General features: G+C 65.9%; 108 protein-coding genes and 3 tRNA genes (2 of these 111 only partly in view). 62 read left to right on the forward strand and 49 right to left on the reverse strand.

Features of this window, described 5'->3' with window-relative positions; all coding sequences use genetic code 11:
• Together dnaK and grpE are read right to left on the reverse strand one after the other, a co-directional pair.
• Window positions 1–324 carry the 5' portion of a molecular chaperone DnaK gene (gene dnaK / locus AC731_RS00815; RefSeq protein WP_048708673.1) on the reverse strand. The gene continues 1,605 nt to the left of window position 1, outside the view, so 324 of the gene's 1,929 nt are visible here — the first part of the coding sequence; its start codon is at window positions 322–324; its stop codon lies beyond the left edge, outside the window.
• 105 nt (window positions 325–429) lie between these two features.
• Window positions 430–996: a nucleotide exchange factor GrpE gene (gene grpE, locus AC731_RS00820; protein WP_048708675.1), complete on the reverse strand. Its 567-nt coding sequence runs from the start codon at window positions 994–996 to the stop codon at window positions 430–432.
• Between the two features lie 98 nt (window positions 997–1,094).
• On the opposite strand from grpE, the gene AC731_RS00825 reads away from it, so the two are divergent.
• From AC731_RS00825 to cysM, 12 genes are all read left to right on the forward strand, one after another.
• The gene (locus AC731_RS00825) at window positions 1,095–1,322 is read left to right on the forward strand and encodes an oxidoreductase-like domain-containing protein (protein WP_048708677.1); all 228 of its coding nucleotides are present in this window, start codon (window positions 1,095–1,097) and stop codon (window positions 1,320–1,322) included.
• Window positions 1,323–1,418: 96 nt separating this feature from the next.
• Entirely contained in the window at window positions 1,419–4,073 is a 2,655-nt protein-coding gene (gene gyrA, locus AC731_RS00830; RefSeq protein WP_048708679.1) for a DNA gyrase subunit A, read from the forward strand.
• On the forward strand, window positions 4,073–5,170 hold the full coding sequence (serC, locus tag AC731_RS00835; protein WP_048708680.1) for a 3-phosphoserine/phosphohydroxythreonine transaminase: 1,098 nt from the start codon (window positions 4,073–4,075) through the stop codon (window positions 5,168–5,170). Before gyrA ends, serC begins: the two co-directional genes overlap by 1 nt.
• A gap of 17 nt (window positions 5,171–5,187) precedes the next feature.
• Window positions 5,188–6,258 (forward strand): prephenate dehydratase, encoded by a 1,071-nt coding sequence (gene pheA, locus AC731_RS00840; RefSeq protein WP_048710428.1) that lies wholly within the window; start codon window positions 5,188–5,190, stop codon window positions 6,256–6,258.
• 72 nt (window positions 6,259–6,330) lie between these two features.
• Entirely contained in the window at window positions 6,331–7,428 is a 1,098-nt protein-coding gene (hisC, locus tag AC731_RS00845) for a histidinol-phosphate transaminase (protein ID WP_048708682.1), read from the forward strand.
• A 15-nt stretch (window positions 7,429–7,443) separates the two neighbouring features.
• Window positions 7,444–8,331 (forward strand): prephenate dehydrogenase, encoded by an 888-nt coding sequence (locus tag AC731_RS00850; RefSeq protein ID WP_048708684.1) that lies wholly within the window; start codon window positions 7,444–7,446, stop codon window positions 8,329–8,331.
• 76 nt (window positions 8,332–8,407) lie between these two features.
• Complete coding sequence (locus tag AC731_RS00855; RefSeq protein WP_048708686.1) at window positions 8,408–10,360, forward strand: bifunctional 3-phosphoshikimate 1-carboxyvinyltransferase/cytidylate kinase; 1,953 nt, start codon at window positions 8,408–8,410, stop codon at window positions 10,358–10,360.
• Window positions 10,361–10,448: 88 nt separating this feature from the next.
• Entirely contained in the window at window positions 10,449–12,152 is a 1,704-nt protein-coding gene (gene rpsA, locus AC731_RS00860) for a 30S ribosomal protein S1 (RefSeq protein WP_004259495.1), read from the forward strand.
• Window positions 12,153–12,163: 11 nt separating this feature from the next.
• A complete protein-coding gene (locus AC731_RS00865; protein WP_004259496.1) occupies window positions 12,164–12,448 on the forward strand; it encodes an integration host factor subunit beta in 285 nt (94 codons plus the stop codon).
• Window positions 12,449–12,571: 123 nt separating this feature from the next.
• A complete protein-coding gene (locus AC731_RS00870) occupies window positions 12,572–12,883 on the forward strand; it encodes a LapA family protein (protein WP_048710431.1) in 312 nt (103 codons plus the stop codon).
• Window positions 12,884–12,897: 14 nt separating this feature from the next.
• Entirely contained in the window at window positions 12,898–14,073 is a 1,176-nt protein-coding gene (gene lapB / locus AC731_RS00875) for a lipopolysaccharide assembly protein LapB (protein WP_048708687.1), read from the forward strand.
• 50 nt (window positions 14,074–14,123) lie between these two features.
• Complete coding sequence (gene cysM, locus AC731_RS00880) at window positions 14,124–15,014, forward strand: cysteine synthase CysM (protein WP_004259502.1); 891 nt, start codon at window positions 14,124–14,126, stop codon at window positions 15,012–15,014.
• A gap of 4 nt (window positions 15,015–15,018) precedes the next feature.
• Here the strand turns inward: cysM and AC731_RS20190 are convergent, their stop codons facing one another.
• A complete protein-coding gene (locus AC731_RS20190; RefSeq protein WP_237266578.1) occupies window positions 15,019–15,165 on the reverse strand; it encodes a hypothetical protein in 147 nt (48 codons plus the stop codon).
• Window positions 15,166–15,336: 171 nt separating this feature from the next.
• Here AC731_RS20190 and AC731_RS00885 point away from each other — a divergent pair, with 171 nt between their 5' ends.
• The 19 genes from AC731_RS00885 (at window position 15,337) to rpoS (ending at window position 30,101) form a co-directional block, all read left to right on the forward strand.
• Window positions 15,337–17,076: an AsmA family protein gene (locus AC731_RS00885; RefSeq protein WP_237266579.1), complete on the forward strand. Its 1,740-nt coding sequence runs from the start codon at window positions 15,337–15,339 to the stop codon at window positions 17,074–17,076.
• A 34-nt stretch (window positions 17,077–17,110) separates the two neighbouring features.
• Window positions 17,111–17,308 carry a hypothetical protein gene (locus tag AC731_RS00890; protein ID WP_048708691.1) on the forward strand — a complete coding sequence of 66 codons (198 nt, stop codon included), beginning with the start codon at window positions 17,111–17,113 and terminating at the stop codon, window positions 17,306–17,308.
• On the forward strand, window positions 17,305–17,733 hold the full coding sequence (locus AC731_RS00895) for a YdbL family probable chaperone protein (protein WP_048710434.1): 429 nt from the start codon (window positions 17,305–17,307) through the stop codon (window positions 17,731–17,733). Before AC731_RS00890 ends, AC731_RS00895 begins: the two co-directional genes overlap by 4 nt.
• Window positions 17,733–18,521 (forward strand): 3'-5' exonuclease, encoded by a 789-nt coding sequence (locus AC731_RS00900; RefSeq protein WP_004259514.1) that lies wholly within the window; start codon window positions 17,733–17,735, stop codon window positions 18,519–18,521. Before AC731_RS00895 ends, AC731_RS00900 begins: the two co-directional genes overlap by 1 nt.
• Before the next feature lie 51 nt (window positions 18,522–18,572).
• Entirely contained in the window at window positions 18,573–18,815 is a 243-nt protein-coding gene (locus AC731_RS00905) for a GlsB/YeaQ/YmgE family stress response membrane protein (protein ID WP_048708692.1), read from the forward strand.
• 68 nt (window positions 18,816–18,883) lie between these two features.
• Window positions 18,884–18,960 (forward strand) — tRNA-Val (locus AC731_RS00910).
• Between the two features lie 183 nt (window positions 18,961–19,143).
• A complete protein-coding gene (gene thrS / locus AC731_RS00915; RefSeq protein WP_048708695.1) occupies window positions 19,144–21,060 on the forward strand; it encodes a threonine--tRNA ligase in 1,917 nt (638 codons plus the stop codon).
• A gap of 84 nt (window positions 21,061–21,144) precedes the next feature.
• The gene (gene infC, locus AC731_RS00920; protein ID WP_335338868.1) at window positions 21,145–21,609 is read left to right on the forward strand and encodes a translation initiation factor IF-3; all 465 of its coding nucleotides are present in this window, start codon (window positions 21,145–21,147) and stop codon (window positions 21,607–21,609) included.
• Window positions 21,610–21,750: 141 nt separating this feature from the next.
• A complete protein-coding gene (gene rpmI / locus AC731_RS00925; RefSeq protein ID WP_002923845.1) occupies window positions 21,751–21,948 on the forward strand; it encodes a 50S ribosomal protein L35 in 198 nt (65 codons plus the stop codon).
• Window positions 21,949–21,960: 12 nt separating this feature from the next.
• Window positions 21,961–22,320, forward strand: coding sequence for a 50S ribosomal protein L20 (gene rplT, locus AC731_RS00930; protein WP_048708701.1), 360 nt, complete (start codon window positions 21,961–21,963; stop codon window positions 22,318–22,320).
• A gap of 112 nt (window positions 22,321–22,432) precedes the next feature.
• Window positions 22,433–23,464, forward strand: coding sequence for a phenylalanine--tRNA ligase subunit alpha (pheS, locus tag AC731_RS00935; RefSeq protein ID WP_048708703.1), 1,032 nt, complete (start codon window positions 22,433–22,435; stop codon window positions 23,462–23,464).
• A gap of 61 nt (window positions 23,465–23,525) precedes the next feature.
• Window positions 23,526–25,916: a phenylalanine--tRNA ligase subunit beta gene (gene pheT, locus AC731_RS00940; RefSeq protein ID WP_048708705.1), complete on the forward strand. Its 2,391-nt coding sequence runs from the start codon at window positions 23,526–23,528 to the stop codon at window positions 25,914–25,916.
• Window position 25,917: 1 nt separating this feature from the next.
• Window positions 25,918–26,226, forward strand: coding sequence for an integration host factor subunit alpha (locus AC731_RS00945; RefSeq protein WP_082794216.1), 309 nt, complete (start codon window positions 25,918–25,920; stop codon window positions 26,224–26,226).
• A complete protein-coding gene (locus AC731_RS00950) occupies window positions 26,207–26,587 on the forward strand; it encodes a MerR family transcriptional regulator (protein ID WP_048708707.1) in 381 nt (126 codons plus the stop codon). Before AC731_RS00945 ends, AC731_RS00950 begins: the two co-directional genes overlap by 20 nt.
• Window positions 26,588–26,664: 77 nt before the next feature.
• A tRNA-Pro gene (locus AC731_RS00955) sits at window positions 26,665–26,741 on the forward strand.
• Between the two features lie 121 nt (window positions 26,742–26,862).
• Window positions 26,863–27,606: a 5'/3'-nucleotidase SurE gene (gene surE, locus AC731_RS00960; protein WP_004259550.1), complete on the forward strand. Its 744-nt coding sequence runs from the start codon at window positions 26,863–26,865 to the stop codon at window positions 27,604–27,606.
• Window positions 27,607–27,608: 2 nt separating this feature from the next.
• Window positions 27,609–28,256 (forward strand): protein-L-isoaspartate(D-aspartate) O-methyltransferase, encoded by a 648-nt coding sequence (locus tag AC731_RS00965; RefSeq protein ID WP_004259552.1) that lies wholly within the window; start codon window positions 27,609–27,611, stop codon window positions 28,254–28,256.
• Window positions 28,257–28,270: 14 nt separating this feature from the next.
• On the forward strand, window positions 28,271–29,155 hold the full coding sequence (locus AC731_RS00970; protein ID WP_048708708.1) for a peptidoglycan DD-metalloendopeptidase family protein: 885 nt from the start codon (window positions 28,271–28,273) through the stop codon (window positions 29,153–29,155).
• 10 nt (window positions 29,156–29,165) lie between these two features.
• Window positions 29,166–30,101: an RNA polymerase sigma factor RpoS gene (rpoS, locus tag AC731_RS00975; protein WP_048708710.1), complete on the forward strand. Its 936-nt coding sequence runs from the start codon at window positions 29,166–29,168 to the stop codon at window positions 30,099–30,101.
• A gap of 12 nt (window positions 30,102–30,113) precedes the next feature.
• On the opposite strand, the gene AC731_RS00980 is transcribed toward rpoS, so the two are convergent.
• The 5 genes from AC731_RS00980 to AC731_RS01000 all read right to left on the reverse strand — a co-directional run bounded on the left by AC731_RS00980 (window position 30,114) and on the right by AC731_RS01000 (window position 35,944).
• Complete coding sequence (locus AC731_RS00980) at window positions 30,114–30,878, reverse strand: DUF2189 domain-containing protein (RefSeq protein ID WP_004259561.1); 765 nt, start codon at window positions 30,876–30,878, stop codon at window positions 30,114–30,116.
• 53 nt (window positions 30,879–30,931) lie between these two features.
• Window positions 30,932–31,924 carry a lytic murein transglycosylase B gene (gene mltB, locus AC731_RS00985; protein WP_048708713.1) on the reverse strand — a complete coding sequence of 331 codons (993 nt, stop codon included), beginning with the start codon at window positions 31,922–31,924 and terminating at the stop codon, window positions 30,932–30,934.
• Window positions 31,925–32,007: 83 nt separating this feature from the next.
• Entirely contained in the window at window positions 32,008–34,002 is a 1,995-nt protein-coding gene (locus AC731_RS00990; RefSeq protein WP_048708715.1) for a transglutaminase TgpA family protein, read from the reverse strand.
• Complete coding sequence (locus AC731_RS00995; protein ID WP_048708717.1) at window positions 33,999–34,961, reverse strand: DUF58 domain-containing protein; 963 nt, start codon at window positions 34,959–34,961, stop codon at window positions 33,999–34,001. Before AC731_RS00995 ends, AC731_RS00990 begins: the two co-directional genes overlap by 4 nt.
• A 65-nt stretch (window positions 34,962–35,026) precedes the next feature.
• Complete coding sequence (locus AC731_RS01000) at window positions 35,027–35,944, reverse strand: AAA family ATPase (protein ID WP_004259580.1); 918 nt, start codon at window positions 35,942–35,944, stop codon at window positions 35,027–35,029.
• Window positions 35,945–36,097: 153 nt separating this feature from the next.
• On the opposite strand from AC731_RS01000, the gene AC731_RS01005 reads away from it, so the two are divergent.
• The 3 genes from AC731_RS01005 to bamC all read left to right on the forward strand — a co-directional run bounded on the left by AC731_RS01005 (window position 36,098) and on the right by bamC (window position 39,185).
• Entirely contained in the window at window positions 36,098–37,024 is a 927-nt protein-coding gene (locus AC731_RS01005) for a histone deacetylase family protein (RefSeq protein WP_004259585.1), read from the forward strand.
• A 116-nt stretch (window positions 37,025–37,140) separates the two neighbouring features.
• Window positions 37,141–38,019, forward strand: coding sequence for a 4-hydroxy-tetrahydrodipicolinate synthase (gene dapA / locus AC731_RS01010; RefSeq protein WP_004259589.1), 879 nt, complete (start codon window positions 37,141–37,143; stop codon window positions 38,017–38,019).
• A gap of 26 nt (window positions 38,020–38,045) precedes the next feature.
• Complete coding sequence (bamC, locus tag AC731_RS01015; RefSeq protein ID WP_004259593.1) at window positions 38,046–39,185, forward strand: outer membrane protein assembly factor BamC; 1,140 nt, start codon at window positions 38,046–38,048, stop codon at window positions 39,183–39,185.
• Between the two features lie 96 nt (window positions 39,186–39,281).
• Here bamC and AC731_RS01020 read toward each other — a convergent pair whose 3' ends face one another.
• A complete protein-coding gene (locus AC731_RS01020) occupies window positions 39,282–39,656 on the reverse strand; it encodes a hypothetical protein (RefSeq protein WP_004259597.1) in 375 nt (124 codons plus the stop codon).
• Window positions 39,657–39,811: 155 nt separating this feature from the next.
• Complete coding sequence (locus AC731_RS01025; protein ID WP_048708719.1) at window positions 39,812–40,963, reverse strand: cupin domain-containing protein; 1,152 nt, start codon at window positions 40,961–40,963, stop codon at window positions 39,812–39,814.
• Between the two features lie 77 nt (window positions 40,964–41,040).
• Between AC731_RS01025 and rlmD the strand changes: the two genes are divergently transcribed.
• The 11 genes from rlmD to motD all read left to right on the forward strand — a co-directional run bounded on the left by rlmD (window position 41,041) and on the right by motD (window position 52,064).
• On the forward strand, window positions 41,041–42,342 hold the full coding sequence (gene rlmD, locus AC731_RS01030) for a 23S rRNA (uracil(1939)-C(5))-methyltransferase RlmD (RefSeq protein WP_048708721.1): 1,302 nt from the start codon (window positions 41,041–41,043) through the stop codon (window positions 42,340–42,342).
• 52 nt (window positions 42,343–42,394) lie between these two features.
• Window positions 42,395–42,484: transfer RNA gene (locus tag AC731_RS01035), tRNA-Ser, on the forward strand.
• Window positions 42,485–42,590: 106 nt separating this feature from the next.
• Complete coding sequence (locus AC731_RS01040; protein WP_048708723.1) at window positions 42,591–43,304, forward strand: rRNA large subunit pseudouridine synthase E; 714 nt, start codon at window positions 42,591–42,593, stop codon at window positions 43,302–43,304.
• Window positions 43,301–43,771 (forward strand): DUF192 domain-containing protein, encoded by a 471-nt coding sequence (locus AC731_RS01045; RefSeq protein ID WP_004264601.1) that lies wholly within the window; start codon window positions 43,301–43,303, stop codon window positions 43,769–43,771. Before AC731_RS01040 ends, AC731_RS01045 begins: the two co-directional genes overlap by 4 nt.
• 143 nt (window positions 43,772–43,914) lie before the next feature.
• The gene (gene flhB, locus AC731_RS01050) at window positions 43,915–45,057 is read left to right on the forward strand and encodes a flagellar biosynthesis protein FlhB (RefSeq protein WP_048710436.1); all 1,143 of its coding nucleotides are present in this window, start codon (window positions 43,915–43,917) and stop codon (window positions 45,055–45,057) included.
• An 11-nt stretch (window positions 45,058–45,068) separates the two neighbouring features.
• Window positions 45,069–47,174, forward strand: a complete 2,106-nt coding sequence (gene flhA, locus AC731_RS01055; protein WP_048708725.1) for a flagellar biosynthesis protein FlhA — start codon at window positions 45,069–45,071, stop codon at window positions 47,172–47,174.
• A 135-nt stretch (window positions 47,175–47,309) separates the two neighbouring features.
• Window positions 47,310–48,722, forward strand: a complete 1,413-nt coding sequence (gene flhF / locus AC731_RS01060) for a flagellar biosynthesis protein FlhF (protein ID WP_004264594.1) — start codon at window positions 47,310–47,312, stop codon at window positions 48,720–48,722.
• A gap of 1 nt (window position 48,723) precedes the next feature.
• On the forward strand, window positions 48,724–49,515 hold the full coding sequence (locus tag AC731_RS01065; RefSeq protein WP_048708727.1) for a MinD/ParA family ATP-binding protein: 792 nt from the start codon (window positions 48,724–48,726) through the stop codon (window positions 49,513–49,515).
• Window positions 49,516–49,640: 125 nt separating this feature from the next.
• On the forward strand, window positions 49,641–50,411 hold the full coding sequence (locus AC731_RS01070; RefSeq protein ID WP_004264590.1) for an RNA polymerase sigma factor FliA: 771 nt from the start codon (window positions 49,641–49,643) through the stop codon (window positions 50,409–50,411).
• A 31-nt stretch (window positions 50,412–50,442) separates the two neighbouring features.
• Entirely contained in the window at window positions 50,443–51,183 is a 741-nt protein-coding gene (locus AC731_RS01075; RefSeq protein WP_004264589.1) for a flagellar motor protein, read from the forward strand.
• Window positions 51,184–51,206: 23 nt separating this feature from the next.
• Window positions 51,207–52,064 (forward strand): flagellar motor protein MotD, encoded by an 858-nt coding sequence (gene motD, locus AC731_RS01080; RefSeq protein ID WP_048708729.1) that lies wholly within the window; start codon window positions 51,207–51,209, stop codon window positions 52,062–52,064.
• Between the two features lie 37 nt (window positions 52,065–52,101).
• Here motD and parC read toward each other — a convergent pair whose 3' ends face one another.
• The 5 genes from parC to flgA all read right to left on the reverse strand — a co-directional run bounded on the left by parC (window position 52,102) and on the right by flgA (window position 58,267).
• Complete coding sequence (gene parC, locus AC731_RS01085) at window positions 52,102–54,450, reverse strand: DNA topoisomerase IV subunit A (protein ID WP_418081713.1); 2,349 nt, start codon at window positions 54,448–54,450, stop codon at window positions 52,102–52,104.
• A gap of 127 nt (window positions 54,451–54,577) precedes the next feature.
• Window positions 54,578–56,551 (reverse strand): DNA topoisomerase IV subunit B, encoded by a 1,974-nt coding sequence (locus tag AC731_RS01090; protein WP_048708733.1) that lies wholly within the window; start codon window positions 56,549–56,551, stop codon window positions 54,578–54,580.
• Window positions 56,552–56,615: 64 nt separating this feature from the next.
• Complete coding sequence (locus AC731_RS01095; protein WP_004264579.1) at window positions 56,616–57,107, reverse strand: flagella synthesis protein FlgN; 492 nt, start codon at window positions 57,105–57,107, stop codon at window positions 56,616–56,618.
• Between the two features lie 69 nt (window positions 57,108–57,176).
• Window positions 57,177–57,473 (reverse strand): flagellar biosynthesis anti-sigma factor FlgM, encoded by a 297-nt coding sequence (flgM, locus tag AC731_RS01100; protein WP_004264577.1) that lies wholly within the window; start codon window positions 57,471–57,473, stop codon window positions 57,177–57,179.
• Between the two features lie 101 nt (window positions 57,474–57,574).
• Window positions 57,575–58,267: a flagellar basal body P-ring formation chaperone FlgA gene (gene flgA, locus AC731_RS01105; RefSeq protein ID WP_048708735.1), complete on the reverse strand. Its 693-nt coding sequence runs from the start codon at window positions 58,265–58,267 to the stop codon at window positions 57,575–57,577.
• A gap of 219 nt (window positions 58,268–58,486) precedes the next feature.
• Here flgA and flgB point away from each other — a divergent pair, with 219 nt between their 5' ends.
• From flgB to AC731_RS01165, 12 genes are all read left to right on the forward strand, one after another.
• Window positions 58,487–58,894 (forward strand): flagellar basal body rod protein FlgB, encoded by a 408-nt coding sequence (flgB, locus tag AC731_RS01110; protein ID WP_048708738.1) that lies wholly within the window; start codon window positions 58,487–58,489, stop codon window positions 58,892–58,894.
• Window positions 58,895–58,905: 11 nt separating this feature from the next.
• On the forward strand, window positions 58,906–59,310 hold the full coding sequence (gene flgC, locus AC731_RS01115; protein ID WP_004264572.1) for a flagellar basal body rod protein FlgC: 405 nt from the start codon (window positions 58,906–58,908) through the stop codon (window positions 59,308–59,310).
• A gap of 39 nt (window positions 59,311–59,349) precedes the next feature.
• Window positions 59,350–60,018, forward strand: a complete 669-nt coding sequence (locus AC731_RS01120; RefSeq protein WP_048708739.1) for a flagellar hook assembly protein FlgD — start codon at window positions 59,350–59,352, stop codon at window positions 60,016–60,018.
• A gap of 15 nt (window positions 60,019–60,033) precedes the next feature.
• Window positions 60,034–61,296: a flagellar hook protein FlgE gene (flgE, locus tag AC731_RS01125; RefSeq protein WP_048708741.1), complete on the forward strand. Its 1,263-nt coding sequence runs from the start codon at window positions 60,034–60,036 to the stop codon at window positions 61,294–61,296.
• A 43-nt stretch (window positions 61,297–61,339) separates the two neighbouring features.
• Window positions 61,340–62,074 carry a flagellar basal-body rod protein FlgF gene (gene flgF / locus AC731_RS01130; protein ID WP_048708742.1) on the forward strand — a complete coding sequence of 245 codons (735 nt, stop codon included), beginning with the start codon at window positions 61,340–61,342 and terminating at the stop codon, window positions 62,072–62,074.
• A gap of 164 nt (window positions 62,075–62,238) precedes the next feature.
• The gene (flgG, locus tag AC731_RS01135) at window positions 62,239–63,021 is read left to right on the forward strand and encodes a flagellar basal-body rod protein FlgG (protein WP_004264560.1); all 783 of its coding nucleotides are present in this window, start codon (window positions 62,239–62,241) and stop codon (window positions 63,019–63,021) included.
• A gap of 8 nt (window positions 63,022–63,029) precedes the next feature.
• Window positions 63,030–63,707: a flagellar basal body L-ring protein FlgH gene (locus AC731_RS01140; RefSeq protein WP_048708743.1), complete on the forward strand. Its 678-nt coding sequence runs from the start codon at window positions 63,030–63,032 to the stop codon at window positions 63,705–63,707.
• Between the two features lie 12 nt (window positions 63,708–63,719).
• Complete coding sequence (locus AC731_RS01145) at window positions 63,720–64,847, forward strand: flagellar basal body P-ring protein FlgI (RefSeq protein WP_004264557.1); 1,128 nt, start codon at window positions 63,720–63,722, stop codon at window positions 64,845–64,847.
• Window positions 64,848–64,857: 10 nt separating this feature from the next.
• Window positions 64,858–65,892: a flagellar assembly peptidoglycan hydrolase FlgJ gene (flgJ, locus tag AC731_RS01150; RefSeq protein WP_048708744.1), complete on the forward strand. Its 1,035-nt coding sequence runs from the start codon at window positions 64,858–64,860 to the stop codon at window positions 65,890–65,892.
• A gap of 71 nt (window positions 65,893–65,963) precedes the next feature.
• Window positions 65,964–68,009, forward strand: a complete 2,046-nt coding sequence (gene flgK, locus AC731_RS01155) for a flagellar hook-associated protein FlgK (protein WP_048708745.1) — start codon at window positions 65,964–65,966, stop codon at window positions 68,007–68,009.
• Between the two features lie 23 nt (window positions 68,010–68,032).
• Window positions 68,033–69,235, forward strand: coding sequence for a flagellar hook-associated protein FlgL (gene flgL / locus AC731_RS01160; protein WP_048708746.1), 1,203 nt, complete (start codon window positions 68,033–68,035; stop codon window positions 69,233–69,235).
• An 8-nt stretch (window positions 69,236–69,243) separates the two neighbouring features.
• Window positions 69,244–69,750 (forward strand): hypothetical protein, encoded by a 507-nt coding sequence (locus tag AC731_RS01165; RefSeq protein WP_004264547.1) that lies wholly within the window; start codon window positions 69,244–69,246, stop codon window positions 69,748–69,750.
• A 15-nt stretch (window positions 69,751–69,765) separates the two neighbouring features.
• On the opposite strand, the gene fliR is transcribed toward AC731_RS01165, so the two are convergent.
• From fliR to fliF, 13 genes are all read right to left on the reverse strand, one after another.
• On the reverse strand, window positions 69,766–70,563 hold the full coding sequence (fliR, locus tag AC731_RS01170) for a flagellar biosynthetic protein FliR (RefSeq protein ID WP_004264544.1): 798 nt from the start codon (window positions 70,561–70,563) through the stop codon (window positions 69,766–69,768).
• 22 nt (window positions 70,564–70,585) lie between these two features.
• On the reverse strand, window positions 70,586–70,855 hold the full coding sequence (gene fliQ / locus AC731_RS01175) for a flagellar biosynthesis protein FliQ (RefSeq protein WP_004264542.1): 270 nt from the start codon (window positions 70,853–70,855) through the stop codon (window positions 70,586–70,588).
• Between the two features lie 16 nt (window positions 70,856–70,871).
• Complete coding sequence (gene fliP / locus AC731_RS01180; RefSeq protein ID WP_004264540.1) at window positions 70,872–71,639, reverse strand: flagellar type III secretion system pore protein FliP; 768 nt, start codon at window positions 71,637–71,639, stop codon at window positions 70,872–70,874.
• The gene (gene fliO / locus AC731_RS01185) at window positions 71,629–72,108 is read right to left on the reverse strand and encodes a flagellar biosynthetic protein FliO (protein WP_237266581.1); all 480 of its coding nucleotides are present in this window, start codon (window positions 72,106–72,108) and stop codon (window positions 71,629–71,631) included. Before fliO ends, fliP begins: the two co-directional genes overlap by 11 nt.
• A gap of 13 nt (window positions 72,109–72,121) precedes the next feature.
• Complete coding sequence (fliN, locus tag AC731_RS01190) at window positions 72,122–72,595, reverse strand: flagellar motor switch protein FliN (protein ID WP_004264535.1); 474 nt, start codon at window positions 72,593–72,595, stop codon at window positions 72,122–72,124.
• Entirely contained in the window at window positions 72,588–73,598 is a 1,011-nt protein-coding gene (gene fliM / locus AC731_RS01195) for a flagellar motor switch protein FliM (RefSeq protein WP_004264534.1), read from the reverse strand. Before fliM ends, fliN begins: the two co-directional genes overlap by 8 nt.
• A gap of 12 nt (window positions 73,599–73,610) precedes the next feature.
• A complete protein-coding gene (locus AC731_RS01200; protein WP_048708747.1) occupies window positions 73,611–74,177 on the reverse strand; it encodes a flagellar basal body-associated FliL family protein in 567 nt (188 codons plus the stop codon).
• A 93-nt stretch (window positions 74,178–74,270) separates the two neighbouring features.
• A complete protein-coding gene (locus AC731_RS01205) occupies window positions 74,271–75,548 on the reverse strand; it encodes a flagellar hook-length control protein FliK (protein ID WP_048708749.1) in 1,278 nt (425 codons plus the stop codon).
• Between the two features lie 94 nt (window positions 75,549–75,642).
• Window positions 75,643–76,107, reverse strand: coding sequence for a flagellar export protein FliJ (gene fliJ / locus AC731_RS01210; protein WP_048708750.1), 465 nt, complete (start codon window positions 76,105–76,107; stop codon window positions 75,643–75,645).
• A 109-nt stretch (window positions 76,108–76,216) separates the two neighbouring features.
• A complete protein-coding gene (fliI, locus tag AC731_RS01215; RefSeq protein WP_048708752.1) occupies window positions 76,217–77,620 on the reverse strand; it encodes a flagellar protein export ATPase FliI in 1,404 nt (467 codons plus the stop codon).
• On the reverse strand, window positions 77,617–78,438 hold the full coding sequence (gene fliH / locus AC731_RS01220; protein WP_048708754.1) for a flagellar assembly protein FliH: 822 nt from the start codon (window positions 78,436–78,438) through the stop codon (window positions 77,617–77,619). Before fliH ends, fliI begins: the two co-directional genes overlap by 4 nt.
• Window positions 78,439–78,465: 27 nt before the next feature.
• Window positions 78,466–79,467 (reverse strand): flagellar motor switch protein FliG, encoded by a 1,002-nt coding sequence (gene fliG / locus AC731_RS01225; RefSeq protein WP_048708755.1) that lies wholly within the window; start codon window positions 79,465–79,467, stop codon window positions 78,466–78,468.
• Window positions 79,464–81,167, reverse strand: a complete 1,704-nt coding sequence (fliF, locus tag AC731_RS01230; protein ID WP_048708756.1) for a flagellar basal-body MS-ring/collar protein FliF — start codon at window positions 81,165–81,167, stop codon at window positions 79,464–79,466. Before fliF ends, fliG begins: the two co-directional genes overlap by 4 nt.
• A 131-nt stretch (window positions 81,168–81,298) precedes the next feature.
• On the opposite strand from fliF, the gene AC731_RS01235 reads away from it, so the two are divergent.
• The 3 genes from AC731_RS01235 to fliE all read left to right on the forward strand — a co-directional run bounded on the left by AC731_RS01235 (window position 81,299) and on the right by fliE (window position 84,405).
• The gene (locus tag AC731_RS01235) at window positions 81,299–82,519 is read left to right on the forward strand and encodes a sensor histidine kinase (protein WP_048708757.1); all 1,221 of its coding nucleotides are present in this window, start codon (window positions 81,299–81,301) and stop codon (window positions 82,517–82,519) included.
• Complete coding sequence (locus AC731_RS01240) at window positions 82,516–83,997, forward strand: sigma-54-dependent transcriptional regulator (protein ID WP_048708759.1); 1,482 nt, start codon at window positions 82,516–82,518, stop codon at window positions 83,995–83,997. The genes AC731_RS01235 and AC731_RS01240 overlap by 4 nt, the downstream gene beginning before the upstream one ends.
• An 84-nt stretch (window positions 83,998–84,081) precedes the next feature.
• Window positions 84,082–84,405 carry a flagellar hook-basal body complex protein FliE gene (gene fliE, locus AC731_RS01245; protein ID WP_038012450.1) on the forward strand — a complete coding sequence of 108 codons (324 nt, stop codon included), beginning with the start codon at window positions 84,082–84,084 and terminating at the stop codon, window positions 84,403–84,405.
• Between the two features lie 94 nt (window positions 84,406–84,499).
• On the opposite strand, the gene AC731_RS01250 is transcribed toward fliE, so the two are convergent.
• From AC731_RS01250 to AC731_RS01300, 11 genes are all read right to left on the reverse strand, one after another.
• A complete protein-coding gene (locus AC731_RS01250) occupies window positions 84,500–84,934 on the reverse strand; it encodes a TA system VapC family ribonuclease toxin (RefSeq protein ID WP_048708761.1) in 435 nt (144 codons plus the stop codon).
• Window positions 84,931–85,191 carry a DUF6364 family protein gene (locus tag AC731_RS01255; protein ID WP_048708762.1) on the reverse strand — a complete coding sequence of 87 codons (261 nt, stop codon included), beginning with the start codon at window positions 85,189–85,191 and terminating at the stop codon, window positions 84,931–84,933. The genes AC731_RS01250 and AC731_RS01255 overlap by 4 nt, the downstream gene beginning before the upstream one ends.
• A gap of 44 nt (window positions 85,192–85,235) precedes the next feature.
• Entirely contained in the window at window positions 85,236–86,021 is a 786-nt protein-coding gene (locus AC731_RS01260; protein ID WP_048708764.1) for a flagellar brake protein, read from the reverse strand.
• A gap of 11 nt (window positions 86,022–86,032) precedes the next feature.
• The gene (locus tag AC731_RS01265; protein ID WP_048710441.1) at window positions 86,033–86,812 is read right to left on the reverse strand and encodes a flagellar brake protein; all 780 of its coding nucleotides are present in this window, start codon (window positions 86,810–86,812) and stop codon (window positions 86,033–86,035) included.
• Window positions 86,813–86,897: 85 nt separating this feature from the next.
• Window positions 86,898–87,239, reverse strand: coding sequence for an EscU/YscU/HrcU family type III secretion system export apparatus switch protein (locus AC731_RS01270; RefSeq protein WP_048708765.1), 342 nt, complete (start codon window positions 87,237–87,239; stop codon window positions 86,898–86,900).
• A complete protein-coding gene (locus AC731_RS01275) occupies window positions 87,232–88,356 on the reverse strand; it encodes a flagellar hook-length control protein FliK (protein WP_048708766.1) in 1,125 nt (374 codons plus the stop codon). Before AC731_RS01275 ends, AC731_RS01270 begins: the two co-directional genes overlap by 8 nt.
• Window positions 88,357–88,393: 37 nt before the next feature.
• On the reverse strand, window positions 88,394–88,708 hold the full coding sequence (locus tag AC731_RS01280; RefSeq protein WP_048708768.1) for a flagellar protein FliT: 315 nt from the start codon (window positions 88,706–88,708) through the stop codon (window positions 88,394–88,396).
• A 15-nt stretch (window positions 88,709–88,723) separates the two neighbouring features.
• Window positions 88,724–89,128: a flagellar export chaperone FliS gene (gene fliS / locus AC731_RS01285; RefSeq protein WP_048708770.1), complete on the reverse strand. Its 405-nt coding sequence runs from the start codon at window positions 89,126–89,128 to the stop codon at window positions 88,724–88,726.
• Between the two features lie 17 nt (window positions 89,129–89,145).
• Window positions 89,146–90,573: a flagellar filament capping protein FliD gene (gene fliD, locus AC731_RS01290; RefSeq protein WP_048708771.1), complete on the reverse strand. Its 1,428-nt coding sequence runs from the start codon at window positions 90,571–90,573 to the stop codon at window positions 89,146–89,148.
• A 27-nt stretch (window positions 90,574–90,600) separates the two neighbouring features.
• Window positions 90,601–91,032, reverse strand: coding sequence for a flagellar protein FlaG (locus tag AC731_RS01295; RefSeq protein WP_048708773.1), 432 nt, complete (start codon window positions 91,030–91,032; stop codon window positions 90,601–90,603).
• A 77-nt stretch (window positions 91,033–91,109) separates the two neighbouring features.
• Window positions 91,110–92,591, reverse strand: a complete 1,482-nt coding sequence (locus AC731_RS01300) for a flagellin (protein WP_048708774.1) — start codon at window positions 92,589–92,591, stop codon at window positions 91,110–91,112.
• Between the two features lie 236 nt (window positions 92,592–92,827).
• Between AC731_RS01300 and AC731_RS01305 the strand changes: the two genes are divergently transcribed.
• On the forward strand, window positions 92,828–95,146 hold the full coding sequence (locus AC731_RS01305) for a tetratricopeptide repeat protein (protein ID WP_082794217.1): 2,319 nt from the start codon (window positions 92,828–92,830) through the stop codon (window positions 95,144–95,146).
• Here the strand turns inward: AC731_RS01305 and AC731_RS19375 are convergent, their stop codons facing one another.
• The 9 genes from AC731_RS19375 to AC731_RS01350 all read right to left on the reverse strand — a co-directional run bounded on the left by AC731_RS19375 (window position 95,147) and on the right by AC731_RS01350 (window position 110,457).
• Window positions 95,147–98,890: a glycoside hydrolase family 99-like domain-containing protein gene (locus AC731_RS19375; protein WP_082794218.1), complete on the reverse strand. Its 3,744-nt coding sequence runs from the start codon at window positions 98,888–98,890 to the stop codon at window positions 95,147–95,149.
• Between the two features lie 9 nt (window positions 98,891–98,899).
• Window positions 98,900–102,961, reverse strand: a complete 4,062-nt coding sequence (locus AC731_RS01315; RefSeq protein WP_048708777.1) for a glycosyltransferase — start codon at window positions 102,959–102,961, stop codon at window positions 98,900–98,902.
• Entirely contained in the window at window positions 102,948–103,679 is a 732-nt protein-coding gene (locus AC731_RS01320) for a WbqC family protein (RefSeq protein ID WP_048708778.1), read from the reverse strand. The genes AC731_RS01315 and AC731_RS01320 overlap by 14 nt, the downstream gene beginning before the upstream one ends.
• A complete protein-coding gene (locus tag AC731_RS01325; RefSeq protein WP_048708780.1) occupies window positions 103,676–104,890 on the reverse strand; it encodes a DegT/DnrJ/EryC1/StrS family aminotransferase in 1,215 nt (404 codons plus the stop codon). The genes AC731_RS01320 and AC731_RS01325 overlap by 4 nt, the downstream gene beginning before the upstream one ends.
• Window positions 104,887–106,089 (reverse strand): DegT/DnrJ/EryC1/StrS family aminotransferase, encoded by a 1,203-nt coding sequence (locus AC731_RS01330; RefSeq protein WP_048708781.1) that lies wholly within the window; start codon window positions 106,087–106,089, stop codon window positions 104,887–104,889. Before AC731_RS01330 ends, AC731_RS01325 begins: the two co-directional genes overlap by 4 nt.
• 10 nt (window positions 106,090–106,099) lie before the next feature.
• Complete coding sequence (locus AC731_RS01335; RefSeq protein WP_048708782.1) at window positions 106,100–106,906, reverse strand: sulfotransferase; 807 nt, start codon at window positions 106,904–106,906, stop codon at window positions 106,100–106,102.
• 8 nt (window positions 106,907–106,914) lie between these two features.
• Window positions 106,915–107,619 (reverse strand): class I SAM-dependent methyltransferase, encoded by a 705-nt coding sequence (locus tag AC731_RS01340; RefSeq protein ID WP_048708783.1) that lies wholly within the window; start codon window positions 107,617–107,619, stop codon window positions 106,915–106,917.
• Window positions 107,591–108,649 (reverse strand): hypothetical protein, encoded by a 1,059-nt coding sequence (locus AC731_RS01345; RefSeq protein ID WP_156480627.1) that lies wholly within the window; start codon window positions 108,647–108,649, stop codon window positions 107,591–107,593. The genes AC731_RS01340 and AC731_RS01345 overlap by 29 nt, the downstream gene beginning before the upstream one ends.
• A 326-nt stretch (window positions 108,650–108,975) precedes the next feature.
• Window positions 108,976–110,457 carry a flagellin gene (locus AC731_RS01350; protein WP_048708786.1) on the reverse strand — a complete coding sequence of 494 codons (1,482 nt, stop codon included), beginning with the start codon at window positions 110,455–110,457 and terminating at the stop codon, window positions 108,976–108,978.
• Window positions 110,458–110,805: 348 nt separating this feature from the next.
• On the opposite strand from AC731_RS01350, the gene AC731_RS01355 reads away from it, so the two are divergent.
• The gene (locus AC731_RS01355; RefSeq protein ID WP_237266582.1) at window positions 110,806–111,357 is read left to right on the forward strand and encodes a GrpB family protein; all 552 of its coding nucleotides are present in this window, start codon (window positions 110,806–110,808) and stop codon (window positions 111,355–111,357) included.
• Window positions 111,358–111,415: 58 nt separating this feature from the next.
• On the opposite strand, the gene lpdA is transcribed toward AC731_RS01355, so the two are convergent.
• Window positions 111,416–112,914: the 3' portion of a dihydrolipoyl dehydrogenase gene (lpdA, locus tag AC731_RS01360; RefSeq protein ID WP_048708790.1), read on the reverse strand. It continues 262 nt past the right edge of the window; the window shows 1,499 of its 1,761 coding nt (coding positions 263–1,761); its start codon lies off the right edge, out of view — the gene reads right to left on this strand; the stop codon is at window positions 111,416–111,418.

The raw sequence follows: 112,914 nt of genomic DNA on the forward strand, positions 1-112,914 counted from the left end.
CTTGCCGCGCACTTCCACCCAGGCGTCGCCGTTGTCGGCCTTGGCGATGGTGAAGGGCATCAGGTCGATGTCCTTCTGCACTTCCTTCTCTTCGAAGCGACGGCCGATCAGGCGCTTGATCGCGAACAGGGTGTTCTTGGCGTTGGTGACCGCCTGGCGCTTGGCCGGCGCACCGCACAGGATCTCGCCGTCTTCGGCGTAGGCGACCACCGAGGGGGTCGTGCGCGCGCCTTCGGAGTTTTCGATGACCTTCGGCTTGCCGCCTTCCATCACGGAAACGCAGCTGTTGGTGGTGCCGAGGTCGATGCCGATGATCTTGCCCATGAGTGTTCCTTTTCAGTCTGTATTCGGGGGCGCAGCGGAGGTGCGCCGGTCTGGTTCGAATATGGGGTGGCGCGGACCGGTTTCAAGCGTCCGCGCGCAGATTCCTTACTGGCCCTTGGCCTTCGCCACCATCACCAGCGCCGGGCGGATGACGCGCTCGTTGAGCAGGTAGCCCTTCTGCAGCACCGTGACCACGGTGTTGGGCTCGGCGTCGGATTCGACCGCGCTGATCGCCTGGTGCTTGTTCGGGTCGAATTTCTGGTTGAGCGGGTTCTCTTCGGCGAGGTTGGCGCCCTCGAAGGCGGAGACGAGTTGCTTCAGCGTCAGCTCGACGCCCTCGCGCAGTTTCTCCACCGTCTGGTTCTCCACCGCGAGGGCGGCTTCCAGGCTGTCCTTCACCGGCAGCATCGCGGTCGCGAACTTCTCGGCGGCGAACTTGGATGCCTTGGCGATGTCGTCCTGCGCACGGCGGCGCACGTTCTCGGTCTCGGCCTTGGCGCGCAGCCAGGCGTCGTGATGCTCCGCGGCCTTGAGCTCGGCCTGGCGCAGGCTCTCTTCCAGGCTGGGCATGGTGTCTATCGTCGGATCGGCGTCGGCAACGGTCTGCGCGGCGGTAGCGGCCTGGGCTTGCAGTTCGTCGGCGGGCGGCGTCGAAGGGTTCTGTTCCTGCATGGATGGGGCTCCCGTAAATTCCTGACGCTGCTACATTGGGGTCGGCAAGGAGATTTCAAGGGTCGAAAGGCGTGTTTTTTCAGCCAGGGGTTCGATGGATGCAAACGAGTGATTTGGCTGCCTTGCCGATGCGCAATCGCGCGGAGGCCGAGGCCCTGGTGTGCCGGGTGCAGCTGGCGTTGACGGATCGTGGTGTCGCCCTGCGGGCGCCTCCGCCGGTGCCGGACAGTTGCTGCGGACGCGGCTGCAATGGCTGCGTGTGGGAGGGGTATTACGCAGCATTGCGTTTCTGGCGCGAGGATGCCATCGCGCTGCTGGCCCGATAGCGGGTCGGACGTGCGCCGATGCCCGAGGCGGGGCGGGCAGGGGGCGCGCGTGTTAATATTTCGCGTTTTGGTAAACGCGGCACGTCCGCTCCCAGCATGACTCAGTTCGCCAAGGAAACCCTGCCGATCAGCCTTGAAGAGGAGATGCGGCACTCCTACCTCGATTACGCGATGAGCGTGATCGTGGGTCGGGCACTCCCGGATGCGCGCGATGGCCTCAAGCCCGTGCACCGGCGGGTGCTGTTCGCAATGCACGAGCTGTCCAACGACTGGAACCGCGCTTACAAGAAATCGGCGCGTATCGTCGGCGACGTCATCGGTAAGTACCACCCGCATGGCGATATCGCGGTGTACGACACCATCGTGCGCATGGCACAGGACTTCTCGCTGCGCTACATGCTGGTCGATGGCCAGGGCAACTTCGGCTCGGTCGACGGCGACAACGCTGCGGCGATGCGTTACACCGAAATCCGCATGGCGCGCATCGGCCACGAGCTGCTGGCCGACATCGACAAGGAGACAGTCGACTTCGGACCGAACTACGACGGCTCGGAGAAAGAGCCGCTCGTCATGCCGGCGCGCATCCCGAACCTGTTGATCAACGGTTCGAGCGGCATTGCGGTCGGCATGGCGACCAACATCCCGCCGCACAACCTGGGCGAGGTGGTCGACGCCTGTCTGAAGCTGCTCGAAGATCCCGACACCGACATCGAGACCCTCATCGAGATCGTCAAGGCGCCGGACTTCCCGACCGCCGGCCTGATCTACGGCCTGCATGGCGTGCACGAGGGCTACCGCACCGGCCGCGGCCGCGTGATCATGCGTGCGCGCACCCATTTCGAGCCCATCGGCAAGACCGACCGCCAGGCGATCATCGTCGACGAGCTGCCTTACCAGGTGAACAAGCGCACCTTGCAGGAGCGCATGGCCGAGCTGGTCAACGAGAAGAAGATTGAGGGCATCAGCGAGATTCGCGACGAGTCCGACAAGTCGGGCATGCGCCTGGTGATCGAGTTGAAGCGTGGCGAGATGCCCGAGGTCGTGCTCAACAAGCTGTTCAAGCACACCCAGTTGCAGGACAGCTTCGGCATGAACATGGTGGCGCTGGTCGACGGCAAGCCGCGCCTGCTGAACCTCAAGCAGATGCTGGTGTGCTTCCTCGAGCACCGCCGCGAGGTCGTCACCCGCCGCACCATCTTCGAACTGCGCAAGGCGCGCGACCGCGGCCATGTGCTCGAAGGCCTGGCGGTGGCGCTGTCCAACGTGGACGAGATCATCGCGCTGATCAAGGCGGCGCCCACGCCGTCCGACGCCAAGCGCGAGCTGATGGCGCGCGAGTGGCGCTCGGCGCTGGTGGAGGAAATGCTGTCGCGTGCGCTCGCCGACAGCTACAGGCCGGAAGGGCTGGACCCGCAATACGGCCTGCAGGCCCAGGGCTACCGCCTGTCCGAAACGCAGGCCCAGGCCATCCTCGAGCTGCGCCTGCAGCGCCTGACCGGCCTCGAGCAGGACAAGATCGTCGGCGAGTATCGCGAGGTGATGGACATCATCACCGACCTGCTCGACATCCTGGCGCGCCCGGAACGCATCACCGCGATCATCGTCGAGGAGCTCGGCGCGATCCGCAACCAGTTCGGCGACCCGCGTCGTTCCGAGCTGGTGATGAACACCGCCGAGATCAACATCGAGGATCTGATCACGCCGGAGGACATGGTCGTGACCCTGTCGCACACCGGCTACTTCAAGCGCCAGCCGCTTGCCGACTACCGCGCCCAGCGCCGTGGCGGCCGCGGCAAGCAGGCGACTTCGATGAAGGACGAGGACTTCATCGACCATCTCTTCGTTGCCAACACCCACGACACCGTGCTGTGCTTCTCCAGCCGCGGGCGCTGCTACTGGCTCAAGGTGTACGAGGTGCCCGAAGGCACGCGCAACTCGCGTGGCAAGCCGATCGTCAATCTCTTCCCGTTGGTCGAAGGCGAGAAGATCACCGCCGTCTTGCCGATCAAGGAGTTCGACGAGGAACACTTCGTGTTCATGGCGACCTCTGAAGGTACGGTCAAGAAGACCGCGCTCACCGCGTTCTCGAACCCGCGCAAGGCCGGCATCATCGCGGTCAATCTCGACGACGGCGACCACCTGATCGGCGTGGCGATCACCGACGGCCAGTGCGACGTGATGCTGTTCTCCGATGCCGGCAAGGCGGTGCGCTTTGCCGAAACCGACGTACGCCCGATGGGGCGCGAGGCACGCGGCGTGCGCGGCATGATGCTGGAAGATGGTCAGGCCGTGATCGCCATGCTGGTGGCCAAGGACGAGTCGCAGTCGGTGCTGACGGCGACCGAGAACGGCTACGGCAAGCGCACGCCGGTGGCGGAATACACCCGCCACGGCCGCGGCACCAAGGGCATGATCGCGATCCAGACCAGCGACCGCAACGGCAAGCTGGTCGGCGCCGTGCTGGTCGAGCCGGCCGACGAGGTCATGCTGATTTCCACCGGCGGCGTGCTGATCCGCACCAGCGTCGAGAGCATCCGCGAGATGGGACGCTCCACCCAGGGCGTGACCCTGATCAACCTCGACGACGGTACCTTCCTCGCAAGCATCGAGAAGGTGGCCGAGTCCGAGTCGGACGAAAGCATGCGCCTGAACGGCGAGTCCGCGGAGGATGCGGACGACGGTGGTGCCGATGTGCAGGCCGATGCGCCCGAGGGCGAGGCCCCGGCCACCGGCGAAGAAGGGGACGCTTGATGAGTCGCGTGTGGAATTTCAGCGCCGGTCCTGCGGCGCTGCCCGAAGAAGTGCTGCGCCAGGCCGCCGAGGAAATGCTCGACTGGCACGGCTCGGGCATGGGCGTGATGGAGATGAGCCATCGCGGCAAGGAATTCACCGCCATCGCGGCGCAGGCCGAGGTCGACCTGCGGACGCTGCTGGCGGTGCCGGACGATTACCGCATCCTGTTCATGCAGGGCGGGGCGATTGCCGAGAATGCGATCATCCCGATGAACCTGATGGGCGACAAGCGCGTGGCCGACTATGTGGTCACGGGGTCGTGGACGCAGAAATCGCAGAAAGAGGCGCGCAAGTACGCCGAAGTGAACATCGCCGCCACGTCCGAGGCGAGCGGCTTCACCACCGTGCCGCCGGTGACGGACTGGAAGCTGTCGGCCGATCCGGCCTACGTCTTCACCTGCACCAACGAAACCATCGATGGCGTGGAGTATCCGTTCGAGCCGGATCTGGCGCAGATCGGTCGCGGCGAGGTGCCGGTGGTGGCCGACATGTCCTCGCACATCCTTTCGCGCGTGATCGACGTGTCGAAGTACGGCCTGATCTTCGGTGGCGCGCAGAAGAACATCGGTCCGGCGGGCCTGACCATCGTCATCGTGCGCGAGGACCTGCTGGGTCGCGCCATGCCGCACTGCCCGAGCGCCTTCGACTACAAGACCGTGGCCGACAACGGCTCGATGTACAACACGCCCCCGACCTACGCGATCTATATCGCAGGCCTGGTGTTCCAGTGGCTCAAGCGGCAGGGGGGCGTCGCGGCGATCGAAGCGCAGAACATCGCCAAGGCGAAGCTGCTGTACGACTTCCTCGACAGCAGTGACTTCTACGAGAACCGGGTCGATCCGGCCTGCCGCTCGCGCATGAACGTGCCGTTCTTCCTGAAGGATGAGGCGCTCAACGAGGCCTTCCTGGCGGCGGCCAAGGCGGCGGGGCTCGTGCAATTGAGGGGCCACAAGTCGGTCGGCGGCATGCGTGCGTCGATCTACAACGCCATGCCGCTTGCCGGCGTGCAGGCCCTGGTGGATTTCATGCGCGACTTCGCCGCGCGCAAGGCTTGATCGAACGGACCGAGAGCATGAGCGACGAACTGCTGAAACTGCGCAACGAAATCGACCGCCTCGACGAGGAAATCCTCGCCCGCCTGTCCGAGCGCGCACGCTGCGCGCAGCGCGTGGGCGAGGTGAAGAAGGGCAATGCGCCCTTTTACCGGCCGGAGCGCGAGGCGCAGGTGTTGCGCCGCCTGGCCGAGCTGAACCCCGGTCCGCTGCCGGCCGATGCGGTCAAGAGCGTGTTCCGCGAGATCATGTCGGTCTGCCTCGGACTCGAGCATCCGCAGCGCGTGGCCTATCTCGGGCCGGCGGGTACGTTCTCGGAAAGCGCGAGCCGCAAGCAGTTCGGCTCGGCGCCCAGCTTCATGCCGATGGCGACGATCGAGGACGTGTTCCGCGCGGTCGAGGCAGGCAACACCGACTACGGCGTCGTCCCGGTCGAGAACTCCACCGAGGGCGCGGTCAGCATCACGCTCGACCTGCTGCTGGCCAGTCCGGTGAAGGTCTGCGGCGAGGTCAATCTGCGCATTCACCAGCAGCTGATGTCGCGCGCCGACGGCATCGGCGCCGCCAAGCGCATCTACTCGCATGCGCAGTCGCTGGCGCAGTGCCACGAATGGCTCAACCGCAACCTGCCGCACCTGCCGCGCATCCCGGTGGCGAGCAATGCCGAGGCCGCGCGGCTGGCGGGCGAGGATCCGGAATCCTGCGCGATCGCCGGCGAGGCTGCCGCGCAGCTTTACGGCCTGAACATCCTGGCGCCGAACATCGAGGACGATCCGAACAACACGACGCGATTCCTGGTCATCGCCGATCATGACGCCGGCCCGTCCGGCAAGGATCGCACCTCGCTGGTGTTTTCGGCACCCAACCGCCCCGGCGCGATCCACACGCTGCTCGAGCCGCTGGCGCAGCATGGCGTGGACATGACCAAGCTGCAGTCGCGGCCGGCGCAGTCCGGATTGTGGGAATACGTTTTCTACGCCGACATCCAGGGTCACCAGTGCGACCCGGCGGTGGCGGCTGCCTTGAAGGCGTTGGGCGAGCGCGCCGCCTTCCTGAAGGTGCTGGGCTCCTATCCCGTCGCAGCAATTTGACCCTGCGGGCGGCCCGCCGCCGCCCGCCCACCCTGACGAACGAACACGGCCGCGTGCCACGAGGAGATTGCCATGAGCGTTGCGAGCCATGCCCCCGATCACATTCGCGCCATCACGCCCTACCAGCCGGGCAAGCCGATTTCCGAACTGGCGCGCGAGATGGGCATTGCCGAGGCCAGCATTGTCAAGCTCGCCTCCAACGAGAACCCGTTGGGCATGAGTGCCCGTGCGCGCGACGCCGTACGGATCGCGCTCGCTGATCTGGCTCGCTATCCGGATGGCGGTGCGTTCTCGCTGAAAGCGGCGCTGTGCGCCCGCTTCGGCGTGAAGGCCGAGCAGCTCGTCATCGGTAACGGCTCCAACGACATCCTCGAGATCGCTTCCCTGGCCTTTCTTGGGGCGGGGCGCTCCGCCGTCTATGCGCAGCATGCCTTCGCCGTGTATCCGCTGGCGACGCAGGCGCGCGGCGCGCGCGGCATCGAGGTGCCGGCGAAGCATTTCGGCCATGACCTCGACGCCATGGCGGCGGCGATCGCGCCGGATACGCGCATCGTCTTCATCGCCAACCCCAACAATCCGACCGGGACCTTCATTCCCGGCAGCGAGATCGAGGCGTTCCTCGCCAAGGTGCCGCAGGACGTCCTGGTCGTGCTCGACGAAGCCTATACCGAGTACCTGTCGGCCGAGCAGCGTTACGACGCCATCGCCTGGGTCGAGCGCTTTCCCAATCTGCTGGTGTCGCGCACCTTCTCCAAGGCATACGGCCTGGCCGGGCTGCGCGTGGGATACGCGATCGCGCACCCCGAAGTCGCCGACCTGATGAACCGCGTGCGCCAGCCCTTCAACGTGTCCAGTGTTGCGCTGGCCGCCGCCGAGGCTGCGCTGGCCGACGACGAGTTCCTCGCCCAGTCGGCCGGGCTCAACCGTCGTGGCATGGTCCAGCTCACCGAGGCCTTCGGCGCATTGGGGCTCGAGTGGATTCCGTCGGCAGGCAACTTCGTCACCTTCAAGGTCGGCGACGCCGCGGGCGTGAATCGCGCGCTGCTGCAGCAGGGCGTGATCGTGCGGCCGATTGCCGGCTACGGCATGCCGCACTGGCTACGGGTGTCGATCGGCCTGCCCGAGGAGAACGAGCGCTTCATCGCCGCCCTCCGGCGCGCGCTGGGCTGAGGCGGGGCCGGGACGATGCCCCTGGTCGAAAAGCTCGTCATCTGCGGAGTCGGACTCATCGGCGGCTCCTTTGCCCTCGGGCTGAAGCGTGCGCAGGCGGTTGGACATGTCGTCGGCATCGGTCGCCGGCGCGAGCCGCTCGAGCGCGCCCTGGCGCTCGGTGTGATCGACGAGATCGCGACGGACTGGGCCGAGGCCCTGCGTGATGCGGACCTCGTGTTGCTGGCGGCACCGGTGGGTCAGATGGACACGATCATGGCGGCCATGGCGCCGCATCTGCGGGACGGTACGGTCGTCACCGACGCCGGCAGCACCAAGCGCGACGTGGTTGCCGCGATCCGGCGCCACTTCGGTCATTGCCTGGCCCAGGTCGTGCCGGCCCATCCGATTGCGGGGGCCGAGAAGAGCGGGGTCGAGGCGGCCTTCGCCGATCTCTACGTCAAGCGCAAGGTGGTGCTGACGCCATTGGCCGAGAGCCGCGGCGAAGCCGTCGAGTTCGTCCGTGCCGCGTGGCAGGCGTGTGGCGCGACCGTGGTCGACATGAGTCCGCAGGAACACGACCAGGTCTTCGCGGCCGTCAGCCATCTGCCCCATCTGCTGGCGTTTGGGCTTGTCGACGACCTGGCGCAGCGCGACAACGCCGAACTGCTGTTCTCGCATGCGGCCAGCGGGTTCCGCGATTTCACCCGCATTGCCGGCAGCCATCCCGAGATGTGGCGCGATATCTGCGTCGCCAACCGGGTGGCGCTGCTGGCCGAACTCGATGCCTATCTCGACGAGATGGCGCGCCTGCGCGCCATGCTGGTGGCCGGTGACGGTCCGGCGCTGGAGGCGGTGTTCGAGCGCGCGCGTCGCGCGCGTAACGCCTGGGCCGAAGGGCTGCCGGTGCAGACGGCCGAATGATGGATTGAACGGGCCGGCCTGCGGCTCGTCCCTTTGATTCGTCCCGCTCGTGCGGGACCCGCTTCTAGAGGCGAAGATGGAATTTCTCGACCTGCCCCCGATGCTGGGCGCTGCCGGCAGCGTGCGTCTGCCCGGTTCCAAGAGCATCTCCAACCGCGTCCTGCTGCTCGCCGCACTGGCGGAAGGCGAGACCGAAATCCGCGACCTGCTGTTGTCGGATGACGTCGAGCGCATGCTCGAAGCCTTGCAGGCCCTGGGTGTGCGCTGGGCGCGCCGGGACGACTCGCTCGATTACGTGGTACAGGGCGTCGGCGGCCCGTTTGCGGTAAAGCGGGCGGACCTCTTCCTCGGCAACGCCGGCACGGCCTTCCGGCCGCTCACCGCGGCGCTTGCACTGTCCGGCGGCGAGTACCGCCTGTCCGGCGTGCCGCGCATGCACGAGCGCCCGATCGGCGATCTGGTCGAGGCGCTGCGTCAGTTGGGCGCAGACATCAGCTGCACGGCCAACGAAGGCTATCCGCCGCTGCTGCTCAAGCCGGCGACGATCCGCTCGGGTGGCGTGGTCCGCGTGCGCGGCGACGTGTCCAGCCAGTTCCTCACCGCGCTGCTGATGGCGCTGCCCCTGACCGGGGTGGAGACCACGGTGGAGGTGGTCGGCGAGCTGATCTCCAAGCCCTACATCGCGATCACGCTCGAGATGATGGCGCGCTTCGGAGTCAAGGTCGAGCAGCAGGGCTGGGAACGCTTCGTCGTGCCAGGCGGCGCGCGCTACCGCAGCCCGGGTACCGTGTTCGTCGAGGGCGATGCCTCTTCTGCGTCGTACTTCCTGGCGGCCGGCGCGATCGGCGGCGGTCCGCTGCGGGTGGAGGGCGTCGGCCGGACCAGCATCCAGGGCGACGTGCGCTTCGCCGAGGCGCTGGAGCAGCTTGGCGCGCGCATCACGATGGGCGACAACTGGATCGAGGCTGCAGCCCCCGCTTCGGGCCGCCTCAAGGCCTTCGATCTCGACCTGAACCACATCCCGGATGCGGCGATGACGCTGGCGGTGGCCGCGCTGTTCGCGGATGGCCCCTGTCGCCTGCGCAACATCGCGAGCTGGCGTGTCAAGGAAACCGACCGCATCGCAGCGATGGCGATCGAGCTGCGCAAGGTCGGTGCGGACGTGGAGGAGGGGGCCGACTACCTGTGCGTGACGCCCCCCGCCCGCCTGCAGCCGGCGGCGATCGATACCTACGACGACCACCGCATGGCGATGTGTTTCTCGCTCGTGAGCCTCGGAGGCTGCCGGGTCCGCATCAACGACCCGAAGTGCGTGAACAAGACCTTTCCCGGCTATTTCGATGCCTTCGCCCAGGTTACGCAACCCGTGCCGGTGATTGCGATCGACGGACCCTCGGCCTCGGGCAAGGGGACAGTCGCCGAGCGTGTCGCAGCTGCGCTCGGCTGGCAGGTGCTGGACAGCGGCTCGCTGTATCGCATCGTCGCGCTGGCGGCGATGCGTGCCGGCGTGGCGCTCGACGACGAGGCCGGCGTGGCCGCGATCGCCGCGACGTTGCCGGCACGCTTCGAGGCGGGGCGCGTGCTGCTGGCCGCGGATGACGTAACGACCGAGATACGCACCGAGGCCTGCTCGGTGGGCGCCTCCAAGGTGGCGGTGCTGCCCGCGGTGCGCGAGGCCCTGCTGGGTTGGCAGCGTGACTACCGGCTGGCGCCCGGGCTGGTCGCCGACGGCCGCGACATGGGCTCGGTCGTCTTTCCCGATGCTGCGCTCAAGATCTTCCTCACGGCATCGGCCGAGGCTCGCGCCGAACGTCGCTATAAGCAGTTGATGGATAAGGGTTTGGCTGCTAACATGCAAAGTCTTCTGGACGACCTGCGGGAACGTGACGCGCGCGACGCGGCACGGCCGGTGGCGCCGCTCATGAAGTTGCCGGATGCGGCGCTGCTCGATACGACCGAACTGGACGTCGAGGGTGCCGTGGCTTTCGTGCTCGATCTCGTGCGGGGTCGAGGACTGGCCGCCGGTTGAAGTGCTGCGCGCAAGGGTGCGAACCCGGGCGCGTTTTTTCTTAATTCAACTTTTTTGCCGTCGCACGGCGGTCCCGGATTTATCCCTCATGTCCAACGCCACCCCCTCCTTCGAAGATAGCTTTGCCGCCCTCTTCGAGGAAAGCCTTGCCCTGCAGGAAATGCGCACCGGTGAAGTCATCACCGCCGAAGTCGTGCGCATCGATCAGAACTTCGTCGTCGTCAACGCCGGCCTGAAGTCCGAAAGCTATGTCCCCGTCGACGAGTTCCGCAACGACCGCGGTGAACTCGAAGTCAACGTCGGCGACTTCGTGCACGTCGCGATCGACGCGCTTGAAGACGGCTTCGGCGAAACGCGCCTGTCGCGTGACAAGGCCAAGCGCATCTCGGCCTGGAACGACCTCGAGAAGGCCCTCAACGAAGGTTCGCTGGTCAAGGGTGTCATCACCGGCCGCGTCAAGGGTGGTCTGACCGTCATGACCAACAGCATCCGCGCCTTCCTGCCGGGTTCGCTGGTCGACATGCGTCCGGTCAAGGACACCACGCCGTACGAAGGCAAGGAATACGAATTCAAGGTCATCAAGCTCGACCGCAAGCGCAACAACGTCGTGGTGTCGCGCCGCGCCGTGCTGGAAGAGTCGATGGGTGAAGAGCGCGAGAAGCTGCTCTCCAACCTCAAGGAAGGCACCGTCATCAAGGGTATCGTCAAGAACATCACCGACTACGGTGCGTTCGTCGACCTGGGTGGCATCGATGGCCTGCTGCACATCACCGACCTGGCCTGGCGCCGTGTCCGTCACCCGAGCGAAGTGCTCAACGTCGGTGACGAGATCGAAGCCAAGGTGCTCAAGTTCGACCAGGAAAAGAACCGCGTCTCGCTGGGCCTCAAGCAGCTGGGCGAAGACCCGTGGGTGGGCATCTCGCGTCGTTACCCGCAGGGCACCCGCCTGTTCGGCAAGGTGACCAACATCACCGACTACGGCGCGTTCGTCGAGGTCGAGCAGGGTATCGAGGGTCTGGTCCACGTGTCCGAAATGGACTGGACCAACAAGAACATCCATCCGACCAAGGTTGTCCAGCTGGGCGACGAGGTCGAAGTGATGATCCTCGAGATCGACGAAGACCGTCGCCGCATCTCGCTGGGCATGAAGCAGTGCATGTCCAACCCGTGGGACGATTTCGCCATCAACCACAAGAAGGGCGACAAGGTCCGCGGCCAGATCAAGTCGATCACCGACTTTGGCGTGTTCATCGGCCTGGAAGGCGGCATCGACGGTCTGGTGCACCTGTCCGACCTGTCGTGGAGCGAGCAGGGCGACGACGCCGTGCGCCGCTTCAAGAAGGGCGACGAAGTCGAGGCCGTGGTGCTGGCGATCGACGTCGAGCGCGAGCGCATCTCGCTGGGCATCAAGCAGCTCGAGGGCGACCCCTACACCAACTTCATCGCCACCCACGAGAAGAACACCCTCGTGCGCGGCACCGTGAAGTCGGTCGATGCCCGTGGCGCCGTGATCTCGCTGGGTGACGACGTCGAAGCCTACCTGCGCGCGTCCGAAGCCGCTGCCCATCGCGTCGATGACCTGACCACGATGCTGAAGGAAGGCGACGAAGTCGAAGCGATGGTCATCAACGTCGATCGCAAGACCCGTTCGATCAACCTGTCGATCCGTGCCAAGGATCAGGCCGAGCAGACCGAAGCCATGAGCAAGTTCGCTTCCGACAGCTCTGCTGCCTCGGGTACGACCAACCTCGGCGCGCTGCTGAAGGCCAAGCTGAACGAGCAGAAGCAGTAATCTGGCCGATCATGACCAAATCGGAGCTGATTGCGCAGCTCGCGGAGCGTTTCCCGCAGCTGGTCGCAAAGGACGCCGATTACGCGGTCAAGATGATCCTCGATGCGATGACCGACGCCCTGGCGCGTGGGGATCGCATCGAGATCCGCGGGTTTGGCAGTTTTGCGCTGAACTACCGTCCGCCTCGCGTCGGACGCAACCCCAAGTCGGGCGAGAAGGTGCACGTGCCGGAGAAGTACGTGCCCCATTTCAAGGCCGGCAAGGAGTTGCGCGAACGGGTCGATCTCAGCGGTTGACCGCGGGGACGGATTTCAGCAATTGACCGCGCGGCGATCGGTTGCACGTTTAGTACTTGCAGTTATGAAAGGCGGCTTCGGCCGCCTTTCTTTTTTTGTGTGCGCTCGGCGATAATGGCGCCCATGCGCGCAATCATGTGGTTCATCCGTATCCTGCTGTTCATCCTGCTGTTCGGGTTCGCGATCAAGAATGATCATCTGGCGACCCTGAACTTCTATTTCGGCGGGCAATGGCAGCTTCCGCTGGTGTTCGTGATCCTTGTCAGCTTCGCTGCAGGAGCCTTGCTCGGCGTTACCGCGACCTTCGCCTCGCTGCTGCGCCAGCGCAGGGAGATCTCGCATCTGCGCCGCCAACTCGAGCGTGCAGAGCGCGAGAAGGCAGCTCCGGCGCCGGTCGAGCCCGCGCCCGAGCTGCAGGTTCCCGGTCTGCCCTGAGCGCCTGACAGCTGATGGAAATCGAACTCTGGTGGCTGCTGGCCCTTCCGTTGTTCTTTGCGCTGGGCTGGCTCGCCGCGCGCATCGACATTCGCCAGGTGGTGCAGGAATCACGCTCGCTGCCGCGCTCGTATCTCAGCGGCCTCAATTTTCTCCTCAACGAGCAGCCCGACAAGGCGATCGACTCCTTCGTCGAGGCGGTCCGTATCGATCCGCAGACGATCGAGCTGCATTTTGCCCTCGGGAGCCTGTTCCGTCGTCGGGGTGAAACGGATCGTGCGATCCGCATCCATCAACTGCTGGTCGATCGCGAAGACGTGACCGAGGACCAGCGCCTGCAGGCCCTCGGCGAGCTGGGGCAGGATTTCCTGAAGGCCGGCCTGCTGGATCGCGCCGAGGCTGTCTTCGTGCGTCTGCGCGGTACGCGGGCAGATGACGTGGCGCTGCGCTATCTGCTCGAGATCTACCAGCAGGAGAAGGATTGGGCGAAGGCGATCGAGGTGGCGGCGGCCTTGCCCGATCACGAAAGCGTGATGTGGCGCACGGAAGTCGCCAACTTCCACTGCGAGCTTGCAGCCGGTGCGCTTGCCAATTCGCGCCTCGACGAGGCGGAGGCGCATGTCGCCGATGCGCTGAAGGTGAATCCGCGCTGTGTGCGCGCGAGCCTGCTGCGCGGAGATATCTGCATGGCGCGCGGGCACGACGAAGACGCGCTGGCGGCGTGGAAGCGCATCGAGAACCAGGACCCGGTGTATCTTGCGCTGGCGGCCGAGCGGATCATGGACGCCTATGGTCGTATCGGACGGCTCGAGGAGGGCCATCAACTCTTGCGTGCGTGGCTGGACGGGCACGCCTCGCTGGATCTGCTCGACGAGCTGTTCCATTGGGAGATGGAGAAGCAGGGGCCCCGGGCAGCCTATGATCTGGTGCGCGAGGAGTTGCGCCGCAACCCGACCCTGCTCGGGTTGGACAAGTTGCTCGAGGCCGCATTGCTGACCGTGCCGACCGAGCACCGTGGCGATGTGGAACTGGTCAAGCAGTTGATCCACGGCCACACCCGCAAGGTGGCACGCTATCGTTGCGACGCCTGCGGCTTCAAGGCGCGCCAGTTCCATTGGCGCTGCCCGGCGTGCGGCGGGTGGGAAACCTATCCACCGCGACGGACCGAAGAGTTCGATCTCACCCCCTGATGCGAGGCGCCCGAGCACGGTCGCCATCCCCGTTTTCTAGAGCGAGACCCATGGAATTCAAGACGCTGGAAGACTACGTCGGACACACGCCGCTGGTGCGCCTCAAGCGCATCAACGCTGGACGCAACAACGTCATCCTTGCCAAGCTCGAGGGCAACAACCCTGCGGGTTCGGTGAAGGATCGCCCGGCGCTGTCGATGGTGATGCGTGCCGAGGCGCGCGGCGAGATCAGGCCGGGCGATACGCTGATCGAGGCGACGAGTGGCAACACGGGGATTGCGCTCGCCATGGCGGCGGCGATGCGTGGCTATCGCATGATCCTGGTGATGCCCGAGAACCAGAGTGTCGAGCGACGGCAGACGATGCGTGCATTCGGCGCCGAACTGGTGCTGACGCCGACATCCGGTGGCATGGAGATGGCGCGCGACATCGCCGAGAAGATGCGCGACGAGGGCAGAGGCATCATCCTCGACCAGTTCGCGAACCCGGACAATCCGCTGGCGCACTACGAGGGTACCGGCCCCGAGATCTGGGAACAGACGGGCGGGCGCGTCACTCACTTCGTCAGCTCGATGGGGACGACCGGCACCATCATGGGGACCTCGCGCTTCCTCAAGGAAAAGAGCGCGGCGATCCAGATCGTCGGCTGCGAGCCGGCCGAAGGCTCGCAGATCCCTGGCATCCGCAAATGGCCCGAGGCCTACCTGCCGAAGATCTTCGAGCGTCCGCGCGTGGATCGGGTCGAGCGCGTCAGTCAGGCCGAGGCCGAGGAAATGACCCGACGCCTGGCGCGGGAAGAGGGCATCTTTGCCGGCATCTCGTCCGGCGGATCGATGCATGTTGCGTTGCGTCTTGCCGCTGAACTCGAGAACGCGGTGATCGTGTCGATCGTCTGTGATCGCGGCGATCGTTATCTGTCGACGGGTGTGTTCCCGGCCTGAGGCGTCACGCGGGCAGGCGGGCCCGGGGCGATGCCTCGTACTCGTCCTGCTCGGCCTGGCGTTGCTGCTGGGCTGCGCGCGATCTGCGCGCGCGATCGACCGGCTGCAGCTGTCGGTCGGGGCGCTGGCTCATCCTGCCTTCGAGTTGCATGATGTCGAGCTCGGCTTTGCCGCTGGCGGATCGCCCCCGACATTGCGAATCGGACGCCTGAGGGTCGGCTCGACTCAATGGCAGGGCATCCAGCTTGTCTGCCCGCAATCCAGTCTTGCCAGGGACGGCGTTGCATGCCTGGCGGGGGCGCTGCATGCCGGCACGCGGCGCATGCCACTTCAGGTGGATTTCAAGTTCGATCCGGTCCAGAGGAACCTGCGCGTCGACCTGCGTTGGCCTTCCGGTGCGAAGCTCTCCCTGATCCACGATGGCGAGCGGCGTTTCGAGGTGCGCCTGAGCCAGGTTGCCATCGACGAACTCGCGATGCTGGCGGCCGTTTTCGATGACGGGGCGGCCGAGGTGCGACGGCGCTACGCTGCGAGCGGCAGGCTCGATGCGCGGCTGGTCTGGACACCTTCGCCGCAAGGTGGGCGCGATATCGTGCGTGTCGACGGGCGCCTGAGTGAGGCCGGCTTCGGCAGCGAGGATGGCCTCCACGCGGCTGAGCAACTCGCGTTGTCCTTCGATGGCGCCGCCACCGCAACGGCATCGGGCTGGGACTGGCAACTGCAGGCCGCGTGGGAGCAGGGCGAGGCCTATCTCCATCCCCTGTACCTGCAGGCCGGTCCCGTGCTGCATGCGCGGGGGCAGGTCGGCGCCGAGCAGATCCACGTCGAGACCGCGTCGCTGGCGATGGAGGGGGTGCAGCAGCTTGCACTGTCCGCGAGCGCGTCGCGCAACGGATTCACCCTGGACACGCTGGCGGTATCGCTGGCAGGCGGAGACCTGGCCGTTCTCGGGCCGCGCTGGTTCGCGCCGCTGCTGGCGCCGGCGCTGGTGGAGCGTCTGCGCTTCGCGGGCAGCATGAGTGCCGGCCTGACGATGAAGGCGGGTGTGCTGACCGGTGTGGACGTGGTCTTCGATCAGGCCGGGGTCAGCCTCGCGGGCGCAGTGGGTGACCGGGGGCTGGCGTTTGGGCCGGTGTCGGGACACGTTCCGTGGCAGGCGAACGCCCCGACGCAGGCCGATCTGCGGATCGAAGGCGGGCACTGGGAGGCGCTGTCCCTGGGCGCCTTCGACGTCAGTGCGCACCTCGAGGGCGAGCGTGCGCGTTTCTCGCCGATGCGGGTCCCGGTGCTCGATGGCGTGCTGGCGTTCGAGGGACTCGAGCTGAGGCGGCTCGCGGAGGGCTGGCAGGGGCACGCCGGTGTCGTGCTCGAGCCTGTGTCGATGCTGGCGCTGACCGAGGCGCTCGGCTTGCCACCGATGGCCGGGGTGGTTTCCGCCGCCCTGCCGGGTGTTCGCTTCGGATCGGGCGAGCTGACGCTCGATGGGGCACTCGTCGTTTCGGTGTTCGATGGCTACCTGCACGTGACCGGCCTGAGGGTGAGCGAGCCCTTCGGCCTGGCGTCTCACCTGCAGGCGGATGTGGAGGCGCGACACATCGATCTCGGGCAGCTGACCGATGCCTTCAGCTTCGGCAGCATCACCGGTTTCGCCGATCTCGACCTGAAGGGGCTCGAACTGGTGCGCTGGCGCCCGACGCGCTTCGAGGCGCGTCTTGCCAGCAGTCCGGGGGATTACCGTCGCCGGATCAGCCAGCGTGCGGTGCAGAACATCAGCGCCTTGGGTGGTGCCGGCGCAGTGGCAGCCCTGCAGCGCGGACTCCTGGGCATGTTCGAGACCTTCGGCTATCGGGAGCTTGGCCTGCGTTGCGTGCTTGCGAACGGCGTATGCGATATGGCAGGCATTCCAGGCGGCGACCGCGCCGATGGCGGGTTCCGCATCGTGCGGGGTGGCGGCATCCCGGCGCTGGATGTCATCGGCTACAATCGTCGCGTCGACTGGCCTGAACTGGTTGGTCGAATCCAGCGTGTTATCGAGGACAACGTCACGCCCGAGTTGCGCTGACGCCCGGCGTGCGTCGGGTCAGCAGGAGGCATCCATGTCATTCACGTCCTTGCGGCCGTTTGTCCTGGCGGCAGCACTTTCACTGATCGCGACCGCGTGCGTCACGATCAACATCTATTTCCCGGCTGCGGCAGCCGAGAAGGCCGCCGACCGCATCATCGACGAGGTCTGGCAGATCCGCGAGGCGCAGACCCAGCCTGCAGCGCCGACTGACGAAGGAGCGAAGCAATGAAGGCACTGACCCGCGGCACGCGCTGGCTTTCGGGGTTGTTGCTCGGCGGGGTGCTTGCCTTTGCTGTCCATGCGCAGGGCAGCCTCGAGATCGACACCCCCGCCATCGCGGCGCTGAAGGCGTCCATGCAGCAGCGCCACGCTCAGCTGGCGCCGATGTATGCGTCCGGGGCGATCGGTCTTGGCGCGGACGGTACGGTTGCGTTGCGCGATGCATCGGTCGTGCCGCTGGCGCAGCGGGGTGGGCTCAACGCGCTGGTCGCGGCCGAGAATGCCGACCGCGCGGCCCTCTACCGCGAGATCGCGCGCGCGAACCAGCATCCGGAGTGGGAGGCCGACGTGCGTCGCACCTTCGCGCAGCGCTGGATCGATCGTGCGCAGGCCGGATGGTGGGTGCAGCGCGGTGGTGCCTGGGTGAAGAAATAATGCCGGTCCTCGTCTTCGATATCGAGACCATCCCCGACGTTGCCGGCATCCGTAATCTCTACGAACTGCCGGCGGACCTGTCGGATGCGGAAGCGGCGGAGTGGGCCTTCCAGCAGCGTCGCGCCAGCCATGGCAACGATTTCCTCCCGCATCACCTGCAACGCGTGGTGACGATCTCGTGCGTGCTGCGCGACGCGCAGCAGTTCCGGGTGTTCTCCCTGTCCGAGCCGGATTCGGGCGAGGGCGAGATCATCCAGCGCTTCTTCGACGGCGTCGAACGCTATACGCCGCAGATCGTGTCGTGGAACGGCGGCGGCTTCGACTTGCCCGTGCTGCACTACCGCGGCATGCTCCATGGCGTGTCGGCGCCGCGTTACTGGGATCAGGGCGAGGGTGACTACCACGATTCGCGCGACTTCAAGTGGAACAACTACATCAGTCGCTATCACAGTCGTCATCTCGACCTGATGGACCTGCTGGCGCTGTATCAGCCGCGCGCCAATGCGCCGCTCGACGACCTCGCCAAGCTGATGGGGTATCCGGGCAAGCTGGGCATGGATGGGTCTGCGGTGTGGCAGGCCTGGCAAGACGGGCGAATCGCCGAGATTCGTGACTACTGCGAGACGGACGTGGTCAACACCTATCTTGTGTATCTGCGCTTCGAGCGCATGCGTGGCCATCTCGACGCGAAGGCCTGGGCGGACGAGGTGGCTGTCGTGCGTGATTCGCTGGGGCGGCTCGAGGCGCCGCACTGGCAGCAGTTTCTTGCGGCCTGGCCGCAGGCTTGAGGCAGGGCGGTCGACCGACCGCCTGGCATCCGAGGCAACAGGGAGAGGCTCATGGGTATCATCGCCACCATCTTCATCGGTCTTATCGTCGGGCTCATCGCGCGCCTGCTGCATCCGGGCAAGGACGGGCTTGGCCTCATCATGACGGCCCTGCTGGGTATCGCGGGTTCCATGCTGGCCACCTATGGCGGACAGTTCCTTGGTATCTATCGGGCGGGTGAAGCAGCCGGCTTCATCGGTGCGGTGATTGGCGCCATCGTGATCCTGTTCGTCGTGACGCGGCTGAAGAAGTAGGTATTTCGAGCTGCACTGCAAAAAACTTTGACAAGTTTTTGAGAGTGCCTATAATGCGGGTCTTCAGCAGGCGCGTAGCTCAGTTGGTTAGAGCACCACCTTGACATGGTGGGGGTCGTTGGTTCGAATCCAATCGCGCCTACCAAGATTCTGGAGTTGATCGACATGTTCCGAACTACCACCGAGGCCGGAAACTGAACAGGTCGGCTCCGCTTGTCTGCTAGAGAAAAAAGCGCGCCTAGACCGCGCTTTTTTTTCGTCCACGTTTTTCGAATCGCTTCCCGGTCGCTCAAAATGACGGGACCGCACCCAGACTGAGGCTCAGGTCATGCCCAATATCACCCTTCCTGACGGTTCCGTGCGCAGCTTTGATCATCCGGTGACGGTGGCCGAGGTTGCCGCATCGATCGGTGCCGGTCTTGCCAAGGCGGCACTCGCCGGCCGGGTTGGCGGAAAGCTTGTGGATCTCTCGCATCAGCTCGAGAGCGATGCCGATCTGGCGATCGTTACCGACAAGATGCCCGAGGGGCTGGAGATCATCCGCCACTCGACGGCCCATCTGCTGGCGCATGCGGTGAAGGAGTTGTTCCCCGATGCGCAGGTGACGATCGGACCGGTCATCGACAACGGCTTCTACTACGACTTTTCCTACAAGCGCCCGTTTACGCCCGAGGATCTGGCAGCGATCGAAGTGCGCATGGTCGAGATCGCCAAGCGCGAGATGCCGGTGCATCGGGAAGTCTGGTCGCGCGACAAGGCGGTCGAGTTCTTCAAGGGTATCGGCGAGCACTACAAGGCCGAGATCATCGCCTCGATTCCGGCGGGCGAGGATGTGTCGCTGTACCGCCAGGGCGATTTCATCGACCTGTGCCGCGGCCCGCACGTGCCGTCCACCGGCAAGCTCAAGGTCTTCAAGCTGATGAAGCTGGCTGGTGCCTACTGGCGCGGCGACTCCAAGAACGAGATGCTGCAGCGCGTGTACGGCACGGCTTGGGTCAAGAAGGATGATCTCGATGCCTACCTGCACATGATCGAGGAGGCGGAAAAACGCGACCACCGCAAGCTGGGTCGCCAGCTGGATCTCTTTCATCTTCAGGACGAGGCGCCAGGCATGGTGTTCTGGCACGCCAAGGGCTGGACGCTGTGGCAGCAGATCGAGCAATACCTGCGCAAGGCGCTGGGCGAGCACGGCTACCAGGAAGTGAAGACGCCGCAGATCGTCGATCGCTCGCTGTGGGAGAAGTCCGGCCACTGGGGTATGTACTCCGACCTGATGTTCACCACGCAGTCCGAGAAGCGGGACTATGCGGTGAAGCCGATGAACTGCCCTTGTCACATCCAGATTTTCAACCAGGGCCTGAAGAGCTACCGCGACCTGCCGCTGCGCATGGCCGAGTTCGGGTCCTGCCACCGCAACGAGCCGTCCGGCTCGCTGCACGGCATCATGCGGGTGCGCAACTTCGTGCAGGACGACGCCCACATCTTCTGTGCCGAGAGTCAGGTACAGGCGGAGTCGGCCGGCTTCATCCGCCTGCTGCAGAAGGTGTATGCGGATTTCGGCTTCACCGACGTGCTGGTGAAGCTCTCGACGCGACCGGAGAAGCGCGTCGGAACGGACGAACAGTGGGATGCAGCCGAGGCGGCGCTTGCAGCCGCGCTCGATGCGCAGGGGCTGGCGTACGAGTTGCAGCCGGGCGAGGGCGCGTTCTACGGGCCCAAGATCGAGTTCTCGCTGAAGGACAGTCTTGGCCGGGTGTGGCAGTGCGGCACCCTGCAGCTCGACTTCAACCTGCCGGTGCGTCTCGGCGCCGAGTACGTCGATGAGGACAACAGCAAGAAGGTGCCGGTGATGCTGCACCGCGCGGTGCTCGGCTCGCTCGAGCGCTTCATCGGCATCCTGATCGAGAACCATGCCGGCGCGATGCCGCTGTGGCTGGCGCCGGTGCAGGCCGTGGTGATGAACATCTCGGAAGGGCAGTCGGAATACGCGTTAGAGGCTGCAGCCAAGCTCAGGCAGGCGGGCTTCCGCGTCGAAGCGGATTTGCGCAACGAGAAGATTAACTATAAAATTCGCGAACATAGCGTACAGAAGCTGCCCTACCAGATCGTCATCGGCGACAAAGAAAAGGCGGCTGGCCTGGTGGCCGTGCGTGCCCGGGGTGGCCAGGATCTTGGTCAAATGTCCCTCGATTCGCTGATCGAACGCTGGCGTCGCGAAGTTGAAGCGAAAGCCGGGTCGGTCTGATTTTTGGTTTTCGTGGAGAGTTGAACCATCGCTCAAGATAAGAAGCAGCGCGTAAATAGGGAGATCAACGCGCCCGAGGTCCGGCTGGTTGGCGAAGAAGGCGAACAGCTCGGAATCGTGTCCCTGAATACGGCCCTCAACATGGCGGAAGACGCCGGGCTGGACTTGGTCGAAATCGCACCGATGGCTGCGCCGCCGGTTTGCAAGCTGATGGATTTCGGCAAGTTCAAGTATCAGGAACAGAAGAAGGCCCACGAAGCCCGACTCAAGCAGAAACAGGTGCAGGTGAAGGAGGTCAAGCTCCGTCCGGGCACCGACGAGAACGACTACCAGATCAAGCTGCGCAACCTCAAGCGCTTCCTGGAAGAAGGCGACAAGTGCAAGGTGACCCTGCGCTTCCGTGGCCGTGAAATGGCGCATCAGGAGTTTGGCTTGCGCCAGCTCGAGCGCGTCAAGGCCGACCTTGAGGAATTGGGTCAGGTCGAGCAGATGCCCAAGATGGAAGGGCGCCAGATGATCATGGTCATCGCGCCGAAGAAGAGCCGTTAAGGCTCAAGGAATTTGCCCCACAGGGGCAAAGCCGTGGGGTGGCAGATGCCGCCCGGCGGAAAACAAGTGGTGCCGGGTAATGAAATGCGTCGGGGCTTATCGGCGCTACCTGGTGTCATCCAAAAACATGGAGTCTCAGCAATGCCCAAGATGAAGACGAAGAGCGGCGCCAAGAAGCGCTTCAAGGTCCGCTCGAGTGGCGGGATCAAGCGGTCCCAGGCGTTCAAGCGCCACATCCTGACCAAGAAAACGACCAAGGCGAAGCGTCAGCTGCGCGGCATGACCGAAGTTCATGCTGCCGATGAAAAGCTGATCCGCGCCATGCTTCCGTACGCTTGATAGGAGACCGCAATGCCTCGCGTTAAACGTGGTGTAACCGCCCGCGCCCGTCACAAGAAAGTTCTCGTTCAGGCCAAGGGTTATCGCGGCCGTCGCAAAAACGTCTATCGCATCGCCAAGCAGGCGGTGATGAAGGCTGGCCAGTACGCCTATCGCGACCGTCGTCAGCGCAAGCGTCAGTTCCGTACCCTGTGGATCGCCCGTATCAACGCCGCCGCGCGTGAACTGGGTCTGACCTACAGCACCTTCATGAACGGCCTGAAGAAGGCTGCGATCGAGGTGGACCGCAAGGTTCTGGCCGACCTGGCAGTGTTCGACAAGCCCGCTTTTGCGGCGATCGCCGAGCAAGCCCGGGCCAAACTCGCTGCGTAATTCAACGCAGCCCGAAAAAAGGAGGCCTGGCCTCCTTTTTTTTCTTCTGAATTCGGCTGGACCCGCAGCACCCAAAAGCATCTCGCTTCATTGCAACCCGCAGGGCACGGACATGGAACACCTGGATCAACTGGTTCAAAAGGCGATCACCGATTTCGCCGCCGCGGCAGACGGCGCGCAGCTCGAGCAGGCCAAGGCGCGCTATCTCGGCAAGAGCGGTTCGCTGACGGAGCGGCTGAAGTCGCTCGGCAAGCTCGATCCGGAGGCCCGGCGCGAGGCGGGGGTCTCGATCAATGCCGCCAAGACCGCCATCGAGGCCGAACTGGAGGCGCGCCGCACCGCATTGCGTGAAGCCGCGCTGCTGGCACAACTTGCCGCCGAGGCGCTCGATGTGACGCTGCCCGGACGCGGCGCCGCTCCCGGTGGTCTGCACCCGGTGAGCCGCACGCTCGAGCGCATCGAGCAGCTGTTCGGATCGATCGGCTTCGTCGTCGCCGACGGCCCCGAGATCGAGACCGACTGGCACAACTTCACCGCGCTCAATACGCCCGAAAACCATCCGGCGCGTTCGATGCACGACACCTTCTATCTCGAAGGGCACGACGACGTCCTGCTGCGCACGCACACCAGTCCGGTGCAGATCCGTGCCATGCAGGCGCACGTCGAGCGCTACAAGGACGCCGGCACCATGCCCGAGCTGCGCCTGATCGCGCCTGGCCGGGTGTTCCGGGTCGATTCGGACGCCACCCACTCGCCGATGTTCCATCAGGTCGAGGGCTTGTGGGTCGGTGAGAACGTCAGCTTCGCCGACCTCAAGGGCGTGGTGGCGGATTTCCTGCGCAAGTTCTTCGAGACCGACGACCTGCAGGTGCGCTTCCGTCCGTCCTTCTTCCCGTTCACCGAGCCGAGCGCCGAGATCGACGTCGCCTTCATGAGCGGTGCGCTCGAGGGGCGCTGGCTCGAGATCGCCGGTTGCGGCATGGTGCATCCCAACGTGCTACGGTTTGGCGGCATCGACCCCGAACGCTACACCGGCTTCGCCTTCGGCATGGGGCCGGACCGCCTGACGATGTTGCGCTATGGCGTCAATGACCTGCGCCTGTTCTTCGAAGGCGACCTGCGCTTCCTGAGCCAGTTCCGCTGAGCTGCACCGGCCGGGCATCCGCGGGTGTCCGACCCATCGAATTCATCCGGGTAATCGAATCATGCAATTCTCTGAACAGTGGCTGCGGACCTTCGTCGATCCGCAACTCGATAGCGACGCACTCGGCCACCTGCTGACGATGGCCGGCCTCGAGGTGGAAGAGGCCGATCCGGCTGCGCCGGCGTTCTCCGGCGTGGTCGTGGCGCAGATCGTCGAAGCCGAGAAGCATCCCAACGCCGACAAGCTCAAGCTGTGCAAGGTCGACGCAGGGCGCGGCGATCTGCTGCAGATCGTGTGTGGCGCGCCGAACGCAGCCGCCGGCATGAAGGTGCCGTGCGCGACGGTCGGTGCCGTGCTGCCGGGTGACTTCGCCATCAAGGCAGCCAAGCTGCGCGGTGTCGAGTCCTTCGGCATGCTGTGCTCGGCGCGCGAGCTGGGCCTGTCCGAGGATCATGGCGGTCTTTATGCGCTGCCCGAGGATGCGCCGATCGGTACGGACATTCGCGAGTACCTCGGGCTCGACGACACGCTGTTCACCATCAAGCTGACGCCTAACCGGGCAGACTGCCTGAGCCTCGAGGGCGTCGCGCGCGAAGTGGCGGCCGTCACGGGCGCCGCCTTTCGCCCGACGGAGGTGAGTCCGGTTGCGCCGACCATCGATGCGCGGCGCGCGATCGTGCTCGACGCACCGCAGGCTTGCCCGCGCTATTGCGGACGCATCCTGCGTGGCGTGGACGCCAAGGCGCCTACCCCCGACTGGATGGTGCGCCGCCTCGCGCGCAGCGGCATCCGCTCGATCAGTGCCCTGGTCGACGTGACCAACTACGTCATGCTCGAACTCGGTCAGCCGCTGCATGCGTTCGACAATGCCCGGCTGCAGGGCGCCATCCACGTCCGCTTCCCTGCCGAGGGCGAGCAGGTGTTGCTGCTCAACGAGCAGACCGTTGCGCCGGCGGCCGATACGCTGCTGATTGCAGATGAACAGCGTGCGCTCGCGCTTGCCGGCATCATGGGCGGAGAGGAGAGTGGCGTCACGCTCGAAACGACCGAGATCTTCCTCGAGAGTGCCTTCTTTGCGCCCGATACGATTGCCGGACGCGCGCGCAGCTACGGCTTTTCGTCCGATGCGTCGCACCGCTTCGAACGCGGCGTCGATTTTGACCTGGCGCGACGGGCTCTGGAGCGTGCCACCCGGCTCGTCCTCAATATCTGTGGCGGCGAGGCCGGCCCGGTCGAGGAGGCCGTGGCGCTCGAGGCATTGCCTCCGCGCGAACCAGTGCGCCTGCGCACCGCGCGCGCGCGCAAAGTGCTCGGCATCACGCTTGATGACGCGGCGATCCAGTCCCTGCTCGAGCGCGTGCATCTGAAGGTCGAGCGCGACGGCGAGGATTTCGTCGTTACGCCGCCGTCCTGGCGCTTCGATATCGAGATCGAGGTCGATCTGGTCGAGGAACTCGCACGTCTGCACGGCTACGACAACATTCCGGCGGTGGCGCCGCAGGGCAGCCTGATGATGGCGCCGAGTTCGGAGCATCGCCGTCCGGTGTGGGATGTGCGTCATCTGCTGGCTGGGCGCGGCTATCAGGAAGTGGTCAACTTCGCCTTCGTCGAGGAGGCCTGGGAGCGCGACTTCTGCGCCAACGAGGATCCGATCCGACTGGCGAACCCGATTGCGAGCCAGCTCAGCGTCATGCGCTCGAGCCTGATTGCGGGTCTGGTCGGCAATTTGTCGACGAACCGCAAGCGCCAGATCGATCGTGTGCGTGTGTTCGAGGTGGCGCGTGTGTTCCAGCGCAAGGCCGACGGCGAGCCGGTCGCGGGCTTCCATCAAAGCATGCGGGTCGCCGGCCTGGCTGCTGGAACGGCGCTGCCGGAGCAGTGGGGTGAGCGCAGTCGCGCGGTCGACTTCTTCGATGTGAAGGCGGATGTCGAGGCGCTGTTCGCGCCACGCCAGCTCAGCTTCGAAACCTTGTCGCATCCGGCTCTGCATCCGGGCCGCGCAGCGAACGTGCTGCTTGACGGGCACTCGGTGGGGGTTGTCGGGGAGTTGCATCCGGTCTGGGTGCAGCGCTACGACCTGGGCAGCGCGCCGGTCGTGTTCGAACTGGAGTTGGATGCCGCACTACAGGCGCGCATGCCCGCGTACCGCGAGATCTCGCGCATGCCGGCGGTATTCCGTGACCTTGCGCTTGTCGTTGGCGTCGACGTGACCGTTGCGCGCGTGATCGATGCCCTGCGTGAGGTGGCGCCTGAGGTGGTCAAGGACATTGCCTTGTTCGACGTCTATCATGGCAAGGGCATCGACCCCGACAAGAAGAGCCTTGCCTTCAGGGTATTGATGCAAGATACTCAGCGCACGCTCGAAGATGCCGAGGTCGATGCCGCAGTGGCAGTCCTGGTGCAGCAGGCCGAGACGGCGCTGGGTGCACGTCTGCGTGGTGCGGGGGATTGACGTGACCACATTGACCAAGGCGGAACTGGCCGACCTGCTGTTCGAGCAGGTCGGGCTCAACAAGCGCGAGGCCAAGGACATGGTCGAAGGCTTCTTCGAGGAAATCCGGACTGCACTCGAGCGCGGCGACAGTGTAAAGCTGTCGGGCTTCGGCAACTTCCAGTTGCGTGACAAGCCCCAGCGCCCCGGGCGCAACCCGAAGACCGGCGAGGAGATTCCGATCACTGCACGGCGTGTGGTGACTTTCCACGCCAGCCAGAAACTCAAGGCCGCGGTGGAGCAACTCAGCGATGCAAGCAAGCAACCCTGATATCGGCACGGGACCCCTGCCGCCGATTCCGGCAAAGCGCTATTTCACGATCGGTGAGGTCAGCGAGCTGTGTGCCGTCAAACCGCATGTCCTGCGCTATTGGGAGCAGGAGTTTACCCAGCTCAAGCCGGTCAAGCGGCGCGGCAACCGGCGCTATTACCAGCACCACGAGGTGCTGCTGATCCGGCGCATCCGGGAGCTGCTGTACCAGGAGGGCTTCACCATATCCGGTGCACGCAACCGGCTGGGCGAAAGCGCCATTCAGGAGCAGGAAAGCCAGGTCGAGGTCGAGCGCCAACGTGTCGTGATGGCGGAGCTTCGCGATGAACTCCGTGCGCTGCTGCAGGAGTTGCGTGCCTGAGTGGCCATCAGGGTTTTCAGGTTTCACACAGAAAGGCTGGTAAATCCAAAAACCGCTGCTATAATGGCGGCTTGTGTCGGGGCGTAGCGCAGCCTGGTAGCGCACTTGCATGGGGTGCAAGGGGTCGCGAGTTCGAATCCCGCCGCCCCGACCAATCAAACAAACCGGCCCAGGCCGGTTTTTTGTTTTCCAGGCCCCGCAGGCGGGTGTCCGGAGCGCTGTGCTAACATTTCGCGTCTCCCGGCGGCTGCCGCGGCTCTTCCCATGGGTCTCAAATGCGCATTCTGGTCAGTAACGACGACGGTTATTTCGCCCCCGGAATTGCAGCGCTCGCCGAAGCACTGGGTACGCTCGGCGACGTCACGGTCGTGGCCCCGGAGCGCGATCGCAGCGGTGCGAGCAACTCGCTGACGCTCGATCGACCGCTTTCGCTGCGTCGGACGGCGAACGGCTTCTACTACGTGAATGGCACGCCGACCGACTGCGTCCACCTTGCGGTGACCGGCATGCTCGATCATCTGCCCGACATGGTCGTGTCCGGGGTGAACCACGGCGCCAACATGGGTGACGACACCGTCTATTCGGGCACGGTTGCGGCGGCGACCGAAGGCTTCCTGCTCGGCGTGCCGTCCATCGCGGTGTCGCTCGTCAGCAAGTCGGCAACCGATTTCACGGCAGCCGCGCGAGTCGCGCGCGACTTGGCCGAGCGATTCATGCGCGAGCCTTTCCCGCAGCCCGTGTTGTTGAACGTCAACGTGCCGGATGTCGCCTACGACCGCCTGCAAGGGATCAAGGTGACGCGGCTTGGCAAGCGGCACAAGGCCGAACCCGTGGTGCGCAGCGTGACGCCGCGCAACGAGACCGTGTATTGGGTCGGTGCGGCCGGTGGGGCGGCAGATGCGGGCGAGGGCACGGACTTCCATGCGGTGGCCAATGGCTACGTGTCGGTCACGCCCCTGCAGCTCGACCTGACCCACACCGGACTGATCTCTCCGGTCTTCGACTGGCTGAAGCGGTGAACATGCGCAGTACCGATGCCGGGCAGGCGATGCGCGCCAGGGCACGCATGGTCGAGCGCCTGCGCACCCAGGGAATTCGCGACGAGCGTGTGCTTGCCGCAATGCAGGGCGTGCCCCGGCACCTGTTCGTCGAAGAAGGGCTGGCTTACAGCGCCTACGACGACACGCCCTTGCCGATCGGTTTCCAGCAGACCATCTCGCAGCCCTTCGTGGTCGCGCGCATGATCGAACTGCTGCGCGCGGGACGGGAATTGGGGCGTACGCTCGAAGTGGGCGCGGGCTGCGGATACCAGGCGGCCGTGCTCAGTCAGCTTGCGACGGAGGTCTATGCGGTGGAGAGGATCCGCCCCCTGCTGGATCGTGCGCGAGCGAACCTTAGACCGCTGCGCCTGCCGAACGTCAGGTTGAAACTTGCGGACGGTAGTCTGGGTCTTCCAGAGGCAGCACCATTTGACAGTATCATCGTCGCCGCGGCGGCGATCGGACTCCCGCCCGCGCTGAAGGCTCAACTTGCTCCGGGCGGCAGGTTGATCGTGCCGGTCGGCGGGGCGGACCAGCGACTTCTGCTGGTCGAACGACAAGGCAATGTTTTCCGGGAAAGCTGGTGCGAGACCGTACGTTTCGTTCCGCTTCTCGCAGGTACTGAATGAGATACCCAATTCGGATGCAGACTCGTATCTTCTCGATCCCGGCGGCGCTGGTGATTACCCTTCTTGCTGGTTGCGCGTCCACGGTTTCCGCGCCGGTGCGTGACGGCAGCGGCGTGCCGCCTGCAGCCTCCGCCGTGCCGGCGGAGCAGCCTGGCGTCCATACGGTGCGCCCGGGCGAGACCTTGCTCGGCATCGCACGTCAGTATGGCGTGACGCTGCCCGACCTGGTGGGGTGGAACAACATTTCCGACCCGAACCAGATCACGGTGGGACAGGCCTTGCGCGTTGCGCCGCCGGGCGCCGATGGCACAGCCGTTGCGACGGCAATCCCCATTGGGGACGGGGCCGTGGCGACGCCGGTTCCTGCGCCAGGCGCTGAGGCGCCTGCGGCAGCGCCGCTGAAGCAGGGGCCTGTCGGTGGCCGTCAGCCGTATTCGGATGAGGCTTGGTCGAAGGCGTCGCCGAGCGCGGCGCCACAGCCCACGGCACCGCCGGCTGCGGTCGCAACGCCTGATGTGCCCAAGGCGACCGGTTCGGGCGAATGGCAGTGGCCTGCCGGGGGACGTCTGATCGCGGGATACAATGAGGCGTCGAACAAGGGCGTCGATATTGCCGGCAACGTGGGAGATCCGGTACTGGCTGCTGCGGCTGGCAAGGTGGTTTATGCTGGCAGCGGACTGCGGGGTTACGGCAAGCTGGTTGTCATCAAGCACAACCAGGAGTACAACTCGGTCTACGCGCACAACGACAAACTTCTGGTAAAAGAAGACGATCAGGTGACCCAGGGGCAGAAGATCGCCGAACTGGGCAGTTCGGAAGCCGACCGCCCGAAGCTGCACTTCGAGATCCGCAAACAGGGCAAGGCAGTCGATCCGATGAAGTACCTGCCAGCACGCTGAAGGGGGACGCATGGAAGAGCCGGTGAGCCTTGATGAACTGGAAAGTCATGAGCCGGATCTTCCCCCCGAAGTGGAGGTGTTCGCGTCGGTGCCGGTGCCGGCCGTCGAGAACGACTTCTTCAGTGACGTCACGCAGCTCTATCTCAACGAGATCGGGGCCAATCCCCTCCTGACTGCTGACGAGGAACTCAGGCTGTCGAGGCTCGTCCGCGAGGGCGATTTCACTGCCCGACAGACCATGATCGAGCGCAACCTGCGCCTCGTCGTCAACATCGCCAAGCATTACCTGAATCGCGGTATCCCCCTGCTCGACCTCGTCGAGGAGGGCAATCTCGGCCTCATGCATGCACTGGAGAAGTTCGATCCCGAACGGGGATTCCGCTTCTCGACCTATGCGACCTGGTGGATACGCCAGAACATCGAACGCGCGATCATGAACCAGTCGCGCACGATCCGCCTGCCGGTGCATGTGGTGAAGGAGCTCAATCAGGTGCTGCGCGCCCAGCGCAACATCGAAGCGGCTTCGAACGGCGAGTCCTCGCTGGAAGCCATCGCGCAGCGGCTGGACAAGACGGTCGACGAAGTTCGCGACATCCTGATGTTGAGCGAGCACACGGCCTCGCTCGATGCGCCGCTCGACATCGACCCCAGCCTGTCGATCGGGGAGTCGTTGGCCGATGATCGCGCGGAGACGCCCGAGCTGCAGATTCATTCCTCCGAAGTCGAAGGGCTGGTGCGTGAATGGATCAAGATGCTCAATGACAAGCAGCGCCTCGTGATCCGGCACCGCTACGGCATCGATGAGTGCGAACTGCTGACGCTCGAGGAGCTGGCCTTGCGGCTCGAGCTTACCCGTGAGCGTGTGCGGCAGATTCAGCTGGAGGCGCTGGGGCAACTGCGCCGCATCCTGAAGCGCAACGGCATACCGCGCGACGCGCTGCTCTGAGTCCCGGCCCGCTCAGTGGGGCGGGAAGACGCGGAAGTAGAGCGCTCGACTGGCGTAGGCCATCACTGGCAGGGAGACCACCATCAGCGGCAGCAGTACCGCGCTGAGGATGATCACGAACGCCAGCAGGCAGGCCCATGCCATGACGACCGGAAAGCGTCCGAAAACCGCCCGTACGCTGGCGACGACACCCGACACCAGGTCGGCGCGACCGTCGTAGATGAGCGGAATCGAGAATGCCGACACGGTGAAGATGATGAAGGCCAGCACCGCGCCCATCAACGAACTGTAGAACAAGAAGCGCTGGACCGACTCCTCGGCCTGCAGCAGGCGGGCGAAGGCGGTCGGCTCGCGGCCGATCATGAACCCGTAGAGCGTTCCGGCATCGGTGATCCAGATCAGGAACAGCAGGGCGCAGACGAAAGACACCACCCATCCGCCGCGCGGCAGCTTCCGGAACCCTTGGCCGATGTCCGCGATCGCTGGTTTCTGCCCATCCCGCACCCGGTCGGACACGGCGAAGAAACCGGCGAGCAGCGCCGGGCCGACCAGCATGAAGCCGGCGGAGAAGGACAGGCTGATCGGCGCGATCGCCAAGGTCTCGACAAGGGCGAAGAGGATGGCGCCGAGCGCGACGAAAACGCTGGCAAAGCCCATGCTGAGCAGCGGCGCCGCGGCGAACTGGCGCCACCCCGAGGCGAGCGCGTGGCCGATGTCGGCGAGCGAGAGTACGGCAGGCTGGAGGCGAGAAGCGGCGGGTGGGCTCGAGTCGATCATCGTTGCGGTGTCCTGACGGGGGTGCGATGAGTGTGCCGTGCCCTGCCGCAGCCTCAATCGGTGGTCGCGCTCTGCGCTGCCGGGGTTCGGAGGCTGGCGACCAGACGGCGCTGGCGCAGCGTTTCGGCCAGCTCGAAGACCGACATTGCGTAGAAGCTGCTGCGGTTGTAGCGGGTGATGACATAGAAGTTGCGGTAGCCGAGCCAGTACTCGGTCTCGGCGCCCGGCGTCTCGAGGTCGACCAAGGTAGCTCGTTGCGCAGCCGGGGTTCCGCCCAGTGTCGTGACGCCGGCAGATGCCAGTGGCTCGGGGTCGAGCGAGGGCTCGATGCCTGCGGCGACGAGGCCGGCCGCATCCGATGCGGGCGACATCCGTGCGCGTTCGGCAACCGGCGCGTCCGGCTGCCAGCCGTGGACATGGAGGTAGTTCGCGACGCTGCCGATCGCGTCGATCGCATCGCTCTCGAAATCGATTTGGCCGTTGCCGTCGAAGTCCACCGCATAGGCGCGGATGCTGCTGGGCAGGAACTGAGGGAAGCCGACCGCGCCGGCAAAGGAGCCGCTGTAGCTTGCGGGGTCGCGCCCCTGTTCGCGCGCAAGCAGGAACAGCGATTCGAGTTCGCGGCGGAACAGGTCGGCACGCGGCGGATAGTCGAACGCGAGCGTGGCCAGCGCGGACAGCGTCTCGAAGTTGCCGGTGTGGCGCCCATAGACCGTTTCGACGCCGATGATCGCGACGATGACTTCGGCGGGTACGCCGAACTGGCGCTCCGCTCGCTCGAGGTCGACCGCGTGCTCCTGCCAGAAGGCCAGGCCACCTTCGATGCGGGTACGGTCGAGGAAGCGCGCACGGTAGTTCTGCCACGAGCGCGCGCCCTTGCGGCTGGGCGGTGTGATCAGCCGGATCACCGCAGGCTCGTGCGTGGCGCGTGCCAGTGCGCTCTGCAGTTCCGCCGGATCGAAGCCGTGACGTGACGCGACATCCTGGATGAAGGCTTGCGTGTCTTCGCGCTCGGCGAAGGAGGCCGCAGCCGGAGGCACGTGCATCAGCACGGCAAGGCCGGCCCCGGCGAATAGGTGCCGCCAGCGGAGTGGCGGGACGGAGAGGCGGGAGAGGTGTCGAAACGGGTTCATGGCAATCTGATGGCGTTGATTCGGGTGCGCAGTGCGCGCATGTCGTCGGCGCTGCATTTCGGCCCATAGCGCAGCCGGGCATAGTCCTCGCAGACGGCACGGATGGCCTCACGCGTTGCGGATGGCATCGAGGCTTCCGAGGCGATGCGCGTGCCGAACTGATGCGGCCCTTCCCAAGCTTGGCGGGCAATGCCGTGCCGGGCGAGAGTGGTGCAAAAACGCATCCACACGCGTTCGAGCGGATCGGCTGGCCGGCGCTTGCGGGTGGCCCACCACAGGAGCAGCCCGAAGAGGAGGGCGCCAGCGCCGGCAATCGCACCGCCGAGCATCCACGATGACCCCTGGTCGAGTCCGAGGCGTGCGAGGAGTTCCTTCTGTCTCTGCGGATTGTAGCCAAGAACGCGCTGGTTCCATGCGTTCGATACGGCCTCCCAGCGCAGGCGAAGGCCGCGCAGCCATTCCATCCGCGGATGCATCATGATCGGCAGGGCTTCGCCTTCGGGCAGGGCGGCAGCAAGACCGTCGTCGATGCGGCGGGGCGCGGACAGCGCCGTGGGGTCGACACGCACCCAGCCGCGCCCTTCAAGCCAGACCTCGCTCCAGGCGTGGGCATGGGACTGGCGCACGACCAGGTTGCCATCGATCGGATTGATCTCACCGCCCTGGTAGCCGGTCACGACCCGTGCGGGTACGCCCGCGGCCCGCATCAGCACGGTGAAAGCGCCGGCAAAGTGTTCGCAGAAGCCACGACGGGTGTCGAACAGGAACTCGTCGACGCTGTCGCTGCCGAGCAGGGGCGGGCGCAGCGTGTAGATCAGCTCGGACTGGCGGAGATGGGTGATGACGCGCCGAAGGATCGCCTCATGCGATTCCGCGCCAGCGGCGAGTTCGTCCGCGAGTGCCAGCGTGCGGGGATTGAACGCGGCCGGCAGGCGGCGTGCGGCGGCAAGCACCGCGTCGCTTTCGGTCAGGCCGATGAGGCTCTCGGGGTGGGAGGCGAGTTCCACGCGGATGCGCGACTGCACGGGCTGGCGCGCGAGAAGCTGAAAGTCGCTGGTGAACAGTCGCGCATCCGCCCCCGCCGCCGGGACGTCGAGCGCGAGCAGCCAGCGGCGGTTGTGCGGCTCCAGCGTCAGCGTGTAGTTCAGGCGCGGACCGTAGACCGTGTAGAACGGGGCTGCACCCTCGGCAAATGCGCGTGGTCGCCAGGTCCGGCCGTCGAAGTCGGTCAGCACCGGCCCGCGCCAGTAGCGCTGGTCCGGGCGTGGCGGCGGGCCGTCGAAGTCGGCGCGGAACACGATCTCGCTGGATTCGCCCAGCGCGCTGATCGAACCCGGGCTCATCGTGTCCGACAATCCGGTGCGGCCGCTGAAGGCGTCGGCCGGAAGACCCCACAGCGGTCCGTCGGCGCGCGGGAACAGCATGAACAGCAGCACCATGAACGGCGCACCCTGAGCCACGAGCAGGGTTCCGGTGCGCAACTGTTCGCGAGCGCGCCCGTTTGCGTCGGACAGCGACGCCATCGCAGCGAGGCCGCTCAGCGTGGCGGCCAGGGCGAGCCCGGCGACCGGGATCGACTGGTCCTCGAAGAACAGCGACAGTTGCAGGAAGAAGCACAGCAACACCACTGCGAGTGCGTCGCGGGTCACGCGTACCTCGAGCAGCTTCAGTCCGAGCAGCAGCGCCAGCAGTGCGACGCCCGGGTCCTTGCCGAAGAAGTGGTCGAACTCGGCGCGTACGCTGATCGCAGCCGCGATCGCCAGAGCGAGCAGCACCAGGCGCGGTGGCGGTGCGCTCCCGCGCCACAGCAGCAGGCTGCGCCAGCCGAGCAGTGCGAAGCCGAACCCCATGATCCAGGCCGGCAGCCAGCTCACGTGCGGTGCGAGACTCAGTGCCGCGGCGGCCAGCAGCCAGGCGCACTGCTGGCGCGTCAGGGTCGTCACCGAGGGTGTCGCCCGGCGCTGGCGGACCGGCCATGACAAGCCTCTCATCGGGCGTTCTCCGGTTGCCCGGTCCCATGCAGTGCGAGTTCGCGCAGGCAGCGATGCAGGTGCTCGTGGCCGTGCCCCGCGGCACACGCCACCCTTGGCAGACGCAGTGCATATCGCCGTCCCGACCGCTCGGCGGCCAGCAGCCAGGCCGTCAGGCGTGACAGGCGCGCTTCGATATCGAGATGTGCGGGCAGCTGTGCCCAGTCGAGACTCAGGTCACCGCCGGCTTCACCCGAGAACTGCTTCGTCAGCAGGGGACCGCCGCGCGCGAGGACCTTCCAGGCGACGTGGCGTGGGGAGTCTGCGCGCTGGTGCGCACGCAGGCCTGCAAAGTCATCGTCGCCGGGACGGCTGGCGGCTCGCTCACGGCCCTCCGCCTCGCCTTCCGGTGGCAAGGGTGGTGGTGCGCCCTCGGGGGCCGGATAGACGACACAGGGCATGTCCGGCACGAACACTGTCCAGGCGCGGATGAGGCCGAGTGGCCAGCATGTCTCCAGCACCATCCTCCCCGGTTGTGTCAGCCCGCGGCGGTGGGTCGGGGCGAGCACGGGCACTTCGCGCGTTTCCCCCGGCGCGAGTTCGAACGCGGTGCGCTGCTTGCCGAGACGCAGACACAAGGCCGGGCGCCGCGTCGCACGCGCGTTTTCAACCACGAGCAGGAAGCTCGCCGTCTCGCCGCAGAACACCGGCTCGCAGCGACCTGGCCGCAAGCGCAGGCCGAGCAGGTTGCGATAGGCGTGGAGGATGCTTGCGATCCCCGCTCCGGACAGCAGGAACACCAGGCCGTAGCCGAGGCTGAGGCCATAGTTGATCGAGGCCAGCAGCATCACGACCAGCGCCACCGCGAAGACGAGGCCCGCGCGCGACGGGAGCACGTAGATGCGGCGCTGGACGAGCTCGATCGGGCCGCGCTCGGGAGCGCCCAGGCGGAACAGCCAGCGGTCCAGCTGCCCGCGCATTCCGGATCGGGGCGCGTCGAACGGGGCCGTCGAAGCGGACGTGGCCATCGGGAAGCCCGTCGCCTTCAACGTACCGGAACCGATTGCATCAGGCTGGCCAGCGTCGCGGCCGGCACGGGGCGGCCGTCGCCCGCAAGGTGCAGCCTGTGGGCGGCGACGTGCGGGAACAGGGTCTGCACATCCTCCGGGATCACGTGGTCGCGTCCATCGATAAGGGCCCAGGCGCGGGCGGCCGAGAGCAGGCCCAGCCCCGCGCGCGGGCTGAGTCCGGTTTCGATCTCGGGGTGGTGCCGGGTCGCGCTGAGCAATGCCTGCACGTAGTCGATCAGGGGGTCGGCGACGTGAAGACGCTGGGCGGTGCGCTGCATGTCGAGCAGATCGGCGGGGGTGATGACCGGCGGACGGGCCTCGAGCAGTTCGCGTCGGTCCGCGCCCATCAGCAGGGCGCGTTCGGCGAGCGCGTCGGGGTAGCCGAGCCGGATGCGCAGCAGGAAACGGTCGAGCTGGCTCTCGGGGAGCGGGAAGGTGCCGATCTGGTTCGCCGGGTTCTGGGTGGCGATCACAAAGAACGGGTCGTGCAGCGGAAACGTGCGCCCGTCTGCGGTGACCTGCCGCTCTTCCATCGCCTCGAGCAGGGCGCTCTGGGTTTTCGGCGTTGCGCGGTTGATCTCGTCGGCGAGGATGAGCTGCGAGAAGACCGGTCCCGGATGGAAGCGGAACGCGCTGGTCTCGCGGTCGAAGACCGACACGCCGACGATGTCGGCTGGCAGGAGGTCGCTGGTGAACTGGATGCGCTGGAACTGCAGCCCCGTCAGCCGCGCAAGCGTGTGGGCAAGGGTCGTCTTGCCCACGCCGGGCACGTCCTCGATCAGCAGATGGCCGCGCGCGACGAGGCAGGCGACCGCAAGGCGCAGCTCGCGTTCCTTGCCCAGAATGAGCTGGCTGGCGGCCTCGAGCAGGCGGATTGCGTGGTGATTTGGCATCGTCGGGCGTACTGTGAAATTGAGCGGGAAGCGGTGATAATAGGTGACAAAGACGCTGTCGCCGCGTGGGTTTGGTGCCCTGTGGCAAAGAAAACGTCTGCTCCCGATAGAGGGGTGGTCGCTTCGAATGTTCCATACAGGAGAGGGAGGAGTATGACGACTACGGCATTCATTACGCATCGCGAGTGCTGGCTGCATGACATGGGGTCGATGCACCCCGAATGCCCTGATCGTCTCGCCGCGATCAATGACCGCCTGATCGCCGCCGGGCTCGACATGTACATCTCCTTCTACGATGCACCTGTCGCGACGCGCGAACAGATCACCCGCGTCCATCCGGATTCGTATTTCGACGAACTGCTCAGCAGCGTGCCCGAGCACGGCATCCGCCACCTCGATCCCGACACGGCGATGAGTCCCGGCACCATGAAAGCGGCCCTGCGGTCGGCCGGTGCGGGCGTGATGGCAACGGACCTGGTGATGTCGGGCGAGATCGAGAACGCGTTCTGCGCGGTGCGTCCGCCTGGTCATCATGCCGAGACGGCGAAGGCGATGGGTTTTTGCTTCATGAACAACGTCGCCATCGCGGCGCGCCACGCTGTCGACGTGCATGGACTCGAGCGCGTCGCCATCGTGGACTTCGACGTCCACCATGGAAATGGCACTGAGGACATCTTCCGCAACGACCCGCGCGTGACGATGGTCGGCATCTTCCAGCACCCGTTCTACCCTTACAGCGGTGCCGACAATCCGCCTGCCCACATGTGCAACGTGCCCCTGCCCGCGGGAACGCGCGGCGAGGGCTTCCGCCAGGTGTTCGGCGACGTCGTGGTGCCGGCGCTACGCAGCCACAACCCGCAGATGATCTTCATCTCGGCCGGTTTCGACGCCCATTACGAAGACGACATGGGTTCGCTCGGGCTGCTCGAGGCGGACTACGTGTGGGCCACGAACCAGATCAAGGCGGTTGCGGCTGACTGTGGTCACAAGCGCATCGTTTCGGTACTCGAGGGCGGGTATTCGCTGTCCTCGCTCGCCCGTTCGGTGGTTGCGCACATCAAGGCGCTGGCCGACCTCTGACCTTGTCGCATCCGGATACAGCCTCATGGCCGGCGTGCGCGCGTGAAATTGCGTGCCGCGCTAGCCGTGCGGTGGCGATCGGTTAGAATCCGATTTTTATTGTCCTGCCCAACGCCATGATTACCGGATCGCTTGTCGCAATCGTCACGCCAATGCTCGACGACGGGAGTCTCGACTTTCCCCGTCTGCGCAATCTCATCGACTGGCACATCGCCGAGGGCACCGATGGCATCGTCATCGTCGGCACCACGGGCGAGTCGCCAACGGTCGATGTCGATGAGCACTGCGAACTCATTCGCGCCACGGTCGAGCATGCTGCGGGTCGTGTGCCCGTGATCGCGGGCACGGGTGCCAACTCGACGGCCGAGGCTGTCGAGCTCGCACGCTTCGCGAAGCAGGCCGGCGCGGCGGCGCACCTGTCGGTCGTGCCTTACTACAACCGTCCGACCCAGGAAGGGCTGTACCGGCACTACCGCACCATCGCCGAGTCGGTCGAACTGCCGCTGATCCTCTACAACGTGCCGGGCCGCACCGTCGCCGACCTGTCCAACGACACCGTGCTGCGCCTGGCCGACGTGCCGAACATCGTCGGCCTCAAGGACGCCACCGGCAACCTGGATCGCGCATGCGACCTGATCGAGCGTGCGCCCGCGGGCTTTGTGCTGTACAGCGGCGACGACATGTCATCGGCCGCGTTCCTGATGCTGGGCGGCCATGGCGTGATCTCGGTGACGGCCAACGTCGCGCCGCGTGCGATGCGCGAGCTGTGCGCCGCAGCCGCCGCAGGCGACATGCGCAGGCTGCGCGAGACCAACGCCGCACTGACAGGCCTGCACCGCGATCTCTTCTGCGAAGCCAACCCCATCCCGGTCAAGTGGGCCGTGGCCCGCATGGGCCTCATCGGCGACGGCATCCGCCTGCCGCTGACGCAACTCTCCGATTCCTGCCACGAGCGTGTGCTGAAGGCCATGCGCAAGGCCGGCATCAAGGTCTGATCCGAATCTCTGATTGCAGGAACTTCATGAATCGCTCCATGCGCACTTCCGTTTCCCTTATCGCACTGTCGGTGATGCTCGCCGGTTGCTCGAGCTCGCTGCTCGAATCCAAGCGCATCGACTACAAGAGCGCGCGCCAGATGCAGCAGCCGCTCGAGATTCCGCCCGACCTGACGGCGCCCACGCGCGACGACCGCTTTGCAGTGCCCGACGTCTCGCCGCGCGGCGTGGCGACCTATTCGGCGTACTCGGCCGATCGTGCCGCCCAGCCTGCGGCGTCCAGCGGCCCGGACGTTCTGGCAACGCCGGACAAGATGCGCATCGAACGCGCTGGCACCCAGCGGTGGCTGGTCGTTGGCGGAACGCCCGAGGAACTCTGGCCGCAGATCAAGGACTTCTGGCTTGAACTGGGCTTCATCCTCAACATCGAGAGCCCCGAAATCGGCGTCATGGAAACCGACTGGGCCGAGGATCGCGCAAAGATCCCGCAGGACTTTGTTCGCGCGACGCTCGGCAAGGTGCTCGACGGCCTGTTCTCGACGCCCGAGCGTGACAAGTTCCGTACTCGCCTCGAGCAGGGCAAGGACGCCGGCACGGTCGAGATCTACATCAGCCACCGCGGCATGATGGAGATCTACCCCACCGAAGCCAAGGATTCTACGATCTGGCAGCCGCGTCCGGCCGATCCTGAACTCGAAGCCGAAATGCTGCGTCGCCTGATGGTCCGCCTGGGAGCCGAGGAAGCGCGTGCCGAAGCGGCGCTGACGCAGGCGCCCACCGAGGAGCGTGCGCGCATTGCCGCCGGCAGCGATGGTCTGGTGAGCCTGAACATGGAAGAGCCGTTCGATCGCGCCTGGCGCCGCGTCGGCTTGGCGCTCGACCGGATCGGTTTCACGGTCGAGGACCGCGACCGCGCACAGGGCCTGTACTACGTGCGCTACGTCGATCCGGACGCCGACAACAAGAGCCCCAAGAAGGGCTTCCTGTCGGGCCTCGCCTTCTGGCGCAGCGATGACAAGCCTGCACTCGGTGGCAGCGAATACCGCCTGCGCGTGCAGGGGCAGGGCGACAGTTCGCGCGTAACCGTGATGACCCGGGAGGGCGGTGCGGACAACTCCGAGACGGCCAAGCGCATGCTGGGCCTGCTGCAGAACGAATTGCGCTGAAACAACTTGCCTCGTGTGCCGCCCCAAGGGCGGCACCCTTGAGCGAACAAAAAAAAGCCGGCTTGGAGCCGGCTTTCTTGTGCCTGATACGCCGTCTTACTTTTTCGACTCTTCCTTGGCAGCGCCAACGGCGGCGTCGGCGGCAGCCTTGGCTGCATCGACTGCGTCCGCTGCACCCTCCTTGACGGCCTCGGCGCCTTCCTTGGCGGCTTCGACCACGGCAGCAGTGGTGTCCTTGGCGGCCTCGACGGCTTCCGCCGCACCTTCCTTGGTGGCCTCGACTGCGGCAGCGGTGCCTTCCTTGGCGGCTTCAGCGCCTTCCTTCGCAGCTTCGACGGCCTGCTGTGCAGCTTCCTTGGCCTGCTCCTGCACGGTCGGTGCGGGCGCGGCGGTCGGCGCGGGTTGTTCCTGCTTGCCGCAGGCGGACACGGCGATGGCAACGAGGGCGGCGACGAGAAGGGAGTGTTTCATGTGTTTATTCCTTATTCGAGATGACATGCCGCGATGCGTCGAGCGATCGTCGGCAGGGGACTGCAATGCGACCTTGAAGCCATCAAAGTCTAGCAGCAGGCCGTCGCACTTCCAGGTGGATGGTGCGCTGCAAAATGTTAGCGTTTCTTTCCGGGTCAGGCGGCAGCAGGGGCGCCGAAGCCGTTCTCGTACCAGTCGTAGAGCAGCGCGGTGAGTCCGTCGGGCGCGTCAGCGAAGGCGTCGGCCGGCAGGGCGCGGCGATGCGCGAGGGTGGCGAGGGCGTCGCGGAGCGCGGCATCGATCTCGAGGGGCTCCCCGTTCAGGTGGAAGCCTGCAGCGGAGAACAGCAGCAGGCTGCGCGGGTCGAGTGCGAAGCCGCGGGCGCGCAGGGCCGTGTCGAAGCGCTTGCGGCCGAGCGGCTCTTCGGGGGGATCGAAGAAGACGTGCGACTTCGGTTCCGTGAGATAGGCGCCGACGAAGGCCTCGACGTCCGTGCGGCTCCAGCGGATACCGGCGAGCATGCGCTCGATCTGGTCGACCATTCGGCTGCTGATCTCGGCCGAGTTTTGCTGCAATGCAAGATCGGGGTCGGCATACAGCCCTTCGAGACAGATCCTTTCCTGCAGCCAGCCGAGGAACTCGGAGCCGATCTCCTGGGCGGTGGGCGAGCGAAAACCGATGGAGTAGGTGGTGCACTCGCCGATCGCAACGCCGTTGTGCGCCCAGTGCGGCGGCAGGTAGAGCATGTCGCCCGGCTCCAGCACCCAGTCCTCTGCCGGCCGGAAGTTCTTCAGGATGCGCAACGGCGCCCCTTCGATCAGGCTGCGGTCGGCCTGGTCGGAGATCTGCCAGCGACGCTTGCCCATGCCCTGCAACAGGAAGACGTCGTAATTGTCGAAGTGGGGGCCGACGCCGCCGCCGTCGACCGCGTAACTCACCATCAGGTCGTCGAGCCTTGCCTGCGGAATGAAGTCGAAGCGGTGCAGCAGGCGGTCGCCATCGGGAACCCACAGGTTCAAGCCCTGCACCAGCACGGTCCAGGGTTGCTTCTTGCCGCGCAGGCGACCGCGGCTCTGCGGGCCGTGCTCCAGCGTCCAGTCACCCTCCAGTCCGTCGGCGGGCAGGCGGATGTAGCGCGACTCGACGTCGGGATCGCAGGCGAGGTCGAACAGTTCGTCCTTGCTGAGGACGCCGGTGAAGCCGGGTACGGCCTGACGGATCAGCAGGGGTTTCTTTTGCCAGTATTCGGCAAGGAACTCGCGTGCCGACAGGCCGCCGAGCAGGGTTTCGAGCGTGGGTAGATTCATGGCGCGGATTATAGGCGCTGGCGCGGGCGGCTTAGCGAACGCGGTAGAATCGCGCGACTTTTTCCACCGGGATTTCCATGTCCGTAGCAGTCATCGAATCGCTGGACCACGAAGGTCGCGGCATCAGCCACGTCGACGGCAAGGCCGTTCTCATCGAGGGGGCACTGCCCGGCGAGAGGGTGGAATACACGGTGCTGCGCGATCGTCCGCGCTACGCACAGGCCGAGGTCGCGCGCGTGCTCAAGGCGAGCGCACAGCGTGTGGCGCCACGCTGCCCGCATTTCGGCACCTGCGGCGGCTGTTCGATGCAGCATCTCGATCCGGTGGCGCAGGCGGCCGCCAAGCAGCGCATCCTGGAAGATGCGCTGTGGCACATCGGCAAGGTCGAGCCGCAGGTCATCTACCCGGCCATCCACGGGCCGTCCTGGGGGTATCGCTATCGCGCGCGCCTGAGCGTGCGCGTGGTGCCGAGCAAGGGCGGGGTGCTGATCGGCTTCCATCAGAAGCGTTCCAGCTACATCGCCGACATGCAGGTGTGTCCGGTCTTGCCGCCGCAGATCTCGACCATGGTGCCGGAACTCCATGCGCTGATCGCCGGTTTGTCGATTGCCGACCGTGTGCCGCAGATCGAGATCGCGGTGAGTGACACGGCGACCGCCTTCGTCTTCCGCCACCTGCTGCCCTTCAGCGGCAAGGACCGGCAGATGCTCGCGGCCTTCGCCGAGCGTCATGACATCCAGGCCTGGGCCCAGCCCGGCGGCCCGGAGACGGCCGCGCTGCTCCATCCTGCGGAGGGTCCCGGGCTGGCGTACACGCTGCCGGAGTTCGACGTCGCGATGGACTTCCGCCCGACCGACTTCACGCAGGTCAACGTCCACATCAACCGCCTGTTGATTCGCCGCGCGATGCAACTCCTCGATCCGCAACCCGGCGAGCGCATCGCCGACCTGTTCTGCGGACTCGGCAACTTCAGCCTGCCGATCGCACGGCGAGGGGCGACCATGGTCGGCGTCGAAGGCAGCGAGGCCCTGGTCGCGCGCGCCTTGGCGAACGCCGACAGCAACGGGCTCGCCGGTCGCTGCGAGTTCCATGCCGCCAACCTGTTCGAGACGACAGAGGACAGCCTCGCCGCGCTCGGCCCGCTGGACAAACTGCTCATCGACCCGCCGCGCGAGGGTGCGATCGCCGTGGTGAAGGCGATCAGCGCGCAGCAGCAGCCTCCGCGCATCGTCTATGTGTCGTGCAATCCGGCCACGCTCGCGCGCGACGCTGCCGTGCTGGTGCACGAGAAGGGCTACGTGCTGCGCGGCGCGGGCATCGCCAACATGTTCCCGCAGACCTCTCATGTCGAGTCGGTGGCCCTGTTCGAACGGGGCTGAGATTGCAGCGGGGCGATGCGCGCCGAGTCGATGCTATAATCCGCGCCCTTACGGAGGCGTGGCAGAGCGGTTGAATGCAACGGTCTTGAAAACCGTCAGGGGTTAACGCCCCTCGTGAGTTCGAATCTCACCGCCTCCGCCAGATATTTCCGGGAAGCCCTGATCGCTCAGGGCTTTTCTCATTCCGGATGCCGATCCTGGGCCTGCCGGTCCGCGCTTGCGATGCCGCAGGACTATCATCCCGCTCCATGTCCCGTCTCATCCTCCTCAACAAGCCCTTCGGCGTGCTGTGCCAGTTCACCGACGAGGCCGGCCGCGCTACGCTCAAGGACCATGTGCCTGTGCCCGGCGTGTATGCCGCGGGCCGACTCGATACCGACAGCGAGGGCCTGCTGCTGCTGACCGATGACGGGGCCTTGCAGCACCACATCGCCGATCCGCGTCACAAGCAACCGAAGACGTATCTGGTGCAGGTCGAGGGCGAGCCGGACGAGGGGGCGCTGGCGCAGTTGCGGGCCGGGCTGGATCTGGGTGACTTCCACACTCAGCCTTGCGCGGCTCGATGCGTCGATGCGCCCGACTGGCTGTGGCCGCGCGATCCGCCGGTGCGCTTTCGCAAGACGGTGCCGACCGCGTGGCTGGAGATCGTGCTGCGCGAGGGCAAGAACCGGCAGGTGCGACGCATGACCGCGAAGATCGGCTTCCCGACCCTGCGGCTCGTGCGCGTGGCGATCGGCCCCTGGAAGCTGGACGGCCTGCAGCCGGGTGAGTGGCGCGAGGTCGTGCCGCCGGCCGTGCCTGCGCCTCGGGGCACGCGCGCGGGGCCCTTGCCGCGTGCCGCAGGTCCGGCGTCGGCTCGCCAGCCGGGACCGCGGGGGCCGGCGTCCTCATCGGCTCGCCACGGCGCCGGCGGGGCGGGTAAGATGCGCCGCGTCAGAACAGGTTCGGGGTCGAAGGGATGAAGCTTCAGTCGTGGATGTCGCGCCGGGCGCTTGCGTGGGGACTCGGGTTTGCAGGCGTACTGGCGGCCGGAATCGCGGCGGCGCAGCAGGCCATGCCGCGGGCCGAACTCGGTGCCGGCATGTTCCGCATCGAGGCCGAAGTGGCCCATACCTTCCAGAACCGCCAGATCGGGCTGATGAACCGCCGGACGATGCCGCAGCATCAAGGCATGGTGTTCGTGTTCCCCGAAGACGCCCGCCACTGCATGTGGATGAAGAACACCTACCTGCCGCTGTCGGTCGCCTTCCTCGATGCGCACGGCAAGGTGATCAACATCGAGGACATGCAACCCCAGACCGAGGACAACCACTGTGCCGCCGCTCCGGCCCGCTTTGCGCTGGAGATGAACCTCGGGTGGTTCCGCGAGCGCGGGATCAAGCCGGGCGACGCGCTGCGCGGCGTCGAGCGCCTGCCCGCGGCGCGTTGAACGGGCACACGACAAGGGTCGAATAGCGGTCGTTTCCCGCCTTTTATCGACCGGCAGATATTGCCGGTCGTGGTCGATAATCCGCACACGTCGTTTCGCGTCCGCGCCGCTTGCCGCGCGACGGGGCGGCAATGGAGTCGGCCGTGGCCGAAGATAGCGATCTCGAGAAAACAGAAGCCCCATCATCGCGACGGCTTGAGCAGGCGCGCGAGGAAGGCCAGGTCCCGCAGTCGCGGGAGCTGTCGACCTTTCTCGTCACCATCACCGGCGTGCTGACGCTGTGGCTGCTCGGCGGCTGGATGGCCGAGCGCATGCTGGCCGTGGTGCGTACGGGCTTTGCCTTCGAGCGCGCCACGGTTTTCGACGTGACGCTGATGCTCGAGGTGTTCCGCGGCCAGCTCAGCGGGGCCTTGCTGATGCTGGTGCCGCTGTTCGGCGCCTTGCTGGTGGCGGCCGTGGCCGCGCCGCTCGCGCTGGGTGGGTTCCTTTTCTCGAGCAAGGTGCTGGGGCCGAATTTCGGCCGCATGAACCCCATCCAGGGGCTGGGCCGGATGTTCTCGATGCACGGCCTGGCCGAGATGCTGAAGGCGATCCTCAAGTCGGCGCTTATCGGTGGCGTCGCCTCGATGGTGTTGTGGGCGAACAAGGAGCACCTGTTCGGCCTGATGGTGTCGCCGCTCGAGATCGGCATGAGCGAATTCTCCGGCACGGTGGTGCTGGCCTCGGTGCTGATCGCCGCCAGTCTCGGCCTGCTCGCGCTGATGGATGTGCCCTTCCAGCTCTGGCAGTACCACAAGAAGCTGCGCATGACGAAGGAAGAGGTCAAGCGCGAGGGCAAGGAGCAGGAGGGCGATCCGCAGGTCAAGGGCCGCATCCGCGCCATGCAGCGCGAGATGGCGCGCCGGCGCATGATGGCCGAGGTGCCCAAGGCCGACGTGGTGGTGACCAACCCGACGCACTTCTCGGTGGCGCTCAAGTACGACGCCGAGCGCATGGGGGCGCCCGTGGTGATCGCCAAGGGACGGGGCGAGACGGCGCTGAAGATCCGCGAGATCGCGCGCGAGAACGACGTGCCGCTGCTCGAGGCGCCGCCGCTGGCGCGCGCGCTGTACAAGCACTGCGAGCTGGAGCAGGCGATTCCGGCCGCGCTCTACACGGCGGTGGCCGAGGTCATGGCCTACGTCTACCAGCTCGACAACTGGATGAAACAGGGCGGGCTGCCGCCGCAGACCCCCACCAACCTGCCGGTGCCCGAAGGCATGGACCCCGGCTCGCCCGACGAGTGAGTGCCTGAACGATGGCCCTGAACGACACCCTGAACCTGCGTCAGCTGCTGACCCCGGCCAACCTGCGCCAGCTTGCCGCGCCGATCCTCATCATCATGATTCTCGCCATGATGGTGCTGCCGCTGCCGGTGTTCCTGCTCGACGTGTTCTTCACCTTCAACATCGCGGTGTCGGTGATGGTGATGCTGGTGGCGATGTACTCGAAGAAGCCGCTGGACTTCTCGGTGTTCCCCACCGTGCTGCTGATGACGACCCTGCTGCGCCTGTCGCTCAACGTCGCCTCGACCCGGATCGTGCTGCTGGAGGGCCATGGCGGTCCGGATGCCGCGGGCAAGGTGATCGAGGCCTTCGGCAACTTCCTGGTCGGCGGCAACACCGCAGTGGGCATCGTGGTGTTCGTGATCCTCACCGTGATCAACTTCGTCGTCATCACCAAGGGTGCGGGCCGTATCGCCGAAGTGTCGGCGCGCTTCACCCTGGATGCGATGCCCGGCAAGCAGATGGCCATCGACGCCGACCTCAATGCCGGCCTCATCGACGAGAACGAGGCCAAGCGCCGGCGCAAGGAGATCGCGCAGGAAGCCGACTTCTACGGCGCAATGGATGGTGCGTCCAAGTTCGTGCGCGGCGATGCGGTGGCGGGCATCATCATCCTCGTCATCAACATCATCGGCGGGCTGTTCGTCGGCGTCATGCAGCACGACATGGCGGTGGGCGACGCGGCCCACACCTACACGCTGCTGACCATCGGTGACGGCCTGGTGGCGCAGATCCCGGCGCTGATCATCTCGGTGGCGGCCGGCCTCGTCGTGTCGCGCGTCGGCGATGACGGCGACATCGGCGGTCTGGTCATCGGCCAGCTCTTCGCCAATCCGGCGGTGATGAGCCTGACCGCGGTCATCATCGGGGTGCTGGGCCTGATCCCCGGCATGCCCAACCTCGTCTTCCTGCTGCTCGCCGCCGTGCTCGGCAGCCTGGCGTGGATACGACACAAGCAGATGCAGGAGGCGCAGGCCGAGGCCGTCGCGCCCGCCGCGGCGAAGCAGGCGGCGGCCCCGCCGGCCGAAGCGCAGGAGGCGAGCTGGAACGACGTCTCGCAGGTCGACGTGCTCGGCCTGGAAGTGGGCTACCGCCTGATCCCGATGGTCGACAAGGGCCAGGATGGCGAGCTGCTCAAGCGCATCCGCGGATTGCGCAAGAAGTTCGCGCAGGAAGTCGGCTTCCTGTCCTCGCCGGTGCACATCCGCGACAACCTGGAGCTCAAGCCCAACACCTACCGCATCGCGCTCAAGGGCGTCGAGGTCGGCTCGGGCGAGGCCTATCCGGGCCAGCTGATGGCGATCAACCCGGGCCACGTGTCCGGGCCGCTGCAGGGGCGCGAGACGACCGACCCCGCATTCGGCCTGCCGGCCTTCTGGATCGACACCGGCATGCGCGAGCAGGCGCATGCGCTGGGCTACACGGTGGTCGATGCCAGCACCGTGGTCGCGACCCATCTGAACCATGTCATCCTCAACCATGCCGCCGAACTGCTCGGCCGCCAGGAGACGCAGGCGCTGCTCGACCACGTCGGCAAGGATTCGCCCAAGCTCATCGAGGATCTCGTGCCCAAGCTGCTGCCGATCGGTACCGTGCAGCGCGTGCTGCAGAACCTGCTGGAAGAAGGCGTCAACATCCGCGACATGCGCAGCATCATCGAGGTGCTGGCCGAGCACGCACCACGCACCCAGGACCCGATGCAACTCACCGTCAAGGTGCGCGAGGCACTGGGGCGCGCGATCATCCAGGGCCTGTTCCCGGGCAATGTGGATGTCAATGTCATGGCACTCGAGCCCGGCCTGGAACGCATTCTGATGCAGGCGATGAGTGCGGGCGGCGAGGGCGGCGCGATCGAGCCGGGGCTGGCCGATACGCTGCTGCGCCAGACGGCGCAGATCGCCCAGCGCCAGGAAGACATCGGCCTGCCGCCGGTGCTGCTGGTGCCTTCGCAGTTGCGCATGCTGCTGTCGCGCTTCCTGCGTCGCGCCGTGCCCTCGCTCAAGGTCATCTCCAACAGCGAAGTGCCCGAGTCCCGCACCATCCGCGTTACCGCCATGATTGGCGCGCAGCAGGGCTGAAGCGGCCCCGCCGCGGTGCGATCGAGCATCGAATAAGCGGGGTAAAGGCGGTTTATTCGGCACAAGGGACGCCACCCGCAGCCGCGATAATCCTTCTCAAGCTGCGGCAAAAGTCAGGCCGCCCGGAGAAACGCCATGAACGTCAAACGCTACTTTGCCCCCACTGCCCGCGAGGCGCTCCGTGCGCTGAAGGAGGCGCTCGGTCCCGATGCGATCGTGCTGTCCAATCGCGCCGTCGATGGCGGGGTGGAGATCCTGGCCCTGCCGGGCGAAGCGGTGAGCGCGCTGCAGGCGGCCAATCGCGCCGCCGTCGCGGCAAAGTCCAGGGCACCGGCCGCCGAGCCAGCCGCAGCATCGATTCCGAAGCCGGCCGCGGCGATCGAGCGTGAGCCGCTTGACGGTGACTTCCGCGTCAGCCTTTCGGCGCTGGCGGCGAGTGCCGCGCGCAACGCGGCACGTCCGGCACCGGCTGCGCCTGCACGACCGGCCGTGGTGCGGCCGTTCTCGCCGCCGCGCATCGAGACCGCCGACTTCGCGTTGCGCAGCCGTCCTGCCGCTGCGCCGGCGGCGGCCGCGGACGATTTCGGCAGCGCCCGCATGCGCGAACTGCAGGAAACCAACGCGCGTCTGATGGACGAGCTGTCGGGCATTCGCGGCATGATCGAGCGCCAGCTCGCGGGTTTTGCCTGGGGTGAGACCCGTCGCCAGGCGCCGGCACGTGCCGCGCTGATGGGTGAACTGCTCGAGGCGGGCTTCTCGACTGCCACCGCGCGCAAGCTGGCGGAGGTGGTGCCGGAAGACGCGAGCCGGATCGAGGCGCGCGAGGCCGCGGGTGCCGCGCTCGACCGCATGATGCGGGCCCATGCTTCGGACGACGACGTGATCGACCGCGGTGGGGTCTATGCGCTGGTCGGCCCTACCGGCGTGGGCAAGACCACCACCACCGCCAAGCTCGCCGCGCGCTGCGTCGTGCGCCACGGGGCCAGCCGGCTCGCACTGATCACGACCGACGGCTACCGCATCGGCGCGCAGGAACAGTTGCGCATCTACGGCCGAATCCTGGGCGTACCGGTGTTCTCCGTGCGAGACGCAGCAGACCTGCGCCAGACGCTCGCCGGCCTGCGCAACAAGCACATGGTGCTGATCGACACGATGGGCATGAGCCAGCGCGACCGCATGGTGGCCGAGCAGGCGTCCATGCTGAGCGGTGCGGGCGAGGTTCGCCGCCTGCTACTGCTCAACGCCACCGCCCGCGGCGATACGCTGGACGACGTCGTGCGCGCCTACGCCGGGCAGGATCTTGCCGGCTGCATCTTCACCAAGGTGGATGAAGCGGCTTCGCTGGCGCCGGCGCTCGACGTCGCGGTGCGCCACGGACTGGAAATCCGCTACCTGACCAACGGCCAGCGCGTGCCCGAGGACCTGCACCTGCCCAACCGGGCTTACCTGCTGCACCGTGCCTTGCGCGAGCAGGGCGCCGAGTCGCCCTGGCACCTGAACGACGACGAGGCTGGCATGATGCTGGCCGCAGCCAGCGGAGGAGCCTGACATGCTGGAAAGACGCGAAGACCAGGCCGCCGGGCTGAGACGCCTGTTCCGCCGCGCGCCGCCTCAAGTCGTGGCGCTGTACGCCTGTGGCCGCCACCGTTCGCACAACGCCGTGCTGGTTGCGCATCGCATCGCCGGCCACGCCGAACGGGTGCTGATCCTGGACGAGGCCGAAGGCGAGGCCGGGCTGGCGACGGCCCTGCAGCAAGCGCCCGGTCCCGACCTGCTGCAATTGCTCGATGGCCGCACCACGCTGGCTGATGTGCTGCAACCTGCGCCGGGCCTGATGGGCCGGGTGTCCGCGGTCGCCGCTGCGCTGACGCTGCCTCTGCTGGACGACGCCCGTCGCGCCTGCCTGGTCGAGGCCTTGCGCATCCTGCATCGCCATGCCAGCTTCGTGCTGGTCCATGCCGATAGCGAGACGGCCGCCGAGCCGTCGCCCTTCGTCGGCGCTGCCCCCTGCCGCCTGCTCGTTGCCGAAGCCAGCGCCAGCGGTGCCACCGAGGCCTATCGTACGATCAAGGCGCTGGCTGCCGCCGGTGCGGGTTCGGTGCATGTCGCCGTGTGCCGCGCTCGCAGCCGCGACGACGCGGCGCGCTTCTTCTCGAGCCTGGATGCGCTCGTGCGGCGCCATGTCGGCCTGCCGCTGGTGTGGGTCGGCGAGGCGGAGCGCGACGACCTTGTTGCGGCCCTGGCGCGCCCGGACACCGCCGCCTCGACGCACGCGGCCGGTGTGGCCTTCATGCGCCGGATCGAGGCGATGAGCCGGATCAATCGTCCTCTGAGTGCCTGACCATGCGTGGCGGTGTGATGTATCCCGCTGGTAATGCTTACGACAGTGCGGGAGAATGCCGGCAACCCACTTCTCCGTCAGGTATGCGGACTGCATCGCGCCGCAAAAAGATACAGGCTCAATGGATGTACGACGCCAAAGGTAATCTCGACAAGGCCCACTTGGTCGAAGCCTATGCGCCGCTGGTCAAGCGGATCGCCTACCAGCTCATGTCCAGATTGCCGGCCAGTGTCGAGGTCGACGACCTCATCCAGAACGGCATGATGGGGTTGCTCGATGCCATCGGCCGCTACGAGGACGGACTGGGCGCGCAATTCGAAACCTATGCCGTGCAACGGATCCGCGGTGCCATGCTCGATGGCCTGCGCGACAACGACTGGCTGCCGCGCAGCTTGCGCCGCGACATGCGCCGCATCGAGTCGGCCATCCACATGCTGGAGCAGGAATACGGTCGCCCCCCGTCCGAGGGCGAACTGGCCGATTCGCTCGGCGTGTCGCTGGCCGAATACCAGCACATGCTGCAGGAGGCGCGCGGCCATCAGCTCGTCTACATCGAGGACTTCAGCCACGATCAGGACGACAACTTCCTCGAGCGCCACCTGGTGCAGCAGGATTCCAACCCGCTGGACCTGCTGGCCGACGCGGACATGCGGCGGCGCCTGGTGTCGGCCATCGGGGTCCTGCCCGAGCGCGAGCAGATGGTCATGGCGCTCTACTACGACGAGGAGCTGAACCTGCGCGAGATCGGCGCCGTGCTTGGCGTCACCGAGTCGCGCGTGTGCCAGCTTCACAGCCAGGCGGTGGCGCGGCTGCGTTCCTCGGTGTTCGCGGGCGAGGGGGCGGCAAGGCCCCCCGCACGACGCGGCAGACCCCCCAAGAAGCCGGCGCAGGACTGAGTCGTCATGAACGCTTCCGGATTTCGCCGCCATGGATAGGATCAGCGTCTTCGGTCTCGCGCTCGGCCTGGCTGCGATCCTGGGCGGTCAGGTGCTCGAAGGCGGGCACGTGTCCTCGCTGGTACAGCCGACCGCCTTCCTGATCGTCATCGGTGGCACCCTCGGCGCGGTGATGCTGCAAAGCCCGCTGCGGACCTTCGTCGATGGCATGCGCATGGTGCGCTGGGTGTTCGTGCCGCCGGTGACCAATCCCGAGCGCATGATCGAGCAGGCAGCCAACTGGAGCCAGATCGCGCGCAAGGAAGGCTTGCTGGTGCTGGAGAACCAGATCGACGGCCTGCCCGATCCCTTCATGCGCAAGGGACTGCAGCTGCTGGTCGACGGCGTCGACCCGACGCGCCTGCGTGACGTGCTCGAGGTCGAGATCGGAGCGTGGGAGGCGCAGATGCGGCAGTCCGCCAAGATCTGGGAAGCGGCGGGGGGCTATGCGCCGACGATCGGTATCCTGGGGGCGGTGATGGGCCTGATCCATGTCATGGAGAACCTGTCCGATCCGTCCAAGCTGGGCGCGGGCATCGCCGTGGCCTTCGTCGCCACCATCTACGGTGTCGGTTTCGCCAACCTCGTCTTCCTGCCGATCGCCAAGAAGCTGGGTGCGCAGATCGCCGCGCTGACGATGCAGCGCGAGATGTTCGTCGACGGTCTGGTGGGCATCGCCAACGGCGACAACCCGCGCATCATCGCCAGCCGCATGCAGGGCTACGTGGTGTGAGCCACAACGGCCGGGACTGAACCATGGCACGCCGACGCAGGCACGAGGAAGAGCACGAGAACCACGAGCGCTGGCTGGTCTCCTACGCCGACTTCATCACGCTGCTGTTCGCCTTCTTCGTCGTGATGTACTCGCTGTCCTCGATCAACGAGGGCAAGTACCGCGTGCTGTCCGATTCGATCGTGCAGGCTTTTCGCAGCCTCAACATCAACGAGAGCGGCCAGCAGATCATCCTGCCGCCGGTGGCGGTCGCTCCGGTCGTGCGCCCGCAGCCGCCGGCACCCTCGCAGCTCGAGGAGTCCGCCGAGGCGGTGCGGCGGCAGACCGCGCAACAGATGCGCAGCATGGCCGAGGACATCCGCCGCGTTCTGGCGCCGCTGACCCGCTCGGGCCAGGTCAGCGTATCGGAAGGGGCTTTCGGCATCAGCATCGAGATCAATGCCAGCCTGCTGTTCGCGCCCGGCGAGGCCATGTTGTCCACCCCGGCGGTCGAGGCACTGCGGGCGGTCGCGCAGGTGCTGGCGGCCACGCCTTTCCCGATCACGGTCGAAGGCCACACCGACAACCTGCCGATCAGCACCTACCGCTTCCCGTCGAACTGGGAGCTTTCGGCAGTGCGTGCCTCGACGGTGACGCGCCTGTTCATCGACAGCGGGGTGGCGCCGGATCGCCTCACGGCCGCGGGCTACGCCGACCAGCGCCCCGTAGCGGACAACGCCACCGACGAGGGCAGGGGACGCAACCGCCGCGTCGCGATCCTGATCGAGTCGCGCAATGCCGAGCCGGCGCCGACCGGTCCGGCGATCATCCCGCCCAACGATCCGATCCGTTCCATCCTGCCGCCCGCCGAGACCGCGACACCCCCCGCCGACGGCCAGTGAATGCCGGGGCGCCGCCGAGGAGCGGCGCCCCGGTCCGCTAGCCCATGCGTTCGGGCTTCACCTTCGGTGCCAGCGGCGCGCCCTTGCGTGCGCGGCGGTGGCGCAGCGGTTCGCGCTGCGAGGGCTTGAGCTCGATGCTCACGGTCTTGCCGCCCCGTCCCGTCCCCTCGATCGTGAGCACGGCATCGTCGGCGGGCACGGCTACCGCGGCCAGCGCCTCGCCTTCGTCGAGCGCCATCACGATCACGCCGCGGCCACCGCTCTGCGTCTTCATTTCCGGGCGGGGGAAGACCAGCAGGCGGCCGTTCTCGGACGCCGCCGCGATCCAGTCGCCGAAGACCCTGGCCGGCGGCAACACCTTCTCGCCCTTCTCCAGGCTCATGAAAGCCTTGCCGGCGCGCTGGCGGCTGGTCGCGTCCGCGACGCTGCACAGGAAGCCGTAGCCGCCGCTGTTGGCGAAGAAGTAGACCGCTTCCGGCGTGTCGGTGACGACCTGCGCCAGCTTGCCGCCGTCCTGGAACTCCACCAGCGTGGTGATCGGCGCGCCGTCGCCGCGGCCGCCGGGCAGGTCGGACACCTTCACCGTGTAGGCGCGGCCATTGCTGTCGATGACGATCAGCGGCCAGGTGGTGCGCGTCTCGACCACCGCGAAGCCGAAGTCGCCGGCCTTGTAGGCGATGCCGGCCGGGTCGATACCGTGGCCCTGGCGTGAGCGCACCCAGCCGTTCTTCGACACGATCACGGTGACCGGTTCGTCGGGCACGGAGATTTCGGCCGGCGCCACCGCAGCGACCGCCTCGACCAGCGTGCGGCGGTCGTCGCCGTACTTCTTCGCGTCGTCCTGGATCTCCTTCAGGATCAGCCTGGTCATCGCCGCGCGGCTGTCGAGGAGGTGCTGCAGGCCGTCGCGCTCGTCCTTGAGCTCGGCCAGCTCCTTCTCGATCTTGAAGCCTTCCAGCCGTGCCAGCTGGCGCAGACGGATCTCGAGAATGTCCTCGGCCTGGATCTCGGAGAGGCCGAAGGCTGCGATCAGCGCCGGCTTGGGCTCGTCCGACTCGCGGATCACGCGGATCACTTCCTCGATGTGCAGGAAGGCGATCATGCGGCCTTCGAGGATGTGGATGCGGCGATCGACTTCGTCCAGCCGATGGCGGGTGCGGCGCTCGACCGTGACGTAGCGGAAGTCGATCCACTCGCGCAGGACCTGCACCAGGTTCTTCTGCTGCGGCCGGCCGTCACGCCCGATCATGGTCATGTTGACCGAGGCCGAGGTCTCGAGGCTGGTATGGGCGAGCAGCACCGCCATGAACTCGTCACGGTTCTGGCGGCTCGACTTGGGCTCCAGCACGATGCGCACCGGCGCCTTGTCGCTGGATTCGTCGCGTACCGTGTCGAGCACGCCGAGCACGAGCTGCTTGAGGTTCTTCTGCTCCTGCGAGACTTCCTTCTTGCCGGCGCGCGGCTGCGGGTTGGTCAGGGTCTCGATCTCGGACAGCACCTGCGCGGCGGACACGCCGTGCGGCAGCTCTTCGACGATCGCCCGCCACTGGCCGCGCGCCAGTTCCTCGATCTTCCAGCGCGCGCGCAGGCGCAGGCTGCCACGACCCGACGCGTAGGCTTCGCGGATGCTCTCGGGCGGCGAGATGAGCTGCCCGCCGCCGGGGAAATCGGGGCCGGGGATGATGCCGAGCACGTCATCGAGGGTGGCCTCGGGATGACGGATCAGGTGGCAGGCCGCCTCGGCCACTTCGCGCAGGTTGTGCGGCGGGATCTCGGTCGCCATGCCCACGGCGATGCCCGAGGCGCCGTTGAGCAGCACGAACGGGAGGCGCGCGGGCAGCAGCTGCGGCTCCTCGAAGGCGCCGTCGTAGTTGGGGATGAAGTCCACCGTGCCGCGGTCGATCTCGGACAGCAGCAGCTCGGCGATCGGCGTCAGGCGGCATTCGGTGTAACGCATTGCCGCCGCCGAGTCGCCGTCGCGCGAGCCGAAGTTGCCCTGGCCGTCGACGAGCGGATAGCGCAGCGAGAAGTCCTGCGCCACCCGCACCATCGCGTAGTAGACGCTGGTGTCGCCGTGCGGGTGGTACTTGCCGATCACGTCGCCGACCACGCGCGCGGATTTCACGTGCTTGGAGGTGGACGACAAGCGCATCTCGTTCATCGCATACAGGATGCGGCGCTGCACAGGCTTGAGGCCGTCTTCCACCTGCGGCAGCGCGCGCGACTTCACCACGCTCATCGCGTAGGCGAGGTAGGCGCGCTCGGCGTAGCGGTCCAGGGCCAGCGTGCCGTCGTCCTCGGGCTCGGGTTCCGGGTCGGCGGGCGGGGCGGGAGGCGGGGGCGGACTCCCGTCCTCGTGCATCGGCGGCGTCGGGCCGGCGGTCATCGCTGCGCCCGCAATGGCTGGCACGGTCTGGCTGGGCTTCGGCGCGGCGTCGGTGGGTTCGGGCGCGCCAAACAGGTCTGGGGTATCGGTCGTCATTGCACTGCTTGGTTTGATTCTGTGAGACATCTCAGACGTCGGCTTCGACGCTGTCGCCCTTCTCTTCCATCCACGCACGCCGGCTCGAGGCTTCGCCCTTGCCCATCAGCAGGGTGAACATCTTCAGCGTGTCCTGCAGCGCGCCGCTGCGCACCTTGACGGGCAGCACGCGGCGGGTGGCGGGATCCATGGTCGTTTCGCGCAGCTGGTCGGGGTTCATCTCGCCCAGGCCCTTGAAGCGGCCGATCTCGATCGCGTCGGGCCTGAAGCCTTCCTTCTCCAGGCGGTCGCGAATGGCGGCGAGTTCGCCCTCGTCGAGCGCGTAAAGGCGGCGCGGGGGGCGTTTCTTGCCCTGGGCCGGCACGTCCACGCGGTAGAGCGGCGGCTGCGCCACATACACGTGGCCACGCTCGATCAGCTTGGGAAAGTGGCGGAAGAACAAGGTGAGCAGCAGGGTCTGGATGTGGGCGCCATCCACGTCGGCGTCGGACATGATGACGACCTTGCCGTAGCGCAGGCCGGAGAGGTCCACCTCGCTGTCGGCCTTGTGCGCGTCCACGCCGAGCGCCACCGCGATGTCGTGGATCTCGGCGTTGGCGAACAGGCGGTCAGGGTCGATCTCCCAGGCGTTCTGCACCTTGCCGCGCAGCGGGAGGATGGCCTGGGTTTCCTTGTTGCGCGCCATCTTGGCCGAGCCGCCGGCGGAGTCCCCTTCGACGAGGAAGAGCTCGTTGTCGGCGAGGTCTTCGGACTCGCAGTCCGACAGCTTGCCGGGCAGCACGGCGACCCCCGAGGTCTTCTTCTTCTCGACCTTCTGCGCGCTCTTCTGCCGCGCCAGCGCCTGCTTGATCGACAGCTCGGCGATGGCCTTGCCTGCCTCGACGTGGTTGTTGAGCCAGATCTCGAAAGGGTCGCGCAGTTGCGAGGAGACCAGCTTCACCGCTTCACGCGAGTTGAGCTTCTCCTTCACCTGGCCCTGGAACTGGGGGTCCAGGAGGCGTGCCGACAGCACGAAGCTCATGCGCCCGCACACGTCCTCCTGCTGCAGCTTGACGCCGCGTGGCAGCAAGGTGTGATGATCGATGAAGGACTTCATCGCCTCGAACACGCCAGCGCGCAGGCCGGATTCGTGCGTGCCGCCATTCACCGTCGGGATCAGGTTGACGTAGGACTCGCTCGGCACGGCCGACTCGAACCATGCCAGCGCCCACGCCGCGCCTTCGCCGGTGGCGAAAGTCGGGTCGTCCTTGCCGGCGTACTTCTCGGCGGTGAAGATCGGCGCCACCGGCTCGACGTCGCCGGCGAGTTCCTTCAGGTAGCCGGCCAGGCCTTCGGGGTAGGACCAGGTCTTGCTCAGCGCCGGACCGCTGGCCTGCTCGATGTCGAGCCGCACCGCGACGCCGGACAGCAGCACCGCTTTCGAGCGCAACAGGCGCTCGAGCTCGTTCATGGGCACGCGCGGCGACTCGAAATACTTGCCGTCCGGCCACACCCGCACCCGGGTGCCGGTCTGGCGGCCACAATCGCCCTCGATGCGCACCGGGCTGATCGTTTCGCCACCCTCGGAAAAATCGATGCGATGGATCTTGCCCTCACGCCGGATCTCGACTTCGATGCGGGTGGACAGGGCGTTCGTGACCGACACACCGACGCCGTGCAGGCCGCCCGAGAAGGCGTAGGCCGAATTGCCCTCGCGCTTGTCGAATTTGCCGCCAGCATGCAGCCGGGTATAGGCCAGCACCACCACCGGCACGCCTTCCTCGGGATGCAGGCCGACCGGAATGCCGCGGCCGTCGTCGGCCACGGTGACCGAGCCGTCCAGGTGCAGGGTGACGTGAATCTTCTTTGCAAAGCCGCCGAGCGCTTCATCGGCGGCGTTGTCGATCACTTCCTGGATGATGTGCGCCGGACTGTCGGTGCGGGTGTACATGCCGGGGCGCTCGCGCACCGGCTCAAGTCCTTTCAGGACGCGGAAGGAGGATTCGTCGTACTGTTTGCCTGCCATGCTGCGGGCCCGTTCGATGTCACGAAGGGCGCAAGGATAGCAGAGGAGGCTACTGAATGAATATTCAGGCGCTGCCGAGGATGCGACCGCCGCCGGTGGGCTTGGCCAGGCCATCGGCGTCGTAGAGCTGCGGATGATTGGCGGCGGACAGCAGCACCGTCAGCGCTGCCTGGTTGCCGGCCATGCGTTCGAGGATGAGCTGGCCATTCAGGGCGTTGCGGTCGCGTGCCTGGCGCGCGCGCGATACGACCTCGTCCCAGCGCGCGAGCACGCGCGGCAGGCCGGCGCAGATGCTGCGGATGGAGGCGTCCGAGACGCTGTAGCCGAGCCGGCCGAGCAGGCGCGAGCGCTCGTCGTGCAGGCGCTGGAGTTCGCGGTAGCGCTCGTTCTTCTGGTTGGCGATCGCCACCAGGGCGTCGGTCTCGCCTTTGACGAGCAGGCCTTCCTCGCGGTCGAGGAGGGAGAGGAACTCGCCGAGCTGCATCGACTCCGCCTCGATGAGGAGCGCGAGTCGCTGCTGGTCGGCAGCCGTGGGCGTCGGGGCGGGTTGCTTCATCGGGTCGGGTCGTCCGGTCGGGCGGATGACGGTCAGTGCGCGAGAAGCCGAATACTACTCCGCGATGCCTCAGCCGCGCGACTCGAGCATGTCGCGGACGCTGTTAATCAGCCCGTCGGCGATGCGGCTGGAGTCGATCTTGAAGCGGCCCTCGGCGATGGCCTGGCGAATCTCGTCCACGCGCTTCTGGTCGATCTCGGGCGAACTCGAGATCGCGCTTTCCGCCTTCTTCATCAGCGTGGCCAGCGGGGACAGTTGCACGCTGTCGCTGCCGGACTGCGCTTCGGTCTTCCCGCGCGCGGCCGGCGCACGGGCATCCTGCACGGGCGTGGGAACATAGGCCTTGCCCGTGTTCTCGATTTTCATGATGGTCTCCAGGAACGCATTGACTCGTGTGTGTTCACGACCGCGCTCCGTGAAACTTTAGTGATTTATTTCACGTCCGTGGAGAATTTGCATGACGCCCCTCAGAAGTCGACGCTGACGCTGCCGTCCGGCTGGACCAGGCCCTGCACGATCTGGCCGTTGCCGAGCCGGATCCTGACCCTTTCGCCGGGCGCGGCGGCGCTCAGCGCCTGGCCTTCGCCCGAGACCGTGAAGCCCGGGCCGCGGGTGAAGATCGGCACGGTCTGTCCGCGTCTCACCGCATCCGGCAGGCGCACGCTGCCCGCCCGCAGCGGCGCGCCGGCAGCCTGGGCAAAGCGCGTGAGGTGGCCCAGTGCCTGCTCGGGCGAGGACAGCACGTTGTCCGGCAGCGCGGTGAGTTCGCCCTCGCGCACCTCGATGTCGCCCTCGCGGATCACCTCTGCCGAACGCAGTGCGCGGGTCGTGACCAGGTAGGGACCGAAGATCTGCACCTGCGCCTGCACGTAAGCGGTCCAGGTGACCGGAGAGTCGCAGCGCACGCCCACCGTGAGCTGGCCCCAGGGACGCGTGCCCGGTGGCAGGAAGGGTTCCAGCGCGGCGCAGGGTGGCAACTGATTGGCGGGATCGAAGGCGCGGACGCTGATCCGTGGCTCGCCGGGCATCCCCTGCATCTGGCGTTCGAGGAAGGTGCGCACGGTGCTTTCCACGGCCTGCGGGGGCTGCTGGCCGATGGCGGGTGAGAGGGGGCTGAGGCCGACGGTGAGGACAGCAAGGGGGGTGGCGAGACGCTTCATGGTCCCGATTGCAGCATGCCTCACCCGGGGAGGCAAGTTGCCGGCAGCTTTTGCCGCCCGCGCCGACAAGCGGCAGATATGGGCGGTTTTCCGCCGCCTTATCGGCAGAGGAGCGAGGCGGGTCCAGCCTTACCATCGCTGGCATGAAAGCTGCACCTTCCACTGCCATCGAGACCGTTTCCCGTTTGCGGAAGCGGCGTTCATCCGCGAGGTAAGGCGATGAAGACCCTGCTAGACAACCAGATGCGTTTCCACCAGGCCGCGTTCAATCTCCAGGCCTACCGCCAGGAACTGCTCGCCTCGAACATCGCCAACGCCGACACGCCGCATTTCAAGGCGCGCGACATCGACTTTCGCAGCGCGCTGCAGAACGCGATCGGGAAGGGGGGGCAGTCGGGTGTCGCGCTCGACACCACGCACCAGGCGCACATCGCCGCCGGCGGCAGCGCGGGCGCCGGCAGCTTCGTCAAGTACCGCAACGAATACCAGTCCGCGGTCGACGGCAACACGGTCAACATGGACGTCGAGCGTGCGGCCTTCGCCGAGAATGCGCTGCGCTACGAGGCGAGCGTCACTTTCATCAGCGGCATGATCCGCTCGATGAACACGGCGCTCACCGGTCAGTAAGGGGTTCCATCATGAGCATGCTCAACGTCTTCCAGATCGCTGGCTCCGCGCTCAACGCGCAGTCGCTGCGACTCAACACCACGGCCTCCAACCTCGCCAACGCCGACAGCGTGACCACGGAAACGGGCGAGCCTTACCGCGCCAAGCAGGTCGTGTTCGCCGCCCGCCAGGTGGCCGGGCCCGCGGCCGTGGGCGTGCAGGTGACGCAGGTCGTCGAGAGCGCTGCGCCGATGCGTCTCGTCTATGAGCCGAACAATCCCGCGGCCAATGCCGAGGGCTACGTCGAGATGCCCAACGTCAACGTTGCCGAAGAGATGGTGAACATGATCTCCGCGTCGCGCTCCTACCAGAACAACGCCGAGATCATGAACACGGCACGGACCTTGCTACAAAGGACATTGCAGATCGGACAGTAAGCGCCGTCCGGCAAACGATGCCGCTAGCAGGAGAGATCCATGACCACCGTGTCGAACAATCAGACAGCGAACAGCGTGCTGGCCAGCCTGGCCCGCAGCGAACCTGTCCAGAAGGCAGAAGAGGACATGCAGGGCCGGTTCCTGAAGCTGCTGACCACGCAGCTCCAGAACCAGGACCCCATGAACCCGATGGAGAACGCGGAGATGACCTCCCAGCTCGCGCAGATGAGCACGGTGGATGGCATCGAGCGTCTCAACAAGATGGTCCAGTCCTTCTTCGACTCCCAGGCGTCGGCCGAGGGGCTGAATGCGGCGGCGCTGCTCGGGCGCGGTGTGCTGGTGGAAGGCTCGCGCCTGGCGCTGACCGAAGCGGGTGCCATCGGCGGTTTCGAGATCGATACCCCGGCCGACAGCGTGACGCTGTCGGTGCGCGACAGCTCGGGTCTGGTCGTGAAGCAGATGGTGTTCAACGACGTCGATGCGGGCAGCCACAACTTCGTATGGGACGGCACCGCCGAGGATGGCTCGCGTGCGGCCGACGGCATCTACACCCTGTCCCTGTCGGCGACGCTTGGCGAAGAGGCGGTGGGCGGACGGACGCTGCAGTTCGGTCCGGTCACCAGCATCGTCCGTGGTGCCAGCGGCACCGATCTCCAGGTGGGCGACCTCGGCGTGTTCAAGGTCGACGACGTCAAGCAGATTCTCTGATCCGGAGCCCCGATCATGGCATTCCAGCAGGGCCTCAGCGGCCTGAACTCTTCCTCCAAGGCGCTCGACGTCATCTCCAACAACGTCGCCAACGCCAGCACCGTGGGTTTCAAGAACTCCGGCACGGTGTTCGCCGACGCCTACGCGTCTTCGCTCACCGGCGCGGTGTCCAAGGTGCAGATCGGCATCGGCAGCGCGGTGCAGGCCGTGCGCCAGTCCTTCACCCAGGGCAACATCACCACCACCAGCAATCCGCTGGACATGGCGATCAACGGTAACGGCTTCTTCGAGGTGGAGCTCCAGAGCGGTGGTTTCGCACTGACGCGCAACGGCCAGTTCAACATCGACAAGCAGGGCTACATCGTCACCCCGCTCGGCGACCGCCTGATGGGCTATCAGGTCGAGGATCCGATTTCGGGTGACGTCCGTGCGCCTGCCACCGTCACGGCGGATTCGTTCCGCACGATGGTGATTCCGTCCACCGGTGTCGGCGCGGCGGCCACCACCGAAGTCGGTTTGAGCCTGAACCTCAGCGCGGATGTGGAGACGATCGACGGGGCCACGACGCCGCTCGACCCGAATGATCCGGAGACCTATTCCTACTCGACCGCGCTGAAGATCTTCGACTCCCTTGGCAAGGAGCACTCGCTGTCCCTGTACTTCGTCCGTCGCACCGATGTCGTAAACAGCACCTGGGACGTCTACACCGTTCTGGACAACGACACGGCGACGCTACCGGCCACGCCGAACGCGACGCTGAACTTCGACGGTCTTGGAAAGCTCGTGCCGCCGAGTGACTTCGTGCTGACCTCCAATCTCGGGCCGGACGCCGATCCGAGCGTGATCAATGTCGACATGTCGATGATCACCCAGTTCGGCGGCAAGTCCACGCCGCGCGAACTGACCCAGAACGGCTCCGCCCCGGGTGAGATCGCCGGCCTGTCGATCAGCCGCAACGGCACCATCCAGGCGCGCTACACCAACGGCATCACCAAGGACATCGGCATCGTCAACCTGACGACCGTGCGCAACAACAACGGCCTGTCGCCCATCGGCAACAACTACTGGGTCGAGACGCCGGAATCGGGCGGTTTCGCCCGCGGCGAACCGGGTAACGGGCTCAACGGCGTCATCTCCGCAGGCCAGGTCGAGGAATCCAACGTCGACCTGACCCAGGAGCTGGTGCAGATGATCATCCAGCAGCGCAACTACCAGGCCAACGCGCAATCGATCCGCACGCAGGACCAGATCCTGCAGACGCTGGTCAACCTGCGCTGATGACTGAACGGGCTGCGGGCCGACAGGAAGAGGGGAGTCGAACATGGATCGCCTGATCTACACCGCGATGACCGGTGCCAAGGGCACGATGGACCAGCAGGCGGCGGTGTCGAACAACATCGCCAACGCCGCCTCGACCGGTTTCCGCTCGCAACTGCACAAGCTGCGCGCGGTGGAAATCCAGACCGAAGCCCTGCGCACGCGCTCGTTCGCCGTCGATGCCAGCGTCGCCAACGACTTCACACCGGGGCCGATCCAGTACACCGGTCGGCCCTACGACGTCGCGCTGGAAGGCAAGGGCTGGCTCGCGGTGCAGCGGCCGGACGGCAGTGAGGCCTACACCCGCAACGGCAGCCTGATGCTGAGCCCGGCCGGCATCCTGCAGACCCGCGAGGGGCAGCCGGTGGTCGGCGACGGCGGGCCGATCGCGATTCCGCCCGACACCGAGATCGTCATCGGCCGCGATGGCTCGGTGTCGTCCATCGACCCGGGCACCGGCGTGGTCAACCTCGTCGCCCAGTTGAAGCTGGTGAACCCGCCCGAGACCGATCTGGTGCGCGGTGACGACGGCCTGTTCCGCCTCGCCAACGGCGCGCCGGCCCCGGCAGACCCCAACGTGCAGGTCGCCGGTGGCTACCTCGAGGGCAGCAACGTCAATGTCGCCGACCAGATGGTGCAGATGATCTCGCTCGCCCGCCAGTTCGAGATGCAGGTGCGCATGATGCAGACCGCGGAGGCCAATGACCGCGCTGCGACCCAGGTGCTGTCGTCGAACTGAACGGCCGCGATCGTCCTCCGCACGATTAGCACGGTTTTTGCGTTGTTTATCTCGGGATGGTCGAGACCGGCAAGGGCCTAGACTGATTCCATGGAAAAGCGGCAATCGCCGCCGCGTGACGGCAAAGCCTGCCGTCACGGCAACGCAGAACAGAGGACTTCATCATGATCCGCTCCCTGTGGACCGCCCGCACCGGGCTGGATGCCCAGCAGACCTCGCTGGACGTGATCTCCAACAACCTGGCCAACGTCTCCACCAACGGCTACAAGCGCCAGCGGGCGGTGTTCGAGGATCTGCTGTACCAGACGATCCGCCAGCCGGGGGCGCAGACCACGCAGCAGACCCAGGTCTCCAGCGGCCTGCAGATCGGTACCGGTGTGCGTCCGGTGGCCACCGAGCGCATCTTCACGCAGGGCAGCCTGCAGCAGACCGGCGGTGCGCTCGACGTCGCCATCCAGGGCAACGGCTTCCTGCAGATCGCGATGCCCGACGGCACCACCGCCTACACCCGCGACGGCGCGCTGCAGCTCGACAACCAGGGCAACGTCGTCACCCCGAGCGGCTATCCGCTGCTCGATGCCATCCAGATCCCGGCCGACGCCAAGTCGATCACCATCGGCAAGGACGGCACCGTGACGGTCACGCTGCCCAATCAGGTCGAGCCCCAGCCGGTCGGCCAGATCCAGGTGGCGACCTTCATCAACCCCGGTGGCCTGCAGAGCGCGGGTGAGAACCTGTTCTACGAAACCGCGTCGAGCGGCGAGGCCACGCCCACCGAAGCAGGCACCAACGGTGCCGGCGTCATCAACCAGGGCTATGTCGAGACCTCTAACGTGAACGTGGCCGAGGAACTGGTCAGCATGATCGTCACGCAGCGCGCCTACGAGCTCAACTCGCGCGCCATCTCCACGTCCGACCAGATGCTCGGGCGCCTGACCCAGCTGTGAGGCCGTTCATGAAGCCCCTGTTCGCCTCCTTCCTGCTTGTCGGCGTCGCGCTGCTGGCGGGCTGTGCCTCGATCGACACCGTGCCGCCAACGGCCGTGCATCAGCCGATGAGCGTGCGTCCCGACAGCCGCCTGCCGGCGCCTTCCGCGAATGGCGCCATCTACCAGGCCGCACTCGCGCGGCCGCTGTTCGAGGATCGCCGCGCGCGCCATGTCGGCGACATCATCACGATCAACCTCGTCGAGCGCAACACCGCGACCAAGAGCGCGAATGCCAGCGCTTCGCGCGGCTCGGAGATGACCGGCGGCATCACCGCGAGCTCGCGCCTGCCGCTGGGCGGGCTCAATGGCCTCAACATCGAAGCCGGAGCCGATTCGGAGTTCACCGGCACCGGCTCGGCCCGTGCAAACAACGCCTTCAACGGCACGATCACGGTCACGGTCATCGACGTCTATCCCAACGGCAATCTGCTGGTGTCCGGCGAGAAGATGCTCGCCATCAACCAGGGCAGCGAGTTCATCCGTTTCTCGGGTGTGATCGATCCCAATACGGTCACGTCGACCAACACCGTGCAGTCGACGCAGGTGGCGGATGCACGCATCGAGTACCGCGGCAGCGGCTTCATCGACCAGTCCAACACCATGGGGTGGCTGCAGCGCTTCTTCCTCGCCATCCTGCCTTTCTGACCGAGCCTAGCCATGAACCGATTCCAATCCCTGCTGATGCGAGGCCTGGTGGCGGCGGTCGCTGCCGGCATCTTCTACTCCGCGGCGGCGGAAGCCGCTGCAGAGCGCATCAAGGACCTTGCCACCATTGCCGGCGTGCGCGAGAACCAGCTCGTCGGCTATGGCCTCGTCGTCGGCCTGGATGGCAGCGGCGACCAGACCACGCAGACGCCTTTCACCAAGCAGAGCATCGTCAACATGCTCGGCAACATGGGCGTGACCGTGCCGCAGGGCACCAACATGCAGCTGAAGAACGTCGCCGCGGTGATGGTCACCGCGAGCCTGCCGCCGTTTGCGCGGCCCGGCCAGCCGATCGACGTCACCGTGTCCTCGATCGGCAATGCCAAGAGCCTGCGTGGCGGCACGCTGGTGATGACACCGCTGAAGGGCGCGGACGGCCAGGTGTATGCGGTGGCGCAAGGCAATCTGGTGGTCGGTGGGGCCGGTGGGGCCGCGGGCGGTGCGGCGCAGACCATCAACCATCTGGCGGCAGGGCGGATTCCGGGCGGTGCGACGATCGAGCGCGGCGTTGCCGCGTCGGTGGGGCAGGGCGACTTCGTGATGGTCGAACTCAACGACGCCGACTTCAACACCGCGCGTCGCGTGGTGGACGCGATCAACGGCGTCGCACCGGGCGCGGCGCGCGCGCTGGATGCGCGCAGCATCCAGGTGCTGGCGCCGGTCGACGTCTCGCAGCGCGTGAGCTTCCTCGGCCAGCTCGAGAACCTGAAGGTGACCCCGGGCGAGCAGGTGGCCAAGGTCATCGTCAATTCGCGCACCGGTTCGGTGGTCATGAACCAGCGCGTGACGTTGCAGAACGTCGCGGTGTCGCATGGCAATCTCACCGTCACCGTGAATAGCGAGACCCAGGTGAGCCAGCCCGCGCCGTTCTCGCAGGGCGTGACCGTGGCGGCGCAGAACCAGGGCCAGGTCGACATTCGCCAGGACGGTGGCAGCATCCACAACGTGCGCGCCGGCGGCAACCTCGCCGACGTGGTCAAGGCGCTCAATGCGCTTGGCGCCAAGCCGATGGACCTGGTCAGCATCCTGCAGGCGATGAAGGCGGCCGGCGCCCTGCGCGCCGAGCTCGAGGTCATCTGAGGTCAGCGACATGAACGCCGGTGTCCAGCTCAACGCTTTCGATCCCAACTCGCTGCGTGACCTGCAACGGCTGGCGCGCACCGACGGCCAGTCGAACGACACCCTGCGTGCCGCCGCGAAGCAGTTCGAGGCGCTGTTCATGCAGATGGTGATGAAGTCGATGCGCGAGGCGACGCCGTCGAACAGCATGCTCGACAGTGACCAGACGCGCACATACCAGAGCCTGCTCGACCAGCAGCTCGCATTGAACCTGTCCCAGGGGCGCGGCACCGGGCTGTCCGAGACCATCTACCGCCAGCTCGGCGGCAAGGACGACAAGGCCAGCGCGATCGATGCGCTGGCTCCGCCGGGGCAGGGCGGTGGCGGCTTCGATCTTGCCGGCGTCACCCGCCGGCCGGCAATTTCTGCCGCGATGCAACGCGCTGCGCTTGCCGCCAGCCCGGATGTCTTGTCCGGTGCCAAGGATACGCCCGCTTTCGACGTCGGCTCCACGGTCGACAATGCCTTGCTCGAGGCACGCTTCCGTGAAGCGATCCAGAGTGCGCGCGATGCCACCGGAGCGGTGTCCGCGCAGGCCCGTAACTTCGTGACGGAGGTGTGGCCGCATGCCGTCGAGGCGAGCAAGCGCACCGGTATCCCGCCCGCCTTCATGGTGGCGCAGGCCGCACTCGAGACCGGCTGGGGCGAGAAGCAGTTGCGCCATGCCGACGGCAGTCCGAGCTACAACCTCTTCAACATCAAGGCCGGCTCGGCCTGGACCGGCAAGACGGTCGACCGGGCCGTCACCGAGTATGCCGGCGGTCGGGCTTACACCGAGCCTTCCCGTTTCCGTTCCTACGCGTCTTACGCCGAGTCCTTCCGCGACTATGCCGAGCTGATGGCGCGCAGCCCGCGCTACGCCGGCGTGCTCGGCCAGACGGAGGTCAGCGGCTTTGCCCGCGGCCTTCAGGACGCTGGCTATGCCACCGATCCGCAGTACGCCGACAAGCTGACCCGCATCATCGGTGGCGCCACGCTGCGCAACGCCCTGGCCTCCATCGGCTGATATTGCCGCTTCAGGGGTGGCAAGCTTCTTGCTGTTCTCCTGTCAGGTAATCGCAGATCAGGAAGACCATCATGGCTGGCATGCTCAACATCGGAGTCTCGGGCCTCAACGCGGCACAGGCCCAGCTCAATACGACCAGTCACAACATCACCAACGCAGGGACCGTCGGCTACCACCGCCAGACGGTTGGCCAGGCCGCGCGCCCGCCCTTGTTCACCGGCGCGGGCTTCTTCGGGCAGGGTACCGACGTCACTTCCGTCACCCGCTCGTACAACCAGTTTCTCGAGAACCAGGTCCTGCAGGCCGATAACCGGCGTGCGCAGTACGGTGCCTACAGCGCCCAGATCGGCCAGATCAACAACCTGCTTGCCGACAGCACGACCGGCCTGTCGCCCGCACTGGCGAACTTCTTTGCTGGCGTGCAGGAAGTGGCCTCCAACCCCACCAGCGTGGCGGCGCGCCAGTCCCTGATTTCCAATGGTCAGGCGCTCGCGTCGCGCTTCCAGTCGCTGAACACCCGCCTCGAAGAGGTCCGCCAGGGGGTCGAGGGTGGCATCGTCCAGACGGTCGAGTCGATCAACACCTATGCCAAGGCGATCGCCGAGATGAACCAGCGCATCGTCGTCGCCCAGGCGGGCGGCGCCGGCGCGCCGGCCAACGACCTGCTCGACCAGCGCGACCAGCTGCTGGCCGAGCTGAACAAGCTGGTGCAGATCACCGTCGTCGACGAAACGGACAGCGGCAAGGCCAATGGTGCGGTCTCCGTGTTCATCGGCTCCGGGCAGCCTCTGGTGCTGCGCGGCACGGTTTCCCAGTTCCAGGTGATCCCGAGCGCTGCCGACCCGCAGCGCGGCGCGATCTCGCTGACGGCACCCGGTGGCAATACGATCGAGATCGCCGAGTCCTTGCTGAGCGGCGGCGAGTTGGGTGGGCTGCTGGAGTTCCGCCTGGTCTCGCTCGACGCTGCGCAGAACGAACTGGGCCTCATCGCGCTCGGGATCACGGAGACGTTCAACGCACAGCACAAGCTCGGGGTCGATCTCGAGGGCGTTCTCGGGAAGGATTTCTTCAAGCCGATCGCCCCGACCGTGGTGCCGGCGGTGGCGGGCGTCAGTACGAGCATCACCGATGTGAGCGAGGTTCGTGCCAAGGATTACCGCGTGCTCGTGAGCGGGGGATCCGTCAGGCTCTTTGCGGGGGATGAGGAGCTGGCTTCGCTTGCGCTTGCACCGGCTCCCGCCTGGCCGGCGACGCTCACGGGGGGCGGGATTGCCGTTTCCCTGCCGGGTGCAGCGAGCATTCCTGCCGACGGCCTGCTGATCCAGCCTACGCGCAACGCCGCCCGCAACATCGCCGTGGGCATCTCCGACCCGCGTGAGATCGCGGCCGGCGGTCCGGTCTCGGTGACGTCGCCGCTGACGAATCAGGGGACCGGCAAGGTCGCCAACATCGATATCCGCGACATCGCCGGCATGGACGGTTCGGGTGACGGGGTGCCGGACTTCTCCGCGTTTGCGCTGGGTTTCGACGGAACCGGTCCGGCATTGACGGTGCCCGCGGGCTTCACGATCGAGCGGCTCAAGATGGATGCCGCGACCGGCGAGTGGGTGACCGACGGCAGCTACCCGTCTGGTGGCAGCAGCACGACCTACACGCCTTCCGCGGATTCGTCCGGTGTCCAGTTCCGTGTCACGGGGCCCGGTGGCTACACCTTCGATTTCCGCTTCAGCGGCACGCCCGAGTCGGGTGACGCATTCAGTTTTGGCCCGAGCGTCGCCGGTGTAGCCGACAATCGCAATGCGGTTGCGCTCGGCGCGCTGCAGACGACCAAGGTCCTGGGCGCCGACGCCAGCGGCCGGCCCACCGCCACCTTCCAGTCGCTCTACGCCCAGACGGTAACCACGGTCGGCAACAAGACGCGCGAGGTCCAGGTCAACGAAGCCGCTCAGGAATCCTTGCTCGATCAGGCCACGAGCGCGCGCGACAGCGTCTCGGGCGTCAACCTGGATGAGGAGGCGGCCAACCTGGTCCGCTATCAACTCGCCTACCAGGCCTCGGCGCGCGTCATGACGGTGGCGCAGCGGCTGTTCGACGAACTCATCAGCATCGGCCGCTGAGCCGGCACATTCCGGAGATCATCATGCGTATCTCGACCTCCATGATCTACGACCGCGGCGTCGGTGCGATCCAGAACCAATGGAAGAACATCCTGCACACGCAGCAGCAGGTCTCCACCGGCCGGCGGGTGCTCACGCCTGCCGACGATCCGATCGCCTCTGCGCGAGCGCTCGAGATCGGCCAGACCAAGGCGGTCAACAGCCAGTTCGCGGTGAACATCGGCTACGCCGACGACGCGATGAAGCTGCTCGAATCGCGCCTGCAGAGCGCGGGCGATGTGCTGCATTACGTGCGTGAGCGTGCGGTGCAGGCGGGCAACGGCGCCATGGCTCCCGAGGATCTGCGCTACATGGCGACCGACATGAAGGCCCAGTTCGAAGCGATGCTGGCGCTCGCGAACAGCCAGGACGGTACCGGTGACTACATCTTCGGTGGCCACCGGTCGCAGCAGCAGCCCTACGACGGCGGCCTGTCCGGCGTGTCCTACAACGGCGACCAGGGCGAACGCACGATCCAGGTCTCGGCCTCGCGCTACATGCCGGTCAGCCTGCCGGGGTCCGATGTCTTCGACCGGACGCTGGCGCTGAATCCGGATACGGTCAAGCTTTATGCAAAGCCGGACAACGCCGGGCAGGGGGGGCCGACCATCAGCGCCGTCGATCCGGCGCTGGCGAATCCGGCAACACGTTATCAGTTCGTCTACACCGACGGCACCCCAGGCTCCTACGAGGTGACCAAGCTCGGGCAGGACGGAACGGAAGTGGCAATGGCGCCGAGCACCTTCCCCGCGGGTGGCTCCGTAACGATTGAAGGCATCACATTCGATCTTTCGGCGTCCACCGTGGAAAGCGGCGACGCGTTCGAGATCTTCGTCCCCTCGACCAACCTGCTCAACAACATGGCGATGTTCGCCTCCGCACTCGAGAAGCCCGGCGCTTCAGGCATGACGGGCGCCGTCGCCTTTGCCCTCGAGACCTTCGACGCCGGGCAGGAGAACATCCTCAAGACCCGCGCCCAGATCGGCTCGCAGCTTACCGAAACCGAAGCGCTCGCCAGTCTCGGCAGCGATCTCGACCTGCAGTACGCGTCCACCTTGTCCGGCCTGCAGGACGTGGATTACGCCGAAGCGATTTCGCGCCTGACACAGCAGCAGACCTATCTGCAGGCTGCGCAGCAGTCCTTCATGCGGGTGTCCGGCCTTTCGCTTTTCAACTACCTCAGCTGAGTATCGTCATGCGCGTCCTGCTTGCCCTGACTGCCGCCCTCCTTGCTGCCGGATGCGCGACTGCGCCCGAGGAGGGAAAGTCCTCGTCAATGTCCCGCGCGCTGCAGCAGGCCGAGCAGGTGGCGGGCGACTATGGCGGGCCGGTGGCGGCGATTGCCGGTGGGCTGATGATGCTGAGCGACCTGAAGATGCTCGAGCCCGAATATATCGCCGGGGGACTGATTGCATTCGCCATCTACGACCCCTTCGCCCCGACATGGCGCATCGACGTGCGCGAGGCGGGCAAGGACCGCGTGCGCATGGCCCTGCGCATGAAGTCGCTCTTCACCGGCGGCGACGGCGAGGCCCGTCAGGTCTTCCTGCGCAATGCGCGCCAGCTGGTGGAGGCAGGCGGCTTCGCGGGCTACGAGATCGTGCGCTACGAAGAGGGCATCGAGTCGACGCGCCCGTTCGCGCACCGCTACGCCAACGCCGAGATCCAGCTCGTACGCTCGCACATCTTCCCGGCGCTGTAAGCCGTGGAAGGGCCCTCAGCGCCGCGGCAGCGGCGCCAGCGCTTCGAGCATGCGGCCGATCTCGTCGAAGCCGCGTTCGAACAGGGTCTGCAGCACCGGCGCGAAGTTGGTCATGATCAGCAGCACGCCGATGAAGCCGGCCGTGAGCGTGACCGGAAAGCCCACCGCGAACAGGTTGAGTTGGGGCGCGGCGCGGGTCAGCACGCCGAGCGCGATGTTCGCCACCAGCAGCACGCCGATCACCGGTAGCGACAGCAGCAGGCCGGCGGCGAAGACGGTGAGGCCGGCGCGGGCAATGTAGCCCCAGCCTTCGGCGCGCACGATGTCGGTGCCCACCGGCAGCCACTCGAAGCTGCGCACCAGCACCTCGATCATCAGCAGGTGGCCGTTGATGGCGAGGAAGAGCAGGGTGGCAATCAGGTTGAGGAAGTCGGACAGCACCGCGGTCTGTCCGCCGGCGTCGGGGTCGAAGAAGATGGCGAAGGACAGGCCCATCTGCATGCCGATCAGCGCGCCCGCCATGTCCACCGCGGCGAACACGATGCGGATCATGAAGCCGACGGCAATGCCGATGAAGATCTGCTGGCCGAAGATCGCGAGCCCGACGCCGGAGCTGGGCGGCACGTCGGGCATGGGCGGCATCACCGGCAGCAGCGCGATCGCCACACCCAGGCCGATTGCCAGGCGCACGCGCGCCGGCACGCCCCGGTTGGAAAAGATCGGCGCCGAGGCGAACAGCCCGAGGATGCGCGCCAGCGGGAACATCAGCGCGGCAAGCCAGGCGTCGAGCTGGGCGGCGGTGACGCTGAGCATCTTCCTGGGCGACGGGCCGGCGTCAGCCGATCATCGACGGGATGGACTCGAACAGCCGCCGCATGAAGTCGGTGAGCATCGTGATCATCCAGGGGCCGGCCAGCACCAGGGTCACGAAGATGGCGACGAGCTTGGGCACGAAGGTCAGCGTCATTTCGTTGATCTGGGTGGCGGCCTGGAAGATGCTGATGATCAGGCCGGTGACGAGCGCCGCCAGGAACAGCGGCGCGGACACCATCAGGGTGACTTCGACGGCCTGGCGGCCGAGTTCGATGACAGCGGTGGGCGTCATGGCGGCTTCTCCTGCGCTAGACCGCGAAGCTGTTGACCAGGGAGCCGATCAGCAGCGTCCAGCCGTCGACCAGCACGAACAGCATGATCTTGAACGGCAGCGAAACGATGACCGGCGACATCATCATCATGCCCATCGACATCAGCACCGAGGCGACCACCATGTCGATAATGATGAAGGGAATGAAGACGATGAAGCCGATCTGGAAGGCAGTCTTGAGTTCGGAGGTGACGAAGGCGGGGATCACGACCCGCATCGGCAGGTCCTCGGCCTTTTCCACCGGCGGCACCTTGGCCAGGCCGGCGAAGAGTTCGAGGTCCGGCTCGCGCACCTGGGCGAGCATGAAGGTCTTCACCGGCACCGAGGCGCGCTGCAGTGCCTCGTCGAACTGGATCTGACCTTCGGACATCGGCAGGTAGGCGTCGGTATAAACACGCTCGGCGACCGGCGCCATGATGAAGAATGTGAGGAACAGCGCGAGCCCCAGCAGCACCTGGTTGGGCGGCGAGGTCTGCGTGCCCATCGCCTGGCGCAGCAGCGAGAACACGATGATGATGCGGGTGAAGCTCGTCATCATCAGCACCATTGCCGGGATGAAGCTCAGCAGCGTCATCAGCAACAGCGTCTGGATGGTCAGGCTGTAGGTGGTGCCGCCGGCCGGTGTGGTCGTGGTGGTGATGGCGGGCAGGGCCTGCGCCTGGGCGAGCACGGGCAGGCCGGCGAGCGCCAGCGCCAGGCCGATGCGCAGCATCGTCGTCAGCCGGATGGCGCGATCAGCGTGCATCGCGTCGCTCCATGGCCTGCTTCAACCAGGCCGAAAAGGCCCGGTTGGGCGGGAATGGGGTTGTGTTGCCCTCGGTCGGCAGGGGCAGGTCTTCGGGTTTCATCTCGTGCAGCTTGGTGACGCTGCCGGGTGCGACGCCCAGCACCAGCACTTGTTCGCCCAGGCGCACCAGCACCACGCGTTCGCGCGGCCCCACGGCCGCGGCGCCCAGCACCTTGATCGCCGCGGCGCTGCCGCGCGGGGTGGCCAGTCGGCGGATCACCCACAGGCAGGCGAGCAGCAGGGCGATGACCACGGCGAGGCCGAACAGCATCTGCATCAGGCTGCCGGTCAGGTCGTTGGAGGGGCTGCCCATGGCGGCCGGTGCATCGGCCGCCTGCGCCATGACGGCGGGTGCGGTCAGCAGCAGGGCCAGAGTCAGGGCCAGGGTCGGGGCCAGAGTCAGGTGCGGAAACGTCAGGCGATGCACGGCAGTCCGGTGCTCAGTTGCGGATCTTTCGCATGCGTTCGGCTGGACTGATGATGTCCGTCAGGCGGATGCCGAACTTGTCATTCACCACCACGACCTCGCCCTGGGCGATCAGCGTGCCATTGACGAGCACGTCCATCGGTTCGCCGGCCAGGCCCTCGAGCTCGACGACCGAACCATGGGCCAGCTGCAGCAGGTTGCGGATCGACAGCTTGGTGCGCCCCAGCTCCACGGTGATCTGCACCGGGATGTCGAGGATCATGTCGAAGTCGTTCAGCGTGCCCTTGTTGCCGGCACCCGCGCCGAAGTCCTCGAAGATCTGGCTCGCAGGGCGGGCCTGATAGGGCGAGTCGCCCATCGCCGCGGCCGCCAGCTCTGCGGCAACACGGCTGGCTTCGTCGTCGGTGGCGGTGCCGGCTTCGCTGGCCGCCTGCTCCTGCATCGCGGCTGCCCAATCGTCGTCGGAAATCTGGTCGTCGTCAGCCATTCTGGCCTCCAGCTAACAAGGGCGAGGGCTCCTCTTCCTGCGCGAGGAAACGCTCCACCCGGATGGCGTATTGCCCGTTCTTGGTTCCTTGGCGGCACTCGAATACCGGCACGCCATCGACCTCGGCTTGCAGGACCTCGGGCACGTTGAGCGGAATCACGTCGCCCACCCGCATGTCGACGATGTCGCGCAGGGTGACGCGCGCGGTTCCCAGGTTGCAGCGCAGCTCGACTTCCGCGGTCTGCAACTGGCGCGACAGCAACTTGATCCAGCGTCGGTCGGACGTGATGTGGTCGCTCTGCATCGTCGAGTAGAGCAAGTCACGGATCGGCTCGAGCATCGAGTACGGGAAGCACACGTGCATCTCGGCCTGGGCGCCGCCCATCTCGAGCGAGAAGGTGGTTGCGATGACGATCTCGGACGGCGTGGCAATGTTGGCGAACTGCGAGTTCATCTCCGAGCGCACGTACTCGAACTCGAGCTTGAACACCGGCGCCCATGCCTTGGCGTACTCGGTGAACACCACATTGAGCATGCCCTGGATGATGCGCTGCTCGGTCGGCGTGAAGTCGCGGCCCTCGACGCGCGTGTGGAAGCGCCCGTCGCCGCCGAACATGTTGTCCACGACCAGAAAGACGAGGTTGGGGTCGAACACCACCAGCCCGGTGCCGCGCATGGGCTTGGCTGTCACCAGGTTGAGGTTGGTGGGCACGACGAGGTTGCGGACGAACTCGGCGTACTTCTGCACCCTGATCGGTCCGACCGACACCTCCGTGTTGCGGTGCATGTAGTTGAACAAGCCGATGCGCAGGTAGCGCGCGAAGCGTTCGTTGATCAGCTCCATCGTGGGCATGCGCCCACGCACGATCCGTTCCTGTGTGCCCAGGTTGTAGGGGCGCACGCCCTCGCTCGACTCCTCCTCTACTTCGGGCTCGTCGGATTCCCCGGTGACGCCCCTGAGCAGGGCGTCAACCTCTTCCTGAGAGAGAAAATCCGAGGACATGGTGGTTGTCCGCTACTGGATGATGAAGGAGTTGAACAGCACGGCCTGGATCGGGCCGTTCGAGGTCGTGCGGCCGCGGGCGTCGGTCTGGACCGGGAAGCCGAGCGCGGTATTGGCCTCGTCGACGATGCTGGCGGCCAGGTATTCGCGACCTTCCGTCGTCGACAGTTCGGACGGCAGCTTGCTCGAGAGCAGCAGGTTGATGCGATGCCGGATCTCGGGCATGAAGCCCTTGAGGCTTTCGCCGAGCTTGGGGTCCGAGACCCGCAGCACGATGACCGCCTGCAGGTAGTGGTCGCCCTCGTCACGGCGCAGGTTTACGGTGAACGGATCGAGTGGCACGAAGGTGGGCGGCTTGGACAGATCGACGACCGGGGCTGCCTGCGGCACGACGACTGCGTCTGCGGTGGCCTCTTCGTTCCCCTTGTCCTTATTCTTGAGCAGCAGCAGTGCGCCAACGCCACCTGCGACGATGATCAGCAGCACGAGCAGCACGATGACGATGATGATGAGCAGCTTGCCCTTCTTCTTGGGGGCAGCGTCCTCGCCTGCTTCCGGTTTGGTTGGCGCCTTGGCCATGCGATCCTCCTGATACCTTGCAAGAATTATCCCGGAAGATCGCACGCCGCGAAGCGTGGAAAAGTGGGGCAGAGCAGCCCCAATTCAAGCGCTTCAGACGAAGGTGTCGACCAGTCCGTCGTGTTGTCGCAGCCACGTCGTCCGGCTTGCACCGTCGGTCGTGTCCGCTGTTGTCTCGCTGCTGCCGCCACGCTGGCCTTGTCCGCCGCCTTCGGCGCCCGCCCCCTGATCTTCCGAGGTGCTCACGTTGGCCTGCCCCAGGCTGATGCCGGCCTGCTCGAGGATCTCGCGCAGGCGCGGAAGCGCCTGTTCGAGCGCGTCGCGGGCGGCTTGGCTCGAGGCAACGAACTGCGCCGTCGTCTGGTCGCCGTTGAGTGCGATCGAGACCTCCAGCTTGCCCAGGTTCGGTGGCGTCAGGACCAGCTCGGCCTTGCTCTCCGCGCGGCCGAGCATCCATCGAACCTGATTGCCGACATCCTCGGCCCATGCCTGCTGGCCCGCCGGCGTCTGGACCGGCAGTTGTGGCGTGGCCGGTGTCGTGGCCGCTGAGTGACGCAGGACACTGAACAGGTTCGTGCCGTGATGCCCTCCCGATGCCTGGCCCGGCTGCTGGATTGCATCGTCGCCGCCCTCGGTCGTGGGCGCCTGCAAGGCGCTGGCCGTCTTGTCGGCAGCCAGTGCGGCGATCGGCAGGCGCCCCTGCAGCGCAGCGTCGGGCAACTGTCCGGCGTTAGACGACCCTGCATCGCCTTTCGTCAGCAGGCCGGCATTCTGAAGCGATTTGCCGGCGCTGTCACCCGCAAGCAGGTCGGCTTCACCGCTGTCCGTCGTCGTTTCCGCGCGCAGGGCGGCAATCGCTGCCGGCAGACCGGCAACCGCCGCCGCGTCAGGATTGTCGGTCCGTGCTGCGCTTGCCGTGTCGGATTCGGTCTCCGGGCGCCGGTCGGCATCCTGCTGGGCCGAATTTCCATCGCCCTGCTTGCCGGCGGGCGCTTCGGGGCTGGCGCTGCTCGGGTTTGTTGCCGCTTCGGGGCTGGCGCTGTTCGGGTTGGCCTGCGCGTCGCCCTCGGCGCGTTCGCCCGAGGCCGTGGAGGTGCGCGACGGCGTGCGTTCGGGTTCGCGCACGGCCTCGCGTTGAGGGCTGCGTTCGGTGTCCCGCGTGCGCGTGGCGGCGGATTCGGCACGCGATGACGTTGTCTCGGCGCGCGCCGACTGCTGGTTGCGCAACTGACTTTGCAGCGTGCGCGAGAAGGAATCCGGTTGACTGCGTGGGCCGCCAAGGCCGACGAGCATGGCTCGGTCGGACAGGTTTCGACCGAGCTTGCCTTGCAAGTCCTGAGTCAGGCTGGTGGCGGAAACGGTTGCGGACATGGTCTGGGCGCCTCTTGTGCGAATGAGCAAGGCTCTTAAAGCAAGATACGTGCCATTGATTCGTTTGCCGCCTTGCGCGGCACGCTCCGGCGCTTCAGTCGTTCGCTGTTCCGTCGCCGTCGAAGCTCGCCAGGCCCCTGCGGGCGGCGTGCTCGTCGGCCATCTTCTGTTCCTGGCGCGCCTCGCTGCGGGCGATCCCGGCCTGATGGCGCTGCGACAGCGTGTCGAACGCCTTGAGCTTGTTGCGCTGCGCAAGCCATTGCTGCTGGCCTAGCGTGGTCTGGGTACGCGACTGCTCGAGCACCCTGCGCTGTGCGAGAATTGCCTCGTCCAGCTTGGCGATGAAGGCGCCGTAGTTGCGCCATGCGTCCGGACTGAGCCCGCCGCGCGCGGCTTCGATGAAGCGCTCGTTGTACTCGTGGCGATAGTCCTCGAGCATCTGCAGCTTCTGCGCGACGTCCCGTTCCGCCGCAACCAGTTCGCCCAGGCGGCGCGCGGCGTCATCGGTGCGGGTCTGGGCGAGGTCGAGAAGGGGCTGCAGGTGGAACTGATTGCTCATCTGGGGCTGCGGCGAAGTGTCGGAAATCGTGGGTCGGCAGGGGGTTCATGCATTCTAGCCCCTGGCGCGCGCAGGGTCTTCCCCCGGCGTCGGACCGGTGCGGACCCTGTCACGCGCCGCCCGAGAACACCTGCGCAAGTTTCTGCAGGGCGCTGTCGTAGGGCTCGCATTCGTTGATGCCCTGCTGGAGGAAGGCCTCGAGGCGCGGGTACAGGCGCACCGCCGTGTCCAGCACCGGGTCGCCGCCCGCCTGGTAGGCGCCGACCGCGATCAGGTCGCGCGAGCGCTGATAGCGCGAGAAGAACTGCTTGAACTGGCGCACGACGGCGAAGTGGTCGTCGCCGACCAGGTTGTGCATCGCACGCGAGATGGACTGCTCGATGTCCAGGGCAGGGTAGTGGCCCTGGTCGGCCAGGCTGCGCGACAGCACGAAGTGACCGTCGAGGATGGCGCGTGCCGAGTCGGCGATCGGGTCCTGCTGATCGTCGCCTTCGGCAAGCACGGTGTAGAAGGCGGTGATCGAGCCGCCGCCTTCGGGGCCGTTGCCGGCGCGCTCGACCAGCGCCGGCAGGCGGGCGAACACGCTTGGCGGATAGCCGCGCGTGACCGGCGGCTCGCCGATGGCCAGCGCGATTTCGCGCTGCGCCATCGCATAGCGCGTCAGCGAATCCATGATCAGCAGCACCTGCTTGCCCTGATCGCGGAAGTATTCGGCGATTGTTGTGGCGTAGGCCGCGCCCTGCATGCGCATCAGCGGGCTGGTGTCGGCCGGTGCGGCGACGACCGCCGAGCGCGCGAGGCCTTCCGGCCCCAGGCTATGGTCGATGAATTCCTTGACCTCGCGACCGCGCTCGCCGATCAGGCCGACAACGATGACGTCGGCGGAGGTGTAGCGCGCCATCATGCCGATGAGCACCGACTTGCCCACGCCCGACCCGGCGAACAAGCCGAGGCGCTGGCCGCGACCGACGGTGAGCAGCGCGTTGATGGCGCGGATGCCGACGTCGAGCGGCTGGCTGATCGGTGCGCGGGCCAGCGGGTTGATCGGGCGCCCCTGCAGCGAGCGCGTTTCCTGCGTGCCGAGCGGCCCGGCGCCGTCGAGCGGGCGGCCGGCACCATCGACCACGCGACCGAGCAGGGCCTCGCCCACGGGCAGGTGCTTGGCGCGGTCTGCAGCGCGCCGGCGCGGGCCGATGCGCTTGCCCGGCACGAGCCGTGGCACGCCCACCTCCATCGGCAGCACGCGCGCGCCGGGCGCGAGGCCGAAGACATCGTCGGTGGGCATCATGAACAACTTGTCGCCGTTGAAACCCACCACCTCGGCCTCGACCGCGCCGCCGCCCGGCACGAGCACGCGGCAGCCCGAACCCAGGGGCAGCTTCAGGCCGGCCGCCTCCATGACGAGGCCGTTGATGCGCGTGAGCCGGCCCGAGACCTCGAAGGCGCTGGCGTTCTCCACCAGTCGCCGGCCATCGGACAGGAAGTCGCGCCACAGCTCGCCACCGTGCTTCATGCGGAGGCTCCGTCGCCGCCGGCCGAGCGCTCGTCTTCCCGGGCATCGTTGTCGTCGATCCCGTCGGGGGCGACCGCATCCTGCGGCGCGAACTGCGCGTGCTCGCGTCCCAGCGACTCCAGCACCCGTCGCCAGCGTGTTTCGAGCGTGGCGTCGAGCTGCGCGCCCTGGGTATCGATGCGGCAGTCGCCGCGTTGCAGGGCAAAGTCTTCCTGCAGGCGATGGCCTCCGTGCGATATCTGCTCGCCCATGTGCTCGCGGACCAGCGCGAGGTCCTCGGGGTGCAGCCGGATCTGGGCGTGGCCTTGTGGCAGTTGCTGGAGGGCAGCGCGGAGGGTGTCGAGGATGGCCTCCGGGTGCTCGTCCAGCGTGCGATGGACCACCTGCCGTGCCAGTTCAATGGCCAGTGCCATCAACTCCTCGGCGACTTCGTGGTCGATGCCGCTCAGCGACTGATCGAGCCGGTCGGCCAGCGCCGCCAGCCGCGCGGCTTCGGCCTCGGCCCTGGCCTTGCCTTCCGCGTAGCCCTTGCGCTCGCCCGCGGCCAGCCCTTCGGCATGGCCTTCGCGCTTGCCCTCCTCGAAACCCGCGGCGCGGATTTCCTCATGCATGCGCTCGATCTCTTCGGCGGTAGGCAGCTTGAGTTCGATGAGCGGATCGTAGGCCGGCAGTTCGGGCTCGGGTTCGGGCGCCGGAGGCGGCTCGCGAAGGTCCGGCGCGGCCTCCGCTTCGAGCTCGAGCGTGCCCTCCGGGGCATCGAAGTCCTGCGGCTTCCAGCGTTGGTAGGCACCGACGGCCTGGTGGCGAGAAATGCTCACGCGCGGCTCCGCCTGCGCGCAGCGGCCTTAGACGAAGCCATCGTCGCCTCCCTTGCTCGCCATCATGACCTGCCCCTCTTCCGCCAGGCGGCGGACGATCTTGAGGATTTCCTTCTGCTCGGCCTCGACTTCGGACAGGCGCACCGGGCCGCGCGACTCCAGGTCCTCGCGCAGCATCTCGGCCGCGCGGCTCGACATGTTCTTGAAGATCTTCTCGCGCAGTTCGGGCTGCGCGCCCTTGAGCGCGACGATGAGCGAGTCGGACTGCACCTCGCGCAGGATGGTCTGGATGCCGCGGTCGTCGATGTCCATGAGGTTCTCGAACACGAACATCTCGTCGAGAATCTTCTGCGCCAGATCCGGATCGTAGTCGCGCACGTTGTCGATGACGGCCGTCTCGTGTGCGGAGCCGACGAAGTTGAGGATCTCCGCGGCGTGGCGCACGCCGCCCATCGCGGCCTTCTTGACCGTCGATGCGCCGGCCAGCATGCGCGTCAGCGCGTCGTTGAGCTCGCGCAGGGCAGTGGGCTGCACGCCGTCGAGCGTGGCGATGCGCAGCACGACGTCGTTGCGCAGGCGGTCGTTGAAGTGCTTCAGGATCTCGCCGGCCTGGTCGAACTCGAGGTGAACCAGGATGGTGGCGATGATCTGCGGGTGCTCGTTCTTGATGAGGTCGGCAGCGGTGCCGGCGTCCATCCACTTCAGGCTCTCGATGCCGGCCGTGTCCGAACCCTGGATCATGCGCGCCAGCAGATGGCTGGCGCGCTCATCGCCCAGTGCCTTGGTTAGCATCAGGCGCAGCTGTTCCTCGTCCGACTCGATCAGTGCGCCCTTGCCGAAGTGGTCGATCATCTCCATCAGCAGGGGATCGACCTTGCTGCGGGTCTGCGGCGGCATGTTCGCCATCTTCATGCCGATGCGCTGCACCTCGCGCGGGCCGAGGTGCTTCAGAACCTCGGCCGCCTCGTCCGGGCCGAGGGTCATCAGCAACAGGGCAGCCTTCTCAAGGCCTTCTTCGGGGGTCGTCACTTACGGCTCTCCTCGGTCACGCCCATCCATTCCTTGATCAGGTTGGCGACCGTCTTCGGATCGGTGCGTGCCAGCCCGCGGGCGCGGGCCAGGCGGGTCTCGTAGGTGTCGCCTTCGGCTTCCGGCGACAACGATACGACCACGCCTTCTTCGCCTTCCTCGCCCTCGATGCCGGCGAGGCCCGGTTCGAGCGATGCTTCCTTCGTCTTCTTCTCCTTCGGTGGCACGACGGTGCGCAGCAGCGGACGCAGCACGCCGAAGTAGACCAGCAGCATCGCGATCAGGACGAGCAGCCAGTTCAGGGCCTCGCGACCGAGCTCGACCATCTCGGGATCCTTCCACGGCGGCACCACGGCTTCGCCATCGCCGCCGGCAAAGGCGTTGTTGGCGACGTTGATGGTGTCGCCGCGGTCGGCGTTGTAGCCCACCGCCTCGCGCACGACATTGGTGATGCGCGCGATCTCGTCGTCGGTCAGCGGCACGTTGGTCGGCGCGCCTTCTGGGCTGGGGATGGTGCGGTTGTTCACCACCACCGCAACCGACAGGCGCTTGAGCTGGCCAACCGCCTGCTTGATGTGCTGGATGTTGCGGTCGAGCTCGTAGTTGAGCACCGCGCTGCGGTTGCTGCTGTTGACGCCTTGCGCCCCCGCCTGGCCCGGGCCGACGGCCGGCGCGGTGAGCGGCGCGGTGGCCGGCACCGGTGGCTGGTTGGTCAGCGCGCCCGGCACGCCCTGCGGGCCCTGCAGCGGGTTGATGATCTCGGAGGTCTGCTGGCTGCGGATCGCCTGGTCGGGCGAGGGGTTGGGCTTGTAGGTCTCGGCGGTCTGCTCGACCTGGTTGAAATCGACGTCCGCCGTGACCTGGGCGCGGAAGTTGTCCTTGCCGAAGATCGGAATCAGGATGTTGTTGATGCGCTCGATGAAGCCTTCTTCCATCATGCGCACGTATTGCAGTTGCGAGGCGTTGAGCCCGGCGCGCATCAGCGGGTCGCCCTGCACGGTCAGCAGCTTGCCGTTCTGGTCGATGATCTTGACGCCTTCGGCCGTCATGCGCGGCACGCTCGACGACACCAGATGCACGATGCCGGCGACCTGGTTCTCGTCCAGCACGCGGCCCGGACGCAGGTTCACCATCACCGATGCGGTGGGGCGCTGGTCGTCGCGCAGGAAGGCCGTCTGCTTGGGCATGGCCAGATGCACGCGCGCGCTGGCCACGGCGGCGATGGCCTGCACGGTGCGCGACAGCTCGCCTTCGAGCGCACGCTGGTAGTTGATCTGCTCGTTGAACTGCGAGATGCCGAGCTTTTGCCCGTCCATCAGTTCGAAGCCCGCCAGCCCGCCCTTGGGCAGGCCTTCGGCCGCCAGGCGCAGGCGCGTTTCGTGGACCTGTGCGGTCGGCACCATGATCGCGTTGCCGTTCGGCGACATGCGATAGGGCACGTTCTGCTGCTGCAGCGCGTTGATGATCTGGCCGCCGTCGCGTTCGTCCAGGTTGGAGAACAGCACGGCGTACTCGGGCGGGCGGTTCCACAGCAGCACGGCGGCGATCAGGGCGATGGCCAGCGCGATGGCGCCGGCCGCAGCCAGCTTCTGGCGCTGCGACAGGGCGGTGATGTTCTGCAGCGCCTGCTGCAGGCGAGTCGGCTCCGCGGGGGGCTGGCCCCCGATGGGCATCTCGGCGGTGTTTTCGGCAGTGGCCATGACAGCGGGTCCTTGGGGTCCACTTTTACGGATGGACGCATTGTCACGCGGCGCGCGCAAGTATGGTCATGTGAATAGCGGCATTTTTTGCCGCCTGTTTGCCGGCTAACATAGCGCGAACGACGACTAGAGTGCAGGGCGTGAATACGGATCTCAGCCAATCTCCTGCCGGATCGCCAGCCGCGCCGCTCGATGCCGCGCAACTGGCCGAAGCCTTCGCGCTGTTCAGCCGCGCCTCGGAGGAGCTGTCGACCGCCTACAACGCGCTGCAGGCGCAGGTCGGCCAGCTCACCGAGCGGCTGACGGTGCTGATGGGGGCGCTGCCTGCGGCCGTGGTGGTGGTCGATCGTGCGGGCGATGTCGTCCAGGTCAATCGGGCGGCCGAGGCGCTGTTCGGCGGCGCGCTGGTGGGCAGGGCGTGGCAGGCGGCCTGGGCGCGCCTGCAGCCCACCGAGACGCCGGGCGAACTGACGCTGGTGCCGGAGGCCGTGGCAGGGGGCGAAGAGCCGCGGCGCCTGTCGGTGTCCGAATCGGCGCTGGAGTCGGGCGACGAGCGCATCGTGCTGCTGCACGACATCACCGACACCCACCGCATGCGCCTCGCCTCCGAGCGCAACGAGCGCCTCGCCGCGATGGGCGAGATGGTGGCCGGACTCGCGCACCAGTTGCGCACCCCGCTGGCGGCTGCGCTGCTCTATACCGGCAACCTGCGTCAGCCCGAGCTCGACCCCGCTCAGCGCGCCAGCGTCGCCGACCGCGCCCTGGAACGCCTGCGTTACCTCGAGCGCCTGATCCGCGACATGCTGCTCTTCGCCCGTGGCGACAGCCTGGGCCGGCAGCGCTTCGGCGTGTGCGACCTGGCGGCGGAACTGGTGCATACCCTCGAGCCGCTGGCGAAGGCGCGGCAGATCGTCTTCGAGGCGCACTGCGGTTGCCGCGACACCGAACTCGTCGGCGACCGCAAGGCACTCGGCGGCGCGCTGACCAACCTGCTCGAGAATGCCATCCAGGCCAGTGAGGCCGGCGGCCGTGTCCGCTTCGACGTTGCCTTGCTGCCGGCGACCGCAAGCGGCCTGGGTGTGGCCGCGGTGCGCTTCGAGGTCAGCGACGAGGGGCGTGGCATTGCCCCCGAGCTGCAGGAACGCCTGTTCGAACCCTTCTTCACCACCCGCGCCGAAGGCACGGGTCTCGGCCTCGCGATCGCCCGTGGCGTCGCGCGTGCCCATGGCGGCGACATCCTGCTGCGCTCCGCGCCGGGGCAGGGCTCCACCTTCACGCTGGGCCTGCCGCTGTCGCTCAATGCGCCGGCAGGCAGTCCTTCGACCGAACCGACCTCACCACCGCTGTCATGATCGAACAACTCAACATCCTCGTCGTCGAGGACGACGCCGCGCTGCGCGATGCCGTGTGCTTCACGCTGGAGATGGCCCACCATGCCGTGACCGGTGTCGATGGGGGACCGGCCGCGCTGGCCGAGCTCGAGCGCCAGCGCTTCAACCTCGTCGTCACCGACTTGCGCATGCAGCCGATGGATGGCCTCGAGCTGCTGCACGAAATCCGCCTGCGCCAGCCCCAGTTGCCGGTGCTGCTGATGACGGCCTACGGCGACGTGGACAAGGCGGTGGCGGCGATGCGCGGTGGCGCCTGCGACTTCCTGATGAAACCCTTCGAGCCCGAGGTGCTGCTCGAGAACGTGCGTCGCTATGCCGCGCTGCCACCCGCGGCCGAGGACACGGTGGCCGAAGATCCGCACACCCGCAACCTGCTGGGGCTGGCGGCGCGTGTGGCAGAGACCGACGCCACCGTGCTGCTGTCGGGCGAATCCGGCACTGGCAAGGAAGTTTTCGCTCGCTACATCCACAGCCACTCGCCGCGCAGCGCAGGCCCGTTCATCGCCATCAACTGTGCGGCGATTCCCGAGAACCTGCTGGAAGCCACGCTGTTCGGCTACGAGAAGGGCGCCTTCACCGGTGCCCAGGCCTCGCAGCCCGGCAAGTTCGAGCAGGCACAGGGCGGCACCATCCTGCTCGACGAAATCTCCGAGATGCCGCTCGGGCTGCAGGCCAAGTTGCTGCGGGTGCTGCAGGAGCGCGAGGTCGAGCGTGTCGGCGGCAAGAAGCCGGTGGCGCTCGACATCCGCGTGCTGGCCACCAGCAACCGCGACATGCAGAAGGAGGTGGCGGCCGGACGCTTCCGCGAGGACTTGTACTACCGCCTCAACGTGTTTCCCATTGCCATTCCTGCGCTGCGCGAGCGTCCGGGCGACATCGTGCCGCTGGCCCGACACTTCCTCGCCCAGCATGCCGCGCGGCTCAAGCGCCCGGCGCGGCTGTCGCCCGAGGCCGAGGCGCTGCTGGCGTGCTACCCGTGGCCTGGCAACGTGCGCGAACTGGAGAACACGCTGCACCGCGTGCTGATCCTGACGCCGGGAGACAGCGTCGGTCCGGAAACGATCCGGTTGTGCCTGCCGCACTGGAGCGGCGCATCGGCGGCGCAGACCGAATCGGCCGTTGCGCCCCCGCCGCCGGTGGTTCCCGCATTTGCGGCGACCCCGCCTGCGGCAGCGGTCGTCCAGCCGGCAAATCCTGCCGCCTTCGCGGCAAGCTTTGCCGCTTCGCCGGCGGTGCCGCCCCCTCCGGCAAGCCCTCCGGCGCAGGATCAACTGGCCGCACGGCCAGCCAACATGAAGGACCTCGAGCGCGAACACATCCTCTCCACGCTGCGTGAAATGGGTGGATCACGCAAGAAGACCGTCGAAAAGCTGGGAATTTCGGAGAGAACACTGCGCTACAAGCTGCAGCAGTACCGCGACGAAGGCTACGACGTGTGACGGGCAAGGCGCACACGGGGAGGTGGCATGGGCTTTGCTCTGCTAGACTGACGTCAACAGAAACGCAAAGGCCGGGGAATGAGCATGGACACCCGTGGAATCGACCAGATGTTGAGCGAACTGCGCTCGGTATCCCAGACTGCCCAAGGCAAGCCTGCGGATGCGGCCGGACAGGCGGCGGGCGGCGTCAACTTTGCGGATGTGCTCAACGATGCGCTGAAGGATGTCAGCGCCGCGCAGTCCGAAGCGCGCCAGATGGCGCAGGACTTCTCCGCCGGCGACCCCAACGTCAATCTGCAGGACGTGATGGTCAACCTGCAAAAAGCAAGCCTGTCCTTCCAGCAGATGGTGCAGGTGCGGAATCGATTGGTCACGGCATATCAAGATATTATGAATATGCCGGTCTGAGATTCACGTGGTTTTCGATGTAGGTATCTGATCATCAAGGGCGCTTTTTGCGCCCTTCGTTTTCTTGCAGGCCGCCCGCCGATCAGTGCGTGGGTCAGCCCTTGAGCACAGTGACCATGCTGGGCTTGAGGAACTTGCGAAAGCCCTTGTCGAAAGTCACCACATGCAGGTGATGGTGCTGTGCCGCCGCCGCGATCCAGGCGTCCGGGATGGCGTTACCCGACAGACTGTGACGGGCACACAGCGCAGTGAAGTGTGCCCACTCGCCACCGAGTGAGACCATGCTGACGCCTGGCGCCGCGAGGACGGCATCAAGAAATGCCTGGGCGTCTTCAAGCGGCGTGGGGGTTACGAAGACCCGCGGATGGGTCACCAGCCGCAGGAAGCCGGTCGCGACCATGGGGAGCAGCGCGAGGGCTGGGCCGCTTTCACTGTTCGCGATCGCCTGCTCGAGCCAGGCGAGGGCAGACGTGTGATGCGGGTGGTCCTGCCGCGAGGCGGAGACGAGGATGTTGACGTCGGGCGTCACCGCACGTCGTCCACGTCGTCGAGCGCGTCGAGCATGGCCTCGTGACGCTTGGCGTCCCGGATGTGCGGTTGGAGCCCGCCCTGTCCGGCAAACACCGGCAAGCGGATGCGGGCCGGTTCGGCGGGCGGGCGTTCAGTACTGCGCAGACGGGCAGCCAGGCCTTCCTCGATCAAGCGAGTCAGGCTGGTGTGTTCGCGCGCTGCCAGTTGCTTGGCCTGCTTGAGCAGGTTGTCGTCAATGTCGAGCGTGGTTCTCATGGCTGAACTCCTGATGCAGATTTCTGCATAGAGTACCAGAGTGTTTACAGCCCACCGCGTTCCCGTGCGTTGCGCTCGCGTTCGGTGTTGAAGATGTAGCGCTGGATGGCGTTTTCGGCGCTGCGGGGCAGGTCGGCGAAGGACAGGCCGATACGCAGCATCTGCGCACCGCTGCGTTGTTCCTGGCGGCTGATATTGCACACGCGCAGCTGGAGCGGGATGGGGTCGAGGTTGGGCAGTCGCAGCTGACACGTTTCCAGCTGGCTGCCGATCACGAACTCGACGATGTCGGTTGGCGCCTGCAGGGCGATGCCGCCCACGCTGATGTCGAGTAGCCGGCCGACCACCTCTACGGTCGGCTCGGCGACGCCCTTGGTCCGAATCACACAGGTGGCGGCATGGCTCAGCGGCACCGACAGACGGAAGGCGTCGCGACGCTGCAGGCGGAGTATTTCGTCCGGAACCGGCGCGTAGATCACCGTGCGCCCGTCCTCGCGACCTTCTTCCAGGTCGCGCAGCACGAACTGGATACGGATGCGGTCGAGTTGCGTCACGCACACGAGCTTGGGCGCGCTGAGGACTCGGCGGTGGGTGGCCGCGTCGGGACTGGCGTCGAGGGTGAGGGTGTCCTCGTCGTCCGACAGTTCGAGCAGCGCGGTCAGGAAGGAGCCGCCATTGCCGAAATGGCCACCGATGAGCGCGTGGTGGTCGACGATCTCCTGCAGCAGCTGGCGGACCTGGCGGCGACCGCTGAGGACGAACTTCGCGATCGTGTCGTCGTGGATTTCGGCGTCGATGGGGGCCGGTGTGTTCTCGGCGTTCATGGTCATGGTGTGTCGGATCAGCCCAGGGCGCGCTGGCGCGCACTGCGTTCGCGTTCGATCTTGAGGATGTAGCGCTGGATCACCTCGTCGGCGCCGCGTGGCATGCCCGAGAACTGGCAGCCTGCACGCAGCATCTCGACGCCGTTACGGGTTGTCAGGCGGAAGAGGTTGCGCACGACAAGGCGCGCGGGAATCGGCGCGCTGTCGGGCAGCCGGATCTGGCAACCGGTGAATTCGCTTCCCGGCGCGAAGGTCACGCCTTCGGGCGGAACGGCAATGGCCACGCCGCCGCCGCTGATGTCGATGATGCGCAGTGTCAATTCGCGTCCGTTGCCGTCGTCTTCGGGCAGCGGCACGGTACAGGTGAGCGACTGCGTGACGGGCGCCTGCAGGCGATAGAACTCCCGCCGCTGCAGACGCAGCAACTCGGCCGGCAGCGGGGCGCGGAATGCCGGCGTGCTGCCGAAGGCTTCCAGCACGGGCCGCTCGAGACGGAACTGGATCCGCACCTTGTCGAGTTGGGTCACGCAGTCGAGCTGGGCGGCCTGCTCGATGCGGTCGTTCATCAACACGTCGGGACTGCCGTCGAGAATCAGCGAACGCCCGTCGTCGGCGACGCGCAGGATGGCGCTGAGGAAGGCATCGGTTCCGGGCACGAGCCGCGCGCTGAGCAGCGAACGGGCGTCGACGAGCTGCCGCATGATGGACAGGATCTCGCGTTCGTTCTTCAGTACGTATTTCGAGACGTCGTCGGCCTGCAGCAGTTCGACGCGGGTCAGCTCTTGTTCGATCGCCATGAAGGGTGGGGTGGCGTTGCGGCGCATCGCGCCGTGCATCATTGAGTTCGACGGTGCTTATAGCACGACTCGCCGCGCGCGTGCCTCACTGTGGTGCATTCGCCCCTCCGGGGCGCAGGGATTCCGGCAGATCGTGCGCTGCCGGCGCCGGGCCGGCCTCGCCGCCCTGCTCGACGCGGTACAGCCAGGCCAGCAGCTCGGCCACGGCGATGTAGAGCTGGGGCGGGATGCGGGCGTCGAGGTCGACCTGCATCAGCAGGCTCACCAGTTCGGGCGACTCATGCACATACACGCCGGCCTCGCGTGCGCGTTCGAGGATCTCGCGCGCCACCACCCCCTTGCCCTTGGCGACGACGCGTGGCGCGGCCTCGCCGGCCGTGTAGGCGAGGGCGACGGCTTCGCTGCGGCCGGACTTGGCGTCACTCATGCTGGCGCTCCACGACCAGGCCGGTCAGCTTGACGTTGGCGGCTTCGAGCGCGGAGGCCAGGGCGGCGGCGTTGGCGTCAAGTGCGGCGATCGTGGTCTCGTCGTCGGTACGCAGGCGCAGCGCAACACCCGCGGCGGTCAGGTGCATCTGGGCCTCGATGTTGCCCAGCCGGGGCAGCGTCAGGCGCAGCGTGGTGTTCCAGCCGGGGTCCGATGCTTCGCCCTCGCGGCCGTCGCGCTCGGGATCTTCGATGACCCATTCCATCTGCTGCCCCGGCCAGGCTTGGCCCTGCCACACGTACTGGTTCGTGGCCAGCGCGTCGAGTTGCTGGTGGACCAGCGGCAGCAGACGTTCCGGGATCGGGTTGGCGCGCACCGGCGCAGCTTCATCCGTCGCGGCACGCGCGGCGGCGCCGGCGTGTTCGCTGCCTTCGGCTGCGGCGGCCTGGGCGTTGGGCGCCGCAGTCTGTGGCGTCGACGTCGCAGGGGCGGACGTGCCGGCGGGCCGGCCAGTCGCCGTCTGTGCGGCGGCAGCCTGTGCCTGCGGCTCGCGCATCAGGCTGGCGGTGTCCCGTGCGCCCATCACCCACTGAGCCTGATGGGACTCGTAGAACAGACCGCTCTGTCCCAGCGCCTGACGCAGCAGCGGCGCGAGCTGGGCGCCACTGGTGGGCGGGGAGGCGAGCAGGGGCTGGTTGGCGGCAAGGCTTGCCGGCTGCGGCGTAGGCTGCCCGGTGAGCAGGAAGCTGATCAGCCGCCCGGTCTGGCTCAGCGCCGGCTGGGCCGAAGCGTTCGCGTTCGCCGCCGTTTCGGTGCCGACGATGCGTGCGAAAACGGCGCGCGGCGTGACCTGCGCGACCTCCAGTTCCAGGGTGTCGCCGGACTTGGCGGCGGTGTTCAGCGACAGCGTCATCTGCTGCCCGGCCACGATCGCGCGGAAGGTGCCATCGGGCAGCGTACGCTGCAAGGTAGCGAAAAAGCGCTGGCCCGGCACCAGCTCGGGCAGCTGGGCCTGGATCTCCCGCGCGCGCTGCAGTCCGGCGACCGGCGGCTCGGTGTTGAAGAAGCTCGCCTCGTTGATGAGGCGCAGGCGCGCAGCGAGGTCGGCGGGGATCATGGCGAGACTGTCCTGTCCTTCAGACGGTCAGCGTGTCTCAGCCACCGTAGGCGTTGCGCATCGCCCGACCCTTGACAGAGCCGGAGAGCAGCTTGCGGGTGCTTTCAAGTGCGGGCTCGGCATGGAGGCGGATTGCGCGGTCGAGATCCAGGATTTCGGTGACGAGCTGCTGCAGCGCGACCGCGTCATCCGGCGAAAGCGCCACAGGTTGTAAACTCTCCTCTGCAGTGCGGCGCACCGACGCGGCCTCCCGCTCGAAGTCGGCGAGCGAATCCCAGTCGCCGGCTTCCGCAGCGGCATTCATCTGCTGGTAGAGGACGAGCAGTTCGCGGGCGACGATCGGGGTCAGCATCTCGATTCCAATGGCTCAGCCTGAGACCTGATCGGCAATGGCGGCCCAGGCCTCGCGCAGACTCTCGAGCAGGCCGATGACCTCGTCGAGCGCAGCCTGGTTGTTATGCAGATTTGCATGCAGCAGGCGGTCGGCCATGTATTCGTACAGCGCGTCGAGTCGTTCCGCGAGTTCCCCGCCAGCCTTGAGGTCCAGGCTGACCTTGAGGCCGTTCATGACGATGTCGATGGCCTTGGAGATGGACTTGCCCTTGGTCGGGATGTCCTTGCCCTGCATCGCGACACTTGCGGTGCGCAGGGCGACCAGGGCGCCGTCGTACAGCATCAGGATCAGCTTGTGCGGCGAGGCCGATTCGACGCTCGTCTGGTTGCCGACGCGGGCATAGGCCGCGGCACGATTGGCGAAGGAGGTTCCGAACATGGAGATCTGTCTCCGGATTACTTGGACTTGCTGATGGAGGGCAGGTTGGCCAGTTGTTGCGAAAGATAGGTGCTGGTCTGCGTCAGACCGTTGAGCAAGGTGTCGAGATTGGAGTACTGCAGGCGATAACGCTCTTCCATTTTCGCCAGCCGAGCTTCCATGGTGTCGTACTGCTTGGTTAGCGACTTGATGGTTGAGTTGATGCCTTCTGTGCGGCTGTTGAGCAGGCCATCGCTGGCAATGAATCCTTCCAGGCGTGCGCCGAAAGTCGCTGCGAAGCCCTGCACCCCATCCTTGCCGGCGAAGAACGAAGCAACGTCTTTGCTCGTGTCGTTCAGGGCTGCGGTGAATTTGCCGCCGTCGAGCGAAAGCTTCCCGTCTTTGCCGAAGCTGACGCCAACCTGCGACAACGAGCTTGCACCCGTGAGACCAGCGATGGATGCGCCCAGCGCGTTGCGCAACTGGCTCTGGATGTTGCGCGCCGTGGAGTCGCCCGTCAGCGCGGCGCCGGCCTTGGTCTCGGCGTTGTACGACGTCAAGCTGGACAATGTGCTGGCGACCTCGTTGTAGGCCTTCACGAACGCCTCGACGGCAGTTTTTGCCGCACTCTGGTCTTCGCTGACGGAGAGCGTGCCGGTCAGGCTGGTCGCGGGAGCGACGGGTTCCTTCGTCAGCGTGATCGTCACATCATCGATGACGTCGGTGATGGTGTTCTTGCCGCGCGTGACCTCGATGCCGTCGACGCGGATGCGGGCATCCTGTGCCGCCTGTACCGAGTACATCGGGTCGGTTGGTGCCGCTGTCGCCGCGGGGTCGAAGCTCAGGCCCGCAAGGCCATCTTCACCTGTCAGCTTGAAGGCCATGTTGGCGCCTGTGGCCGTGCCACTCAGCACCAGCTGCTTCGTCGTACCGTTGTTGATGATGTTGGCCTTGACGCCGAGTGACGCGTCGCCGTTGATGGCATCGCGCAACTCCTCGAGGGTGCTGCCTTCGAACTCGAGGCTGGCCGTGCGGGGCGGGCTGTCGCTCTCGAAAGTCTTGCCCGAGCCGTCATCCTTCACCGTGCCGAACTCGATGCTCAGCTTGCCGGCTGCCGGCGTGAAGGTGCCGGTCGTCGGCGTCGAAACACGCTGGATCTTGGCCATCTGCAACACGTCGACCGCAAAGCTCCCAACCGCCGCACCCGCGCCGGAACTGGCGGTGAATCCCGCATCGCCCGCCACGCTGGCCTTGGTTGCGGAAAACTTGGTGGCGGTCTTGAGCCCGTCGGTGGCTGTCTGCAGGGAGGACAGCGCGCTCTTGATCTGGCCGAAAGCGGAAAGTTTTGCCTGGTAGCTGGCTTCCTTCTGCGCCAAAAGGGTCAATGGCCGGCTTTCGACCGACATCAGTCCGCTGACGATCGCGTTTACGTCGATGATCGAACCACCGCTCGTGATCGTTGCCATGTCGGGTCCTCCTTTCTGCTATGCGGGTCAGGCCTTCTGTTCGACCAGCAGGCCTTGCAACTTGTCCAGCGCCTTCGCGATGGAAATGATCTCTTCCGAAGGAATCTGGCGGATCACTTCGTCCGTGCTGGCATCAACGACCTTGACGATCGTTTTGCCGGTGTCTTCGTCGATGGAGAAAAGCAAATCCTGTGCCACCGGCGCAATCGCGTTGCGCACCTCTTCCATGGCCTGTTGGACCTGCTCGAGCGCTACGGGTTTGGCCGGAGCCTTGGCTTCGTCTGTCAAGACTGCAAGCCCGGGCCTGATGCCGGCGGCGGCTGCCGCTATCGAAGCATCCATCGGAACTGATGACTGCTCGCTCGCGGAAGGCTTCCCGAGCGTCTGGCCGCGTGGGCCTGACGCAGTCGACGCCATGCTGTCAGTTGGCATCGACGTGTTGATCGATGGGATGTTCATTGTGGTCACCCTTATGGTGTAACGGCGCGGGGCCCTTGCGAACCCCGCGCCGTGCCTAGCGACTTAGGCTACTCCGCTTAACCGAGCAGCGAAAGCACGTTCTGCGGCAGGGCGTTGGCCTGCGAGAGCATCGCTGTGCCGGCCTGCTGCAGGATCTGCGCGCGGGTCAGGTTGGCGGTTTCCGATGCGAAGTCGGTGTCGCGGATACGGCTGCGGGAGGCGGCCATGTTCTCCGACGTGGTCTGCAGGTTGGCGATGGTGGTTTCGAAGCGCGACTGCAGAGCGCCGAACTTGGCGCGTTGGCCATTCACTGCCGCAAGGGCGGAGTCGACCATTGCGAGCGTGCGCTGTGCCGAGTCCACCGAACTCACGTCCAGATCACTGACCTTCTGCAACTGACCCGCTGCGGCTGTCGCGGAGAAAAAGTCGGTCGTGTTCGCAGCTGCGAGGCTGAACGACTTCTCCGAATCGAGCACAAGTTGACCAGTTGCCACTGCGGTAGCGCCTGCTGCCGTCGAGGTGCCGCCGACCGTTGCGGTGGCCGAGCCACTCGCCGCGTTCGCGACGGTGATGTTCTCGCCGTTCGCATTCAGCAGCGTGATGCCGTTACCGCCGTCATTGACGCGGGCGGTCACGCCGGTCTTGGCGGCGACGTCGTTGAAAGCATTCACGGCAGAGGCCAGACCGTCCTTGTCTACCGAGGCTCCCAGTGTGAAGGAGATGGTGACCGCCGTCGAGTTGTCCGAGGTGACGTCGAACTTGTAGGACGTATTGGCCGCCATCGCGGTCACGTCGATCTCGGTCTTGGCCGAAGCAGTCACGCCGGTCTTGCCGGTTTCGCCGTTGATCTGCTCGGCCGCCTTCTTGGCCGAGGCGCCGGCCGCGATCGTGACCGTGGCCGAACCGGTGGCACCGCTGATCGTGATGGCGCCGCCGGCGACACGGCTGGTCGCCGCCGCGTTGGAAGCGATTGCGTTCGCGGTGCTGCCCTTGGTCAAGTCGCCCTTCGCGCCGGCATCCGTAGCAGCCTTCGAGCCGATCCGGTAGTTGCCGTACTGGTTGGTGGAGAAGTTGGCGGTGCTGGCCGAGATCGACTGACCGGCGTTGGCGCCGACCTGGAAAGTGGCGGTGCCGAAGGAGCCGTCGAGCAGCTTGGAACCGTTGAACTCGGTCGTCTTGGCGATGCGGTCGAGTTCGGCGGTGAGCTGGTTGACTTCGGCGTTCAGGGCCTGGCGGTCCGAGGCGGAGTTGGTCGCGTTGGACGACTGCACGGCCAGTTCGCGGATGCGCTGCAGGATGTCGCCCGAGGACTGCAGTGCGCCTTCGGCGGTCTGCGCGAGCGAGATGCCGTCGTTGGCGTTGCGGCGGGCTTGGTCAAGGCCGCGGATCTGGGCGCTGAAGCGCTCGGAGATCGCGAGGCCGGCGGCGTCATCCTTGGCACTGTTGATGCGAAGACCCGAGGACAGACGCTGCAGGGAGGTGTTCAGCGAGTTTGCTGACTGGTTCAGGTTACGTTGTGCGTTGAGCGACTGAACGTTGGTGTTGATCACTTGTGCCATGATTTTTCTCCGCTAGAGAAGTATCAAAAATGGTCCGGCGGTGGCCGGGCTGTTCCATGCGAGCCAGCTTTCTGAACCTGCCAGCTGCACTCTTGGAACCTTTAACGGAGCGTTCTCGCCAAACTTTAGGAGAATTCGCAGGAGGGGGGATGGGGCTGCGCGGCAACATGTCCGCTTGCGTTTAGGCCGGCGGTTACTATTCTTGCCCGCTGGGTTCTATACGGGAAGGTGCACCAATGTCAGTCCAAACCTCGCTATCGGCACGCGATCAGGAGTCATTAAGGCGGGCTGCGGAAGATTTTTCTGCAGGTCGCTACGAGCAGGCGGTGGCTGTGGCGGGCGAGCTATGTCGCAAGCACCCGCGCTTGCAGGTCGCCTTCAAGCTGCAAGGTAGTGCGTTGCATGTTGCCGGACGCAGTGAGGAGGCCGTCCCAGCCCTCACGCGAGCGACCTTACTTGGACCCGACGATGCACAGGCCTGGAGCAACCTCGGTAATGCGCTCGCGGCAACCGGGATGAATGAGGCCGCCGCGGACGCTCACCGGCGGGCAATTGAACTGCAGCCCGACAATCCGACGCTTCATCACAACCTCGGCTGCGTCTTCCTTGCGACCGGGAGTAAGGACGAAGCGCTGGAGCAGTTCCTGCTGGCTTATGAACGCGCACCGGACGATGCCGAACTCGCCCAGCTGTGTCGCGAATTGCTTGCCGAGTTGGAAGACTGGACGCTTGCGGAGCGCTTCTGCCGGAGCAACCTGGAGCGGGTGCCGAATGATGCCGGCGCGGCCGGAATGCTGGGCGGCATCCTGCTGCAGCGTGGTCTTATCGACGAGGCTGAGCGCTTCTTGCGAGTGGCGCTGGAGCGCGAACCCGATGATGCCGTTGCGTGGTCGAACTTGTCGGTTGCCTTGCGAGGTGCGGGGCGGTTTCAGGAAGCAGTGGCAGCGGGTCGGCGCGCGGTCGACCTGGCGCCGGACTGGTCTCAGGCCTGCAACAACTTCGCGGTGGCCCTGCGGGACGCCGGACAGTTGCCGCTAGCGAAAGACATGCTGTTGCGGGCGATCAGGTGTGATCCTGATGTTGCCGATCCCTATTACAACCTGGGTTGTGCGTGTACCGATCTCGGTGATTCCGGGACAGCACGCGAGGCCCTCATCGAAGCGGTGAAACGCCAGCCCAGGATGGACTGGATCGTGCAGGCTGCGCATGCATGCCGTCAGGTCGCCGATTGGGATGGGGCCGAGTTGCTGGAGGCCGAGTTTTTCCGACAACTCGAGGCCGGCGTACCGAGCGAACTGCATGTCTTGCCTTCGCCGTTCGCCTGCCTCGCGACGCCGGACATGGGGCTGAAGGATTTGCGCCCGCTCGCAGCGCACTTCGCAGCGCAGTACGCCTCGAGGGAGAGGCTGGCCCGCGCAAGCCGGCCCGAGCGTGCGTTGCCATTGAAGCTCGGCCTGCTGTCGGCGGACTTCAGGGATCACGCGACCGCGCATCTGCTGGTCGGGCTGCTTGAGAGCCTTTGCCCTGAAAGCGTCACGGTGTTCGCATATGACTATGGACCAACTGCCGAAGATGCGTATAGCAGCCGCCTGCGGCGAGCCGTTCCGAACTGGGTCTCGCTGCGGGAGATGTCCGACCTCGAGGCGGCGCGGCGTATCGCGCAAGACGGGATCGATATCGCGATTGACCTGAAGGGGTGGACCCAAGGCTACAGGGCCGGGATTCTCGCCCACAGACCGGCTTTGTTGCAGATGCAATGGCTTGGCTTTCCTGGAACGATGGGCGCGTCGTGGATCGATTACATCATTGCCGACTCCGTGACGGTGCCGGAGGGCGCCGAGGAGGCATACAGCGAGTCGATCATGCGCCTGCCGGACTGCTATCAGCCCAACGACCGGTTGCGCGCAGTGGCGCCGACGCCTGCGCGGGCAGCACTGGGCCTGCCGGAGGATGCGTTGGTGCTGGCGGCAATGCATCAGCCCTACAAGATCACGCGCAGGGTGTTCGACCTGTGGATGCGCCTGCTGAAAAGTGTGCCCGACACGGTACTGTGGCTTCTGGATGCCCCCGGGCAGGTTCGGTTGCGCCTCATCGATGCGGCACGTGCGGCGGAGGTCGATCCTGGCCGGCTGATCTGGGCTCCGCGCCTGCCGATTGGCGAACATCTTGGCCGTCTGGCAGCGGCCGACCTCGCACTCGATACCTTCCCGGTCGGCGCACACACGACCGCAAGCGATGCCTTGTGGGCGGGGGTTCCACAAGTGGCGCACTGTGGCGAGTCGTTCGCGTCCCGCGTATCCGCAAGTATCGTCAAGGCGGCAGGAATGCCTGAACTCGTTGCGGACACTGAAGCGCACTATGAAGCAGTGGTGCTCGACCTCCTGGCGGACCGGCAGAAACTGACGCGGCTGCGCCAGGAACTCTTGGCGCAGCGTGACCGATGTGCCCTGTTCGACACGCCGCTGTTTGCCGAGCGACTTGTACGTGGTCTGGAGATCGCATGGGCAAGGGCGAGGAATGGGCAGCCGCCTGCCCATGTCCTCGTGCCGGAATGATCAATGCGTCCAGGCAGCCAGCCAGGACTGCAGGTGCTTGTCGATCATCCAGTTCCTTCGTACTTCGGCCTGCAGTGCGCCCCCAAGTGCTTCTCGCTCGGCGCGATCGGCCACAAGACGACGGATCGCGGAGATCCACTGCTGGGTCGTGTTGGCGACGCGGATGACAGGTAGCCCACCCTGGTAGGGCAGGACGTTGCTGCACACGACCGGGTAGCCGAGCGCGCCATACTCGAGCAGTTTGAGGTTGCTCTTGGCTTCGTTGAAGGCATTGGCCACCAGTGGCGCGATCGCAATGTCCAGGCCAAGGGAGGCCAGTGCCTCGGGGTAATGCTTGATCGCCACCGATTCACGCAGTTCCCGGACGTAGGGCCGGAGCCGCGCCGGGCAGTAACCCAGGAATACCCAGTCGACCTCGTGGGCGAGGGTCTTGACGACGTCCTCGATCATTGCGAGATCGCCGCCGTGGCTATTGCTGCCCGCCCATCCGACCCTCAGACGCTTCCCCTCATGGCGCTTGGCCTGCAGAGTGCCCCACACCGCGTTGTCGAGCAGGTTCGGCATGACGACCGTTTCCGGTGCGAAGCGGCTGAAGGCCGCCGCGAGCGGTTCCGTGGACACGACCAAGCGGTCGCATAGACGCATGCCGCGCGCGAGGCGATCCTCGATGTCGGTGGGGAAGTCCCTCGCATTCTCGTTCTCGCGCGGAATCCGGGTCAGCAAGTCGTCGAGTTCGTAGACGATCAGGCTCTTTGAATGGCGCCGGTACGACTGCAGCCATTCCAGGCCGAGATCACTGAAGATCCGCTGGGTGACCAGTGTGTCCGGGGCGAGCGCGGCCACTTCCCACGGGCCGAGGAAGCGCGTTCCTCCGGCTCCCTGAGCCAGTGTGGCGCGGGAAAGCGCGCGTAGTGGCGTGAGGATACGGATCTCTCCGCACCCTGAGGTGTCGGCAGGCTGGGCGTAGATGTGAGGTACCGGATGCCAGGGGAGCGATTCCCGCGCCAGGGCGGGGTCGCCCTGCAAGCCCGGCTGATTGAGGTGGCGGGTGAGTTGCCGGTTGAAGTAGGGGTCGATCCTCACCTTGCCAAGCCAATCGTCCAGCAGCGAGACATCCGCCGCCCGCGGCGGATGAAACGAAGGCGCTGAAGGTGCGACGACCGAGACGACAGTTGAAAACGGCGTCCATACGCTGCGTCGGCCGGTCTCTGCCAGCCTGAGGCACAAGTCGATGTCGGCATGGGTGTCGGGGTAACGGTCTGCCGAGAAGCCGTTCATGGCGGCAAGCAGCGCGCGGCGCACCATTAGACAGTGCATCGAGACGGCCGTGCAGTTCTGCTCCAGTTGCAACTCGTTGCCGTTGCCGGTGTAGGTCGCGGATATTCCGCGGAAGGGCGAACCCGCCACGCCCATCTGTCCGAGTCGGATCGGCCCTTCGCAAAGCGATCCGTCTGTCGCGATGACGCGACCGCCGACTGCACCGATCCCCGGGCGCAGGGCGTGGCGGACCAGGCCATCCAGCCAATCCGCGTCCAGTGGGACCAGTCCTTCGCCGAGAAAGAGGATCAGGTCTGCGTCCGATGCAGCCCACAGTTCGTTCGCTACAGCTGCGGGGGATTCCGCATTCACTTCAACGACCCGGATGAGGGTGGAGGCCAGCGCAGCCAGTTCTCGCAGGCATTCGCCGATATCGGCAGAGGCCGAGGGCGTCAGCGGCAGAAGGATGCTGGCGGGCGACTGCGCAGCGTGGTTCAGGATGCCCTCCACCGAGCGCAGCAGGGCTGCACGGTCGGATACGTGGGGAATCGCGATGGCGATGCGTTCCGGATAGGGGGCGTGTTCGTAGCGGAGACGAACGCTGTCCTCCGACAGGCCGTGTTCGATGCGTGCCGGCCGGCCGATCCGGTTGAGGTGCTGCTGCAGCAATTCCACCCGGAACCCGAGCGGAATCGGATGTTCGGGTCGGATTCGCTCGATTGCGATGCTGGCGAGGTGCCGGACCCCCTTCGCATCGTCCTGCTCGAGAGCGCGCAGAACGGCAGCGAGCGTGAGCGCGTCGGTCGGCGAGTCGCCGATGTCGTCCAGCGCCAGGCTGAACACTGAACGGCGGGCGATGACGGCGCCGCCGATCGTCAGCGTCGAGCGAAGCCAGTCGGGATTGCAGCCGGGGGCCAACCACGTCTGCACGGTCTCCTCGGCTGAGGTTCGACTGTCACCGTCCGTAATGACCAGGGTCGTTTCCGGCGGTGCGTCGAGGAGGTCCTGGGCGACGAACAAGAGGGCATCCTCGACTAGCGTGTCGCCCCCATTCAGGACCGTGATCCAGTCCTCGTCTGCGCCGTCGACGACATGCCGTGTCTTCGCTGATGCAGCCTCCGGGTCGATCGTGTGCCAGGTGAGGCGGTTCGATGCGATCTGGGGCGCGGGGTGGCGGGAGAGCACATCCAGGTGCCAGTGCTCGTACAGTTGGGCGGCGACCGCGTTGAGCGATTGCTGCAATGCCTCGTCGCTGCAACGCGTTGCGTCGAGTACGACCCTGATTCGCGGTGGGGTGACCGAGCCCAGCCGACGGTCGTGCAGACGCGCAGCGGGCTTGCCGATCTTCAGGCCAGTCTTCCATTTCGCATAGGCATCGCGTAATACGAAACCGTCGTGCTTGAGTCCGTCGATCAGGGGCGGCGCCTTGAGGCGATCCGGATTGGCTGCAGTCTCGAGTGCGCGCCGCGTTGCCTCGAGGTAGCCGCGGCCGAATCGCTGGTCGGGTTCGAGGTGGTTGCCCTCGGCCCATTCGTTCCAGGCGTTGATGAAGACGAGCTGCTGGCTCTCGGGGCGCGCGGCGACACCGCGCAGCGTCTCGGTCAGCCAGTGTTCATAGGCCTCGGGCGAACTGTCGGCGATGATGAAGGCGTTCTTCTTCCGGCGCGCCGAGTTGTCCCATGCGGGCGTGACGCCGGGGAAACGCAGATGGGGTACATCTGGACGGGCGAGTTCGGTTTCAACCAGGTCGCGGTAATCGACGACGAAGTGACCGTCTGGCAGCACGACGCTCGGATTGTCGTCGTCGATCGCCATCCAGTCTGGCTGGAAATCCACCGATGCGTCGAAGCCCAGCGCGTGCGGGTCGTCGCGCTCGTTGAAAAAGTTCTCCACCCGGCAGATGAAGAGCTCGCCGATGCCCGCCTTGCGGGCCTCGGTGCGCCAGATCGCGAGCGTGCGCTTCGGATCTGGAAGATGCCGCGCACGGTAGATGAGGACCAGCGGCTTGTCGTCGACCCTGATGTAGCGTGGGTCCCGGAAGAACTCGATCAGGTAATGGATGTGTTCGCGGTCGTCGTCGTCGTTGTAGTTCTGCCCGATCAGGACTTCCTGCTCTGCGCCATCCCAGCGCCGTGTCCAGTTCTCGTTCGCCCAGCACAGACAGAATGGGAAATCCGGCTCGCCCGAGGCGAGGATCTCCTCGACCGGGCGCTCGAGCAGCCGTTTGCCATTGAACCAGTAGTGGTAGTAGCAGAAGCCGTGGATGCCGTACTCACGTGCGAGCTCGGCTTGTGCGGCGCGCGCTTCGGGCAGGCGCAGGTCGTAGAAGCCCAGGTCGGCCGGCAATTGAGGCTGGTGATGGCCGGGGAAGCGGGGCGCAGCCTTGGTAACGTTCGTCCACTCGGTGAAGCCTTTGCCCCACCACGCGTCGTTTTCCGGAATGGGGTGGAACTGGGGGAGGTGGAACGCAATGAGTTTGGGGTGCATGAAGGACTCTCAGCGCGGCTTTCGCATCACGATCAGTGCCTGCGGGAGCTTTCCCTCGTCGATGAATGCGACGGGTTCCAGATAGCGCGACCAGACGCGGTCGACGAATCCGGGTGGCACCAGGGCTTCGCCGTAGAAGCTGGAGGGGCGCGCATCGCCACCCCCAGTCGCGGAGTAGAGGAACTCGCCCCGGTCATAGGCAGCATGGCAGGCCGCGACGTCGGTGAAGGACTGTGCGAGCTTGAGATGCCAAGGGTGCGTGATCTCGCCCGTCCGTCGAATCTGCTCGCAGTACTCGATGAAGCCTCGGCCCTGCGTGGTGATCGCGATCATGCCGCCGGGAGCAAGGATGCGAGCGAACTCCTCGATCCATGCGGTGGCAGCCGCTTCCGACAGATGCGAAAAGACCGAGTAGGCAATGACCAGATCGAAACCGCCGGCCTGAAGCTGCGTGGGCGGGGTGGGTGGCACCACCTCGAAGCTGCAACAGGGAAAGGTGTTGCGGCAAACGTCGATCAGGCTGGGATCGACATCGACGCCAACAATGTTGTCGGGTGAGATCTCCTTCATGAAGATGCGCGCATAGCGTCCCCAGCCAGTACCGAAGTCGAGGAGCCGGGTGGTAGCCGTGAGCGGATGATCTTGATCGGCGCACAGCGTCTTCACCGTGCGGTAGAAGTTGAACCCCTCGCGCAGCGCCGATTCGTTGCTTGATCCGACAATGCCTGTCTGAAGACCTTCGGCGGGAAACCCGGGAAGTGGAAAGCCCTGGTAGGCGGGCGTGTCCACGCTGCGGATGAGGACCTTGAGCCAGTCCTCGTCGGAGAGTGCATGGATTCGTGCCCAGGCGATGTTGCGTGCTCCGGTGCTCGGGTTCCCGGCGAGGCTGCGTAGCTCGGCCCGGAGCTCCGCGACCTCGGCCTGGAGGCGGTCGTTCTCCGCACGGGTCGCCGCAAGTTGGCTCACCAGTGACTCGTGTTCGTCGAGCGCCTTCCGCTGCTCGGGCGATGGCGTGCGCAGGTCGGAAAGCAGTCTCGCCCAGGCGATCGGTCCGAGTGCCGGTACCTTGCCGAGAATGTCGCGCACCAGGCCGTAATCGTCGTTGCCAGCGAAACCTGAGCGCAGGATGGGACTGAGTGTGGCGAGTGCTTCCTCGTACTGCTGTTCGATGCCTTGCACGAGTGCAAGGTTGCGCCGGGCGGTGACGGATTCCGGGTCGCGCTCCAGTGCCATGCTGAACAAAGAGATCGCGGTTTCAACGTCGCCCTGCCGTACTGCGAGACAGCCGAGGTCATGGTAAGCGCCTGACAACTGTGTTTCCGCCTGCACCATGGCCGTCAGAATGTCGGCGGCGTCGGCAAGCTGGTCCTTGGCGATGAGGCTACGGGCAGTCTCAAGTTGCTGGCGATCGTGATCGATGTCGATGATCTGCATGGCAGGCGTTCCGATGGGGTTGTCCGGTGCGTCTTGGGTGGTTGCGGCGTGGGTTGGCACAGTGTCGTGCGAGGCCGATAAGGGGGGGCTGGAGTGGGACGGTACGACCGTAGGAGGGGAGACCGGTGTTGGCACAACCATGGCTGCGGCGAAGTTGCGTAGCGTCTGCAGGGCTTCCTCGTGGCGGGAGAGGGTTGTGCGCAGTGTCACAGCCTCGTGGCGCAGATCGGTGAGCAGCCGCGCCCAGGCGACCGCGGACAACTCGGGTGCCGCGCCGAGGATACGGCGCACCAAGGTGAGTGCCTCGGCATCGTTCGGGTGCAGTCGCAAGAAGGGGCCGAGTGTGGCGAGACCGCCCTCGAAATCGCCGCGTCCGGCCTGCAGCATCGATGCGCCGAATGCCGCGCGGGCGCAATCGGGTGCAAGGGTCGCCGCAGCGCGCATCAGCTCGAGGGCTGCGTCCTGGTCATCCTGTTTGAGCGCAATCTCGGCCAGATCGGCATAGACCTCCCACACGGCCGACTCCTCTGTCGCGAGCGCGATCAGTGCTTCGGCCGCCTCCGCTACATGGCCCGCGGCCATCAACGCTGCAGCCGCGTCGTAGCGCTGGCGATCGGTCTGTGGGGCCGGGTCTTTCAGCGCTGCGGGCTCCGCTGCCAATGCGGCGTCGGCGAGTCGGATCACCGCTGCGGCAAGCGGTTCGACGGGGGCCGTCGTCCTGACGTCGTTTGAGCGGGCCGCGAGACGGCGGTTGAGCGGCAGTGTCGGATCAATCCGCCATTCCCGTTTCCCGGGCTCGCGGTGAGGAACAGGCGGATGCGGGTCTTGCACGAAACCGAGTGAGCGCGAGCCGCGCTCCACCTTGGCCCAGGATTCTGCAATGAGTTCGCGGATTTCGGGGCGCGCCTGATTCTGTCCGGGGTGGATGCGGAACCGGCTGAGGGGGCGAGTGAGATACACCGCCTCTCCCTGCGATAGCAGGTTGTGCCATGTCGCAATGTCGCCGACGACCCGGATGTCGTCATGGCCGTCGAACGAGGCGTAGTGCGGTCGTATCCATGCTAGATCGGTGCGGCGGAACATCACCGTCGTCGGCTCGCCAATGAAGTTCGACTGCAGCGCGATCACTGCGCCGGCCAGCGCTTCACCACGGAACACGCAGTCGTGCTCTGCGAGCGCCTCGGTGTGGTGGTCGTCGGGCAGAGGCGCGCCATCGCCGTCGATGCGCTGACGACGCGAGAACACCAGCGCGGCCTCTGGGGCGCGGCGGAAGGCTGCCACCATATGCTCGACGCAGTCGGGTTCGAGGAGATCGTCGTCGCACAGGAACTTGATGAAATCGCCGCGCGCTCGTTCGAGGCACTGTATGAAGTTTGCGCGACCGCCGATATTGACCGGGTTCGTGACCCACTCGATGCGGTCGTCCGCGCGGTGGCAGTCGGCGATCCGCCGCAGCAGATCGCCACCACTGTCGTCACAGACGAGGATATGCAGCCGAGGATAGGTCTGCGCCAGCGCACTCTCGAGGCAGGCGGAAAAATGTGCCGGTTTGAAGGCTGGGATTGCAACTGTCACCAGCGGCACCTCGCCTGCCCCCAGGCGGTGGTCCGGGGTGCGCAGTGTCAGTGCGCCGCTGCGAGGGGCAGCATCGACGAAGCCTGCGTAGCGAGCGCGGTCGACGAGTTGGGCGCGAGTCTCGTCATCGACGGCCTCGACGCGAAGCGTGCCGCCAGGGCGCAGCATGCGTCGATAGCCGCGCAGACGGCGAAGCTGTTCGCCAGCGGACTTGGCTGTCAAGGTGCCGTCATCGTCGATGGCTGCCAGCGTCGAAAAAGGGTCGGGCAGAAGAATGCTGGCGTCCGTTTGCAGCGTGGCGTTAGTCGAGGAGGCGGCTGCGCTGCTTGCCGTTTCGGCGGGCGCGATCGCTTGAGGGGCGACACGGGAGAAGATGAACGCGTGGTTCTCGAAGCGTGCCAAGTCGAGCACCTGTCCCCAATTGTGCGAGAACACCGGTTCGAAGCCGAGTGTGGCCATCGTCGCGATCAGGTCGTCGTCGGTGATGCCCCATTGCCAGATGTGATGGACGTCACGCCAGTTGCGATCGTGTGCGGGGTGTTTCTGGTCTAGCTTGCGGAACAAATCTGCATAGGTCGGATGGGCGCGATCGTGAGGTACGTTGCTGAAGTACGCATCCTCGCCCAGATCGAGCAACCTGACGGTGTGCTCGCCGGTGTACTGCTGGTTGAAGATCAGGATGTGTGACGCGCGTGCGGCATACATGCTCAGTATCTCGTGCCAATCCGGTCGTACTTGGTGAAGCAGTGTGTCGAACAGGAACACAACATCGAAAGGGGGCAATTGGGCGAAGACTTCTGCATCGCCGAAGTTCCCCTGTACATAGGTCAGGCGAGGCTCGTTCGCGAGCGCGCTGAGGAAGTTCGCTGTCGGATGTGTGTCGACCTCCGTGCCCCCCAGGCAGCCCCGTTGAGCGAGCGCATGGAACGCGTACACGCCATGCACCGCCCAGAGGCCGCCAAGGTCGATGAAGCGCCACGGGCCCGCGATGCGGCTGGCCACCTGCTCGATCAACTCGAGCTTGCCAGGATGCGGAGGATTGACGATTTCAGTCTGATTCATGGCGAGGGGCTTCGGATCGAAGATGGCGGAGGTAGGTTCCAATGTCGTTCGGGCTGCACCACATCAGCACGTCGAGGATCGAAAGATTGGGCTCGAAGGCATAGGGGCTGCAGTCATAGCGCAGGTCGTTCATTTCGGTGAACTCAAGTGCGATCTCTTTCGCGGCCCACTCTTCGGGGTGAAAGATATCGCGTCCTCCGGGAGGGTTGAGGTAGGCCTTCGCTCCCAAGCGGGCTGCAATGCGTAGCGCCCACTGACCGGCGTGCTCGACGTCGTCGATGGTGAAACCGAGTTGCGAGCAGCGCTGGGGCGCGAAGGATATGCCGAGCCGTTCTGCGACCGCGGCGAGGCTCGCAAGGTTGAGGCCGACCAGCGTATCGGTATCCGGGCGAGAGAAGGTGTCACGCACAAGATCGATTACGCCATGGAAATGCGGGGCGTGACGGCGGTAGTGCTGGAACTGGGCCAGCAGCCTGCGTTCAGCCTCGCCGCGCGCAACCAGTCGGATCGCAGACAGTGCCGTCCCGTGCGGCATTTTCTGCACTGGGATACAGAAATACTGCCAGCCACACGTAGGGTGCAGGATTCGGTTGCGATTCATCCAACTGCGCCGGTTGTACTGCACGATATCGAACGCAACCCATTGGTCGACCTGCGCCATGAGTTCGAAATAACCGATGTAGGGAAAGGGATAGGGTTGCATGATGCCGAGTTTCATGCGGTCGGAATTCCGTCGGGGCGCTTTCGCAAGTGGCGGGCAATTGCGTCCGATTCTGCACTGGCGAGATCGATCAGGTCGCAGATCCGTTCGGCGACGTCGTATGTGATGGTGGGGCCGAGCGGAATCTGCAGGGTTCGACGACAGAGCGTTTCGGTGCAGGGCAGGGTGACGTCACCGTGCTGTTCGACATAGGGATAAAGGCGATTGACGCCGGGATGGAAGTAGCGCCGTGCCTGGATGTTCTCGGCGCGGAGCAACTCCAGCAATTCGTCGCGTGTCAGTCTCGCTTCATCGTCCAGCTCGAGTACCGCATACTGGTAATTGTGTGCCTCGCCGTCCGGGTAATCGTAGAGCCGGACTCCGCACCAGGCGGGCGAGCGCTCGCGATACCGAGTGAATATGCGGCGATTGTGGTCGCGGTGCATCTCGAAGTGCCGCAGAGATAGCAATGCCATTGCGGCTTGCGCTTCGCTCATCTTGCCGTTGATGCGCAGGCCGACATCGGCGAAGGTGCCGCTTTGATGAAAGTTGCGAATGGTCCGCGCGCGAGCGGCGATCTCGTCATCATTAGTGGTCAGGCAGCCGCCTTCCGCGCCGCTGACGATCTTGGTGGCATGAAACGAGAAGGCCTCTATGCGGCCGAGACCGCCGATCGGCTTGCCGGCATGGGTGCATCCGAAGGCGTGTGCGGCATCGTAGAAGAGTTGGATGCCGTGCAGGTCGCAGAGTGTCTGAAGACCGACGGGGTCGCATGGCCTTCCCCAAAGGTGAACGCCGAGGACCGCGCAGGTCCTTGGGCCAATCCGGGGTGCCACCGTCGCAGCGGTCAAACCATGCGTGTCAGGATCCACGTCGGCGAACACCGGTTCCAGGCCTGCCCATGTAAGCGCCTGTACGGTACCTGGAAACGTGAACGCCGGCACGATGACTTCACCATCAAGGCGCAATGCACGCGCAGCGATCATCAGCGCGATCGTGCCATTCGTGACGCAGATTGCATGTTGAACGCCGAGTTGGCGTTCGACGGCCGCCTCCAATTCGGCAACGCGTGGTCCGTGATTCGTGTAGTAGCCGCGCTCGAAGATGTCGGTGAACATATCCTCGAACTCGGACCAGGGCGGGAGGTTGACCTGTCCGACCGAAATTTCCTCGGCGAAGCTTGGAGGGCCTCCGAAAAGGGCCAGTTGTTCCAGCGAGCTCTTCTTCATTTCGCATCCTGATGCGCGGCGAGTGCGGCACGTATGGCGGCGGCGTTGGACGAAACGAACTGGACCAGCGATGCAAGCCGTGCGATATCCGTCGTGTTCACCATTTCCCCCGTTGGCATCTGAACGATGCATTGGGCCAACGCCTCGGCGACCGGCAAGGAACGATGCCGCGAATCGTCTTGCAGATGCAGTGCGGGGGCGTAGTACGCGCGGGCCAATGCCCCCTCGGCGCGAAGGATGGAGACGAGCGCATCACGCGGGATCGGCCAGTCTGTTGCCAGTTTGAGAAGGGGGAACTCGGCATTGGTGGCTTCATCTCCTGGATAAGGTATCCAGGAGATGCCCGGAATGCCTCGAAACGCTTGCTGGTAGGCGTCGAGCCGGGCATGGTTGCGTGAGATGACGACCGGCAACTTGTCCAATGAGGCAAGCGCGCTGGCCGCATGGACTTCATTGAGCTTGCCATTCAGCCCAAGTGTGTCGATTGATGATTCGCCCGAGTAGCCGAAATTGCGTTTGCGGCGCATCAAGGCAGCGAGCTCGTCGTCGTTCGTCGTGATGTACCCCCCTTCGAATCCGTTGAGCAACTTGGTTGCGTGAAGACTGAATACCTCCGCGATACCGAAGCCGCCGATCGGTTTCCCGCGGAAGGTGGCACCCAGACCGTGAACTGCGTCAAACAGCAGTGGCAGCCCGAACTGCTCGCACATTGCCGAGAGCTCGTCGATCGGGCAGGGGCTGTTGGCCTGATGTACGCCTAGCATCATGATCGTGTCATCACGCAGTGCGTCGGCAACGCTGGTTGCCGTAAGGGTATGGGTGTCAGGGGCGACATCGCAGAAGACGGGCGTCAGCCCTGCCCAGCGGACGATATGAGGCAGTCCGGTGTACGTGAATGTGGGGATTACGACGCTGCCCTTGCGACCGTCGGCAATGGTCTCGATGAGGGTGATGAGCGCCAGCCCTGCGTTCGCGTAGGCAATGCAATGCCTGACTGCGTGGTAATCGGCCAGCCGTGCTTCCAGTTCCTGCACCAGAGGGCCGTTGTTCGACAGGCGGCGGGAATCGAAAGCACTCTTCATTAGTGAGAAGAAGCGTTCGGTGTCGGGTTTCGCGAGCTGACCGATTGGCCGGGGGCGATCGAACAGGGGCCGTCCACCAAACAGGGCAAGATCGGCAACAGCGTGTTTGTCGGTCATGGCGGTTGCCTCAAGACAAGAAGGACGCAAGCGGCGTGCCTTCGAGCTCGGCGACGATGGCTGTGCTGATCGCCGGATCGAGAGAGGCTGTCCAGCGGGAGGTAACACTTGGGTGCTTGAATACCGCGCGCGGATGGTCCTTGTGCTCGACTTGCGACTCGCGCAGGAACGTCTCGGTCTGCGAATGGAGTGTCAATCCAAGCGTGTCGAGCACGCTGGTAGTGCACGCGATCGGCGTGCAAACCCACTTTTCATAGTGAGCCAGGTGGAACCGGTTGGGGTAGCGCTGAGCGAGATTCAGGTACAGCAGGGCGACCGCCTTCCAGTCCTCGAATCCCCAATACTCCCCAGGCGCCGTCTTGCGGCAGCGCCCGCTTCGCCATTCGGTGCTTGGGTCTGCACCGGCAGGGAATTCGAGCGGATTGCTCAGCCATGAGTGAATCGCAGCACGCGGATCCCGTACGATGCCGATGACGTGGGCGTTAGGGACGAGATCGAGCAGGTGGGGCAGAAGATGGTGATATCGCGTTGATTTGATTGCAAGAATGGACGGTGTCGCGTCACGCTCGGGGAAGTGCGGCACCAGCGCATCGCGGCGCAGATAGTCTTGGTCGAGGTACTCGCTACGCGTGTCATAAGTGTCCTGCAGCAATGCCGACCATTCATCGGCGGTACTGTGCTCGTTCAAGGCGTTCTTGAACTCGTACGAGAACAGCGGGCAGAGCTTGTAGCGCACGGAGGGGTGCGAGGCGAAGATCTGGCCGATCCAGTTCGTACCTGAACGGGGCATGCCCGCGATCCATACGATTTTCTGCATTGAGCGCCTCAAACAAGCGGGGTGAGAATCGCGTCAAAACGATAATGGGCAGCGTAGAAGTCAGCGGGCATGAGCCGCGTTTGGCAGTGCCAGCCGCTTCGCTGTGCCAAGGCAATGAAGCCCTGTTGAGTATGCCAGACGCCGATTGCTGACCGGGGCGTATCGAGTTCGGGGGTGCCAGGCATGTCCCTGCCGAAGAATTCGGTCGCCCGGTCGCGATCGGGAATGTTTCCGATCACGATCCGAGAGATTCTCGGACATTTGGTGCGCAGCAGGGCCAGAACGGCGCCTGCCCGCTCGGGGGACAAGTACTGCAGCGAACCGTAACACACGGCTTTGGTGAAATCGCTCCGTAGATCCGCTGACTGGAGGTAGTCCAGGACTTCCGACAGGAGAAAACGTTCGGGTCTATCGGGTGCGAAGCGGCTGCGTGCCACTTCGATCAGGTAGGGTGAAGCGTCCACGCCGACACCGTCTGCACACGCCGCGAACCAGTGTGTCGATAGCGCGCCATTTCCGCAGCACAGATCAAGCAGAACGTCACTTTCAGACAGGGCCAGTGCGGCCGAGGTGTTGCTCAGAATCAGCTGGATCTGTTCTTCGGGCAAGGGCGTGCCCTGGACGGTACGCTTTACCTGTCCCCAGAGATCATTGGGGTCGCAGGTTCGTGCATGGGCATCATAGCTATCGTTTTCGGGCGTGGAAGGCTTCATTGCGGGTTTCCGTATCGGTCGGCTGGGTCATCAGCAGCCAAGCGAATATTGCCGCCAGTTTCTCTGGGCTGAGTGGGGGGGGGGGCGCTGCATCGTCATGCCCAGCGGGGTCCAGAGGGAATAGTTCCTCTCTGCCGAAATAGGTGTTGGCCACGAATCGGTTGCCCGCCGCGTAACGTTTGCGGATGACGCAACGGCTCGCCTTGGTATGTAGTGGCGTGTCGTCGAGACCCAAGGTGGCGGCCTCCGCTGAAAGACGGATCAATTGTTTGTGATAGCGGCGTTTTTCGGGCGTTGGTAAGGGCAGGCGATTGATGACGCGTTGGAACTCGAGCAGGTCTCTTACCAGACGCGGATTTGCTTTGCAATCAGCGGATTCCAGCTCCACAGTGGAAATGCCGAGCAACGCGGTGAAGTCGCGGCAAACATCGAAATCGGGCTCGTCCGCGTAAAGGCGCACGACGACACGTTGCCGACCGAACACCTTCGCCCATTGGGCCAATCTGTCTTCGTAGTCCCATAGGTCGTCATAGTCGTCTATGCTCTGCTCGAAACTCGCACTGTAGCCGAGGGCCTTCACCAACTGGTTGTACCAGGATTCGATTGCATCCTCCTGGCGCCGGATGTAAACGACGACGGCAACCGAGTCGGGCGTGTAGCCGAGCGTGTCGAGCATGTCCCTGACGCTCGTGGGGTTCGACAGCCAGTAGAAATTCTCGCTACTCAGGATCAGGTGGGCGCCCGGGCGAATGTCGAGTAATTGTCGAAGGCGCTCGAGCAGCGCCCCGATGGATTCGGTTTGGGGGGTCGCCCATTCCGGATAACCTCCGCCCGTGAGAAACGCAAGGTCATGTTGACCGAAGCCGCGTTCGATGGAACTCGGATACACAAAGCCTGCGTTTGCAAGGTGTTCGCGACGCTGCGTCAGGAAGTGCTGAAGGGCCGTCGATCCTGTTTTGGGCGCGCCGATGTGGAGAACACAGCGTGTACGCTCGGGAAGCGAGCTGTCTTCTGCAAGTGATGTCGACATGGGCTTTGTAGTGTCAGGTGGTCTGTCTCTCGCGACGCCAGTCCTTCGAGGAGCAGGCAGGTCTGTATCCTTGCGCGCGTCGATCGGGAACAGAGCGTACATCACGGCTTAGGACACAGCGAGCTGCACGCCTCCACGTTGCGATGGGGTTTAGAGTACTGCATCCGTTGACGGCTAATTGAGTCGAATAGGCACGGAATCCGCCTACTTATCGAAAATGTCCGCCTAGTGTCGGCTGTATCGATACAGCCGTCATCGTGTCCTCGCTTCGCGCAAAAAAAAGAGAGTCCCTTGTGGGGACTCTCCTGGAGCGCGTTCTTGGTGCCTTACCCCTGCAGCAACGACAACACCTGCTGCGGCAGCGCGTTGGCCTGGGATAGCATTGCCGTACCGGCCTGCTGGAGGATCTGAGCGCGGGTCAGGTTGGCCGTCTCCGCCGCGAAGTCTGTATCCCGAATCCGGGAACGGGACGCAGACAGGTTCTCGGACGAAATCTGCAGGTTGGCGATCGTGGTTTCGAAGCGCGACTGCAGGGCGCCGAACTTGGCGCGCTGGCCATTGATTGCGGACAGCGCCGCGTCGACCATCGCCAGCGTCCGCTGTGACGATTCGACGGAGCTGACGTCCAGATTGCTGACGGCCTGCAATTGCGACGCAGCCGACGTGTTGTTGAAGAAGTCCGTCGTGTTCGGCGCCTGAATGCTGAAAGAGCGATCGGAGTCGATGATCAGCTGGCCCGTGCCGATCGCCGTGGCTCCGGCCGCCGTCGAGGTCCCGCCGATGGTGGCGGTTGCAGAGCCGGAGGCCGAGTTGGCGATCGTGATGTTCTCGCCCGAGGCGTTTAGCAGGGTGATGCCGTCGCCCGAATCGTTGACCCGCGCGGTGACACCCGTTTTGGCCGACACGTCGTTGAACGCATTGATCGCGGAGGCAAGTCCATCGTTGTCTTCGGTACCGATCGTGAATGAGATCGTGACAGCCGTGCTGTTATCGGAGGTGACGTCGAACTTGTAGCTTGTGTTCGGCGTGCTGAAGTCGATGTCGAACTCGGTCCGTGCGGTCGCGGTCACGCCAGTCGTCCCGCTTTCCCCGTTGATCAGTCCAGCTACGTTCTTGGCTGAAGCGCCAGGGGCGGTTAACACGCTCGCCGTGCCCGCTGCGCCGCTGATCGTGATTGTTCCGCCTGCAACACGATTGGCCGCGGCGGCAGAGGATGGCAGGGCAAACTCGGTGCTGCCGGGTGTCAGATCACCTTCGGCGCCAGAGTTGGCAGCCGCTTGCGCCCCAATCCGATAGCCACCATATTGGCTTGTGCTGAAGTTTGCTGTGGTGGCCTGGATGGTCTGGCCGGCATTTGCACCGATCTGGAAGGTCGCGGTTGCGAACGTGCCGTCGAGCAGCTTGCGACCGTTGAACTCCGTGGACTTGGCGATCCGGTCGAGTTCCGCGGTCAGCTGGTTCACTTCCGCGTTCAGGGCTTGCCGGTCGGAGGCGGAGTTGGTGGCATTGGCCGACTGCACGGCGAGTTCGCGGACGCGCTGCAGGATGTCCCCGGCGGACTGCAAGGCGCCCTCGGCCGTTTGTGCCAGCGAGATGCCGTCGTTGGCGTTGCGCCGCGCCTGATCCTGACCGCGGATCTGGGACGTCATCCGCTCGGAAATCGCCAGGCCCGCCGCGTCGTCCTTGGCGCTGTTGATGCGCAGACCCGAGGACAGGCGCTGCAGCGAGGTCGCGAGCGAGCCCTGCGAGGTGTTCAGGTTGCGCTGCGCGTTGAGCGAAGCGATGTTGGTGTTGATGACTTGAGCCATGATTGATCTCCGAGGGTGTCCGTTGCGTTTGCAGTACGGCCAGCGTTGTCGGAATGCCAGGTCCGGGGGTAGAACGTGGTCGTGCTTGACAGGCTCTTAGCGAATACCGTGCCAAGCAGACAAATCCGATTCTATGGGGGTGGGGAGGCGCGCAAAGGCCGGAAAATGCCGGTTTACAGGCGCCAATTCGGCAAACCTTGCCGGTCTTGCCGTGTTGTGGATGGGCGGATTGCCGGTGGCGTCGTGCAGCACTGCGCGACGCACAAGGATTGCCGGAGACGATTCCGGCGTGGAGTCTCATCCCCAGCCGCTGATATATTCAGGGCCATGAGAGCCAAGGCGCCGCACGTGACCCGAGCTTTGGGTGAGCGCATCGACATCGTCCCCTACGACGCCGCCTGGCCAGCGAGTTTCGAGGCCGAGGCGGCCGAACTGCGCCGCCTGCTGCCGTCGGAGCTGGTCGGTCGCATCGAGCACTTCGGCAGCACGGCGGTGCCGGGGCTGGCGGCGAAGCCCATCATCGACATGATGGCCGAGGTTCCGTCGCTGGCCGTGGTGGCGCAGCGCATCGCACCGATCCTGACCCCGCTTGGCTACGAGTTCTTCTGGCGCGATGCCGAGCGCGGCCTGCCGGGCATCGCCTACGCCTGGTTCATCAAGCGCGACGCCGAGGGGCATCGCACGCACCATATCCATTGTCTTGAAGCGCGCTCGTCGGAATGGGAGCGTCTGCTGTTCCGCGACTACCTCCGCGCGCATCCCGAGACAGCGCGCGAGTACGACGCGCTGAAGCGTCGTATTGCCGAGAAGCATCCGGATGACCGGGTGGCTTATTCGAAGGCGAAGACGGGTTTCGTCCGGCGTGTGATGGATGCCGTGCGGCGGGAATCCACCCGCTGAAAAAGGGAAACCCGCCTTTCGGCGGGTTTCTTCTGACGATGTCTTGCCGCCTTCGCGTTTACTTCTTGCGCATCGGCGGCAGGTCGGTGCAGCTGCCGTGGGCCACTTCGGCCGCCATGCCCACCGTCTCGCCCAGGGTCGGGTGCGGGTGGATGGTCTTGCCGATGTCGACCGCGTCGGCGCCCATCTCGATCGCCAGGCAGACCTCGCCGATCATGTCGCCGGCCGACGGGCCGACGATGGTGCCGCCGATGACGCGGTGCGTTTCGGCGTCGAAGATCAGCTTGGTGAAGCCGTAGTCGGCGCCGTTGGCGATGGCGCGGCCGGATGCCGCCCACGGGAACTTGGCGGTCTCGACCTTCTTGCCTTCGGCCTTGGCCTGCGCCTCGGTGTAGCCGACCCAGGCCACTTCGGGGTGGGTGTAGGCCACGCCCGGGATCACGGTGGCGTCGAAAGCGGCCTTATGGCCCGCAGCGACTTCGGCCGCGACGTGCGCCTCATGTACCGCCTTGTGGGCGAGCATGGGCTGGCCGACGATGTCGCCGATGGCGAAGATGTGCGGCACGTTGGTGCGCATCTGCGCATCCACCGGGATGAAGCCGCGCTCGCCGACGATGACGCCCGCCTTGTCTGCGCCGATCTTCTTGCCGTTGGGCGCGCGGCCGGCCGACTGCAGGATCATGTCGTAGCGCACGGGCTCGGCAGGCGCCTTGTCGCCCTCGAACTTCACCCACAGGCCGTCTTCCTTGGCCTCGACCGCGACGGTCTTTGTCTTCAGCATGATGTTGTCGAAGCGGTGGGCGTTCTGCTTCTCCCACACCTTGACCGCGTCGCGGTCCGGCCCCTGCATCAGGCCGTCCATCATCTCGACGACGTCGATGCGCGCGCCCAGCGTGGAATACACCGTGGCCATTTCCAGGCCGATGATGCCGCCGCCGATGACCAGCATCTTGCCCGGCACCTGACGCAGCTCCAGCGCGCCGGTGGAATCGACGATGCGCGGGTCCTTCGGAATGAAGGGCAGGTGCACCGCAGCGGAGCCCGCGGCGATGATGCACTGCTTGAACTTCACCACCTTCTTGGCGCCGGTCTTGTCCTGGCTGGTGCCGGTGGTTTCCTCGACCTCGAGATGATGCGGGTCGAGGAAGTGGCCGTAGCCGCGGATGACGTCGACCTTGCGTGCCTTGGCCATGCCGGCCAGGCCGCCGGTGAGCTTGCCGATGACGCCGTCCTTGTGCTTGCGCAGCGCGTCGACGTCCACCGTGGGCTTGGCGAACTTGATGCCGGCGGTGTCGACGTGCTCGGCTTCCTCGATGACCGCGGCGACGTGCAGCAGCGCCTTGGACGGAATGCAGCCCACGTTCAGGCACACGCCGCCGAGGCTGGCATAACGCTCGATGATCGCGGTCTTGAGGCCGAGGTCGGCGGCGCGGAAGGCCGCCGAGTAGCCGCCGGGGCCGGCGCCGAGCACGACCAGGTCGTATTCGACATCGGCGCTACCGCCGTGCGCAGCGGCGGCGGGTGCAGTCGCGGGCGCGGTGGTCGGGGCGGGCGCCT

It is taken from the genome of Thauera humireducens (assembly GCF_001051995.2).
Classification (GTDB): domain Bacteria; phylum Pseudomonadota; class Gammaproteobacteria; order Burkholderiales; family Rhodocyclaceae; genus Thauera; species Thauera humireducens.

Excerpts from the sequence above, each read along its gene's own strand:
- grpE (WP_048708675.1), bottom strand. The coding sequence starts at position 996 with ATGCAGGAACAGAACCCTTCGACGCCGCCCGCCGACGAACTGCAAGCC.
- AC731_RS00825 (WP_048708677.1), top strand. The coding sequence starts at position 1,095 with ATGCAAACGAGTGATTTGGCTGCCTTGCCGATGCGCAATCGCGCGGAG.
- gyrA (WP_048708679.1), top strand. The coding sequence starts at position 1,419 with ATGACTCAGTTCGCCAAGGAAACCCTGCCGATCAGCCTTGAAGAGGAG.
- serC (WP_048708680.1), top strand. The coding sequence starts at position 4,073 with ATGAGTCGCGTGTGGAATTTCAGCGCCGGTCCTGCGGCGCTGCCCGAA.
- pheA (WP_048710428.1), top strand. The coding sequence starts at position 5,188 with ATGAGCGACGAACTGCTGAAACTGCGCAACGAAATCGACCGCCTCGAC.
- hisC (WP_048708682.1), top strand. The coding sequence starts at position 6,331 with ATGAGCGTTGCGAGCCATGCCCCCGATCACATTCGCGCCATCACGCCC.
- AC731_RS00850 (WP_048708684.1), top strand. The coding sequence starts at position 7,444 with ATGCCCCTGGTCGAAAAGCTCGTCATCTGCGGAGTCGGACTCATCGGC.
- AC731_RS00855 (WP_048708686.1), top strand. The coding sequence starts at position 8,408 with ATGGAATTTCTCGACCTGCCCCCGATGCTGGGCGCTGCCGGCAGCGTG.
- rpsA (WP_004259495.1), top strand. The coding sequence starts at position 10,449 with ATGTCCAACGCCACCCCCTCCTTCGAAGATAGCTTTGCCGCCCTCTTC.
- AC731_RS00865 (WP_004259496.1), top strand. The coding sequence starts at position 12,164 with ATGACCAAATCGGAGCTGATTGCGCAGCTCGCGGAGCGTTTCCCGCAG.
- AC731_RS00870 (WP_048710431.1), top strand. The coding sequence starts at position 12,572 with ATGCGCGCAATCATGTGGTTCATCCGTATCCTGCTGTTCATCCTGCTG.
- lapB (WP_048708687.1), top strand. The coding sequence starts at position 12,898 with ATGGAAATCGAACTCTGGTGGCTGCTGGCCCTTCCGTTGTTCTTTGCG.
- cysM (WP_004259502.1), top strand. The coding sequence starts at position 14,124 with ATGGAATTCAAGACGCTGGAAGACTACGTCGGACACACGCCGCTGGTG.
- AC731_RS20190 (WP_237266578.1), bottom strand. The coding sequence starts at position 15,165 with ATGCAACTCGAAGGCAGGATGAGCCAGCGCCCCGACCGACAGCTGCAG.
- AC731_RS00885 (WP_237266579.1), top strand. The coding sequence starts at position 15,337 with ATGCCACTTCAGGTGGATTTCAAGTTCGATCCGGTCCAGAGGAACCTG.
- AC731_RS00890 (WP_048708691.1), top strand. The coding sequence starts at position 17,111 with ATGTCATTCACGTCCTTGCGGCCGTTTGTCCTGGCGGCAGCACTTTCA.
- AC731_RS00895 (WP_048710434.1), top strand. The coding sequence starts at position 17,305 with ATGAAGGCACTGACCCGCGGCACGCGCTGGCTTTCGGGGTTGTTGCTC.
- AC731_RS00900 (WP_004259514.1), top strand. The coding sequence starts at position 17,733 with ATGCCGGTCCTCGTCTTCGATATCGAGACCATCCCCGACGTTGCCGGC.
- AC731_RS00905 (WP_048708692.1), top strand. The coding sequence starts at position 18,573 with ATGGGTATCATCGCCACCATCTTCATCGGTCTTATCGTCGGGCTCATC.
- thrS (WP_048708695.1), top strand. The coding sequence starts at position 19,144 with ATGCCCAATATCACCCTTCCTGACGGTTCCGTGCGCAGCTTTGATCAT.
- rpmI (WP_002923845.1), top strand. The coding sequence starts at position 21,751 with ATGCCCAAGATGAAGACGAAGAGCGGCGCCAAGAAGCGCTTCAAGGTC.
- rplT (WP_048708701.1), top strand. The coding sequence starts at position 21,961 with ATGCCTCGCGTTAAACGTGGTGTAACCGCCCGCGCCCGTCACAAGAAA.
- pheS (WP_048708703.1), top strand. The coding sequence starts at position 22,433 with ATGGAACACCTGGATCAACTGGTTCAAAAGGCGATCACCGATTTCGCC.
- pheT (WP_048708705.1), top strand. The coding sequence starts at position 23,526 with ATGCAATTCTCTGAACAGTGGCTGCGGACCTTCGTCGATCCGCAACTC.
- AC731_RS00950 (WP_048708707.1), top strand. The coding sequence starts at position 26,207 with ATGCAAGCAAGCAACCCTGATATCGGCACGGGACCCCTGCCGCCGATT.
- surE (WP_004259550.1), top strand. The coding sequence starts at position 26,863 with ATGCGCATTCTGGTCAGTAACGACGACGGTTATTTCGCCCCCGGAATT.
- AC731_RS00965 (WP_004259552.1), top strand. The coding sequence starts at position 27,609 with ATGCGCAGTACCGATGCCGGGCAGGCGATGCGCGCCAGGGCACGCATG.
- AC731_RS00970 (WP_048708708.1), top strand. The coding sequence starts at position 28,271 with ATGCAGACTCGTATCTTCTCGATCCCGGCGGCGCTGGTGATTACCCTT.
- rpoS (WP_048708710.1), top strand. The coding sequence starts at position 29,166 with ATGGAAGAGCCGGTGAGCCTTGATGAACTGGAAAGTCATGAGCCGGAT.
- AC731_RS00980 (WP_004259561.1), bottom strand. The coding sequence starts at position 30,878 with ATGATCGACTCGAGCCCACCCGCCGCTTCTCGCCTCCAGCCTGCCGTA.
- mltB (WP_048708713.1), bottom strand. The coding sequence starts at position 31,924 with ATGCACGTGCCTCCGGCTGCGGCCTCCTTCGCCGAGCGCGAAGACACG.
- AC731_RS00990 (WP_048708715.1), bottom strand. The coding sequence starts at position 34,002 with ATGAGAGGCTTGTCATGGCCGGTCCGCCAGCGCCGGGCGACACCCTCG.
- AC731_RS00995 (WP_048708717.1), bottom strand. The coding sequence starts at position 34,961 with ATGCGCGGGCAGCTGGACCGCTGGCTGTTCCGCCTGGGCGCTCCCGAG.
- AC731_RS01000 (WP_004259580.1), bottom strand. The coding sequence starts at position 35,944 with ATGCCAAATCACCACGCAATCCGCCTGCTCGAGGCCGCCAGCCAGCTC.
- AC731_RS01005 (WP_004259585.1), top strand. The coding sequence starts at position 36,098 with ATGACGACTACGGCATTCATTACGCATCGCGAGTGCTGGCTGCATGAC.
- dapA (WP_004259589.1), top strand. The coding sequence starts at position 37,141 with ATGATTACCGGATCGCTTGTCGCAATCGTCACGCCAATGCTCGACGAC.
- bamC (WP_004259593.1), top strand. The coding sequence starts at position 38,046 with ATGAATCGCTCCATGCGCACTTCCGTTTCCCTTATCGCACTGTCGGTG.
- AC731_RS01020 (WP_004259597.1), bottom strand. The coding sequence starts at position 39,656 with ATGAAACACTCCCTTCTCGTCGCCGCCCTCGTTGCCATCGCCGTGTCC.
- AC731_RS01025 (WP_048708719.1), bottom strand. The coding sequence starts at position 40,963 with ATGAATCTACCCACGCTCGAAACCCTGCTCGGCGGCCTGTCGGCACGC.
- rlmD (WP_048708721.1), top strand. The coding sequence starts at position 41,041 with ATGTCCGTAGCAGTCATCGAATCGCTGGACCACGAAGGTCGCGGCATC.
- AC731_RS01040 (WP_048708723.1), top strand. The coding sequence starts at position 42,591 with ATGTCCCGTCTCATCCTCCTCAACAAGCCCTTCGGCGTGCTGTGCCAG.
- AC731_RS01045 (WP_004264601.1), top strand. The coding sequence starts at position 43,301 with ATGAAGCTTCAGTCGTGGATGTCGCGCCGGGCGCTTGCGTGGGGACTC.
- flhA (WP_048708725.1), top strand. The coding sequence starts at position 45,069 with ATGGCCCTGAACGACACCCTGAACCTGCGTCAGCTGCTGACCCCGGCC.
- flhF (WP_004264594.1), top strand. The coding sequence starts at position 47,310 with ATGAACGTCAAACGCTACTTTGCCCCCACTGCCCGCGAGGCGCTCCGT.
- AC731_RS01065 (WP_048708727.1), top strand. The coding sequence starts at position 48,724 with ATGCTGGAAAGACGCGAAGACCAGGCCGCCGGGCTGAGACGCCTGTTC.
- AC731_RS01070 (WP_004264590.1), top strand. The coding sequence starts at position 49,641 with ATGTACGACGCCAAAGGTAATCTCGACAAGGCCCACTTGGTCGAAGCC.
- AC731_RS01075 (WP_004264589.1), top strand. The coding sequence starts at position 50,443 with ATGGATAGGATCAGCGTCTTCGGTCTCGCGCTCGGCCTGGCTGCGATC.
- motD (WP_048708729.1), top strand. The coding sequence starts at position 51,207 with ATGGCACGCCGACGCAGGCACGAGGAAGAGCACGAGAACCACGAGCGC.
- parC (WP_418081713.1), bottom strand. The coding sequence starts at position 54,450 with ATGACCGCCGGCCCGACGCCGCCGATGCACGAGGACGGGAGTCCGCCC.
- AC731_RS01090 (WP_048708733.1), bottom strand. The coding sequence starts at position 56,551 with ATGGCAGGCAAACAGTACGACGAATCCTCCTTCCGCGTCCTGAAAGGA.
- AC731_RS01095 (WP_004264579.1), bottom strand. The coding sequence starts at position 57,107 with ATGAAGCAACCCGCCCCGACGCCCACGGCTGCCGACCAGCAGCGACTC.
- flgM (WP_004264577.1), bottom strand. The coding sequence starts at position 57,473 with ATGAAAATCGAGAACACGGGCAAGGCCTATGTTCCCACGCCCGTGCAG.
- flgA (WP_048708735.1), bottom strand. The coding sequence starts at position 58,267 with ATGAAGCGTCTCGCCACCCCCCTTGCTGTCCTCACCGTCGGCCTCAGC.
- flgB (WP_048708738.1), top strand. The coding sequence starts at position 58,487 with ATGAAGACCCTGCTAGACAACCAGATGCGTTTCCACCAGGCCGCGTTC.
- flgC (WP_004264572.1), top strand. The coding sequence starts at position 58,906 with ATGAGCATGCTCAACGTCTTCCAGATCGCTGGCTCCGCGCTCAACGCG.
- AC731_RS01120 (WP_048708739.1), top strand. The coding sequence starts at position 59,350 with ATGACCACCGTGTCGAACAATCAGACAGCGAACAGCGTGCTGGCCAGC.
- flgE (WP_048708741.1), top strand. The coding sequence starts at position 60,034 with ATGGCATTCCAGCAGGGCCTCAGCGGCCTGAACTCTTCCTCCAAGGCG.
- flgF (WP_048708742.1), top strand. The coding sequence starts at position 61,340 with ATGGATCGCCTGATCTACACCGCGATGACCGGTGCCAAGGGCACGATG.
- flgG (WP_004264560.1), top strand. The coding sequence starts at position 62,239 with ATGATCCGCTCCCTGTGGACCGCCCGCACCGGGCTGGATGCCCAGCAG.
- AC731_RS01140 (WP_048708743.1), top strand. The coding sequence starts at position 63,030 with ATGAAGCCCCTGTTCGCCTCCTTCCTGCTTGTCGGCGTCGCGCTGCTG.
- AC731_RS01145 (WP_004264557.1), top strand. The coding sequence starts at position 63,720 with ATGAACCGATTCCAATCCCTGCTGATGCGAGGCCTGGTGGCGGCGGTC.
- flgJ (WP_048708744.1), top strand. The coding sequence starts at position 64,858 with ATGAACGCCGGTGTCCAGCTCAACGCTTTCGATCCCAACTCGCTGCGT.
- flgK (WP_048708745.1), top strand. The coding sequence starts at position 65,964 with ATGGCTGGCATGCTCAACATCGGAGTCTCGGGCCTCAACGCGGCACAG.
- flgL (WP_048708746.1), top strand. The coding sequence starts at position 68,033 with ATGCGTATCTCGACCTCCATGATCTACGACCGCGGCGTCGGTGCGATC.
- AC731_RS01165 (WP_004264547.1), top strand. The coding sequence starts at position 69,244 with ATGCGCGTCCTGCTTGCCCTGACTGCCGCCCTCCTTGCTGCCGGATGC.
- fliR (WP_004264544.1), bottom strand. The coding sequence starts at position 70,563 with ATGCTCAGCGTCACCGCCGCCCAGCTCGACGCCTGGCTTGCCGCGCTG.
- fliQ (WP_004264542.1), bottom strand. The coding sequence starts at position 70,855 with ATGACGCCCACCGCTGTCATCGAACTCGGCCGCCAGGCCGTCGAAGTC.
- fliP (WP_004264540.1), bottom strand. The coding sequence starts at position 71,639 with ATGCACGCTGATCGCGCCATCCGGCTGACGACGATGCTGCGCATCGGC.
- fliN (WP_004264535.1), bottom strand. The coding sequence starts at position 72,595 with ATGGCTGACGACGACCAGATTTCCGACGACGATTGGGCAGCCGCGATG.
- fliM (WP_004264534.1), bottom strand. The coding sequence starts at position 73,598 with ATGTCCTCGGATTTTCTCTCTCAGGAAGAGGTTGACGCCCTGCTCAGG.
- AC731_RS01200 (WP_048708747.1), bottom strand. The coding sequence starts at position 74,177 with ATGGCCAAGGCGCCAACCAAACCGGAAGCAGGCGAGGACGCTGCCCCC.
- AC731_RS01205 (WP_048708749.1), bottom strand. The coding sequence starts at position 75,548 with ATGTCCGCAACCGTTTCCGCCACCAGCCTGACTCAGGACTTGCAAGGC.
- fliJ (WP_048708750.1), bottom strand. The coding sequence starts at position 76,107 with ATGAGCAATCAGTTCCACCTGCAGCCCCTTCTCGACCTCGCCCAGACC.
- fliI (WP_048708752.1), bottom strand. The coding sequence starts at position 77,620 with ATGAAGCACGGTGGCGAGCTGTGGCGCGACTTCCTGTCCGATGGCCGG.
- fliF (WP_048708756.1), bottom strand. The coding sequence starts at position 81,167 with ATGGCCACTGCCGAAAACACCGCCGAGATGCCCATCGGGGGCCAGCCC.
- AC731_RS01240 (WP_048708759.1), top strand. The coding sequence starts at position 82,516 with ATGATCGAACAACTCAACATCCTCGTCGTCGAGGACGACGCCGCGCTG.
- fliE (WP_038012450.1), top strand. The coding sequence starts at position 84,082 with ATGGACACCCGTGGAATCGACCAGATGTTGAGCGAACTGCGCTCGGTA.
- AC731_RS01255 (WP_048708762.1), bottom strand. The coding sequence starts at position 85,191 with ATGAGAACCACGCTCGACATTGACGACAACCTGCTCAAGCAGGCCAAG.
- AC731_RS01260 (WP_048708764.1), bottom strand. The coding sequence starts at position 86,021 with ATGACCATGAACGCCGAGAACACACCGGCCCCCATCGACGCCGAAATC.
- AC731_RS01265 (WP_048710441.1), bottom strand. The coding sequence starts at position 86,812 with ATGGCGATCGAACAAGAGCTGACCCGCGTCGAACTGCTGCAGGCCGAC.
- AC731_RS01270 (WP_048708765.1), bottom strand. The coding sequence starts at position 87,239 with ATGAGTGACGCCAAGTCCGGCCGCAGCGAAGCCGTCGCCCTCGCCTAC.
- AC731_RS01275 (WP_048708766.1), bottom strand. The coding sequence starts at position 88,356 with ATGATCCCCGCCGACCTCGCTGCGCGCCTGCGCCTCATCAACGAGGCG.
- AC731_RS01280 (WP_048708768.1), bottom strand. The coding sequence starts at position 88,708 with ATGCTGACCCCGATCGTCGCCCGCGAACTGCTCGTCCTCTACCAGCAG.
- fliS (WP_048708770.1), bottom strand. The coding sequence starts at position 89,128 with ATGTTCGGAACCTCCTTCGCCAATCGTGCCGCGGCCTATGCCCGCGTC.
- fliD (WP_048708771.1), bottom strand. The coding sequence starts at position 90,573 with ATGGCAACGATCACGAGCGGTGGTTCGATCATCGACGTAAACGCGATC.
- AC731_RS01295 (WP_048708773.1), bottom strand. The coding sequence starts at position 91,032 with ATGAACATCCCATCGATCAACACGTCGATGCCAACTGACAGCATGGCG.
- AC731_RS01300 (WP_048708774.1), bottom strand. The coding sequence starts at position 92,591 with ATGGCACAAGTGATCAACACCAACGTTCAGTCGCTCAACGCACAACGT.
- AC731_RS01305 (WP_082794217.1), top strand. The coding sequence starts at position 92,828 with ATGTCAGTCCAAACCTCGCTATCGGCACGCGATCAGGAGTCATTAAGG.
- AC731_RS19375 (WP_082794218.1), bottom strand. The coding sequence starts at position 98,890 with ATGCACCCCAAACTCATTGCGTTCCACCTCCCCCAGTTCCACCCCATT.
- AC731_RS01315 (WP_048708777.1), bottom strand. The coding sequence starts at position 102,961 with ATGAATCAGACTGAAATCGTCAATCCTCCGCATCCTGGCAAGCTCGAG.
- AC731_RS01320 (WP_048708778.1), bottom strand. The coding sequence starts at position 103,679 with ATGAAACTCGGCATCATGCAACCCTATCCCTTTCCCTACATCGGTTAT.
- AC731_RS01325 (WP_048708780.1), bottom strand. The coding sequence starts at position 104,890 with ATGAAGAAGAGCTCGCTGGAACAACTGGCCCTTTTCGGAGGCCCTCCA.
- AC731_RS01330 (WP_048708781.1), bottom strand. The coding sequence starts at position 106,089 with ATGACCGACAAACACGCTGTTGCCGATCTTGCCCTGTTTGGTGGACGG.
- AC731_RS01335 (WP_048708782.1), bottom strand. The coding sequence starts at position 106,906 with ATGCAGAAAATCGTATGGATCGCGGGCATGCCCCGTTCAGGTACGAAC.
- AC731_RS01340 (WP_048708783.1), bottom strand. The coding sequence starts at position 107,619 with ATGAAGCCTTCCACGCCCGAAAACGATAGCTATGATGCCCATGCACGA.
- AC731_RS01345 (WP_156480627.1), bottom strand. The coding sequence starts at position 108,649 with ATGTCGACATCACTTGCAGAAGACAGCTCGCTTCCCGAGCGTACACGC.
- AC731_RS01350 (WP_048708786.1), bottom strand. The coding sequence starts at position 110,457 with ATGGCTCAAGTCATCAACACCAACATCGCTTCGCTCAACGCGCAGCGC.